This is a genomic window from Kitasatospora sp. NPDC101108 (genome assembly GCF_055584725.1).
Genome location: NZ_JBVJLM010000025.1, coordinates 1 through 100708 on the forward strand (window position 1 = coordinate 1; position 100708 = coordinate 100708).

Annotated in this window: 89 protein-coding genes, 5 tRNA genes and 1 pseudogene; 19 read left to right on the plus strand and 76 right to left on the minus strand. The window is 72.4% G+C overall.

What is annotated here, in order from left to right:
- Window positions 1-418: 418 nt before the first annotated feature.
- The 9 genes from ACZ6Z8_RS33545 to ACZ6Z8_RS33585 form a co-directional block, all read right to left on the minus strand.
- On the minus strand, window positions 419-1942 hold the full coding sequence (locus ACZ6Z8_RS33545; RefSeq protein WP_465613816.1) for a CoA-acylating methylmalonate-semialdehyde dehydrogenase: 1524 nt from the start codon (window positions 1940-1942) through the stop codon (window positions 419-421).
- Window positions 1943-2196: 254 nt separating this feature from the next.
- The gene (locus ACZ6Z8_RS33550) at window positions 2197-2961 is read right to left on the minus strand and encodes a hypothetical protein (RefSeq protein ID WP_465613817.1); all 765 of its coding nucleotides are present in this window, start codon (window positions 2959-2961) and stop codon (window positions 2197-2199) included.
- 102 nt (window positions 2962-3063) lie between these two features.
- Window positions 3064-3513, minus strand: coding sequence for a bifunctional DNA primase/polymerase (locus tag ACZ6Z8_RS33555; RefSeq protein ID WP_465613818.1), 450 nt, complete (start codon window positions 3511-3513; stop codon window positions 3064-3066).
- A gap of 126 nt (window positions 3514-3639) precedes the next feature.
- Window positions 3640-5034 (minus strand): NAD(P)/FAD-dependent oxidoreductase, encoded by a 1395-nt coding sequence (locus ACZ6Z8_RS33560; RefSeq protein WP_465613819.1) that lies wholly within the window; start codon window positions 5032-5034, stop codon window positions 3640-3642.
- Between the two features lie 61 nt (window positions 5035-5095).
- Window positions 5096-5899, minus strand: a complete 804-nt coding sequence (locus ACZ6Z8_RS33565; RefSeq protein WP_465613820.1) for an ABC transporter permease — start codon at window positions 5897-5899, stop codon at window positions 5096-5098.
- The gene (locus tag ACZ6Z8_RS33570) at window positions 5899-6828 is read right to left on the minus strand and encodes an ABC transporter permease (protein ID WP_465613821.1); all 930 of its coding nucleotides are present in this window, start codon (window positions 6826-6828) and stop codon (window positions 5899-5901) included. Before ACZ6Z8_RS33570 ends, ACZ6Z8_RS33565 begins: the two co-directional genes overlap by 1 nt.
- Window positions 6825-7964 (minus strand): ABC transporter ATP-binding protein, encoded by a 1140-nt coding sequence (locus ACZ6Z8_RS33575; protein WP_465613822.1) that lies wholly within the window; start codon window positions 7962-7964, stop codon window positions 6825-6827. The genes ACZ6Z8_RS33570 and ACZ6Z8_RS33575 overlap by 4 nt, the downstream gene beginning before the upstream one ends.
- Window positions 7965-8002: 38 nt before the next feature.
- The gene (locus tag ACZ6Z8_RS33580) at window positions 8003-9262 is read right to left on the minus strand and encodes a polyamine ABC transporter substrate-binding protein (RefSeq protein WP_465613823.1); all 1260 of its coding nucleotides are present in this window, start codon (window positions 9260-9262) and stop codon (window positions 8003-8005) included.
- 56 nt (window positions 9263-9318) lie between these two features.
- Window positions 9319-10830 carry a gamma-aminobutyraldehyde dehydrogenase gene (locus tag ACZ6Z8_RS33585; RefSeq protein ID WP_465613824.1) on the minus strand — a complete coding sequence of 504 codons (1512 nt, stop codon included), beginning with the start codon at window positions 10828-10830 and terminating at the stop codon, window positions 9319-9321.
- 246 nt (window positions 10831-11076) lie between these two features.
- On the opposite strand from ACZ6Z8_RS33585, the gene ACZ6Z8_RS33590 reads away from it, so the two are divergent.
- Entirely contained in the window at window positions 11077-12732 is a 1656-nt protein-coding gene (locus ACZ6Z8_RS33590) for a PucR family transcriptional regulator (protein WP_465613825.1), read from the plus strand.
- A gap of 14 nt (window positions 12733-12746) precedes the next feature.
- Here ACZ6Z8_RS33590 and ACZ6Z8_RS33595 read toward each other — a convergent pair whose 3' ends face one another.
- From ACZ6Z8_RS33595 to ACZ6Z8_RS33605, 3 genes are all read right to left on the minus strand, one after another.
- Window positions 12747-13949: a polyamine ABC transporter substrate-binding protein gene (locus ACZ6Z8_RS33595; protein WP_465613826.1), complete on the minus strand. Its 1203-nt coding sequence runs from the start codon at window positions 13947-13949 to the stop codon at window positions 12747-12749.
- Between the two features lie 67 nt (window positions 13950-14016).
- Window positions 14017-15375 carry an aminotransferase class III-fold pyridoxal phosphate-dependent enzyme gene (locus tag ACZ6Z8_RS33600; RefSeq protein ID WP_465613827.1) on the minus strand — a complete coding sequence of 453 codons (1359 nt, stop codon included), beginning with the start codon at window positions 15373-15375 and terminating at the stop codon, window positions 14017-14019.
- A 182-nt stretch (window positions 15376-15557) separates the two neighbouring features.
- Complete coding sequence (locus tag ACZ6Z8_RS33605) at window positions 15558-17033, minus strand: gamma-aminobutyraldehyde dehydrogenase (protein WP_465613828.1); 1476 nt, start codon at window positions 17031-17033, stop codon at window positions 15558-15560.
- A gap of 268 nt (window positions 17034-17301) precedes the next feature.
- Here ACZ6Z8_RS33605 and ACZ6Z8_RS33610 point away from each other — a divergent pair, with 268 nt between their 5' ends.
- From ACZ6Z8_RS33610 to ACZ6Z8_RS33625, 4 genes are all read left to right on the plus strand, one after another.
- Window positions 17302-17775: an Lrp/AsnC family transcriptional regulator gene (locus tag ACZ6Z8_RS33610; RefSeq protein ID WP_030243538.1), complete on the plus strand. Its 474-nt coding sequence runs from the start codon at window positions 17302-17304 to the stop codon at window positions 17773-17775.
- Window positions 17772-19166 (plus strand): aspartate aminotransferase family protein, encoded by a 1395-nt coding sequence (locus ACZ6Z8_RS33615; RefSeq protein WP_030290419.1) that lies wholly within the window; start codon window positions 17772-17774, stop codon window positions 19164-19166. Before ACZ6Z8_RS33610 ends, ACZ6Z8_RS33615 begins: the two co-directional genes overlap by 4 nt.
- Before the next feature lie 226 nt (window positions 19167-19392).
- Window positions 19393-20148, plus strand: a complete 756-nt coding sequence (locus ACZ6Z8_RS33620) for an ABC transporter ATP-binding protein (protein ID WP_465613829.1) — start codon at window positions 19393-19395, stop codon at window positions 20146-20148.
- Between the two features lie 27 nt (window positions 20149-20175).
- Entirely contained in the window at window positions 20176-21327 is a 1152-nt protein-coding gene (locus ACZ6Z8_RS33625; RefSeq protein ID WP_465613830.1) for a hypothetical protein, read from the plus strand.
- Window positions 21328-21343: 16 nt separating this feature from the next.
- Here ACZ6Z8_RS33625 and rlmN read toward each other — a convergent pair whose 3' ends face one another.
- The 6 genes from rlmN to rpsB form a co-directional block, all read right to left on the minus strand.
- Complete coding sequence (gene rlmN / locus ACZ6Z8_RS33630; RefSeq protein ID WP_465613831.1) at window positions 21344-22444, minus strand: dual-specificity RNA methyltransferase RlmN; 1101 nt, start codon at window positions 22442-22444, stop codon at window positions 21344-21346.
- A 79-nt stretch (window positions 22445-22523) separates the two neighbouring features.
- A complete protein-coding gene (locus ACZ6Z8_RS33635) occupies window positions 22524-23765 on the minus strand; it encodes a phosphatidate cytidylyltransferase (RefSeq protein ID WP_465613877.1) in 1242 nt (413 codons plus the stop codon).
- A 299-nt stretch (window positions 23766-24064) separates the two neighbouring features.
- The gene (frr, locus tag ACZ6Z8_RS33640) at window positions 24065-24622 is read right to left on the minus strand and encodes a ribosome recycling factor (RefSeq protein ID WP_380417258.1); all 558 of its coding nucleotides are present in this window, start codon (window positions 24620-24622) and stop codon (window positions 24065-24067) included.
- A 96-nt stretch (window positions 24623-24718) separates the two neighbouring features.
- Complete coding sequence (gene pyrH, locus ACZ6Z8_RS33645; protein ID WP_030056790.1) at window positions 24719-25483, minus strand: UMP kinase; 765 nt, start codon at window positions 25481-25483, stop codon at window positions 24719-24721.
- A 261-nt stretch (window positions 25484-25744) separates the two neighbouring features.
- A complete protein-coding gene (tsf, locus tag ACZ6Z8_RS33650; RefSeq protein ID WP_402827898.1) occupies window positions 25745-26584 on the minus strand; it encodes a translation elongation factor Ts in 840 nt (279 codons plus the stop codon).
- A gap of 129 nt (window positions 26585-26713) precedes the next feature.
- Entirely contained in the window at window positions 26714-27574 is an 861-nt protein-coding gene (rpsB, locus tag ACZ6Z8_RS33655) for a 30S ribosomal protein S2 (protein ID WP_465613832.1), read from the minus strand.
- A gap of 911 nt (window positions 27575-28485) precedes the next feature.
- Between rpsB and ACZ6Z8_RS33660 the strand changes: the two genes are divergently transcribed.
- On the plus strand, window positions 28486-28902 hold the full coding sequence (locus tag ACZ6Z8_RS33660) for a peptidoglycan DD-metalloendopeptidase family protein (RefSeq protein ID WP_465613833.1): 417 nt from the start codon (window positions 28486-28488) through the stop codon (window positions 28900-28902).
- 84 nt (window positions 28903-28986) lie between these two features.
- Here the strand turns inward: ACZ6Z8_RS33660 and ACZ6Z8_RS33665 are convergent, their stop codons facing one another.
- The 18 genes from ACZ6Z8_RS33665 to proS all read right to left on the minus strand — a co-directional run bounded on the left by ACZ6Z8_RS33665 (window position 28987) and on the right by proS (window position 45809).
- Window positions 28987-29571 (minus strand): TetR/AcrR family transcriptional regulator, encoded by a 585-nt coding sequence (locus ACZ6Z8_RS33665; RefSeq protein WP_465613878.1) that lies wholly within the window; start codon window positions 29569-29571, stop codon window positions 28987-28989.
- 112 nt (window positions 29572-29683) lie between these two features.
- Window positions 29684-30568, minus strand: coding sequence for an RNA polymerase sigma factor WhiG (gene whiG, locus ACZ6Z8_RS33670; protein WP_465613879.1), 885 nt, complete (start codon window positions 30566-30568; stop codon window positions 29684-29686).
- Window positions 30569-31195: 627 nt separating this feature from the next.
- Window positions 31196-32422: a DNA-processing protein DprA gene (gene dprA / locus ACZ6Z8_RS33675; protein WP_465613834.1), complete on the minus strand. Its 1227-nt coding sequence runs from the start codon at window positions 32420-32422 to the stop codon at window positions 31196-31198.
- The gene (locus ACZ6Z8_RS33680; protein WP_465613835.1) at window positions 32419-34128 is read right to left on the minus strand and encodes a YifB family Mg chelatase-like AAA ATPase; all 1710 of its coding nucleotides are present in this window, start codon (window positions 34126-34128) and stop codon (window positions 32419-32421) included. Before ACZ6Z8_RS33680 ends, dprA begins: the two co-directional genes overlap by 4 nt.
- Before the next feature lies 1 nt (window position 34129).
- A complete protein-coding gene (locus tag ACZ6Z8_RS33685) occupies window positions 34130-34633 on the minus strand; it encodes a YraN family protein (RefSeq protein WP_465613836.1) in 504 nt (167 codons plus the stop codon).
- A 168-nt stretch (window positions 34634-34801) separates the two neighbouring features.
- Window positions 34802-35128, minus strand: a complete 327-nt coding sequence (locus tag ACZ6Z8_RS33690) for a DUF2469 domain-containing protein (RefSeq protein ID WP_030056781.1) — start codon at window positions 35126-35128, stop codon at window positions 34802-34804.
- A gap of 55 nt (window positions 35129-35183) precedes the next feature.
- Entirely contained in the window at window positions 35184-35657 is a 474-nt protein-coding gene (locus ACZ6Z8_RS33695) for an NUDIX hydrolase (protein ID WP_465613837.1), read from the minus strand.
- A 112-nt stretch (window positions 35658-35769) separates the two neighbouring features.
- Window positions 35770-36525: a signal peptidase I gene (lepB, locus tag ACZ6Z8_RS33700; protein ID WP_465613838.1), complete on the minus strand. Its 756-nt coding sequence runs from the start codon at window positions 36523-36525 to the stop codon at window positions 35770-35772.
- Between the two features lie 145 nt (window positions 36526-36670).
- Window positions 36671-37675 carry a signal peptidase I gene (lepB, locus tag ACZ6Z8_RS33705; RefSeq protein WP_465613839.1) on the minus strand — a complete coding sequence of 335 codons (1005 nt, stop codon included), beginning with the start codon at window positions 37673-37675 and terminating at the stop codon, window positions 36671-36673.
- 242 nt (window positions 37676-37917) lie between these two features.
- On the minus strand, window positions 37918-38808 hold the full coding sequence (lepB, locus tag ACZ6Z8_RS33710) for a signal peptidase I (RefSeq protein ID WP_465613840.1): 891 nt from the start codon (window positions 38806-38808) through the stop codon (window positions 37918-37920).
- Window positions 38809-38929: 121 nt separating this feature from the next.
- Window positions 38930-39913, minus strand: a complete 984-nt coding sequence (gene lepB, locus ACZ6Z8_RS33715) for a signal peptidase I (protein ID WP_465613841.1) — start codon at window positions 39911-39913, stop codon at window positions 38930-38932.
- A 77-nt stretch (window positions 39914-39990) separates the two neighbouring features.
- Window positions 39991-40341, minus strand: coding sequence for a 50S ribosomal protein L19 (gene rplS, locus ACZ6Z8_RS33720; RefSeq protein WP_030243502.1), 351 nt, complete (start codon window positions 40339-40341; stop codon window positions 39991-39993).
- A 154-nt stretch (window positions 40342-40495) separates the two neighbouring features.
- Window positions 40496-41314 (minus strand): tRNA (guanosine(37)-N1)-methyltransferase TrmD, encoded by an 819-nt coding sequence (gene trmD / locus ACZ6Z8_RS33725; RefSeq protein ID WP_465613842.1) that lies wholly within the window; start codon window positions 41312-41314, stop codon window positions 40496-40498.
- Between the two features lie 179 nt (window positions 41315-41493).
- Window positions 41494-42054 (minus strand): ribosome maturation factor RimM, encoded by a 561-nt coding sequence (rimM, locus tag ACZ6Z8_RS33730; protein WP_465613843.1) that lies wholly within the window; start codon window positions 42052-42054, stop codon window positions 41494-41496.
- Between the two features lie 236 nt (window positions 42055-42290).
- Window positions 42291-42530 (minus strand): RNA-binding protein, encoded by a 240-nt coding sequence (locus ACZ6Z8_RS33735; RefSeq protein ID WP_030056773.1) that lies wholly within the window; start codon window positions 42528-42530, stop codon window positions 42291-42293.
- Between the two features lie 2 nt (window positions 42531-42532).
- Window positions 42533-42961, minus strand: coding sequence for a 30S ribosomal protein S16 (rpsP, locus tag ACZ6Z8_RS33740; RefSeq protein ID WP_196946892.1), 429 nt, complete (start codon window positions 42959-42961; stop codon window positions 42533-42535).
- A gap of 445 nt (window positions 42962-43406) precedes the next feature.
- A complete protein-coding gene (locus ACZ6Z8_RS33745) occupies window positions 43407-43985 on the minus strand; it encodes a hypothetical protein (protein ID WP_402827933.1) in 579 nt (192 codons plus the stop codon).
- A gap of 411 nt (window positions 43986-44396) precedes the next feature.
- Window positions 44397-45809: a proline--tRNA ligase gene (gene proS, locus ACZ6Z8_RS33750; protein ID WP_402827936.1), complete on the minus strand. Its 1413-nt coding sequence runs from the start codon at window positions 45807-45809 to the stop codon at window positions 44397-44399.
- Window positions 45810-46178: 369 nt separating this feature from the next.
- On the opposite strand from proS, the gene ACZ6Z8_RS33755 reads away from it, so the two are divergent.
- Window positions 46179-46883, plus strand: coding sequence for a class I SAM-dependent methyltransferase (locus ACZ6Z8_RS33755; RefSeq protein WP_465613844.1), 705 nt, complete (start codon window positions 46179-46181; stop codon window positions 46881-46883).
- A gap of 247 nt (window positions 46884-47130) precedes the next feature.
- Here the strand turns inward: ACZ6Z8_RS33755 and ftsH are convergent, their stop codons facing one another.
- The 7 genes from ftsH to nsdA all read right to left on the minus strand — a co-directional run bounded on the left by ftsH (window position 47131) and on the right by nsdA (window position 57764).
- Window positions 47131-49053 (minus strand): ATP-dependent zinc metalloprotease FtsH, encoded by a 1923-nt coding sequence (ftsH, locus tag ACZ6Z8_RS33760; protein WP_465613845.1) that lies wholly within the window; start codon window positions 49051-49053, stop codon window positions 47131-47133.
- A 247-nt stretch (window positions 49054-49300) separates the two neighbouring features.
- Window positions 49301-49825 (minus strand): GNAT family N-acetyltransferase, encoded by a 525-nt coding sequence (locus ACZ6Z8_RS33765; protein ID WP_465613846.1) that lies wholly within the window; start codon window positions 49823-49825, stop codon window positions 49301-49303.
- A gap of 112 nt (window positions 49826-49937) precedes the next feature.
- The gene (gene ffh, locus ACZ6Z8_RS33770) at window positions 49938-51503 is read right to left on the minus strand and encodes a signal recognition particle protein (RefSeq protein WP_465613880.1); all 1566 of its coding nucleotides are present in this window, start codon (window positions 51501-51503) and stop codon (window positions 49938-49940) included.
- 180 nt (window positions 51504-51683) lie between these two features.
- Window positions 51684-54152, minus strand: coding sequence for a [protein-PII] uridylyltransferase (locus ACZ6Z8_RS33775; protein ID WP_465613847.1), 2469 nt, complete (start codon window positions 54150-54152; stop codon window positions 51684-51686).
- A 132-nt stretch (window positions 54153-54284) separates the two neighbouring features.
- Window positions 54285-54623 (minus strand): P-II family nitrogen regulator, encoded by a 339-nt coding sequence (locus tag ACZ6Z8_RS33780; protein ID WP_270143771.1) that lies wholly within the window; start codon window positions 54621-54623, stop codon window positions 54285-54287.
- Window positions 54620-56020: an ammonium transporter gene (locus ACZ6Z8_RS33785; protein ID WP_465613848.1), complete on the minus strand. Its 1401-nt coding sequence runs from the start codon at window positions 56018-56020 to the stop codon at window positions 54620-54622. The genes ACZ6Z8_RS33780 and ACZ6Z8_RS33785 overlap by 4 nt, the downstream gene beginning before the upstream one ends.
- A gap of 289 nt (window positions 56021-56309) precedes the next feature.
- On the minus strand, window positions 56310-57764 hold the full coding sequence (nsdA, locus tag ACZ6Z8_RS33790; protein WP_465613849.1) for a transcriptional repressor NsdA: 1455 nt from the start codon (window positions 57762-57764) through the stop codon (window positions 56310-56312).
- Between the two features lie 614 nt (window positions 57765-58378).
- Here nsdA and ACZ6Z8_RS33795 point away from each other — a divergent pair.
- Window positions 58379-59068, plus strand: coding sequence for a bifunctional DNA primase/polymerase (locus ACZ6Z8_RS33795; protein WP_465613850.1), 690 nt, complete (start codon window positions 58379-58381; stop codon window positions 59066-59068).
- A gap of 185 nt (window positions 59069-59253) precedes the next feature.
- On the opposite strand, the gene ftsY is transcribed toward ACZ6Z8_RS33795, so the two are convergent.
- The 5 genes from ftsY to ACZ6Z8_RS33820 all read right to left on the minus strand — a co-directional run bounded on the left by ftsY (window position 59254) and on the right by ACZ6Z8_RS33820 (window position 66669).
- A complete protein-coding gene (gene ftsY, locus ACZ6Z8_RS33800; protein ID WP_465613851.1) occupies window positions 59254-60486 on the minus strand; it encodes a signal recognition particle-docking protein FtsY in 1233 nt (410 codons plus the stop codon).
- 48 nt (window positions 60487-60534) lie between these two features.
- Entirely contained in the window at window positions 60535-64125 is a 3591-nt protein-coding gene (gene smc, locus ACZ6Z8_RS33805; RefSeq protein ID WP_465613852.1) for a chromosome segregation protein SMC, read from the minus strand.
- Window positions 64126-64282: 157 nt separating this feature from the next.
- Entirely contained in the window at window positions 64283-64486 is a 204-nt protein-coding gene (locus tag ACZ6Z8_RS33810; protein WP_270143783.1) for a hypothetical protein, read from the minus strand.
- 412 nt (window positions 64487-64898) lie between these two features.
- A complete protein-coding gene (locus ACZ6Z8_RS33815; RefSeq protein ID WP_465613853.1) occupies window positions 64899-65198 on the minus strand; it encodes an acylphosphatase in 300 nt (99 codons plus the stop codon).
- 118 nt (window positions 65199-65316) lie between these two features.
- On the minus strand, window positions 65317-66669 hold the full coding sequence (locus tag ACZ6Z8_RS33820; protein ID WP_465613854.1) for a hypothetical protein: 1353 nt from the start codon (window positions 66667-66669) through the stop codon (window positions 65317-65319).
- Between the two features lie 305 nt (window positions 66670-66974).
- Here ACZ6Z8_RS33820 and ACZ6Z8_RS33825 point away from each other — a divergent pair, with 305 nt between their 5' ends.
- A complete protein-coding gene (locus ACZ6Z8_RS33825) occupies window positions 66975-67895 on the plus strand; it encodes a DMT family protein (RefSeq protein ID WP_465613855.1) in 921 nt (306 codons plus the stop codon).
- Between the two features lie 11 nt (window positions 67896-67906).
- Here the strand turns inward: ACZ6Z8_RS33825 and mutM are convergent, their stop codons facing one another.
- From mutM to ACZ6Z8_RS33875, 10 genes are all read right to left on the minus strand, one after another.
- Entirely contained in the window at window positions 67907-68785 is an 879-nt protein-coding gene (gene mutM / locus ACZ6Z8_RS33830; protein WP_465613856.1) for a bifunctional DNA-formamidopyrimidine glycosylase/DNA-(apurinic or apyrimidinic site) lyase, read from the minus strand.
- A 54-nt stretch (window positions 68786-68839) separates the two neighbouring features.
- Window positions 68840-69628 (minus strand): ribonuclease III, encoded by a 789-nt coding sequence (gene rnc / locus ACZ6Z8_RS33835; protein ID WP_033354224.1) that lies wholly within the window; start codon window positions 69626-69628, stop codon window positions 68840-68842.
- A 20-nt stretch (window positions 69629-69648) separates the two neighbouring features.
- Window positions 69649-69822 (minus strand): 50S ribosomal protein L32, encoded by a 174-nt coding sequence (gene rpmF / locus ACZ6Z8_RS33840; RefSeq protein ID WP_030056747.1) that lies wholly within the window; start codon window positions 69820-69822, stop codon window positions 69649-69651.
- A gap of 2 nt (window positions 69823-69824) precedes the next feature.
- Window positions 69825-70493: a YceD family protein gene (locus ACZ6Z8_RS33845; RefSeq protein WP_465613857.1), complete on the minus strand. Its 669-nt coding sequence runs from the start codon at window positions 70491-70493 to the stop codon at window positions 69825-69827.
- A 173-nt stretch (window positions 70494-70666) separates the two neighbouring features.
- Window positions 70667-71893 (minus strand): ATP synthase F0 subunit B, encoded by a 1227-nt coding sequence (locus ACZ6Z8_RS33850; RefSeq protein ID WP_465613858.1) that lies wholly within the window; start codon window positions 71891-71893, stop codon window positions 70667-70669.
- Between the two features lie 207 nt (window positions 71894-72100).
- Window positions 72101-72592 (minus strand): pantetheine-phosphate adenylyltransferase, encoded by a 492-nt coding sequence (coaD, locus tag ACZ6Z8_RS33855; protein WP_402827975.1) that lies wholly within the window; start codon window positions 72590-72592, stop codon window positions 72101-72103.
- Window positions 72593-72641: 49 nt separating this feature from the next.
- Window positions 72642-73226, minus strand: coding sequence for a 16S rRNA (guanine(966)-N(2))-methyltransferase RsmD (gene rsmD, locus ACZ6Z8_RS33860; protein ID WP_279097146.1), 585 nt, complete (start codon window positions 73224-73226; stop codon window positions 72642-72644).
- 122 nt (window positions 73227-73348) lie between these two features.
- A complete protein-coding gene (locus ACZ6Z8_RS33865) occupies window positions 73349-73882 on the minus strand; it encodes a hypothetical protein (RefSeq protein WP_465613859.1) in 534 nt (177 codons plus the stop codon).
- A gap of 104 nt (window positions 73883-73986) precedes the next feature.
- On the minus strand, window positions 73987-76212 hold the full coding sequence (recG, locus tag ACZ6Z8_RS33870) for an ATP-dependent DNA helicase RecG (RefSeq protein ID WP_465613860.1): 2226 nt from the start codon (window positions 76210-76212) through the stop codon (window positions 73987-73989).
- Between the two features lie 84 nt (window positions 76213-76296).
- Window positions 76297-77928 (minus strand): DAK2 domain-containing protein, encoded by a 1632-nt coding sequence (locus ACZ6Z8_RS33875; protein ID WP_465613861.1) that lies wholly within the window; start codon window positions 77926-77928, stop codon window positions 76297-76299.
- A gap of 300 nt (window positions 77929-78228) precedes the next feature.
- Between ACZ6Z8_RS33875 and rpmB the strand changes: the two genes are divergently transcribed.
- Window positions 78229-78414: a 50S ribosomal protein L28 gene (rpmB, locus tag ACZ6Z8_RS33880; RefSeq protein WP_014138233.1), complete on the plus strand. Its 186-nt coding sequence runs from the start codon at window positions 78229-78231 to the stop codon at window positions 78412-78414.
- A gap of 145 nt (window positions 78415-78559) precedes the next feature.
- Here the strand turns inward: rpmB and thiD are convergent, their stop codons facing one another.
- From thiD to ACZ6Z8_RS33895, 3 genes are all read right to left on the minus strand, one after another.
- Window positions 78560-79357: a bifunctional hydroxymethylpyrimidine kinase/phosphomethylpyrimidine kinase gene (gene thiD / locus ACZ6Z8_RS33885; RefSeq protein ID WP_465613862.1), complete on the minus strand. Its 798-nt coding sequence runs from the start codon at window positions 79355-79357 to the stop codon at window positions 78560-78562.
- A gap of 23 nt (window positions 79358-79380) precedes the next feature.
- Window positions 79381-80406: an ATP-dependent 6-phosphofructokinase gene (locus tag ACZ6Z8_RS33890; protein WP_465613863.1), complete on the minus strand. Its 1026-nt coding sequence runs from the start codon at window positions 80404-80406 to the stop codon at window positions 79381-79383.
- Window positions 80407-80591: 185 nt separating this feature from the next.
- Entirely contained in the window at window positions 80592-81557 is a 966-nt protein-coding gene (locus ACZ6Z8_RS33895) for a thiamine-phosphate kinase (RefSeq protein ID WP_465613864.1), read from the minus strand.
- A gap of 207 nt (window positions 81558-81764) precedes the next feature.
- Between ACZ6Z8_RS33895 and ACZ6Z8_RS33900 the strand changes: the two genes are divergently transcribed.
- Window positions 81765-81998: an Lrp/AsnC family transcriptional regulator gene (locus tag ACZ6Z8_RS33900; protein WP_380417325.1), complete on the plus strand. Its 234-nt coding sequence runs from the start codon at window positions 81765-81767 to the stop codon at window positions 81996-81998.
- A 19-nt stretch (window positions 81999-82017) separates the two neighbouring features.
- A complete protein-coding gene (locus ACZ6Z8_RS33905; RefSeq protein ID WP_465613865.1) occupies window positions 82018-82536 on the plus strand; it encodes a DUF3515 domain-containing protein in 519 nt (172 codons plus the stop codon).
- A gap of 60 nt (window positions 82537-82596) precedes the next feature.
- On the opposite strand, the gene ACZ6Z8_RS33910 is transcribed toward ACZ6Z8_RS33905, so the two are convergent.
- The 3 genes from ACZ6Z8_RS33910 to ACZ6Z8_RS33920 form a co-directional block, all read right to left on the minus strand.
- Entirely contained in the window at window positions 82597-83742 is a 1146-nt protein-coding gene (locus tag ACZ6Z8_RS33910; protein ID WP_465613866.1) for a D-alanine--D-alanine ligase family protein, read from the minus strand.
- A gap of 66 nt (window positions 83743-83808) precedes the next feature.
- Window positions 83809-84792, minus strand: coding sequence for an NAD(P)H-dependent glycerol-3-phosphate dehydrogenase (locus ACZ6Z8_RS33915; protein ID WP_465613881.1), 984 nt, complete (start codon window positions 84790-84792; stop codon window positions 83809-83811).
- A gap of 14 nt (window positions 84793-84806) precedes the next feature.
- Window positions 84807-85640: a lysophospholipid acyltransferase family protein gene (locus ACZ6Z8_RS33920; RefSeq protein ID WP_465613867.1), complete on the minus strand. Its 834-nt coding sequence runs from the start codon at window positions 85638-85640 to the stop codon at window positions 84807-84809.
- 230 nt (window positions 85641-85870) lie between these two features.
- Here ACZ6Z8_RS33920 and cofC point away from each other — a divergent pair, with 230 nt between their 5' ends.
- Both cofC and ACZ6Z8_RS33930 read left to right on the plus strand, forming a co-directional pair.
- The gene (gene cofC, locus ACZ6Z8_RS33925; protein WP_465613868.1) at window positions 85871-86554 is read left to right on the plus strand and encodes a 2-phospho-L-lactate guanylyltransferase; all 684 of its coding nucleotides are present in this window, start codon (window positions 85871-85873) and stop codon (window positions 86552-86554) included.
- 82 nt (window positions 86555-86636) lie between these two features.
- Window positions 86637-86861 (plus strand): hypothetical protein, encoded by a 225-nt coding sequence (locus tag ACZ6Z8_RS33930; RefSeq protein ID WP_465613869.1) that lies wholly within the window; start codon window positions 86637-86639, stop codon window positions 86859-86861.
- A gap of 216 nt (window positions 86862-87077) precedes the next feature.
- Here the strand turns inward: ACZ6Z8_RS33930 and ACZ6Z8_RS33935 are convergent, their stop codons facing one another.
- From ACZ6Z8_RS33935 to leuC, 4 genes are all read right to left on the minus strand, one after another.
- Complete coding sequence (locus ACZ6Z8_RS33935; RefSeq protein WP_402828013.1) at window positions 87078-87791, minus strand: HU family DNA-binding protein; 714 nt, start codon at window positions 87789-87791, stop codon at window positions 87078-87080.
- Window positions 87792-87924: 133 nt separating this feature from the next.
- Entirely contained in the window at window positions 87925-88275 is a 351-nt protein-coding gene (locus tag ACZ6Z8_RS33940; protein ID WP_465613870.1) for an SCO5555 family protein, read from the minus strand.
- Window positions 88276-88457: 182 nt separating this feature from the next.
- Entirely contained in the window at window positions 88458-89054 is a 597-nt protein-coding gene (leuD, locus tag ACZ6Z8_RS33945) for a 3-isopropylmalate dehydratase small subunit (protein WP_465613871.1), read from the minus strand.
- A gap of 3 nt (window positions 89055-89057) precedes the next feature.
- Window positions 89058-90488, minus strand: a complete 1431-nt coding sequence (leuC, locus tag ACZ6Z8_RS33950; protein WP_465613872.1) for a 3-isopropylmalate dehydratase large subunit — start codon at window positions 90486-90488, stop codon at window positions 89058-89060.
- A 231-nt stretch (window positions 90489-90719) separates the two neighbouring features.
- Between leuC and ACZ6Z8_RS33955 the strand changes: the two genes are divergently transcribed.
- Window positions 90720-91433 carry an IclR family transcriptional regulator gene (locus ACZ6Z8_RS33955; RefSeq protein WP_030246527.1) on the plus strand — a complete coding sequence of 238 codons (714 nt, stop codon included), beginning with the start codon at window positions 90720-90722 and terminating at the stop codon, window positions 91431-91433.
- Window positions 91434-91589: 156 nt separating this feature from the next.
- Here the strand turns inward: ACZ6Z8_RS33955 and ACZ6Z8_RS33960 are convergent.
- From ACZ6Z8_RS33960 to ACZ6Z8_RS33995, 8 genes are all read right to left on the minus strand, one after another.
- Window positions 91590-91664, minus strand: a tRNA-Gln gene (locus tag ACZ6Z8_RS33960).
- 49 nt (window positions 91665-91713) lie between these two features.
- Window positions 91714-91786, minus strand: a tRNA-Glu gene (locus ACZ6Z8_RS33965).
- A gap of 26 nt (window positions 91787-91812) precedes the next feature.
- Window positions 91813-91885: transfer RNA gene (locus tag ACZ6Z8_RS33970), tRNA-Glu, on the minus strand.
- Between the two features lie 27 nt (window positions 91886-91912).
- Window positions 91913-91985, minus strand: a tRNA-Glu gene (locus ACZ6Z8_RS33975).
- A gap of 49 nt (window positions 91986-92034) precedes the next feature.
- Window positions 92035-92106 (minus strand) — tRNA-Gln (locus ACZ6Z8_RS33980).
- 249 nt (window positions 92107-92355) lie between these two features.
- Window positions 92356-93855 (minus strand): glutamate--tRNA ligase, encoded by a 1500-nt coding sequence (gene gltX / locus ACZ6Z8_RS33985; protein WP_465613873.1) that lies wholly within the window; start codon window positions 93853-93855, stop codon window positions 92356-92358.
- Window positions 93848-94648, minus strand: a complete 801-nt coding sequence (locus ACZ6Z8_RS33990) for a fumarylacetoacetate hydrolase family protein (protein WP_465613874.1) — start codon at window positions 94646-94648, stop codon at window positions 93848-93850. Before ACZ6Z8_RS33990 ends, gltX begins: the two co-directional genes overlap by 8 nt.
- A gap of 273 nt (window positions 94649-94921) precedes the next feature.
- Window positions 94922-95140, minus strand: a complete 219-nt coding sequence (locus ACZ6Z8_RS33995) for a hypothetical protein (RefSeq protein ID WP_465613875.1) — start codon at window positions 95138-95140, stop codon at window positions 94922-94924.
- A gap of 639 nt (window positions 95141-95779) precedes the next feature.
- On the opposite strand from ACZ6Z8_RS33995, the gene ACZ6Z8_RS34000 reads away from it, so the two are divergent.
- The 4 genes and pseudogenes from ACZ6Z8_RS34000 to ACZ6Z8_RS34015 all read left to right on the plus strand — a co-directional run.
- Window positions 95780-99583, plus strand: a complete 3804-nt coding sequence (locus tag ACZ6Z8_RS34000; RefSeq protein WP_465613876.1) for a sensor histidine kinase — start codon at window positions 95780-95782, stop codon at window positions 99581-99583.
- 10 nt (window positions 99584-99593) lie between these two features.
- Window positions 99594-100007: a roadblock/LC7 domain-containing protein gene (locus tag ACZ6Z8_RS34005; RefSeq protein ID WP_030291361.1), complete on the plus strand. Its 414-nt coding sequence runs from the start codon at window positions 99594-99596 to the stop codon at window positions 100005-100007.
- Between the two features lie 161 nt (window positions 100008-100168).
- Complete coding sequence (locus ACZ6Z8_RS34010; protein WP_030291321.1) at window positions 100169-100594, plus strand: DUF742 domain-containing protein; 426 nt, start codon at window positions 100169-100171, stop codon at window positions 100592-100594.
- Window positions 100575-100708 (plus strand): annotated as a pseudogene (locus tag ACZ6Z8_RS34015) (ATP-binding protein); the annotation flags it as partial. The gene ACZ6Z8_RS34010 and the pseudogene ACZ6Z8_RS34015, both read left to right, overlap by 20 nt.

Sequence of the window (100708 nt, forward strand, 5' to 3'; positions counted from 1 at the left end):
CTCCGGGCGCTTCGTTCTTTCGTGTTCCCAGCTTATCAGATGTTTTCCGCTCCGTTTTCCGGGGCTTCGTCATCCAACTCGCCGGTGTCTTCCGGCGCTTGACGCCCCGTCCGACGTTCCAAACTCTAGCCGATCCCCGCTCCGAAAAGCGAATCCGGCCGAGTCCAGCTGCAATCCGATAAAACGCACACGCCAAATAAGCACCGAGCCGAAACGCGACAAGCGAAACGACCGGCACGAACCGGAGTGGTGTTTCAAGGGATTGGCTGCCCCGGGACCGTCCGCGCAGACGCGTGTCCGGTGCTCCCTGCCAGGCAGCTCGAAGAACTGTACGCGCTTCCGGCCCCGGATGCAAACGACGTGCAAAAGGGGCCGGCCGGACCCCCCGCGAGGGGTCCGGCCGGCCGTGCCACCGGGTTCAGCTGTTGGTGGGGAAGCCGAGGTTGATGCCGCCGTGCGACGGGTCCAGCCAGCGCTGGGTCACGGCCTTGCCGCGGGTGAAGAACTGCACGCCGTCCGGGCCGTACGCGTGGGCGTCGCCGAACAGGGAGGCCTTCCAGCCGCCGAAGGAGTAGTAGGCGACCGGCACCGGGATCGGCACGTTGATGCCGACCATGCCGACCTCCACCTCGAACTGGAAGCGCCGGGCCGCGCCGCCGTCGTTGGTGAAGAGGGCGGTGCCGTTGCCGTACGGGTTGGCGTTGATCAGCGCCAGACCCTCCTCGTAGGAGGCGACGCGGACGACGGAGAGGACCGGGCCGAAGATCTCGTCGTTGTAGACGGACATGCCGGGCTTCACGTGGTCGAAGAGCGTGGGGCCGAGCCAGAAGCCGTCGCTGGTCGGGCTGCCGTTCCGGTCCTCGGCGGCGATGGGGTGCTTGCGGCCGTCCACGGCGAGCTCGGCACCGTCGGCGACGCCGGACTCGACGTAGGAGGTGACCTTGTCGCGGTGCTGACCGGTGACCAGCGGGCCCATCTCGGAGTCGCCGTTGCAGCCGGGGCCGACCTTGAGGGTGGCGATCCGCTGCTTGATCTTCTCCACCAGCTCGTCGCCGATCGGGTCGACGGCGACCAGGACGGAGACCGCCATGCAGCGCTCGCCGGCCGCGCCGAAACCTGCGTTGACCGCGGCGTCGGCGGCCAGGTCGAGGTCGGCGTCGGGCAGCACCAGCATGTGGTTCTTGGCGCCGCCGAGGGCCTGCACGCGCTTGCCGTAGCGGGTGCCGGTCTCGTAGACGTAGCGGGCGATCGGGGTGGAGCCGACGAAGCTGACGGACTTGATGTCCGGGTGCTCCAGCAGACGGTCGACGGAGACCTTGTCGCCGTGCACCACGTTGAAGACACCGTCCGGCAGTCCGGCCTCCTTCCACAGCTCGGCGAGGAAGTTGGCCGCCGACGGGTCCTTCTCCGAGGGCTTCAGCACGACGGTGTTGCCGGCCGCGATGGCGAGCGGGAAGAACCACATCGGCACCATGGCCGGGAAGTTGAACGGCGAGATGATCGCGACCGGACCGAGCGGCTGGCGGATCGAGTAGACGTCGATGCCGTTGGAGGCCTGCTCCGTGAAGCCGCCCTTGATCAGCTGCGGGATGCCGCAGGCGTACTCGACGACCTCCAGACCGCGGGCGATCTCGCCCAGCGCGTCCGAGTGCACCTTGCCGTGCTCGGACACGATGATCGCGGCCAGCTCGTCCCGGCGGGCGTTCAGCAGCTCGCGGAAGGCGAAGAGCACCGCGGTCCGCTTGGCCACCGAGGCGGTGCGCCACTCGGTGAAGGCCGAGGCCGCGGCGGCCACGGCCTGGTCGACCTCGGCGATCCCGGCGAAGTCCACCTGTCCGGCGACCTGTCCGGTGGCCGGGTCGAAGACGTCACCGCGACGGGGCGCCGCACCGGCGGTGGCGACCGGCTTGCCGCCGATCCAGTGAATGATGTGCTTGCTCAAGTCCGTCTGCCTCCGAAGTCCCGGGCGGCGTCCTGCCACCGGTCCGGTCTGGCGCCGCCCGCGAGAGGGCCGGGCGACGGAATTCACGGGGCTACCGCGCTCGTCTCCCAGTCTGGTGGTCACCGGGGCGCGGCTCAACGAACAGGCTGACGGAGATCGAGGATTCAGCCTTACAGGTCGTCCGGTCGCTGGGCCGAACGCGGGAGGCCTGGGGCCGTCCGACGCCCGACGGCCCAGGGCGCCTCAGGAGCCCCTCAGGACTCCTCGTCCTCCAGGTACGGGTCATGCAGCCCGTCCGCCGCCTCCTGGGTCTCCAGCAGGTCCAGCCGCAGGTCCTGCGCCCAGGCCAGTGCCCACCGCTTGAGCCCGTCCACCGCCCCGGCCTCGACACCCCGGGCACGGAACCGGCCGTCCGCCGCCTCGGCCAGCGTCTCCAGCCGGTCGGCGAGCCCGCCCGGCTGGAAGTCCGGATCCAGTTCCACTGCGAGGGCGAGCAGCTCGCCCTCCCGGTAGTCGCGGGTGAGGGCGTGCACGTCGATCAGGTCGCGCGGCATGCCCCGGTCGGCCAGCAGCGCGGTGGTGAGCGCCGCCGCGTCCTCCAGGGCGACCACCGGCAGGACCACCGGCGGAGCGCCCGGCTCCGGGGCGCCGAAGTCCAGCCGGACCGGCCGGTGGCCGAGCGGTTCCTTCCGCAGCTCCACCGAGTGCGACCGCCCGCCCAGCGCCAGCCTTACGGTCAGCTGCTCCAGGCGCGGCGTGCCGGGCCGCTCGGCGACCCCGCCGCCCGCCGCGCGGTACGTCTCCGCCAGCGCGGCGGCCGCCTCCGGCAGGTCGGCGCCGCCGGTGGCCAGGGTGAGTCCGTCCTGCGGGCAGGCCGGGACACCGTGGGCGCGCAGCGCGTGCCCACCGGCCAGCGCCAGCCCGTACCGGGTGCAGACCGGCCCGGCGAGGGCGGCCAGGCGCAGCTGGGCGGGGCCCGGTCGGAGGGAGGCGTCGACGGCGTGCGGGGCGGTGGTCACGTTTCCAGTCTGACCCGGGCGCCCGCCCCGCGCGCCATCGCCGGGGCGGCTGTCCCGGTCCGACCCACCACCGTCTACCCACCACCGTCTACCGACCACCGGCTACCAGCCGCCGAGCCCGGCCGCCGCCTCGTGCAGGGCGAGTTCCAGCAGCACCGGGTCGTTGAGCCGCCCGGAGCCGTCGGGCGGCACCAGCCAGCGCACGCCCCGACTGCTGCGTCCGGGGTGGGGGACGACGATCCAGGTGCCCTCCCCCGCGCAGCGCACGCCGGTGCCGATCCAGCGGGCCGCGGTGCCGACCGGTACCAGGAAGCTGACGTGCTCCTCCCCGGAGTCGGTCAGGACCGGGCCGCGGGTGACCGACTCCCCGGTGTCCAGGAGGTCCAGGACGTCCAGCGCCGGGCGCCCGAGCCGCCCGGGGACGGTGAGGACGTCCCAGCGGCGCCCGGCCGGCAGCAGGGTCAGGCCCAGCCCGGTGCGTTCCCACCGTGCCCGGAAGGCCTCCGGGTCCGGTGCCGCCTGGGTGAGCCAGTTCAGTCCGGTGCTCTCCATGTCGTGTCCCCGCTTCTCGCCGCTCGTACCGGTCGGGCGCGGCGGGACGTACCGGGACCCGCCGTCACCAAGGAGAGGCGGACGGCGGGTCCCTCTTACACGGGTCGGGCAACCCAACCGGCGGGATCAGCTGTCGAAGCCGAGCCCCAGCCGGTCGAGGGTGCGCAGCCAGAGGTTGCGGCGGCCGCCGTTGCGGTCGGCGCGCTCCAGCGAGCGGGTGGTGATCTCGATCCCGGCCCAGCGCACCGGTTCGGGCGGGAACGGCAGCGGCTTGGAGCGCACCATGTCCAGCGAGGTGCGCTCGGTGCGCTCGCCGGCGAGCAGGTCGAGCATCACCTCGGCGCCGAAGCGGGTGGCGCCGACGCCGAGCCCGGTGTAGCCGACGGCGTACGCGACCTTGCCGCGGTAAGCGGTGTCGAAGAACGCCGAGAACCGGCTGCAGGTGTCGATGGCGCCGCCCCAGGCGTTGGTGAAGCGCAGCCCCTCCAGCTGCGGGAAGCAGCGGAAGAAGTGGTTGGCCAGGGTGCGGAAGGTCTCCGGCCGCTGGTCGTACTCGTGGCGGACGTGGCCGCCGTAGTGGTAGACCGCGTCGTAGCCGCCCCAGAGGATCCGGTTGTCGGCGGAGAGCCGGAAGTAGTGGAACTTGTTGGCGCTGTCGCCGAGCCCCTGCCGCCCGCGCCAGCCGATCGCCGCGAGCTGCTCGTCGCTGAGCGGCTCGGTCATCAGCGCGTAGTCGTACACCGGCACGACGTACGGGCGGACGCGCTTGAGCAGCGACGGGAACACGTTGGTGCCGAGCGCGACCCGGCGGGCGAAGACCCGCCCGTACGGGGTGCGGGCGGCCATGCCGCTGCCGTGCTCGCGCAGCTCGGTGGCCCGGGTGTGCTCGAAGATCCGTACGCCCTGGCCGAGGCAGGCCTCCTTGAGGCCCCAGGCGAGCTTGGCGGGGTGGACCATCGCCACGCCCTCCTTGTCCCAGAGGCCGCCGAGGAAGGTGGGCGAGTTCACCTCGGCGCGCAGCTGGTCGGCGTCCAGGACGGTGAGGTCGAAGCCGTAGCGGGCGACGGCCTCGGCGATCTCGTGGAGCTCCTCGACCTGGTGGGGCTGGGTCGCGACGTCGATCTCGCCGGTGCGCTCCCATTCGGCGTCGATGCCGTAGCGCTTGAGGGTGGCCTCGATGGCGTCCAGGTTGGCGGCGCCGAGGCGTTCCAGCTGGGCGAGTTCGGCGGGCCAGCGCTCCAGGCCGTTGCCGAAGCCGTGGGTGAGGCTGGCCGCGCAGAATCCGCCGTTGCGCCCGGACGCGGCCCACCCGACCTCGTTGCCCTCGACCAGGACGACGTCCAGTGACGGGTCGCGCTCCTTGGCGATGAGGGCGGTCCACAGGCCGGAGTAGCCGCCGCCGACGACCAGCAGGTCGCAGGTGGTGTCGCCGACCAGGGCGGGCAGCGCCTGCGGCCGGCCGGGGTCCTCCAGCCAGAAGGGGGTGGGCCTGGCGTCACTGAGTGCGCGGGCGGAGTCCATGCATTATCAGCCACTTTCTACGGATAGACGGGGGTTCGGGCCACCGCTGACCGACCGTACGTCAGGCGGTGGCCCTCCGGCGGTTGCCGAGCCACTGGCCGGCCACGGTCAGTGCGACCGCGGCGACGAACATCGCGGTGCCGATGACGTTCACCTGCACCGGGATGCCGCGCTGCGAGGCGCCCCAGACGAACATCGGGAAGGTGACCGTGGTCGGGCCCGAGTTGAACTGGGTGATGATGAAGTCGTCGAAGGAGAGCGCGAAGCTGAGCAGCGCGCCGGCGGCGATGCCGGGGGCGGCCAGCGGCAGGGTGACCTTCAGGAAGGTCTGGGTGGGGGTCGCGTAGAGGTCCTGGGCGGCCTGTTCGAGCCTCGGGTCCATGCTCATCACGCGTGCCTTGACCGCCGTCACCACGAAGCTGAGGCAGAACATGATGTGCGCGATGAGGATGGTGGTGAAGCCGAAGGGGATGCGCATGTTGAGGAAGAGCGTCCCCAGGGAGGCGGCCATGACCACCTCGGGCATGGCCATCGGCAGGAAGATCATCGCGGTGGTGGCCGAGCGGCCGCGGAAGCGGTAGCGGGCCAGCGCGAAGGCGACCATGGTGCCGAGCACGGTGGCGCCGACGGTGGCGAGCACCGCGATCTGCAGGCTGAGCGAGAGCGACTGGCACATGTCGGCCACGCCGCAGGGGTTGGTCCAGGCGTCGGTGGAGAACTCGTTCCACTCGTAGTTGAACTTGCCGACCGGCTTGTTGAACGAGAAGGCCAGCACGACCAGGTTGGGCAGCACCAGGTAGGCGAGGGCCAGCAGGCCGGCCAGGACGACCAGGTGGGCGCGGACCCACTTCAGGATGCGGGACATCAGACCAGTTCCTCCGTCCCGGCCTTGCGCATGTAGACCGTCACCATGCCCAAGATCAGGGCCATCAGGATGAAGCTCAGCGCGGCCGCCGTGGGGTAGTCGAGCACGTTCAGGAACTGCTTCTGGATGCCGTTGCCTACCATCTGCTCGCTCGGCGAGCCGAGCAGCTGGGCGTTGATGTAGTCGCCGGAGGCCGGGATGAAGGTCAGCAGGGTGCCCGCGACCACGCCCGGCAGCGAGATCGGGAAGGTGACCTTGCGGAAGGTGGTGAACGGCCGGGCGTAGAGGTCTCCGGCCGCCTCGTGCAGCCGGGGGTCGATCCGCTCCAGCGAGGTGTAGAGCGGAAGGATCATGAACGGCAGGAAGTTGTAGGTCAGGCCGCAGACCACGGCGAGCGGGGTGGCGAGCACCCGGTCGCCGGAGGTGAGCCCGAGCGCGTTGGTGACGTCCAGGACGTGCAGGGCGTTGAGCGCGCCGACCACCGGGCCGCCGTCGGACAGGATGGTCTTCCAGGCCAGCGTGCGGATCAGGAAGCTGGTGAAGAACGGCGCGATGACCAGGATCAGGATGACGTTGCGCCAGCGCCGGTTCGCCTTGAAGGCGATGGTGTACGCCAGCGGGTAGCCGATGACCAGGCAGAGCACGGTGGCGATGGCCGCGTAGGAGAACGAGCGGACGAAGTGCCACTTGTACTCGACCAGGGCGTCCCAGTAGGTCGAGAAGTGCCAGGTGACCTTGAAGCCCTCTTCGAGCGAGCCGGTCTGCAACGAGGTGGAGCCCTGGTACAGCATCGGCACGGCGAAGAAGACGACCAGCCAGGCGATGCCGGGCAGCAGCAGCCAGTACGGGGTGAGCTTGCGCTTCGGCTTCGAGCGCGCGTCGGGCAGCGGGATGACTTCCGGCGGCGCGGCCGGGGCGGTGGTGGTCACGCGGCCTCCTCCGCGGTGCCCGCGTCGATCGCCTGGGCGGCGTCCAGGGCGAAGGAGTGCGCCGGGTTCCAGTGCAGCTGGACGGCGGCGCCGGGGACGATCCGGGTGTCGCGCTCCATGTTCTGCTCGAAGACGGTGACCTCCTGGCCGCCGTCGGTGCGCACCACGTACTGGGTGGAGACGCCGATGAAGCTGGAGTCGAGGACGGTGCCGGCCAGCTTGTTGCGGCCCTCGGCGACCTGCTCGGTGGCGTGGGTGATGGTGATCTTCTCGGGGCGCACGCCCAGGTGGACCCGCTCGGCCCCGGCGGCGCAGCGCGCCTTGGGCACCGCGAGGCGGGTGCCGGCCACGCTGAGCAGCAGGTCCTCGCCCGCGCCGCCGGTGACCTCGGCGGGCAGCAGGTTGGACTGGCCGAGGAAGTTGGCCACGAAGGTGGTGGCGGGGTTCTCGTAGAGATCGGCGGGCGCGCCCAGCTGCTCGACCCGGCCGCCGTTCATCACCGCGATGGTGTCGGCCATGGTCATGGCCTCCTCCTGGTCGTGGGTGACGTGCACGAAGGTGATGCCGACCTCGGTCTGGATCCGCTTGAGCTCCAGCTGCATCTGGCGGCGCAGCTTGAGGTCGAGGGCGCCGAGCGGCTCGTCCAGGAGCAGCACCTGGGGGTGGTTGATCAGCGCGCGGGCGACCGCGACGCGCTGCTGCTGGCCGCCGGAGAGCTGGTGCGGCTTGCGCCGGGCGTACTGGCCGAGTTCGACCAGCTCCAGCATCTCGTCGACCTGCTTCCTGACGTCCTTCTTGCCGCGCCGGCGCAGGCCGAAGGCGACGTTCTCGAAGATGTCCAGGTGCGGGAAGAGCGCGTAGCTCTGGAAGACGGTGTTCACCGGCCGCTTGTACGGGGGGAGGGCGGTGACGTCCTGGCCGCCGATCAGGACGGTGCCGCTGGTGGGCTCCTCCAGGCCGGCGATCATGCGCAGGGTGGTGGTCTTGCCGCAGCCGGAGGCGCCGAGCAGGGCGAAGAAGGAGCCCTGGGGAACGGTCAGGTCGAGGGGGTGGACGGCGGTGAACGAGCCGTAGGTCTTGCCGATGCCGGTGAGGCGTACGTCGCCGCCGGTCGCGTCGCGCAGCTGGTCTGTCATGGGGTGTCTTCCTGGGTCTTTCGGCCGGGGACGGGGGTTCAGGCGCCGATGAGCTTGGAGAACTTCTGCTCGAAGTCGCTCTCCTCGCCCTCGGTGAGGGTTCGGAACACGTGCGCCTTGGCCGCCATCTCGGGGGTGGGTACGACCAGCGGGTTGGCCGCGCTGTCCGGGGCGAGGGCGGCGAGCTCGTCCTTCATCCCGGTGACGGCGGAGACGAAGCCGATGCCCGCGACCAGCTGCGCCGCGATCTTCGGCTGATAGTAGAAGTCGATCAGCTTTTCCGCGTTCGTCTTGTGCCGCGCCTTGGCGGGGACCAGCATGTTGTCGGTCGAGGCGAGGTAGCCCTTGTCGGGGATGGCGAACTCGATGTCCGGGTTGTCGGCACGCAGTTGGATCAGGTCGCCGCCCCAGGCGACGCAGGCGGCGATGTCCCCGGAGGACAGCTCCTGGCCGTAGTCGTTGCCGGTGAAGCGGCGGATCTGCTTGCCGTCGACGGCCTTCTGCAGCCGGGCGACCGCGGCGTCGTAGTCGTCGGCGGTGAACTTCGCCGGGTCCTTGCCCATGTCCAGCAGGACCATCCCGATGCTGTCGCGCATCTCCGAGAGGAAGGTGACCCGGCCCTTGAGGTCGGGGTCGTCCAGCAGCTGGGAGACGCTGGTGACCTCCTTGCCCCTGGTGGCCTTGCGGTTGTAGGCGACCACGGTCTGGATGCCGGCCCAGGGGTAGGTGTAGAGCCGGCCCGGGTCCCAGTCGGGGGCGCGGAAGCGGGCCTCGACGTTGGTGATCGCGGTGGTGACGTTCGCCGGGTTCAGCTTCTGCGCCCAGCCGAGCCGGATCAGCCGGGCGGCCATCCAGTCGGTGAGCACCACCAGGTCGCGGCCGGTGTCCTGGCCGGCCGCCAGCTGCGGCTTGACCTTGCCGAAGAACTCGACGTTGTCGTTGACGTCCTCGTTGTACTTGACCTTGATGCCGGTGGCCGCGGTGAAGGCGTCCAGGGTGCCGTGCTTCTCCTTGTCCTTCTCGTCGGTGTCCACGTACAGCGGCCAGTTGGAGAAGTCGACCTCCTTCTCGCTGTCCGAGAGGTCCTTCGCGGCGTTGGCGGTCGAGTCGCCGGTCGCCCGGGGCGCCGCGGGGATGCCGCAGGCGGCCAGGGTGCCCGCTCCGGCGGTCAGCGCGGCGGCGCGCAGCAGGGTGCGGCGGCCGACCGCGGCCCGACCGCTGGTCAGACTGCGTTCCCAGGCCTTGCGGACGGGTTCGGGCAGACCGTCGGTGAGCTCGTTGAACGCCTTGAACGCCATGGAACGGGCCTCCTGGGGGAAGACGGGGTGCGTGGGGGAGCACCCGGCCGAAGGGGTTATCGGTCTCCGAAGACGGTGCGGTGCCAGTCCTTGCGGGCGACCGCGGTGGTGTCGAACATGACGTGCTTGACCTGGGTGTACTCGTCCAGCGAGTACTGGGACATGTCCTTGCCGTAGCCGGACGCCTTGTAGCCGCCGTGCGGCATCTCGCTGATGATCGGGATGTGGTCGTTGACCCAGACGCACCCGGCGGCGATCTCCCGGGTGGCGCGCAGCGAGCGGTGCACGTTGCCCGTCCAGGCGGAGGCGGCCAGGCCGTACGGGGTGTCGTTGGCCAGCCGCAGGCCCTCGTCGTCGCCGTCGAAGGGCAGCACCACCAGCACCGGGCCGAAGACCTCCCCCTGGACCACTTCGCTGTCCTGGGGCGCGCCGGTGATCAGGGTGGGGGCGAAGTAGGCGCCGCGGGTGAGGTCGCTGCCGTCGTGGCCCTTCTCGGGCGCGGGGCCGCCGGTGACCACGGTGGCGTAGGAGCGGGCCCGCTCCACGAAGCCGGCCACCCGGTCCCGGTGGGCGTACGAGACCAGCGGGCCGAGGTCGGTGCGGGGGTCGCGCGGGTCGCCGATCCGGATCGCCGCGTACAGCTCGGCGACCCCGGCCACGAAGGCGTCGTAGAGCGGGCGTTGGACGTAGGCACGGGTGGCGGCGGTGCAGTCCTGGCCGCCGTTGATCAGCGAGGCGGCGACGGCACCGTGCACCGCGGCGTCCAGGTCGGCGTCGTCGAAGACCACGAACGGGGCCTTGCCGCCGAGCTCCAGGTGGGTGCGCTTGACGCTCGCGGTGGCGAGTTCGGCGACCCGCTTCCCGACGGCGGTGGAGCCGGTGAAGGAGACCATCGCGACGTCGGGGTGGGAGACCAGGTGCTCGCCGGCCGTACGCCCGGCACCGGTGACCACGTTGACCACGCCGTCCGGGATGCCCGCCTCGGTGCAGGCCCGGGCGAACATCAGCGAGGTCAGCGGGGTCAGCTCGGCCGGCTTGAGCACGATGGTGTTGCCCGCCGCGATCGCCGGGAGGATCTTCCAGGCGGCCATCTGCAGCGGGTAGTTCCACGGCGAGATCGAGCCGACCACGCCGATCGCCTCGCGCCGCACGTAGGAGGTGTGGTCGCCGGAGTACTCGCCGGCCGCCTTCCCGTCCAGGTTGCGGGCGGCGCCGGCGAAGAAGGCGGCGTTGTCGACGGTGCCGGGGACGTCGAACTCGGTGGCCAGCTTGACCGGCTTGCCGGTCTGGGCGGTCTCCACCCGGGCGAGGTCGTCCGCCGCGCCGGCCAGGACGGCGGCCAGCCGGGTGAGCGCCTCGGACCGGGCGCCCGGGGTGGCGGAGGACCAGCCGGGCAGGGCGGCCCGCGCGGCGGCGACGGCGGTGTCCACGTCGGCGGCGGTGGCCAGCGCGACCTGCTCGACCACGCTTCCGTCGGCGGGGTTGACGACCTGGAAGGGATCGCCGCTCCCCCGGGTCTGACGGCCCGCGATGTACTGCGCGCCCGCGCCGAAGTCGGTCAGGTCCATCTGGTTCCTCCAGGTTCCGGCGGTTCGACCGCGCGCCGCGGCGAAACGCTTCCGCAGTGGGGGTCTGCGGTTCCGCTGACCTTGCCAACTGCGGGGTTGACGTGACAAGGGTCACTTCGACAGTCTCGGTGTAAAGGGCCTTACAGAGTGCAAGGCTCCTTGCAGGGCGACAGGTCGTCGGGAGGATGGATGATTCACCTGACACCCTGTGTACCCGTTCCCTCCTCCCCGCTCCGGAGGCCCGCGATGCTCCCCACCGTCGCCCGAGTGCTCGACCTGGAGGTGATGCGGCGCGGCCTGCCCCAGGTGGTGGCCGGCGCCGACCGCCTGGAACGGCCGGTCCGCTGGGTCCACGTCAGCGAACTGCCCGACGTCGCCGGGATGCTCCAGGGCGGCGAACTGGTACTGACCACCGGCATCGCACTGCCCGAGGACCGCGAGGGCCTGGCCCGCTACGTCCGCGACCTGGACGAGGTCGGCGTGGCCGGGCTGGTGGTCGAGTTCGGCCGCCGCTACTTCGACTCGCTGCCGCGCGCCCTGGTGCACGCCGCCGAGCAGCGCGGGCTGCCGCTGATCGTGCTCCGCCGCGAGGTGCGCTTCGTCGCCGTCACCGAGGCCGTGCACGCCCTGGTGGTGAACGCCCAGCTGGAACAGCTGCGGGTCTCCGAATCGGTCCACCAGGTGTTCAACGAGTTGGTGGTGGAGGGCGCCGAGCCGCCCGAGGTGATCCGCCAGGTGGCCCGGATGGCCGGCGCACCGGTGGTCCTGGAGAACCTGGCCCACCAGGTGCTCGCCCACGACACCGCCGGACGCCCGGAGGTCGAGCTGCTGGAGGACTGGGAGCGCCGTTCGCGCGGGGTCCGCCCGGCCGGCCGCACCGGCCACGACCCGCGCAGCGGCTGGCTGGTCACCACCGTCGGCGCCCGCGGCCAGGACTGGGGCCGGCTGGTGCTGGTCCAGGAGCCCGGCCCGCTGCCCGAGGGCGAGCCGCACCCCCACACCATGCTGCTGGAGCGCGGCGCCTCCGCGCTGGCGCTCAACCGGCTGGTGGTGCGCGACCGGGAGAGCCTGGAGCGGCAGACCCACCGCACCCTGCTCTCCGGCATCCTGACCCACGCGCTGACCGTCTCCGAGGTGGCGCTGCGCGCCCAGGCGCTCGGCGTCCCGCTGGACGGCCGGCGGCTGGTCGGCGTGGTGCTGCGCCAGCGCCGCGGGCCGATCCCGGCCGCCCTGGAGGCGCAGGCCCGGCTGCGCGACTTCACCGAGCTGGCGGCCGGCGCGGTGCGGGCCTGCCGGCTCTCCGCCCTGGTCGGCGCGCTGGACGACGAGGGCGTCGGCCTGCTGATCGCGCTCGGCGCCCAGCAGGACGAGCACGCCGCGCTGGACGCCTTCTCCGCCACCCTGCGCCGGATGTCCGCCGAGGCCGGCCGGGAGGGCGCCGACGCCCCGGGGCCGGTGGTCGCGGTCGGCTCCTCGGTCGGCTCGGTGCGCGACGCCCGGCGCACCCTGCTGGAGGCCGCCCAGGTCGCCGACGCCGCCCTGCACGACGCGCCCGGCGGCGGCCGCACCGCCTCCTACTACCGGCTGCCGGACGTGCGGCTTCGCGGCCTGCTCCACCTGCTGCGCGACGACGCCCGCCTGCAGACGTACGTGGAGCGGGAGTTGGGGCCACTGCTGGCCCACGACGCCGAGCACAACGGCCAATTGGTGCAGATGCTGCGGATCTACCTGGACCAGGGCCGGAACAAGTCGGCGGCGGCCGACGCCGCCCACCTGTCCCGGCCGTCCTTCTACGACCGGCTGCACAAGGTCGAACGGATCCTGGGCGTCGACCTCGATCAGGTGGAGTCCTGCCTGTCCCTGCACGTGGCGCTGCTCGCGCTGGACGCCGTCCGGCGCTAGGACGCGTCCCGGGCTCACACCCCGGTGATGCGCCCCCAGACCTTGTGCAGCTCCGGCCGCTCGGCCGAGGTGACGTCGCGCATGCCGTGCAGCCGGGCGCGCATCTCCTCGGTCGGGAACACCAGCGGGTTCTCGGCGAGTTCGGCCCTGTCCTTGTCCCCGCTGTCCGCCAGCACCTCGCGGGCCGCCGGCACCGGGCAGATGTACTGGACGGCCGCGGCGAGTTCGGCGGCCACCTCGGGCTGGTAGTAGTAGTCGACCAGCAGCTCGGCGTTGCGCTTGTGGACGGCCCGGTTGGGGATCATCAGGCTCTCCGCCCACAGCTCCCCGCCCTCCTCCGGCACCACGAAGGCGATGTCCGGGTTCTCGGCGGTGAGCTGGACGGCGTCGCCCGAGTAGGCCTGGCAGGCGACGGCCGCACCGGAGGCGAGGTCGCTGGTGTAGTCGTTGCCGGTGAAGCGGCGGACGTGGCCGGTGTCGACCATCTTCTGCACCAGGTCCATCGCCTTGTGGGCGTCGTCGTCGCTGAACCGCGCGATGTCCGCGCCCTGGGAGAGCATCAGCAGTCCGAGCGCCTCGTCCAGCCCGGCGAACAGGGTGATCCGGCCCTTGAGGTCGGGTGCCCACAGGTCGGCGGTGGACTTCAGCTCCCGGCCGAGCGCCTTGCGGTTGTACGCGATGCCGGTGATCCCGGACTGCCAGGGCACGCTGCGCCGGCGCCCCGGGTCGAACACCGGGTTCGCCAGCTGGGGGTCCAGGTGGGCGGTGACGTTGGGCAGGTTGTCCCGGTCCATCGCCTGCACCCAGCCGAGCGAGACGTACCGGCCGGCCATCCAGTCGCTGATCACCATCAGGTCCCGGCCCGGGTCGGCGCCCTGGGTGAGCACCGGGCTGACCTTGCCGAAGAACTCGTCGTTGTCGTTGATGTCCTCGGTGTAGGTGACCTCGATCCCGGTCTTCTCGGTGAAGGCGTCCAGGGTCGGGCGCCGGCCCTGGTCGTCGGTGTCGATGTACTGCGTCCAGTTGGAGAAGTTGAGCCGCTTGTCGCGCTCCGACCGGTCCGGCGCCGAGCGGCGGTCCTCGGCCACGTACGCGGACGGGATGCCGCAGCCGGTCAGGGTGCCGGCGCCGAGCAGCGCGGCCCCACCGAGCAGCGAACGTCGGCGCACGACACGGGAGTTGGGGGAGCGTCGGGTCAGGGTGGTGCTGCTGGGCATGGGGGCCTTCCGGTACGTGGGACGGCCCCGGACACTCGCCGTGCCCGGGGCCGTCCTGGGAGGTACGTCAGACAGTGTGCGCGTCGGTGAGCGACAGCACCTCGTCCAGCACGGCGAGGCCGGCCTTGGCCTCCTCCTCCGTGACGGTGCACGGCGGGACGACGTGGAAGCGGTTCATGTTGACGAACGGCCAGAGCCCGCGCTGCTTGCAGGCGGCGGCCAGCTCGGCCATCGGCGCGTTGGCGGCGCCCGCGGCGTTGTAGGGGACGATCGGCTCGCGGGTCGAGCGGTCCTTCACCAGGTCGAGCGCCCAGAACACACCGAGGCCGCGGACCTCGCCGATCGAGGGGTGCCGCTCGGCCAGCTCGCGCAGACCGGGGCCGAGCACCGTCTCGCCGATGTGCTTGGCGTTCTCGACGATGCCCTCCTCCGCCATGGTGTTGATGGTGGCCACCGCCGAGGCGCAGGCCAGCGGGTGCCCGGAGTAGGTGAGTCCGCCGGGGAACGGACGCTCGTCGAAGGTCGCCGCGATCTCCGCGCTGATCGCCACGCCGCCCAGCGGGACGTAGCCCGAGTTGACGCCCTTGGCGAAGGTCAGCAGGTCCGGCACGACGCCCCAGTGGTCGGCGGCGAACCACTCGCCGGTGCGGCCGAAGCCGGCCATCACCTCGTCGAGGATGAACACGATCCCGTAGCGGTCGCAGATCTCCCGCACCCCGGCCAGGTACCCCGGCGGCGGGATCAGGATGCCCGCGGTGCCGACCACCGTCTCCAGGATGACCGCCGCGACGGTGCCCGGCCCCTCGAACGCGATCACCTGCTCCAGGTGCTCCAGCGCCCGCTCGCACTCCTGCGCCTCGTTCTCGGCGTGGAAGTTGGAGCGGTAGGCGTACGGGCCCCAGAAGTGCACCACCCCGGAGACGCCGGTCTCGTTGGCCCAGCGCCGGGGGTCACCGGTGAGGGCGATCGCGTTGGCGGTGGCGCCGTGGTACGAGCGGTAGGTGGACAGCACCTTCTGCCGGCCGGTGTGCAGCCGGGCCAGCCGGACGGCGTTCTCCACGGCCTCGGCGCCGCCGTTGGTGAAGAAGATCTTGTCGAGGTCGCCGGGGGTGCGCTCGGCGATCAGCCGGGCCGCCTCGCTGCGCGACTCGACCGCGAAGCCGGGGGCGATGGTGCAGAGCTTCGCCGCCTGCTCCTGGATCGCGGCGACCACCTTCGGGTGCTGGTGGCCGATGTTGGTGTTGACCAGCTGCGAGGAGAAGTCGAGGTAGCGGTTGCCGTCGTAGTCCCAGAAGTACGAGCCCTCGGCGCCGGCCACCGCGAGGGGGTCGATCAGCGCCTGGGCGGACCACGAGTGGAAGACGTGCGCGCGGTCGGCGGCCTTGACCGCCTGGCCGGCGGCTGAGTCAGCGGTGGGGATGCTCATGCCGGTAAGGCTAGGGCCGCCCGGGCCCGAAGGGCAGTTCCATCCTGTCAGCCGGTCACCCGAGCCGCCGACAGGGTGCAAAGCGACAGGGCCCGGGGCGAAACACCCCGGGCCCTTCGTCCGTTCGTACGCCTTTACGTCGGTCAGATCGCGGTCATCCTGCGCCCGACGGTCATGACCCGCTAGATCGCGGTCATCACGTGCTTCACCCGGGTGTAGTCCTCGAAGCCGTAGGACGACAGGTCCTTGCCGTAGCCGGACTTCTTGAAGCCGCCGTGCGGCATCTCGGCGACCAGCGGGATGTGGGTGTTGATCCAGACGCAGCCGAAGTCCAGGCGGCGCGACATCCGCATCGCGCGGGCGTGGTCCTTGGTCCACACCGAGGAGGCCAGCGCGTACTCGACGCCGTTGGCGTACTCGACGGCCTGGTCCTCGTCGGTGAACTTCTGCACGGTGATGACCGGGCCGAAGACCTCGTTCTGGATGATCTCGTCGTCCTGGTTCAGCCCGGAGACGACGGTCGCGGCGTAGAAGTAGCCCTTGTCGCCGACCCGGTGGCCACCGGCCTCGACCTTGGCGTGGGCGGGCAGGCGCTCGATGAAGCCGGCGACCTGCTTCAGCTGGTTGGCGTTGTTCAGCGGGCCGTACAGCACGTCCTCGTCGTCCACGCCGCCGGTCTTGGTCTCGGCCGCGGCCTTGGCCAGCGCCTCGACGAAGGCGTCGTGGATCGACTCGTGCACCAGCACGCGGGTGGCGGCGGTGCAGTCCTGGCCGGCGTTGAAGTAGCCCGCCACCGAGATGCCCTCGACGGCCTCGGCGATGTCGGCGTCCTCGAAGACCACGACCGGGGCCTTGCCGCCCAGCTCCAGGTGGACGCGCTTGACGTCCTTGGAGGCGGACTCGGCGACCTGGATGCCGGCCCGGACCGAGCCGGTGATGGAGGCCATCGCCGGGGTCTTGTGCTCGACCATCAGCCTGCCGGTCTCGCGGTCACCGCAGATGACGTTGAAGACGCCGGCCGGCAGCTCCAGGTCCTTCAGGATGCCGCCGATGATCTCGGCCAGCAGCACGGTGGAGGCCGGGGTGGTGTCCGAGGGCTTCAGCACCACGGTGTTGCCCGCGGCGATGGCCGGGGCGAACTTCCAGACCGCCATCATCATCGGGTAGTTCCACGGCGCGACCTGGGCGCAGACGCCGACCGGCTCGCGGCGGACGATCGAGGTCATCCCGTCCATGTACTCGCCGGCGGCCTTGCCCTCCAGCAGGCGGGCCGCACCGGCGAAGAAGCGGATCTGGTCCACCATCGGACCGATCTCCTCGGAGAGGGTCAGCCCGCGCGGCTTGCCGGTGTTGCGCACCTCGGCGTCGACGATCTCGTCGGCCCGGGCCTCGATCGCGTCGGCGATCTTCAGCAGCAGCTTCTGCCGGGTGCTCGGGGTGGCGTCGCGCCAGGCCGGGAACGCGGCGTCGGCCGAGGCCATGGCGGCGTCCACGTCTGCGGCACCGGACAGCGGCGACGTCGCGTACACCTCGCCGGTGGCCGGGTCGACGATGTCGAGCGTGCGGCCGTCTGCCGCGTCGACGAACTCACCGTTGATGTAGTTGCGCAGCGTGCGAAGGTCGCTCACGGGTCTCTCCTCGGTCTGGGCCTGCGGCATTGCAGATTCCGGCGCCATGGTACGTCGGCGGATCCGGCCTACGAAGGGCGCCGAGTGGCCGGGCCGGAAGCGGCGCGGTCCACTGGTGGCGGAATGCGCGAGACCCGGCGGGGGCGCGCGCGTACCGTGCCAGGGTAGCCGCAAGACTGCCGGTATCGACAGGCCGAACGCTCACGAGCAATGAAATCCGCATGCGATTTCCAAGATCACGACGAAATCAGCAGTTTCCACGCTTGCGAACAGAGGAACGATCAGGCACAGTGGCCGCGTGGCCAACCGCGACCGGAACGCGAGCGTTCCCCTCGACGCCGCCTCCAAGGCGATCATCGAGCAGCTCCAGGAGGACGGGCGACGCCCGTACGCCGCCATCGGCAAGGCCGTCGGCCTGTCCGAGGCGGCCGTGCGGCAGCGCGTCCAGAAGCTGCTCGACCAGGGCGTGATGCAGATCGTCGCCGTCACGGACCCGCTCACCGTCGGCTTCACCCGCCAGGCGATGGTCGGCATCCGGGTCGAGGGCGACATCGAACCCGTCGCCGACGCGCTGGCCGCCCTCGACGAGGTCGACTACGTCGTCTGCACCGCAGGCTCGTTCGACCTCCTGGCCGAACTGGTCTGCGAGGACGACGAGCACCTGCTCGAACTGATCAACAAGCGCATCCGCGCGCTTCCCGGCGTGCGGAGCACCGAGAGCTTCGTTTACCTGAAGCTCCGGAAACAGACCTACACCTGGGGCACCCGATGACAGCCGACCCGGCGCAGAAGGACCTTTCCAAGACCGCCTACGACCACCTGTGGATGCACTTCACCCGCATGTCGTCGTACGAGAACTCCCCCGTGCCCACCATCGTCAAGGGCGAGGGCACGTACATCTGGGACGACAAGGGCCGGAAGTACATCGACGGCCTGGCCGGCCTGTTCGTCGTGCAGGCCGGTCACGGCCGCACCGAGCTCGCCGAGGTCGCCGCCAAGCAGGCCAAGGAACTCGCGTTCTTCCCGATCTGGAGCTACGCGCACCCCAAGGCCGTCGAGCTGGCCGAGCGCCTGGCCAACTACGCCCCGGGCGACCTGAACAAGGTCTTCTTCTCCACCGGTGGCGGCGAGGCCGTCGAGACCGCCTGGAAGCTCGCCAAGCAGTACTTCAAGCTGATCGGCAAGCCGACCAAGTACAAGGTCATCTCCCGCGCCATCGCCTACCACGGCACCCCCCAGGGCGCGCTGTCCATCACCGGCCTGCCGGGCCTGAAGGCCCCGTTCGAGCCGCTGGTGCCGGGCACCCACAAGGCCCCGAACACCAACATCTACCGCGCCCCGCACTACCTGGAGGGCCCCGACGGCACCGTCGACCCCGAGGCGTACGGCCGCTGGTGCGCCGACCAGGTCGAGGAGGCCATCCTCTTCGAGGGCCCCGAGACCGTCGCCGCCGTCTTCGTCGAGCCGGTGCAGAACGCCGGTGGCTGCTTCCCGCCGCCGCCCGGGTACTTCCAGCGCCTGCGCGAGATCTGCGACCGCCACGACGTGCTGCTGGTGTCGGACGAGGTCATCTGCGCCTTCGGCCGCCTCGGCACCATGTTCGGCGCCGACAAGTTCGGCTACGTGCCGGACATGATCACCTGCGCCAAGGGCATGACCTCGGGCTACTCCCCGATCGGCGCCACGATCATCTCCGACCGCATCGCCGAGCCGTTCTACAAGGGTGACAACACCTTCCTGCACGGCTACACCTTCGCCGGCCACCCGGTCTCCTCGGCCGTGGCGCTCGCCAACCTCGACATCTTCGAGCGCGAGGGCCTGAACCAGCACGTGCTCGACAACGAGTCGGCGTTCCTGGGCACCCTGAGCAAGCTGCGCGACCTGCCGATCGTCGGCGACGTCCGCGGCAACGGCTACTTCTACGGCATCGAGCTCGTGAAGGACAAGGTCACCAAGGAGACCTTCAACGACGAGGAGACCGAGCGCGTGCTCTACGGCTTCCTCTCGAAGGCCCTCTTCGACAACGGCCTGTACTGCCGCGCCGACGACCGTGGCGACCCGGTCGTGCAGCTGGCCCCGCCGCTGATCTCCGACCAGTCGACCTTCGACGAGATCGAGCAGATCCTGCGGACCAGCCTCACCGACGCGTGGGCGAAGCTCTGATCCCCTGAGCCCCCTCCCCACCCTCCGCCGAAGGGCGGTCCCGCTCCCCGCGGGACCGCCCTTCGGCGTCCGCGACACCGCCCCCGAACATCACAGTCGGACGACCAAACATGCCTGAATGCGGGTGATTTGCCCGTGATGGCCCAGAGCGCCGCAACCGCGACCGGTCTCGGTCGTTCTAATCTGACGACTGTCATATCCCTGCGGCCACCCAGGATGGAACCTCATGTCAGCGGCACCGCCTGACAACGACGTGCTGTGGGCCCGAGGGATCGTCAAGTCCCACTACGGCACCCCCGCCCTGCGCGGCATCTCCATCGGCGTCCGCGAGGGCGAGGTGCTCGCCGTCACCGGCCCGCGCGGCTCCGGCAAGAGCACCCTGCTCGGCTGCCTCTCCGCCCAGCTGCCGGTCGACGAGGGCGAGGTCTGGTTCAACAGCTCCCCCGTGCACACCCTCGGCCGGGCCGGCCGCGAACGGCTGCGCCGCGACCGCTTCGGCTTCGTCGGCTCCGAACCGCACCTGATCCCCGAGCTGACCGCCCGTGAGAACGTCGCCCTGCCGTTGCTGCTCGCCGGCGCCGGCCACAAGGCCGCCTACACCGCCGCCGCCGAGTGGCTGGAACGCCTCGACGTCGGCGACATCGCCCGGCACCGCCCCGACCGGCTGGTCCGGAGCCAGTGCCAGCGGGTCGCCGTGGCCCGCGCCCTCGCCCCCCTGCCACCCGTCGTCTTCGCCGACGACCCCACCGCCCCGCTGCACCGCGAGGCCGCCGACCAGGTCCTGCGGATACTGACCAGCGCGGCCCGCTCGCACCAGCTCACCCTCGTCCTGGCCACCCACGACCCCGAGCTCGTCCGGTTCGCGGACCGCGCCGTCGCCCTCGTCGACGGACGGCTCACCGCCCCCGCCGCCCCCGTCCCGCGCGGCACCCACGCCCCCGGCACGGCCGGTGCCTCCGCCGTCTCGGCCACCCGCCGCTGACGACGCCGAGCCGCTGAAAGAGTCGACGTGTTCTACCTCCGTCTGGCCCGGGGTTACCGGGTGCCCGACCTCGGCCGCTGGCTGCTCACGGCACTGGCGGCCGGCGTCGTCGCCGCCTTCCTGCTGCGCTCCCTCGGCCGGGCGCTGAGCGACCCGGCCGACGGCGCCGACGCGCTGGTGCGACTGCTCTGGTGCCTGCCACCGCTCGCCGCCGTCGCCTGGTTCGCGGCCGTCGCCGCCCGCTCGGTGCCCGCCCGGCGGCCCGAACGGATCGCCGGCCTCACCGCCGCCGGGGCCGGCTCCCGGCGGATCCGCATCCTGATCGCCGGCGAGGTCGCCCTCGCCTGCACCCTCGGCAGCGTGCTCACCCTGCTGCTCTTCCTGGTGCTGCGCAACGACATCGCCGGGCCCTCGCTCGCCCCCGACCTCGGCATGGGCGTGCCGCTGCCCGCCGCCGCGCCGGTCACCCTGCTCGCCCTGGTCCCGCTCACCGCCGGCATCGCCGCCGGCTGCTCGGTGCCCGTCGCCGAGACCCTGCCCGGCGGCCGCACCCGCGGCCGCACCGGCTTCGGCCCGCTGCGGATCGCCGTGCCGATCGGGCTGGTGGTGATCGGCGCCGCGCTCGAACTCATCGCGCTGCGACCCGGCGCCCCCGCCGACGGCCGTCCGATCCACCTGCCCGCCGGGCTCGGCACCACCAGCACCGCCGCCCTCGGCGGCTGGGCCGCCGGCGCGCTCGGCCTCGCCCTGCTCACCGGCCCGCTGCTCGCCTGCGCCGGACGGCTGCTCGCCGTCGGCCGGCCCACCCCGCTACGGCTGCTGGCCGGACGCGGCCTCACCGCGCAGGCGCGCCGGCTCGGCCCACCGCTGGCCGTCCTCACCCTGGTCGTCGCCCTGGTACTGACCACCGTCCGCTACTGGATCGGCACCCCCGACAGCGCCGACGCGCTGCCCGCCGTGGAGGCCTGCCTGGTGCTCGGCTGCGCGGCCGCCGCGGTGATCGCCCGGCTCGCCGAGGTCCGCACCGACCGCCGGGAGGTCACCGAAGCGCTGCTGCGCCTCGGCACCTCGCCCCGGCTGCTGTTCGGCGCGGTCGCGCTGCGCACCCTCGCGGTGGGCACCACGCTGCTGCTGACCGGCGGGGCGACCGCCGCGCTGGCGGCCGCCGGCCTGCGGTGACGTCCCGTACGGCCGCTCAGCCCGCCGCGGCGAGCTGACCGCAGGCGCCGTCGATCTCCTGACCACGGGTGTCGCGGACGGTCGTCGGCACGCCGTGCGACTGGAGCCGGCGGACGAACTCCCGCTCGTCCTCCGGGCGGGAGGCCGTCCACTTGGAACCCGGGGTCGGGTTCAGCGGGATCAGGTTGACGTGCACCCGGTGGTTCTTGATCAGCCGGCCGAGCAGGTCCGCCCGCCACGCCTGGTCGTTGATGTCCTTGATCAGCGCGTACTCGATGGAGATCCGGCGGCCGGACTTCTCCGCGTAGTTCCAGGCCGCGTCCAGCACCTCGGCGACCTTCCACCGGGTGTTCACCGGGACCAGCTCGTCGCGCAGCTCGTCGTCCGGCGCGTGCAGCGACAGCGCCAGGCGGCAGCTGAGGCCCTCGTCGGCCAGCCGGTTCATCGCCGGGACGAGGCCCACGGTGGAGACGGTGATGCCGCGCTGGGACAGGCCGAAGCCGTCCGGCGCCGGGTCGGTCAGCCGGCGGATCGCGGCCAGCACCCGGTTGTAGTTGGCCAGCGGCTCGCCCATGCCCATGAAGACCACGTTGGACAGCCGCGCCTCGCCGCCCGGGATCTCCCCGGCCTTGAGCGCGCGCATCCCGGCGGCGATCTGCTCGACGATCTCGGCGGTGGACAGGTTGCGGGTCAGCCCGGCCTGGCCGGTGGCGCAGAACGGGCAGTTCATGCCGCAGCCGGCCTGCGAGCTGATGCACATGGTGACCCGGTCGGGGTAGCGCATCAGCACCGACTCGACGAGTGTGCCGTCGAACAGCTTCCACAGCGTCTTGCGGGTGGTGTCGTCGTCGCAGGACACGTGCCGCACCACCGACATCAGCTCGGGCAGCAGGCTCTCGGTGAGCTTCTCCCGGCTGGCGGCGGGGATGTCCGTCCAGCCCGCCGGGTCGTTCGACATCCGGCCGAAGTAGTGGTTGGAGAGCTGCTTGGCGCGGAACGGCTGCTCGCCCAGCTCGGCGACGGCCTCCTTGCGCTCGGCGGGGCTCAGGTCGGCGAGGTGTCGCGGGGGCTTGGCGCCGCGCGGCGCGACAAAGGTGAGTTCTCCGGGCTTAGGCATGGTTGTTCCAGTGTCGCAGACGCGCGGAGGCCCCGGACGCCGGGCGTCCGGGGCCTCCGCGCGGAAGCGGGTCCGCGGGTCAGCTTCCGACGAAGGCGGCCAGCAGCAGCCAGACCACCGGGGCGGTCGGCAGCAGCGAGTCCAGCCGGTCCATGATGCCGCCGTGGCCGGGCAGCAGGGTGCCCATGTCCTTGATCCCGAGGTCGCGCTTGATCATCGACTCGCCCAGGTCGCCCAGGGTCGCGGTGACCGCCGCGCAGCCGCCCAGGATCAGGCCCTGCCACCAGCTGCCGTCGTCGATGATCAGCTGCATCAGCAGGGCACCCGCCAGCATCGACAGGCCGATGCCGCCGGCCAGGCCCTCACGGGTCTTGCCGGGGCTGATCGTCGGGGCCAGCTTGGTCCGGCCGAACTTGTAGCCCACCGCGTAGGCGCCGGTGTCGCTGCAGATCGTGACGATCAGGAAGAGCACGATCCGCTGGGGACCGTCGTCGGCGGCCAGCATCATCGCCACGAAGGTCGCCAGGAACGGCACGTAGAAGGCGGTGAACACGCCCGCCGTTATGTCCCGGAGGTAGTTTTCCGGCGGCTGGGCCATCCGCCAGACCATCACCGCCAGCCCGGTCAACGCCAGCGAGGCGGCGGCCCACTGGACGCCGGCCCAGTAGCCGCAGGCGACCATCGCGACGCCGCCCACCACGAGCGGGACCAGCGGGGCCTTGATCTGCTTGCGCTCGGCGAGCCGGGTGGTCAGCTCCCAGCTGCCGACCGCCACCGCGGCCATCACGACGAACAGGAAGAGCGCCTTCACCACGAACAGCGAGGCGACGATCACCACGCCGAGGCCCACCCCCACGCCTATGGCGGCCTGGAGGTTACGGCCGCCGCGCTGCTTGCGCGGCTCCGGCTGCGGGGCGGGCTGGGCGGCCACTGGTGTCTCCTGCCCTGGATGGGACGACGGCACGTAGGGGGGCTGCCCGGCCGCCCGGTGGCTCTGCGGCGGCGCGGGATGCACCGGAGCCCCCGGGTGCGGCGGAACGCCGTGGCCGGGGGCGGAGGGGGCGTCGTCGGTTATCGCGCGCAGCACGACCGTCTCCGACGCGCCCGGCGGCGTCGGCTCGGGCCGCTCGTCCCGGAACAGCGGGCCACCGGACAGGCGGCCGGCCTCCCGGGCCTGGTCCGCTGCCGGGTCGGCCGACCGGCCGGGGCCCGACGGCCGTCCGGGCGCCGCGTGCCGGCCGGGGGCCGACGGCTGACCCGGAGCCGGGTACTGGCCGGGCGCGCCGGGGTGCGGGCCGGGATCGGCCGGTACGGGAGGCATGACCTGAGTCTCCTCCGCGTCGCCGCCCCAGTACACCGGAGGCTGCTGCGAGTGATCCGAACGGAGGCCCTCGGCCTCCGGGACGCCACCCGGCGCACCCTGGTGGGCGGCGGCCTGGCCGCCCGGGTGGCCGGGGTGCCCCGGGAGGGGCCGGCCCCGGTCCGGCGCCGGCTGCTCGCCGTACCCCGGCGCCGGGTGGGCCGGGGTACGGGGTGCCTGCGGCTGCGGCGCCGGACGGTAGGGCTGGAACTGCTGGTCGGACGGGCCCCAGTAGCCAGGGGCGTCAGGGGCGTCGTTCATCAGACTTCGAGCAGCTCGGCTTCCTTGTGCTTCAGCAGCTCGTCGACCTGGGCCACGTACTTGGCCGTGGTGTCGTCGAGCTCCTTCTCGGCACGACGGCCGTCGTCCTCGCCGACCTCGCCGTCCTTGACCAGCTTGTCGATGGCGTCCTTGGCCTTGCGGCGCACCGAACGGATCGAGACCTTGGCGTCCTCACCCTTGGTGCGGGCGATCTTGATGAACTCGCGGCGGCGCTCCTCGGTCAGCTCGGGCAGCACCACCCGGATGATCGAGCCGTCGTTCGACGGGTTCACGCCCAGGTCCGAGTCGCGGATCGCCTGCTCGATGGCCTTCAGGGCGGTCTTGTCGAACGGCGAGACGACCGCCATCCGGGGCTCCGGCACCGAGAACGAGGCCAGCTGGTTGATCGGCGTCACGGCGCCGTAGTACTCGGCGACGATCTTGGCGAACATCGCCGGGTGGGCACGGCCGGTGCGGATGGCCGCCAGGTCGTCCTTGGCGACGACGACGGCCTTCTCCATCTTCTCCTCGGCTTCGAGGAGGGTCTCTTCGATCACTGTGATCTCCCTGTCCGGTTCATCTGCTGTTGTCCCGACCGGTGTCGGCATCGGGGCCGGTCACGGCGGACGCCGTCCCGTACGGCTGGCTGCTGCTCAGGCCCGGACAGAATCCTGGCTGATGAGTGTGCCGATCTTCTCACTCTTCACCGCACGCGCGATATTGCCCTCCGCCAGCAGTTCGAAGACCAGCATCGGGAGGTTGTTGTCCTTGCACAGCGTGATCGCGGTGAGATCGGCGACCTTGAGGTCGCGCGCGATGACCTCGGAGTACTCCAGCGCGTCGAACTTCACCGCGTCCGGGTTGGTCCGGGGGTCGGAGTCGTAGACGCCGTCCACGCCGTTCTTGCCCATCAGCAGGACGTCGGCGTGGATCTCCAGGGCGCGCTGGACGGCCGTGGTGTCGGTGGAGAAGTACGGCATGCCCATACCGGCACCGAAGATCACCACACGGCCCTTCTCCAGGTGCCGGACGGCGCGCAGCGGCAGGTACGGCTCGGCGACCTGGCCCATGGTGATGGCGGTCTGGACCCGGGTCTCGATGCCTTCCTTGACCAGGAAGTCCTGCAGCGCCAGGCAGTTCATGACGGTGCCGAGCATGCCCATGTAGTCCGAGCGGGCCCGGTCCATGCCACGGACCTGGAGCTCCGCGCCACGGAAGAAGTTGCCGCCGCCGATGACCACCGCGACCTCGGTACCGGCGCGGACGACCGTGGCGATCTCGCGGGCGATCGCGTGCACGACGTCCGGGTCGACGCCGAGCCCGCCACCACCGGCGAAGGCCTCACCGGACAGCTTGAGCAGCACCCGGCGGCGCGAGCCCGCCTTCGGGTCCTGCGCGGTCTCCTGCGTCTCCTGCATGGACTTCTCCTTTTTGCACCTGCTGGCTCACAGGCCTGGGTGTGCGGGTACCCGGCCTGCGCGTACACGCGAGGAGGCCACTGCCGCGGGAACCGGTTCGGTGTCCTGCACGGCAATGGCCTCCTCGTCGTTCATGGTGCCGAAGCGGCCCGCCCATGGACGGTTGGCGCTGGGTGAGCCCGTTCGGCGTTCCGCCCGCCCTGGTCAACGGGCGGGGGCGGTTCCCAGCCTAGAGGGGCCGGGGACCAGGTGGAACGTGGCTCAGGCGCCGACGCGGAAGCGGGCGAAGCGCTTGAGGGTGACGCCGGCCTCGTCGAGGACCTTGGCGACGGTCTTCTTGTTGTCCTTCGCGAAGGCCTGCTCCAGGACGGAGTTCTCCTTCACGAAGCCGGTGACGCGACCCTCGACGATCTTCGGCAGGGCGGCCTCCGGCTTGCCCTCCTCGCGAGCGGTGGCCTCGGCGACGCGGCGCTCGTTCTCCAGCTCCTCGGCCGGGATGTCCTCGCGGGACAGGTACTTCGGCGCGAAGGCGGCGATGTGCTGCGCGACGTCCTTGGCGACCTCGGCGTTCTCCTTGTCCAGCTCGACCAGGACGCCGACGGCCGGCGGCAGGTCGGGGCTGGTCTTGTGCAGGTAGACCGCGACGAAGCCGTCACCGTCGAACTGGGCGAAGCGACGGAAGACGATCTTCTCGCCCAGGGTCGCGTTGGCCTCGTCCACGAACTGCTGGACGGTCTTGCCGGCCTCGATCTCGGAAGCCAGGGCGGCGTCCAGGTCGGCCGGGGCGCTCTTGGCGACGTGGGCGGCGATCGCGTCGGCGACCTCGACGAACTTGTCGCCCTTGGCGACGAAGTCGGTCTCGCAGTTCAGCTCGACCAGGACGCCGGACTTCTTGTCCTCGGCGATCAGCGCGGCGACGGCGCCGTTGGAGGCGTCGCGGCCCTCGCGCTTGGCAACGCCCTTCTGGCCCTTGATGCGCAGGAGCTCGACGGCCTTCTCGACGTTGCCCTCGGCCTCGTCCAGGGCCTTCTTGCAGTCCATCATGCCGGCGCCGGTGAGCTCACGGAGCTTCTTGACGTCCGCGGCGGTGAAGTTCGCCATGGTGTGAATCTCTTCTCGCGTCTCGCGTGTCTGCGTGGGGATGCGCCGGGACCGATGGTTCGGCCCCGGCGCGGGAGAGAGGGGCACCCGCCGGTGTCGTACCGGCGGGTGCCCCTCACCCTTGGTACGTCAGGCCTGCTCGGCCGGCGCCTCGGCGGCGGGAGCCTCGGCGGCGGCGGGGGCCTCGGCGGCGGCGGGGGCCTCCTCGGCCTTCTTCTCGCCCTCGATGAGGTCCTTCTCCCAGTCGGCCAGCGGCTGGTCGGCGCCCGGCTCGGCCTTGGTGTCGCCCTTGGCGACACCGGCGCGGGCCTTCAGGCCCTCGGCCACGGCGTCGGCGATCACGCGGGTCAGCAGGGTGACGGAGCGGATCGCGTCGTCGTTGCCCGGGATCTTGTAGTCGACCTCGTCCGGGTCGCAGTTGGTGTCGAGGATGGCGACGACCGGGATGTTGAGCTTCCGGGCCTCGCCGACCGCGATGTGCTCCTTCTTGGTGTCCACGATCCAGACGGCGCTGGGAACGCGCTGCATGTCGCGGATACCGCCGAGGGTCTTCTCCAGCTTGTCGTGCTCGCGCTGGAGGACCAGGAGCTCCTTCTTGGTGAGGCCGGAGCCGGCCACGTCCGAGAAGTCCAGCTCGCCGAGCTCCTTGAGGCGCTGCAGACGCTTGTAGACGGTCGAGAAGTTGGTCAGCATGCCGCCGAGCCAGCGCTGGTTCACGTAGGGCATGCCCACGCGGGTGGCCTGCTCGGCGATGGCCTCCTGGGCCTGCTTCTTCGTGCCGACGAAGAGGACGCTGCCGCCGTGGGCAACGGTCTCCTTGATGAACTCGAAGGCGCGGTCGATGTAGTTCAGCGACTGCAGCAGGTCGATGATGTAGATGCCGTTGCGCTCGGTGATGATGAAGCGCTTCATCTTCGGGTTCCAGCGGCGGGTCTGGTGACCGAAGTGGACGCCGCTCTCCAGCAGCTCCCGCATCGTGACGACGGCCATGGCCGTTCTCCTCAGGTGTTACGGCCCGACTGCGGCGGCCCCGCGGGGGTTTCCCGTTGGGCGATCGCCTACGGCCGGGTCAGGCTCGGTTTGTCCGTGGCGGCCAGGTGACAGCCACGCCTGACGCCCCGATCGTGCCGAGCCGCTTCCACCCGCTCGGTCCGGGGACCGGTCGGGCTCGGCGGACCGAGCGGCACTCGCACCTGGCGGGGCTGCGGACGAACCGCGTCCGACCGCCGGTGGCGGGGCGTGCGAAGTCGACCCGGTGGACCGGGTCGCGTGTGAAGTGTACGGGAAGCGCCGAGCGGCGAGCGACTTCACGGGCGCCGGAGGGCCCGCGGCCGGGCTACGGCCGGGGTCTGGCCGGGGTGTGGCCGGAACCGCTGCCGGGGCTGCGGGCAGAACCGCTGCCGGGCTGGGAGGGCCGGTGGGGAGCCTGGGAACAGCTGCGGCGGGCGGAGCCGCGGAGGGCGGAGAGTGGCGGCCGACCGGTCGGCGGCCTGCCCGTGGACCGGTCCTCGTATGCCGTTTGTACACCGGATGGCGGCGTCCGTACACCCGTCCGGGGGATGGCGCAGGGAGACGGGGGCGGTTTGTCCACAGGAATCCTGAAGTGGGTGGTGTGGGAGGCGCGGGACGACCAGCCTCGGGGCATGACTGGGCGCAGTGCGGTTCGAGGCGAGGTTCGAGGCGAGGTTCGCGGCGGGGTTCGAAGCGGGGTCCGCGGCGGGGTTCGAGGCTGGCTTCGAAGCGGGAATCGAAGTCGAAGTCGGCGGGCGTGCACCGGGGTGGTTCTGGGGGTGACGCTCACCCTGGTGGGTGTCGTGGGGGTGCCGGGGGCGGGATGGGCGGCCGAAGGTGCGCCGGCTGGAGGTGACGGCTCTTCCCGGGGTGCGGCGAGGGCCTGGCCGGTGGGCGGGCCCGACGGGGTGGTGGGGCGGTTCGACCCACCGGCGAAGCCCTGGGCGGCCGGGCACCGGGGTGTGGACCTCGCCGCCGCGCCCGGGGTGGAGGTGCGGGCCGCGGCCCCCGGGGTGATCACGTTCTCCGGGCTGGTGGCGGGACGGCCGGTGGTGACCGTCTCCCATCCCGGTTCCGGGACTCCCCCGCTGCGGACCACCTACCTGCCCGTCACCGGCACCCTCCCGGTCGGCACCGCGGTGGCCGCCGGGCAAGTGGTCGGGCGGCTCGCCCCGGACGGACGGCACTGCCGGGCGCGCGACTGTCTGCACTGGGGGCTGTTGCGCGGCGGCCACTACCTCGATCCGCTGGCCCTGTTCGGCGCCGGCCGGGCCCGCCTGCTGCCGCTGGGCGGCGGGGGGGCATAGGCCGGAGGCGTAGGCCGAGGGCATGGACGCGAGGGCGTAGACGCAGGGGCTTCAGGGGGCAGCTGGTCGGAGCCCGGCCGCGGTTCAGCCGCGGTCGAGGCCGTGCAGCGCCAGGGCGACGGCGGCGTCGGCGACCGCCTCGGCGGATTCGACCGGACACCCCCCGCGGTCCCCCGCGGCGACCTGCTCGGCCCGGCGGACGGCCGCCTCCACCACTCCCTGCAACAGTGCCGCGGCGAGCCTGGGCTGCTCGTGACCGAGGTCCTCCAGGGCCTGGACGACCAGCCCGACGAGTCCCGCGTGCGCGGCCCGGATGCGCTCGCGCGCGGCCTCATCGAGTTCCACCGCCGAGATGGCCACCACCGCGCGGTGCCTCGGGTCCCCGGCCAGTGCCAGCTGGCCCCGGACGTACGCCTCGATCCGCCCGGCGGCGGTGTCGCAGCTCGCCATCCCGGCCTCGATCTCGGCCGCCCAGAGCGGGAAGTCCACCTCGCACAGCGCCTCGACGACGGCGGCGCGGGAGCGGAAGTACTCGTAGACCGAGGAGCGCGCCAGCCCGGTGCGGGCCGCGAGGGCGGGGAAGGTCAAGGTCTCCATGCCGCCCTCGACGAGCAGGGTGCGGGCAGCGTCGAGGAGGGCTGCCCGCTGCAGCTGGCGATGCTCGGCCACCGTGGCCGCTCGGATCTTCGGCACGCTCCCACTGTACGGAGCCCTACCTGCGGCCGATACGGCGCCGCGCATTCAGGCGAGGGGCGGGCCCGCAGGGCGGCCCGGGCACCGGCTACCGGATGTCCGAGAGCTTGGCGCGCAGCTGGAGGACGGACTTGGTGTGGATCTGGCTCACCCGACTCTCCGTCACCCCCAGCACCTGTCCGATCTCGGCAAGGGTGAGGCCCTCGTAGTAGTAGAGCGTCACCACGGTCTTCTCCCGCTCGGGGAGGGTGTTCACCGCCTGGGCCAGCAGTCTGCGCAGCTCGCGGTCCTCGGCCACCTCGACCGGGTCGTCCGCGCCGTGGTCCTCCAGGGTGTCCATCAGGCTCAGCCGGTCGCCGCCCTCCCCCACGGGGTGCAGCAGCTCGTCCAGGGCCACCACGTTGGCAAGCGACAGCTGACTGAAGATCGCGTGCAGGTCCTCGATCGCGATGCCCATCTCGGCCGCGACCTCGGGCTCGTGCGGCGTCCGGCGCAGCCGGGCCTCCAGCGTCGCGTACGTCCGTTCGACGGCTTTCGCCTTCTGCCGCACCGAGCGGGGGATCCAGTCCAGGGCGCGCAGCTCGTCGATGATCGCGCCACGGATGCGGCTGATCGCGTAGGTCTCGAACTTGATGGCGCGGTTGATGTCGAACTTCTCGATCGCGTCGATCAGGCCGAAGACTCCGGAAGAGACGAAGTCGGCCTGCTCCACGTTGGAGGGCAGACCGACACCGACCCGGCCCGCCACGTACTTGACGAGTGGTGAGTAGTGCAGGATCAGCTGCTCCCGCAGCCGCTGGTCGCCGGTCACCTTGTACGAGCGCCAGAGCTCTTCGAGCGCGCTGCGCCCCTGGGCGCCGGTGTCCCGGGCGGCCGAGCCTGCGCCCTCGCCCTTGTCCTCGCCTGCCCCTTCCCGGCGGAGCCGGGAGACGGGCGGGGAGGTGGCGTCCGGCGCGGGGGCGCTCGATGGCAGCCGGGGGGCGCGCTCGACGGCAGCACCGCCGGGCGCGTCCGCCTCGACGACCGCCCCGGCACCGTGCGGCGCCCCGGTGCCGTGCGCCGGCTCGGCGTCCGGTGCCGCGCCGGGGTGAGCGGCGTCGGCGCCGGGCGCGGTGTCAGCGCCGTGGGCGGCGTCAGCGGCATGCGCGGCGTCAGCGGCATGGGCGGCGTCAGCGCCGGGCGCGGCGTCGACGTCCCTGGCCATGTCGGCCGGCTGCCCCGGCACCACCGTCGGCCGGCCGCCCTGGCGCGACAGGCCTCCCATCGTCCCCGCCGACTTGGGCGGGAACTCGGTCACGGGGCGCCGCTCGGTGCGCGGCCCTCCCGAGGACCGGGCGCCACCGGTCACTCTGTGTCCGGGAATGTGTGTGGGCATACGTGGGTCTGCGCCGTTCTGCCGAGTCATGTGCTGATAGGGAAGGCAGGTGGAGCGTAGCGTGACCGACTCGCTGCAAAGCGCTACCGCCACTCGGTCGTCCCTCGATCCGGTGGCCTCGGCCCAGCGGATCCGGCCACACGAGCGGAAGGACCGGATCAGCTGGTCAGCCGGACCGTCCCGGCCCGCCTCCCCCGGGCGCACCCGTGTTCGCTTCTCCGACGATCACCTCCTCCGCACCACGCGCCAGTGCGCACCGTGCCGCTCCACGAAGCCGAGCGAGACCAGCTCGTAGAGCCGCTGCAGGACTTCGTCCGGCGGGAGCCCGGACTGGCGGGCCAGTCGCTCGACCGGAGCGCCCTCCGCCGTGGCCGGGACGGCCTCCAGGACCCGGGCCACCGCCGGCTCCAGCAGGTCACGCGGCAGCACCGGGCCGCTTCGCTGCGGAGCCAGGTCGTCCCCGATCGCACCGACCAGCTCGGTGATCTCGGTCGCGTCGGTGACCAACGTGGCGCCTCCGCTACGGATCAGGGCGTGCACCCCGGCGGAGAGCTCCGAGGTGACGGGGCCGGCCACGCCCATGGTGTGGCGGTTGAGGTCGCGCGCCCGTCTGGCCGTACTCAGGGCTCCGCTGCGCAGGGCCGCCTCGACCACCACGGTGCCCCGGGTCAGTGCTGCGATGACACGGTTCCGGAGCACGAAGCGGAACCGGTTCGGATGCTCCCCGGGCGGGAGTTCACTGACCAGCAGGCCTTGGACGCCGATCCGCCGGATCAGTGCGGCGTTCCCCTTCGGGTAGGCCACGTCGACCCCGCAGGCGAGCACGGCGACGGTCATCCCGCCGACGGCCAGCGCCCCGCGGTGGGCCGCCGCGTCGATCCCGTACGCGGCTCCGGACACCACGACCCAGCCGCGCTCGGCCAGCTGGGCCGAGAGCTCGCCCGCGACATGGGCGCCGTAGGCCGTGCAGGCCCGCGAACCCACCACCGCCACCGAGCGGAGGGCGAGCAGCCGCAGTGAACCGGTGCCGGTGGTCCAGAGGCCGATCGGGCGTCCGTCGCCCAGGTCGTCCAGCTGACTGGGCCATTCGGTGTCCCCCGGAATGATGAAGCGTCCACCGGCGTCCCGTACCCGTTTCAGGTCGTCCGCCGGGGCCAGGCCTGGGAGCCGTGCCTGGTAGCCGGCCAGCCGGGCGGAGTCCAGCCCGGGATGGTCGGGGACGGTGCCGTCCCGGATCGCCCGGACCACCTCCACGGCCGGGAGTCGATCGAGCCAGCGGCCGACCACCGCGTCGCCCGGTTCGCTGAGCCGGCTGAGCAGGACCCTGGCGAGACGCTCCGGTTCCTGCCCGGCCGACGGGCCGGTGGCGGCCGGGCTTGCCGCTCGGGATTCCTGGGGTGCCTGCGGTGCCTGGGGTGCCCGAGCCGCGTCTCCTCCCAACAGCTGGTTCATGCCGCCTCCTCGTCGTTCGCCGGGGGTTCCGTTCCCGCTTCGGGCCGGTCGTCGTCCGGGCCGCTCCGGCGCTGGGCCGGGATGCTGCCGAGCCGGCCGGGAACGCGCCCGGAGAGCGGGAGCCCCTGCTCGACGCCGGTGCGCAGGACCAGGGCGGTACGCACGTCCTGTTGGTCCGGTCGGTCGCGGCCGGCCAGATCGGCGACCGTCCAGGCGACCCTCAGCACCCGGTCCAGGCCCCGGGCGGTCAGCAGGCCGCGTTCCAGCTGGCGCGCCGCGTCGTTGAGCGCGCCGGCCCCGAGCTGCCAGCGGGTCCGCAGCTCGTGGCCGGGCACTTCTGCGTTGGTCCGCCAGGGGGTGTGCTCCAGCCGGGCCGCCGCGCGTTCCCGTGCGGCCAGCACCCGGGCCGCGACGGTCCCGGTGCTCTCCGCCGTGGCGTCCCGCTCCATGAGCTCGATCCTGGTCACCGGGGCGACCTGGACCTGGAGGTCGACCCGGTCCAGCAGCGGCCCGGAGAGCCGCCCCTGGTACCGGCTCACCATGGCCGGGGTGCACTCGCAGCCCTCGCCCCGCCGCGAGTACCGGCCGCACGGACAGGGGTTCGCCGCCAGGCACAGGAGGAACCGGGCCGGGAGCCGGAGCGATCCGGCCGAACGGGCGATCACGACCTCGCCCGACTCCAGCGGCTGGCGCAGCGCGTCGAGCACCCGCACGGGGAACTCGGGGGCCTCGTCCAGGAAGAGCACGCCCCGGTGGGCGAGGGACACCGCCCCGGGTCTCGGCAGGCCGCTCCCGCCGCCGACGATCGCGGGCATCGTGGTGGAGTGGTGCGGGGCGCAGTAGGGCGCGGTGGCGATCAGCGGGCGCCCGGCCGGGAGCAGGCCCGCCACCGAGTGGACGGCGGTGACCTCCAGCGCCTCCTTCTGGGTCAGCGGCGGGAGCAGCGAGGGCAGCCGCTCCGCCAGCATCGTCTTGCCCGCGCCCGGCGGGCCCTTGAGGTAGATGTGATGCCCTCCGGCGGCGGCGATCTCCAGGGCTCGCCGGGCCTCGTACTGGCCGGCCACGTCGGCCATGTCGAGGCGCAGCGCACGGTCGTCGGGCAGGCCCCGGACTCCCGCGCTGGGGAGCATCAGGCCGGCCATCAGCGGATCCGGACGGCCGCCGATCGGGTCGGGCGGCTCCTCCGGTTCCGCCGCCCCGGTCAGCACGGCGACGAGCTGGCGCAGACTGCGGACCCCGATCACCGTCACCCCGGGAACGAGCGAGGCCTCGGGCGCCGTCTGCTCGGCGACCACGACCCGTTCGTACCCGGCGTCGGCGGCGGCCAGCACCGACGGCAGCACCCCGCGGACCGGCCGCACCCGGCCGTCCAGCCCCAGCTCGCCGATGAGCAGCAGGTCGGCGATGGCGGAGGGGTCGAGCCGCTCGGCCGCGGCCAGCACGGCACAGGCCACCGCGAGGTCGAAACCGCTTCCGCTCTTGGGGACCGAGGCGGGGCTGAGGCCGACGGTCAGTTTGCGCTGCGGCCAGGCCTCCCCGCTGTTGCAGATCGCGGCGCGGACCCGGTCGCGGGCCTCGGTGAGCGCCTTGTCGGGCAGGCCGACCAGGGTGAACGCGGCCACCCCGGGCTCCAGATCGGCCTGGACCTCGACGATCACTCCGTCGACCCCGACCAGCGCGACGGAACAGGTGCGGGCGAAGGCCATCTCAGACCACCCCCCGCAGGTGGTCGACCAGGGCCGCACCCCGCGCCCGGTTGACCACGGCAACCAGGTCGATCCGCACCCCTCCCGGTGGGGCGGGCGGCCACTGCGGATCGGATGGCCCGGGGTCGTACCCGGGTCCGGCCAGCCGGGCGAAGTGCCCGGGCCAGCGTTCGGCCAGCCAGCGCTCGGCGAGCCGTTGCAGCCGGGCGGCCTTGACCCGGTCGATGGCCTCGCTGGGTTGTTGGAAGCCCCGCTCGGAGCGGGTCTTCACCTCGCAGACGGCGACGGTGTCGCCGTCGAGGGCGACGATGTCCAGCTCGCCCTCGGCGCAGCGCCAGTTGCGGTCGAGGATGCGGAGCCCGGACTCCGCGAGGTGACGGGCGGCGACCCGCTCCCCGTAGCGGCCGAGCCCGCTCCTGGTGCTGCGGTCCGGCTCGGCTCCGACGTCCGCCCCGGTTGCGGCCGTGTTCGGTACGGCCTGGTCCTGCACGATGGTGTTCTGCACGGTGACCACCTCCGCCGAGGAGGCTGCACCACCGTGCGCGCCGGAGTCGGGAAATTCCGTTTCCCTGTGGATAACTCCGGCCTGTGGATAACTCTTGTCACCCGCAGGGGTGAGAAGCCCCCGTCGGGCGAAATTCGGCTGGACAACGCGGGACGGAGTCGTCCAACGTCAGTTCCCGAAGCCGGACTCGTCCGAGGGCAGCTCCAGATCGCTCTTCGCGAGTTCCTCGATGTTCACGTCCTTGAAGGTCAGCACCCGGACCTTGCGGACGAACCGGGCCGGCCGGTACATGTCCCAGACCCACGCATCCGCCATCGACACCTCGAAGAACACCTCGCCCTGGACCGAGTGCACCTGCAGCTCGTAGTCGTTGGTGAGGTAGAACCGTCGCTCGGTCTCGATCACGTACTTGAACAGGCCGACGACGTCCCGGTACTCCCGGTAGAGCTTGAGCTCCATCTCGGTCTCGTACTTTTCGAGATCTTCGGCACTCATCCAGGCGTCCCCTCAACTTGTCACGTCCACCCATTGTGGACCACCGCACCCACGCTCAGAGCCGTACCGGATCGACCGGCGGGCCCTCCGCCAGCAGTCGCCCCAGGAAGTCCGCCAGTCCGGCCGGATAGACCGTCTCGGCCGTCCCGCGCAGTTCCTCGACCGTCCACCAGCGCGCCGCGAGCAGCTGGGCGTGCTCGTCCTCGCCCATGCCCGTGTGGTCCAGACCCGTCTCCGTGGTCCGGGCGAGGTGGAACCACTGCTCCTGCTCGTAGCGCTTTCCCCGAAAGGAGAACGACACCGTGCCGTACGCCACCAAGGGCCCCAGGTCCACACCCCGCAAGCCGGTCTCCTCCGCGAGCTCCCGCTCGGCCGCCTCGCGCACGTCCTCCCCCGGCTCCAAGCCGCCCCCGGGCGTGAACCACCACGTCTCGTCGGGCACCGCCGGGTCGGCGCCCAGGAAGAGGAGGATGCGGTCCAGCCCGTCCAGCAGCAGGATCCGTGCGGCCCTGCGACGCTGTGCAGTCATGGCAGCGCTCCACGCTCCTTCCGTTCGCATCGGTGGCGCTACCGATCCTGCCACCCGGCGCGTCCGTCCGGGGCGATGTTCGGCAGAGCGGGCCGACGGGCGACGGCCCCGGTCAGGAGCTGCGCCCCCGGCGGATCCGGCGCGCCAGGCCCGCCACCCCGCCCACCGCCGAGGTCACGACGATCAGCGCCGCGCCCGCGACGCTCGCGTAGGCGGCCGGCGCCAGCGGCCCGGGCCCGGTGGCCTTCGGGCCCGCGAAGCCGTCGAAGGCCGTGGTCCGGTCCAGCAGGCCGGTCCGGCCGAAGGGCAACAGGGTGGCCTCGACCCTGGCCTCGACCTCGGTGGCCGGGACGGTCCCGCCGTCGACCTCCAGGTGCGTGCGGGAGTCGAGCGAGCCGACCCGGTTGTCGCCGAGCAGGAACAGTCGTCCCTCCGGCACCGTCACGCTGAAGGACTCGCCCTGGCGGCCCTGGCTCGCGAGGTACGGCTCGTCCACCGGTTTTCCGTTGACCGTCAGCCGGTGGTCGTCCGCGGTGGTGGCGACGGTGTCACCGCCGACCGCGACCACCCGCTTGACCATGAGCTCTCCGCCCCAGGCCTGGTCGCGGAAGACCACCACGTCGCCCCGGCCGATGGCGCCGCCGTCGGTCGTGCGGGCGAGCACGGTGTCGCCGGCCTGGAGCGTCGGGTGCATCGAGGGGGTGGGGATCTTGTACGGCCGGTAGTCGACCGCGATGAGGGCGAAGCCGCCGATCATCATCAGCAGCCCGAGCGCGAGCGCGATGCCCTGCAGTACCGCGGCGAGCCTGCGGCCGGGCCGGGCCGACGCCTCCGGATGGTCGGCCGACTGTTCCACGACACTGCTCATCGACACCGTCCACCTCTGGCCTACCGGAGAACACCACTGGCACGCCGGTGGCTCGGGCGCGAACGCCGACGGGCCGTGGCACGTCCGAGCAGATTACTCGTCGGTACCACGGCCCGCGCAAGAGTCGGGGACGACCAGGTGGAGCTCAGGACTCCCTCCGGCGCTCCTTCCGGTTCCGCACCCGACGCACCAGCGGAAGCAGGGCGACGGCACCCACCGCACCGACCGCGGGGGGCGCGACCGGCAAGGCCGCCGCCAGGCCCTTCTGGTCGAAGGTGTCCGGCACCGGGAGCGTGGACCAGTGGCTCACCGGCCAGGCCACCACGAAGGCCCGCCCGATCACGTTGTCCACCGGCACCGTTCCGCCGCCCGGCTGGTCCATGTGGAAGCGGGAGTCCAGCGAGTCGGCGCGGTGGTCGCCCATGACCCAGATCCGGCCGTTCGGCACCTTCACCGGGCCGAAGGGCTGGGTCCCGCAGGGGGTGTTGCCCGAGTAGATGTACGGCTCGTTGAGGGCGACGCCGTTGACCTTGACCGGCCCGTCGTCCTTGCATTCGACGGTGTCGCCGCCGACCGCGATGACCCGCTTGATCAGGTCCTTCTCGTTGGCGGACGGCATCAGCCCGACGAAGCTGAGCACGTCCTGGACGCCGCGGACGAAGGAGTTGCTGTTCTGCGGGGTCGGCTCGTCGTTCAGCCAGCCGCCCGGGTCGTGGAACACCACGACGTCACCGCGCTCGGGCTCGGATCCGAACCAGGGGGTCAGCTTGTCCACCAGCACGCGGTCGCCGACCTGCAGGGTGTTCTGCATCGACTCGGACGGAATGGAGAACGCCTGGACGAAGAAGGTCTTGATCACCAGCGCGAGGATCAGCGCGATGCCGATCAGGATGGGCAGCTCCTTCAGGAAGGAGCGCTGCTTGCGCGGCTTGGCCGGAGCCTCCGAGCCCGACTCGTCCACCTGCTCGCCCTCCGGCCGCTGCGGCTCCGAAGGGCGGTCCGCCCCGGTGCCGTGCTCGTCGGCGTTCTGGGCGGCCGCGTCCTCGACCGCCGCCGACGGTGCCGAGGACTCGGCGGCCCGGTTCACCCGGCCGCCCGGGCCCTCGGGTTCCCCGGCGCCTGAGCGGGCACCGATCACCAAATCCCCCACAACGTCTCCTCCCTGCTGTGCGGACGCCCGCGCGCCCGCGCTCAGAGTGCCGCACAGCGGGCACCACGCTCGCCACGACCGTGAACGCCTCGGGGTTGCCCACGGCGGACTTCCCTGACACCAACCCGGCCTCGACGCACAGCCGGGACCACTCCCGGCCGCACCTGCACTTCTCTATCACTCCAGGGCACCCGGCTCGCGGTTCCACACGCGCTGTCCGGCCGTCCAACGGCCGGAGCGGCTCACTTCGGAGGCCGCCCCGGCCGGCGAAAGACGAGCGGAAGGATGCCCAACACACCCATAACGAGCGGAGGTTCCGTTGGAACCGGCCCAACGCCCATCGATTCCGGCGTAGTTCCACCGGGCTGCGACGCCGCAGTGAGAGAGGAGAGTGAACTCGGCTCATCGAGTTGATGGAAGCGGCCCAGCGGCCAGGCGATCACGAACGCGCGACCGACCACGTCGGTCAGCGGGACGGTGCCCTGCCCCGGATTGCCCATGTGGAAGCGGGAGTCGGCGGAGACGTCCCGGTGGTCACCCATGACCCATAGGCGCCCCTTCGGCACCGTCACCTTGAACGGCTGCCGGGAGGGCGGGTTGCCCTGCGCGAGGTACGGCTCCTCCACCGGGTGGCCGTTGACGGTGAGCCGCCCCTGCGGGTCGCAGCACTCGACGGTGTCCCCGCCGACGCCGATCACGCGCTTGATCAGGTCCTGTTCGTTGTCGGACGGCAGCAGTCCGACGAAGGTCAGTGCCTGCTTGGCGCCGCCCAGTACCGGACCGTCGTGGGACGGCTTGCGATCGCTCTCCAGCCAGCCACCCGGGTCCTTGAACACCACCACGTCGCCGCGCTGCGGCTCACTGCCGAACCAGGGGGTCAACTTGTCCACCAGCACCCGGTCCCCGACCTGGATGGTCTGCTCCATCGAGCCCGAGGGGATCACGAACACCTGGATCATGAAGGTCTTTATGACCAGCGCCACCAGCAGGGCCACCAGGATGATCAGCGGGAATTCCCGCAGCAGCGAGCGCTTGCGACGGCGGGCCGCCCGCCGGGCACTGCGACGGCGCTCGGCGCGGCCGCGGACCGGTGCGACCGACGCGGCCGGCTCGGCGGGACGCGCGGAGTCCATGGGGTCGACGGAACCGACGGGACGGACGGGACCGGCCCCGACCGGATCCGCCCCGCCCTCGCGCCCGCCCGCAGCTCCCCCCGGCTTCGGCTCCGGGGCCGACCGGTCGGTGGCCCGCCCCCTACCCCTGGTGCCCATGACCACCCGTTCCCGCGACCGCGGTGAAGGCCGAGGGCCGGTCCAGTCCGGTCAGGCGCGAGAACGGGTACACCACCCAGTCCGCCCGCCCGATCACCTTGTCCTCGGGCACGAAGCCGCCGCCGGGCTCCCCGAGGTGGTCGCGCGAGTCCCGGGAGGCGCTCCGGTGGTCGCCCAGCACGAACAGCTCGCCGCGCGGCACCACGACGTCGAAGGCCACGTCGGACGGCTGGTCGTCCGGGGCCAGGTAGGAAGCCTCGTCCACCGGTACGCCGTTGACGGTGAGCGGCGCACCCGGGCCGGTGCTCCGCACCCGGTCTCCGCCGACGCCGATCACGCGCTTGACGTAGACCGTGTCCCCGGCCGGGACCAACCCGAGGTCCCGGCCGACCGAACGCACGTTGTCCCAGAACCCCGGCTGCTCGGCCGACTCGGGGAGGAAGGAGCCCGTCCCGTCGAAGACCACGATGTCTCCCCGCTGGGGGTGGCCGCCGAAGGCGTAGGCGAGCTGGTTGGCGATCAACCGGTCGCCGGGCTGCAGGGTGTCCTCCATCGAACCGGAGGGCACCGTGAACGGCCGGGCGACGAACGCGTTCACCAGGAGCAGGGCCGCCAGGCAGATCCCGGCCAACAGCAGCAGGTCCCGGGACCGCGAACGCCCGGGCTCCTCGTCCTCGTCACCCTTCTCCGCGGCCTCGACCTGCTCATCGGGCTGCTCCGCGGGCCGACCCGCGGGCTGGTCCTCGGGCCGACCCGCGGGCTGGTCCTCGGACCGGTTCTCACCCTGCCCGGGCACCGAGCCGTCGCCCGGCGGCACACCGTCGCCCGGCACTGGAACGCCGCCCGGCGTCGCCTCCCGTTCCGGGGACGGCTCCGGCCCGGAAACGACCGCGGACCGCGACAGCGAGTCCGCACCGGTGGGTACGGGACTGCCGTCGCGGTCCGCGGGTGGTTCGTGCGTGCTCATCGGGCGCTGAGCTTACCTTGCGGTGGGCCGGGCCTTCTGAGCGCTCTGATCCCCCGGCATGGCCGGGGGCCGGTGGATCAGCGGTCGCGCTTCTCCTTGATCTTCGCGGCCTTGCCGCGGAGGTCACGCAGGTAGTACAGCTTGGCGCGGCGAACCGCACCGCGGGTCACGACCTCGATCTTCTCGACGACCGGGGTGTGCACCGGGAAGGTGCGCTCCACGCCGACGTTGAAGCTGACCTTGCGAACGGTGAAGGTCTCACCGACGCCGGCGCCGTGGCGGCGGATGACGACGCCCTGGAAGACCTGGACACGGGAGCGGTTGCCCTCGATGACCCGGACGTGAACCTTCAGGGTGTCACCGGCGCGGAAGGCCGGGATGTCGGTGCGCAGCGAGGCCGCGTCGACAGCAGCGAGCTTGTTGCTCATGTTGCTCTCCATCGCAGGCGCCACGGGCCGCCCACGGAAGTTCGTCACAATGGGGTCTGCTGCGGGCCGCATCGGCTGGCGGCGATCCCCCCGTGGCGGGGGCGCCGGTCCACGTGCTCCCTACGGAAGGGAACCAGCGACAGACAGCAGCGGCCTATTCTTCCACACCACCGGCCGCGGACCGAAATCGGCCGAGCTCCTCGTCCCAGGCCAGGCCCAGGGCGCTGAGCGCCGCCCGGTCCTTCTTGTCGAAGGCGCCGTACTGCCAGCGTCCGACCAGGTCGGGCCGGTTGGCCAGGGTGCGGGCGAAGGCCTGCTCCCGACGCCAGCGGGCGATCTTGCCGTGGTTGCCGCTGAGCAGCACCTCCGGCACGGTCCGGCCGCGCCATTCGGCGGGCTTGGTGTAGACCGGGCCCTCCAGCAGGTCGGCCATCGCGCCCGGAGCGAAGGAGTCGTCCCGGTGGGACTCGGCGTTGCCGAGCACGCCCGGCAGCAGCCGGGCGATCGCCTCGACCATCACCAGCACCGCGACCTCGCCGCCGGCCAGCACGTAGTCGCCGATCGAGGCCTCGACCACCGGCATGCGGGTGGCCGCCTCCTCGATCACCCGGCGGTCGATGCCCTCGTACCGGGCGGGGGTGAACGCCAGCCAGGGGCGGCCGGCCAGTTCCTGGGCGAGCTCCTGGGTGAACGGGCGCCCGCTCGGGGTGGGCACGACCAGGGTCGGCACCTCGCCCGCCGGCCCGCCGGCCACGACCGCGTCCAGCGCCTCGCCCCACGGCTCGGGCTTCATCACCATGCCGGGGCCGCCGCCGTACGGGCTGTCGTCCACCGTGCGGTGCACGTCGTGGGTCCATTGGCGCAGGTCGTGGAGGTGCACGTCCAGCTGACCGCGGGCCCGGGCCTTGCCGACCAGCGAGATGTTCAGCGGCTCCAGATACTCCGGGAAGATCGAGACGACGTCGATCCGCATCCCGGACCGGACACCAGGGACCGCACCGGCACCCGCACCGGCCCCGGCTCCGACTCCGACTCCGGCTCCGGCTCCGGCTCCGGCACCCGAACCGGCATCGGCACCCGCTCCGACATCGGCACCCGAACCGCCGCCAGCGCCCTCGCCGTGACCGGCGCTCCCGGGGGTCTGCTCGACGGTCACTCCGACTCCTCCGGCTCCTCCGCCGCGTTGCCGACGACCTCGGCCTGGTCGGGGTCGATCAACCCGGCCGGCGGGGTGATCACGGCCCGCTGGTTCTCCAGGTCGATGGTCGGCACGATCTGGGTCACGAAGGGCACCAGCACCTCCGTCCCGTCGGCCTTCCTCACCGTGAGCAGGTCCTGGTACGGCAGGTGGACGACCTCGGTCAGCTCACCGACCGGGGTGCCGTCGAGCAGCACCACGTCGAGGCCGATCAGCTGGTGGTCGTAGTACTCCTCCGGGTCCTCCGGACGCTCCTCCGGGTCGACCTCGGAGATGAGCAGGGTGCCCCGCAGCGCCTCCGCCGCGTTGCGGTCCTTGACGCCGGCGAAGCGCAGCAGCAGTCGGCCGCTGTGGACCCGGCCGGACTCGACGGTCAGCGGTCCGGCCGAGGCGGGATCGGTGAGCAGGACGGCACCGGGGCCGAGCCGGAGTTCCGGCTCGTCGGTGCGGACCTCGACACTGACGTCCCCCCTGATGCCGTGGGCGCGGCCGATCCTGCCGACGACGAGCTGCACGGTGATCGTTCTCCTGGAGTTGCTGAGCGAGAAGGCTGAGACAGGTATTCGCTGAAACGGGCATGCACTGAAACGGGCATGCGCTGAAACAGGTGTGCGCTGAGCAGGTGTGCACTCAGACACAAGGGTGCTGTGGGCGCTGAGACAGGTGAGCAGGGACAGCCAGCAAAAAAGGCCGACCGGGACGACATGCGTCCCGGTCGGCCTCAAGCCCGACGGCTGAACGAGCAGCTGCGTCAGCGAATGTTGTCCACGTCGACCAGGTCGACCCGGACGTTGCGACCGCCGAGGGCGCCGACCACGGTGCGCAGTGCGCGCGCCGTGCGGCCACCCCGGCCGATCACCTTGCCGAGGTCATCGGGGTGCACCCGCACCTCGATGGTGTTGCCCCGACGCAGGTTGCGCGAGCGCACCTGCACCTCGTCGGGGTGCTCGACGATGCCCTTCACCAGATGGTCGAGGGCGTCCTCGATCACGATCAGGCCTCGGCGGCGGCGTCGGCCTCAGCCTCGGCCTTGTCCGACTTCTTGGCCTTCGGGGTGATGGCGACACCGGTGGTGGCGTCCTCGAAGCCGGCGACGGCCTTCGCGAACAGGTGCGAGAAGTCCTCGACCTTGGGCTCGGCGACCTTCAGCGGCTCCGGAGCCGGCAGGCCCTTGAACTTCTGCCAGTCGCCGGTCAGCTTGAGGATGGCGAGCACCGGCTCGGTCGGCTGGGCGCCGACGGACAGCCAGTACTGGGCGCGGTCGCTGTCGACCTCGATCTTCGAGGGGTTGTAGGTCGGCTGGTAGATGCCGATCTCCTCGATCGCGCGACCGTCACGCTTGGTGCGGGCGTCGGCGACGACGATGCGGTAGTGCGGGGAGCGAATCTTGCCGAGACGCTTCAGCTTGATCTTGACTGCCACGGGAGTGGATTCTCCTGGTGTTGACGTGGGTGAGCAGCCTCGCCGTCCGCGTGGGGTTGCGGGGCAGGCTGTTCAAGGGACACGCCAGCCGTAGGAGAGAGGGGTCCTGCCCGGCTGCCGAGTACTCAGCTGTCCATTCTGCCATACCGGCGCGGACGCTCTTCACTCGACCGCCACGGGGAACCACGGCGCAGGGCGCGGGGAAGCCCCGAGGCGGGGCGGCAACGCGGCGCGCGCCGTTCAGGGCACGACCGGGAGCCCCCGCTCCCGGTCAGCCCACAGACTCACCCGTGTCACCGATGTCACCGATGTCACCGTCCAGGCCACCGCGTCGACACCCCGGTCACCGGCGCCACCGCCAGGTCACCGGTGTCAACGCCGCCGGCGCCGATCACCCCGGCCGCACCGACTGCCCGCACAGTCGTCGACCGGTCCCGGCCCCGGATTACGCGATCTTGAACGGCTGCTGGCACGCCCCGCAGACGATGGACGCCTGCGCGAGCACCGACGGCACGACCCGGACGTTGCGTCCGCAGCCGCAGACCGCCTTGACCCGGACGCCGCCCCCGGAGGAGCCGTGCCGGGCGGCCGGCCCGCGGAAGGCGCGGTTCGTGCCGTCGCCGGTCACCGCTTCCTGGTGCGCGCCCAGGGCGCGGTCCAGGCGCTCGATGGTCTCGGCGTAGCGCTCCTGCGTCTCCTTGAGCATGGTCACCTGGGAGAAGCCGCTGCTGGCGTGCGGCTCGACCGGGTGCGCCAGGCCCAGCTCGGAGGCGAGCATCAGGAAGCGCCGGTTGTGGTAGCGGCCGGCCCGCGAGGTGTCCCGGATGTCCCGGGCCGCGGCCAGACCATGGGCAGCCTCGTGGAGGAGCCGCTCGAAACCGAGCCGCGTGCCACAGGCCGAGGAGGACTCGCCGATCAGCGCCTCGGGCGAGGCGAGGTCGGGGAGGTCCTGGTGGTAGGCCTGGATGTCACTCCAGGCGGCGGCCAGTTCGGCCGCGAGGACGAGGGGCTGTGTCGTGCTCACGCTAGACCAACGATGCAGGGCGAGCCGATGTTCCGCATGTTCCCGTTCTCCGGGAATTCCCAGGGAACTCCCAGGAATGCGCGACTGTGCGCGAATTGCGCGTTCCGGATCTGACGCAAGACAACCCCCTGCCGGTTTCGGCCCGTCGCAGCGTCGGCGGGCCTCGTGAATTCCGTCCGGGAGCGGGCTGTCGCTCCCTGGACGTACGGCCCGTGGACCCGCCGAAGTTGACAGGGCCACGAGCCGTACACGGTACCGCTATTCCGTTAATACCGGCAGTTGACCGGCCAGTAGGGATGTCCGCTTCCCGGACTCGTCCGGCAGAGTTACCGGATTCTTACCCAACCGCATTCCGGGCAAATGTCGCCGGTAGCTGTCATTGCCCGCCGACGACCGACAAGGCGGCCGACATCAGTACGCACGCGCGACGATCGCGATATTGCCGTCCTGGTCGTCCGCCTGCGGCACGGAGCCGTCGGCAGCGACGATGCAGCGCACCGTGACGCCCTGCTCGGCCAGCTTGGCCTCGCCCTCGGCGCCGAGGTCGGCCCAGGAGATCCGGCCCCAGCCGGTCGCGGCGGCCTCGACGGCCTCGTCCAGGGTCTTGACATCGACGGTGCGGGCCTCGCGGCGCTCGCGGGACTGGCGCAGCAGCAGCGCCTGGTCCTCCTCCAGGATGCCCGGCAGCAGCGCGGCCAGGGCGTCGATGGAGACCGGCTCCTTGCCGCCCGGGATGCGGCGGGCGAGCATCGCGGTGCCGTTCTCCAGGTCGCGCGGGCCGACCTCGATGCGCAGCGGAACGCCCTTGAGCTCCCAGTCGACGGCGCGGCGGCCGAACGGGGTGTCGGTGCGGTCGTCGACCACGACGCGGACGCCGGCGGCCTCCAGCTGGGCACCGATCTCGCGGACCTTGGCGATGACCGCGTCGTCGCCCTTGATGGCCAGCACCACGGCCTGGACCGCGGCCAGGCGCGGGGGCACCCGCAGGCCGTTGTCGTCGCCGTGGGACATGATCAGGCCGCCGACCATGCGGGTGGAGACGCCCCAGGAGGTCTGCCAGACGTGCTCGCGCTCGGCGCCCTGCAGCTGGTAGGTGGTGTTGAACGCCTTGGCGAAGTTCTGGCCCAGCTCGTGGCTGGTGCCCATCTGCAGCGCCTTGCCGTCGCCCATCATGCCCTCCAGGGTGAGGGTGTTGATGGCGCCGGCGAAACGCTCCTTGGCGGTCTTGCGGCCGAGCACGACGTCGATGCCGAGCACGTTGGTCATGAAGTCGCCGTAGACCTGCGTGTGGATCATCGACGCGTAGTCGCGGGCGTCCTCGTAGGTGGCGTGGGCGGTGTGGCCCTCCTGCCAGAGGAACTCGGTGGTGCGCAGGAAGACACGCGGGCGCAGCTCCCAACGGACCACGTTGGCCCACTGGTTGATCAGCAGGGGCAGGTCGCGGTGGCTCTGCACCCACTTCGAGAAGTACTCGTTGATGATCGTCTCGGAGGTGGGCCGGACGACGACCGGCTCCTCCAGCTGCTTGCCGCCACCGTGGGTGACGACCGCGAGCTCGGGGGCGAAGCCCTCGACGTGCTCGGCCTCCTTGGTCAGGTAGGACTGCGGGATGAACATCGGGAAGTAGGCGTTCTGGGCGCCCGCCTTCTTGATGCGCGCGTCCATCTCCTGCTGCATCCGCTCCCACAGGCCGTAGCCGTACGGTCGGATGACCATGGTGCCGCGCACCGGACCGTTGTCGGCAAGCTCGGCCTTGTTGATGAGGTCCTGGTACCAGCGCGGGAAGTCTTCCGCCTGAGGGGTGAGAACGGGTGCCTTAGCCATGGGCGGAATGGTACGGGGAGCGACGCCCTCACTTCGAATCGCCATCACACCTGCGGGAAGGGAGGGACGGCCGCGGCAGTCCCTCCGCCGCCCGCAGGGGGCGCACGACCGCGACGCGCGCGCACCACCCTGCACCCCTCTGGACGCCGGGCCCGACCCGCTGTTGGCTGGAGTGGGGCGGGACTTTGGGGGAGCCGTAGCAGCACACACCGAAGGACCGGATGGGAGGCCGCGATGGCTTCAGCTCGGACGACCGGCACGACCGCACGACCAGCGGACGCACGACCGACGGGCGCACGACCGCACCACCCGCAGCAGGGGCCCGCCGGGCCCGCGCGGGCGCGCGACTGGGCGGAGATCCAGGAACGCATGCTGGTGCCGCTCTACGAGGCGGTGTACGACCGCCTGGAGGTCGGCCCGGCGAGCAGCGTGCTGGGCCTGGGCTGCCGGTCCGGACTGGCCCTGCTGCTCGCCGCCGGGCGGGGCGCCCAGGTCTCCGGGCAGGAGCCGCGGGAGGACCTCCGCGAGCTGGCCCGGGGGCGTCGGCTGCGGGTGTGCGCGGGTGCCCGGCCGACCGCTGCCGTCCCCCGCTCGGCCCATTCGCTGGTGACGGTTTTCGACCAGCTGCCCGGGGCCGCCGATCCGGGCCGGGTGGTCGCCGAAGCCGCCCGGCTCACCCTCCCGGGAGGACACGTGGTGCTCGCCGCGTGGGGCCCGCAGGAGCGCTGCGAGAGCGCTCCGGTGCTGGACGCGGCCCGCCGGATGGCGGGGCGGACCACCGCGCGGGACCCGTTCGAGCTGAGCGCGCCGGGCGCACTGGAGGACCTCCTCGCCCCGGTCGGCCTGCGTCCGGCCGGGAGCGGGCGGGTCAGTTGCCCGTTCGCCTATCCGGACCTCGACAGCGCGGTGCGCGGCCTGCTCTCCACCGGGCTGTTCGAGGCGGCCGAGGAGTTCTCCGGCGCCCCGCTGGTGGCCAAGGAGCTGGAGGAGGCGCTGCAGCCGTACCTGCGCCCGGACGGCTCGGTCCGGATGGAGAACGTGTTCCGCTACCTGGTCGCCGAGCGACCGCGCTGAAGACGGCGACGTACGAGGACGGCGACCCACGAGGACGGCAGCATACGAAGACAGCGACGAACGACGCCGCACGGAGCCGAGCACACCGAGCCGAGCGCGCCGAGCCGGGGAGACAGAACCGGACACCCGAAACCGGGGGCGCCCGCCACCACGGCGAGCGCCCCTGGCCGCATGCTTCATGCCCCGCGCTTCACGCCCCGCGCTTCATGCCCCGCGCTTCACGCCCCCGACCGCCACACCCGGTGCCTCACGCCTTGGCGTCGGACGCCCCCCGCGGCACCCCCGCCGCCCGGTAGGCCGCCTCCTCGTCCAGCGTCTCCGCCTCCAGCAACGCCGCCGCCAGCGCGTCCAGCCGGTGCCGCTGCTCGGTCAGGATCCGCACCGCGTCCTCGTAGCACTCGGCGACGATCCGCCGGGCCTCCTCGTCCACCGCGTCCAGCGTGGTCGGCGCCGCCGAGAGCCCGTACGCGCCCTGCGCGTCCGAGGGCACCGCGGTGAGCCGGCCGACCCGCTCGCTCATCCCCCAGCGCCCGGCCATCCCGCGGGCGATGTTGGTGACCTGCTCCAGGTCGCTCTCCGCGCCGGTGGTGATCACCCCGTAGACCACCTGCTCGGCCGCCATCCCGCCCAGCGCGCCGATGATCCGGCCGCGCAGGTAGGGCTCGGTGTACGAGTAGCGGTCGTTCTCCGGGGTGGAGAGGGTGACGCCGAGGGCGCGGCCGCGCGGCACGATGGTGATCTTGCGGACCGGGTCCGCGCCCGGCTGGAGCATGCCCAGCAGCGCGTGGCCGCTCTCGTGGTACGCCGTCCGCTCGCGCTCCTCCTGCGGCATCACCAGCGGCCGCACGGCGCCGAGTTGGACCTTCTCCAGGGCGTCCGAGAGGTCCCGTTCGTTGACCGCCTCCTGCTCCCGCTTGACGGCCAGCAGGGCGGCCTCGTTGACCAGGTTGGCGAGTTCGGCGCCGGTCATCCCGGGGGTGACCTTGGCCAGCTGCTGGAGGTCGGCGTCGCCGGCCAGCGGGACGGTCCGGGTGTGGATGCGCAGGATGGCCGCGCGGCCCTCCCGGTCCGGCGGGCTGACGGTGATCCGGCGGTCGAAGCGGCCGGGGCGCAGCAGCGCCGGGTCGAGCACGTCGGCCCGGTTGGTCGCGGCGATCACGATGACGCCCTCGGACCCGGTGAAGCCGTCCATCTCGGTGAGGATCTGGTTGAGCGTCTGCTCGCGCTCGTCGTGCCCGCCCATGCCGCCGCCGGCACCGCGCTGGCGGCCGATGGTGTCGATCTCGTCGATGAAGATGATCGCCGGGGCGACCTTGCGGGCCTCGGCGAACAGTTCGCGCACCCGGCTGGCGCCGACGCCGACGATCATCTCGATGAACTCGGAGGCGGAGGCGGAGAAGAACGGCACGTCCGCCTCGCCGGCCACGGCACGGGCCAGCAGGGTCTTGCCCGTCCCCGGCGGGCCGCTGAGCAGGACCCCGCGCGGCATCTTGGCGCCGAGCCTGCGGTACCGCTCGGGGTTCTTCAAGTAGTCGACCACCTCGGTGAGTTCGGCCTCGACCTCGTCGATGCCGGCCACGTCGGCGAAGGTGGTGCGCTTGCCCTGCTCGGCGGTGACCGGCTTGGGCGGGGCCTTGCGGCCGAGCGGTCCCGCGCCCAGGCCGCCGGACATCCGGCGGGCGAGCAGCACCCAGATGAAGACCAGCAGCAGCATCGGGGCGAGCGAGAGCAGCAGGTTGGTGAGGAAGCTGCGCTGCTGGACCGGCGAGGTCGCGGTGACCTCGACGCCCTGCTGCTGCAGGGTGGTCCACAGGTTGTCGCCCGCGAAGGAGGGGCGCTGGGTGTCGAACTCCGTGTAGTCGCCCTTGCCACCGTCGGGCTTGGGCTGGGCGCTCTTGAGGGTGCCCTCGATCGCGTCGCCCTTGGCGTAGATCTTGGTGATGTTGCCCTTGTTCAGCTGGTTGTTGAACTCGGTGTAGGAGATCGTGGTGGCGCCCTCGTTGCCGAAGAACGACAGCAGCAGGTCGGAGATCAGGAACACCACGAGTGCGGTGAGGATGAGGGCCGTCCAGCCGCCGGGCATCCGGCGGCGGGGCGGCGGCGGGGGCGGGGCGCCCTCGGACCGCCAGGGCTGGTCGGGCGTCTGACGCGGCGGCACGGGTTCGGTCACCCACCGGACGATACGGACAGGCGCTCGGGCGGGCCAACCGCAACGCCGCGCCGAACCGGCCGTACGGCCGCACCGAGGCCCCCCGACCAGCGGATATGCCGCACCGGCAGCTGTCGGACCGCGCCGCCAGGCCACCCCTCCGCGATCAGCCGGCGCCGCCAGGCCACCCCTCCGCGATCAGCCAGCCCCGCAGCGACCGGCCACCCTTCGGAGGCCAACCCCGCACCGCCCGGCCGCCCCTCGCCGATCAGGCCGCCGCGCCCGGCCACTCCTCGGCCGTCAGCGCGAACCGCTCGTGGTCCCGCCAGTCCCCCTGCAGGAACAGCATCCGCGGGGTGAAGCCCTCGTGGCGGAAGCCCAGCCGCTTGGCCATCGCGATCGAGCGCTCGTTCTCCGGCTGCACGTTGATCTCCAGCCGGTGCAGGCCCAGCCCGCCGGCCGACTGGGGGGCGAAGCAGCGGTCCAGGACCAGCCGCAGGCCCTCGGACATCCGCCCGGTGCCGGCGTACGGCAGGTAGGAGTCGTAGCCCAGCGTGGCGTTGCAGAACCGGCCCATCACGATGTTGGCGACGTTCACCTTGCCGACCAGCCCGCCGGTGTCCCGGTCGAAGATCAGGAATGTGCGCAGGCCCGCGCCCTGGCGGCTCAGCAGTTCCGGCAGCCCGTCCGGCTCGACCGGGTTCCACCGCCCGATGTGCTCGGCGGACCGACGGACCGCCTCCGCGTACAGAACCTCGTCCTCGGCCCTCGGGGCCCTGATCATCACTCGCATGCCGACATCATCGGACACGGCGGCGCTCCCGGACACGGCCCCCGCCTCGGACACAGGATCGGCCCGTCGCCCGGAACCACCGGACGACGGGCCGATCAGGACCAGCCGAGGACTACAGCATGTCCTTGAACTCCTTGGGCAGCTCGAAGTCGGCCGGGCCCTTGCCCGCGCCGAGACCGAAGGCGCCGCCGTCGGCCGGACCCTGGCCGCCGCCCGGGCCGAGCGCGCGGCGCTCGGCGGCCGCGGCCTCCTCCTGCGCGCGCTTCAGCGGGTTGCCGCTCTTGCGCTTGCCCTTGGCCTGCGGGGCCTTCTTGGCGGACTTCTTCGCGCCGCCGCCCATGCCCGGGATCCCCGGCATGCCGGGCATGCCCTTGCCGGAGGCCATCGCGGACATCATCTTGCGGGCGTCGAAGAACCGCTCGACCAGGTTCTTGACCTCGCCGACCTGGACGCCCGAACCCTTGGCGATGCGGGCCCGGCGGGAGCCGTTGATCAGCTCCGGCTCGGCGCGCTCGGCCGGGGTCATCGACTTGATGATCGCGCCGACCCGGTTGACGTCCTTGTCGTCGATGTTGTTGATCTGCTCGCGGATCTGGCCCATGCCGGGCAGCATGCCGAGCAGCTTGGAGATCGAGCCCATCTTCTGGACCTGCTCCAGCTGCGACAGGAAGTCGTCCAGGGTGAACGCCTTCGGGCCGCCCCGCAGCTTGGCGGCGATCTTCTCGGCCTCGGCCTGCGAGAAGGTCTGCTCGGCCTTCTCGATCAGCGAGAGGACGTCACCCATGCCCAGGATGCGCGAGGCCATCCGGTCCGGGTGGAAGGCGTCGAAGTCGTCGACCTTCTCGCCGTTGGAGGCGAACATGATCTGCCGGCCGGTGACGTGCGCGACCGACAAGGCGGCACCACCGCGGGCGTCGCCGTCGAGCTTGGAGAGCACCACGCCGGTGAAGTCGACGCCGTCGAGGAAGGCCTGCGCGGTGGTGACCGCGTCCTGGCCGATCATCGCGTCGACGACGAACAGGACCTCGTCCGGGTTGACCGCGGCGCGGATGTCCGCGGCCTGCTGCATCAGCTCGGCGTCGATGCCCAGACGGCCGGCGGTGTCGACGATGACGACGTCGTACTGCTTCTGCTTGGCGTACTCGATCGAGTCCTTGGCGACCTGCACCGGGTCGCCGACGCCGTTGCCCGGCTGCGGGCCGTAGAAGGCCACGCCGGCCCGCTCGGCCATCACCTGGAGCTGGTTGACGGCGTTGGGGCGCTGGAGGTCACAGGCGACCAGCAGCGGGGTGTGCTTCTGCTTCTGCAGCCAGTGGCCGAGCTTGCCCGCCAGGGTGGTCTTACCGGCACCCTGCAGACCGGCGAGCATGATGACCGTCGGGCCGCTCTTGGCGAACCGCACACGGCGGGTCTCGCCGCCGAGGATCGCGATGAGCTCCTCGTTGACGATCTTGATGATCTGCTGCGCCGGGTTCAGCGCGCCGGAGACCTCGGCGCCGAGCGCCCGCTCCTTGACCTGCTTGATGAAGGCCCGGACGACCGGCAGCGCGACGTCCGCCTCCAGCAGCGCGATGCGGATCTCGCGGGCGGTGGCGTCGATGTCCGCCTCGCTCAGGCGGCCCTTGCCCCGGAGGTTCTTGAACGTCGCTGCGAGGCGATCGGAAAGGGTGTCGAACACGTCGGCGCGGGTCCTCTGCGGCATCGGTATCGGTACGGTCGTCGTCCCCCAGGGTATCCGGCCACCCCGGGTACGGTCTCCACCCCCGTGCAGAAGGCCCCGGACCGGGCCCCGGACCGGCCCCGGACCGGCCCCGGGACCGAACCCGGAGCAGCCCGGGTACGGCCCCCGCGCCACCCCTCAGGCCAGCGCCGCCCGGACCGCCGCCGCCACCTCCCCCGCCCGCCCGGCGGTGAGCGGACGGCCCGCCGGATCGGTCAGGTAGAAGGAGTCGACGGCCTCCGCGCCCAGTGTGGACACGTGGGCGGTGCGCACCCGGACGCCCGCCCCGTCCAGCGCCCGCCCGATCCGGTGCAGCAGCCCGGGGGCGTCGTGCGCGCGGACCTCCAGCACCGTCGCGGTGGCCGAGGCCACCGCGGGCGCCACCGCGACCAGCGGCGGCGGGGTGGGGATGCCCTTGCGGCGCGGGGCGGCCGCGTCCCGCTCGGCGAGCCGGCGGGAGACGTCCAGCGAGCCGTCCAGCGCCCGGCGCAGGTCAGCGCGCAGCCGGGCCGCCTCCGGCAGCTCGCCGAACTCCGCCGCCACCCGCCAGGACAGCAGCAGCACCGGGCCGGAGCCGACCGGGTCCAGCTCGCGCAGGCCCGCCGAGCGGACGGTCAGCCGGTGCAGCGCCAGTACGCCGGCCACCGTCCCGAGCAGTCCGGGACGGTCCGGGACGGCGAGGGTCAGTTCGACACCCATCGGCCCGTTGCCCGGGTCCGTGCCCTCGGCCCGGGCCAGCAGGGACAGCGCCGGGCCGCCGGTGCGGGCGGCCTCGACCGCGAGCCGCTCCTGCTCGGCGCTCGGACGGGCCCAGGGCGCGGCCTCCCCCGCTGCGGCCCCTCCCCCGGCCAGCTGCGCGGCGGCCCGGGCCACCAAACCGTCCACCAGCGAGGCCCGCCAGCCGCTCCACGCCGCCGGGCCGGTGGCCAGCGCGTCCGCCTCGGTGAGCGCGTGCAGCAGTTCCAGCTCCGGCAGGGTGCCGACCGCCTTGGTGATCGTTTCGACGGTGGCCGGGTCGTCCGGGTCGCGCCGGGTCGCGGTGTCGACCAGGGTCAGGTGGTGGCGGACCAGCACGGCCAGGGTCTCGGTGTCCTCGGCGGGGAAGCCCATCCGGGCGGCCAGGTCGCGGACGATGACCTCGCCGGCCTCGCTGTGGTCGCCGGGCCAGCCCTTGCCGATGTCGTGCAGCAGCGCGGCGACCAGCAGCAGGTCCGGCCGGGCCACCCGGCGGGTCATCGCGGCGGCCCGGACGGCCGTCTCCACCAGGTGCCGGTCCACCGTCCAGCGGTGCACCGCGTTGCGCTGCGGACGGCAGCGCACCCGCTCCCAGTCCGGCAGCAGCCTGGTCACCAGCCCCTCGGCTTCCAGCGCCTCCCACACCGGGACGGCCGCCTCCCCGGCGCCCAGCAGGGTGACCAGCTGCTCGCGCGCCTCGTCCGGCCAGGGCACCGGCAGCGGCCGGCACTCGGCGGCCAGCCTGCGCACCGTCGCGTAGGAGACGGTCAGCCCGTTCTGCGCGGCGGCGGCCGCGGCCCGCAGCGGCAGCACCGGGTCGGTGGCCGGGCGGGCGCCCTGGGCGAGCACCGCCTCGCCGTCCTGCTCCACCACGCCCTCGGCGAGCGGGCGGCGCTCGACGGCGCCCCGCGCCACCGCGCCGGTGCCGCGCCCGGCGCCGGTGAACGGGAAGCCCAGCCGACCGGTCCGGCGGCCCCGGCCGGAGCGGGCGGCGAGCACCCGGTCCACCGCCCGCCAGGTGACGTCGCTCGCGTAGGCGACGGTCCGGGCGGCTTCGTAGACCTGGCGCAGCAGGGTGTCGGCGTCCAGCACGCCGAGCCGCTCGGCGACCTGGTCCTGGTCCTGGAGGCTGAGCCGGTCGGTGGCGCGGCCGGTGACCAGGTGCAGCGCGTCGCGGACGTCGGCGAGCCGCAGCGCGGCGGCGGCCAGGCCGTCCCGGGGCGCGTCGGCGAGCCAGGTCGCGGCGACGGCGTCGAGCGCGACCAGATCGCGCAGGCCGCCGCGGGCCTCCTTCAGGTCGGGCTCCAGCAGGAAGGACAGCTCGCCGTGCCGCTCGGCCCGCTCCCGGCCCAGTTCGCGCAGCTCGGGCAGGCGCGCGGGGGCGTTCGCGCGCCAGTCGGTGAACACCGCGGAGCGCAGCGAGGCGGTGAGCGCCCCGTCCCCGGCGAGGTGGCGGGCGTCCAGCAGGCCGAGCTGGGCCTTGAGGTCGGCGGCGGCCACCGCCCGGGCCTCGGCGGGGGTGCGTACCGAGTGGTCGAGCTTGGCGCCCGCGTCCCAGACCGGGTACCAGATCCGCTCGGGCAGGTCGGCGGCGATCGGGCCGTCGTGCAGCAGCAGCACGTCGAGGTCGCTGCGCGGGGACAGCTCGCCCCGGCCGTAGCCGCCGACGGCGACCAGCGCGACGCCGGACGGCGGGGCGCCGGCCGCGGCGAGCAGCCCGGCCAGCCAGTCGTCGGTGAGCCGGGCCAGCGCGGCGCGGCGCGGGCGGCCGGTCAGCCCGGGCCGCTCCAGCAGCTCGGTCCGGGCCGCGGCGTGGGCCGGGGGGTCCGAAGGGTCGGGGGCGCCGGAGGAGGGGCCGGTCTCGATGGTCATGCGCGGGGTCCCGTCCGTGGTGCGGGTTGGTCCTGGACGCCCGTACGGCCGCGGCGGCGGCCGGGGCGCCGGTACGCCGACCGGCGGACCCGCGCCCCGGGGAGGGGCGGGTCCGCCGGACCGCTCAGTGGGTCACAGGGCGTCGGGTCCGCGTTCGCCGGTGCGGACCCGGACGGCGGTGTCGACCGGGATGCTCCACACCTTGCCGTCGCCGATCTTCCCGGTCCGGGCGGCCTTCACCAGGACGTCGATCAGGTCGTCGGCGTCCTCGTCCTCGACCAGGACCTCGATCCGGATCTTCGGGACCAGGTCCACGGTGTACTCGGCGCCCCGGTAGACCTCGGTGTGGCCGCGCTGGCGGCCGTAGCCGCTGGCCTCGGTGACGGTCAGGCCGTGGACCCCGAAGGCCTGCAGGGCGGCCTTCACCTCGTCCAGGCGGTACGGCTTGATCACGGCGGTGATGAGCTTCATCGGGCGTCGACCTCGGTCTTCTCGGCAGTCTTCTCGGCGGACTTCTCAACGGACTTCCCGGCGGGCTCGCCCGCGGCCTTCGCAGCCGGCTTCCCGCCGGGCGCGGAGCCGAGGCCCGAGGACGGGAGCGCCCGGGCCAGGCCCGCACCGACGGCGCTGAAATCGTAGGCGGACTCGGCGTGTTCGGCCTGGTCGATGCCGGCCACCTCGACCTCCTCGGTGACCCGGAAGCCGACCAGCTTGTCGACCGCCTTGGCCAGTAGCCAGGACAGCACGAAGGAGTACGCCGCGACGGCCGCCACGCCCAGCGCCTGCTTGCCGAGCTGGCCCAGGCCGCCGCCGTAGAACAGACCCTTGGCGGTCTGGCCGACCCCGCCGGTGGCGAACAGGCCGATCAGCAGCGAACCGACCGCCCCGCCCACCGCGTGCACGCCCACCACGTCGAGCGAGTCGTCGAAGCCCCAGCGGTACTTGAGCGAGACGGCGGCGGCGCAGACCGCGCCCGCGATCAGACCGATCGCCACCGCGCCGAGCGGGCTCACCGAACCACAGGCCGGGGTGATCGCGACCAGCCCGGCCACCGCGCCGGAGGCGGCGCCCAGCGTGGTGAACGCGCCGTGCTTGAGCTTCTCGAAGACCAGCCAGCCGACCAGCGCAGCACCGGTGGCGACCTGGGTGTTCACCATCGCCATCGCGGCGACGCCGTTGGCGGCCAGCGCCGAGCCCGCGTTGAAGCCGAACCAGCCGAACCAGAGCAGCCCGGAGCCGAGCATCACCAGCGGCAGGCTGTGCGGGCGCATCGGGTCCTTCTTGAAGCCGACCCGCTTGCCCAGCACCAGGCAGAGCGCGAGGCCCGCCACACCGGCGTTGATGTGCACGGCCGTGCCGCCGGCGAAGTCGATCACGCCGTTCCTGTCGCCCAGCCAGCCGCCGTTGCCGTTGTCGACGAAGAACACCCAGTGCGCGACCGGGAAGTAGACGACCGTCACCCAGAGCGCGATGAACAGCCCCCAGGCCGCGAACTTGGCCCGGTCCGCGACGGCGCCGCTGATCAGCGCCGGGGTGATGATCGCGAACATCAACTGGAAGACCGCGAACGCCGTCACCGGGATCGACCCGGACAGCTCGTTCAGCCCGATGCCGCGCATCCCGAGGAAGTCCAGGTTGCCGATGAGTCCGGCGAACGCGTCGGGCCCGAAGCTGAGCGAGTAGCCGTAGAGGACCCAGAGCACGCTGACGATGCCGAGCGAGAGAAAGCTCATCGCCAGCATGTTCAGAGTGCTCTTGGCCCTGACCATGCCCCCGTAGAAGAAGGCCAGGCCCGGGGTCATCACCATGACCAGGGCCGCACTGATGAGCACGAAGGCGGTGTCGCCCGCGCTGAAGCCGTCCGGCATCGGCGTCTCCTCTGCGTGAAAGCCGCTCCACCCCCGGGTACCTGTCCCGTGCCAACCCGGGGTGTCGGCGATGAACAGGAGAGTGCCGAAGGCTGGTTTCGGCCAGTGCGGCCGGTTGTTTCACGGCCGTGACGCGTGCGACGCGCGGGTTACGGGCACGTGAACCGCGGCCCCGCCACTGGGCCGGATGGGTTACCGTGCCGCCGCACCGCACGGTCCGTCGCCGAAAAGGCCACCGACCGTGACGGCGGCGGCCGTCACGGTCGGTGGAGTCCCCGCCGGGGGTCGCTCAGACCACCGAAACGAACTCCGGAATGTCCTGGACCACTCGCTCCTTGAGCCGGCTCACCGCGTCCACGCCCAGGAACCGGGCGGACGCCGCCTCCGTGGTCTTGCGGACCCGCGAGTTCAGCCGCTCCGAGCGCACCTTGGTCGCGATGTCCACCGCCTGCTCGGCGTACCGGACGGCCTCCTCGGCCTCCTTCTGCAGCAGGTGCACGCTGGCCATGCCGATCAGGTTGAAGGCGTACGAGCGCACGTGGTCCTCGTCCTGGCGGAACAGGTCGACCGCGCGCTCCATCACCGGCGCCGACAGCGAGGCGTACAGCTGGGCGTTGTCCGAGTGGTACGCCAGGTCGCGGTACGAGTGGGCGTTCTCGGCGTTCAGCTCGGCCGGCGAGAAGAACTTCAGCCAGTCCGGGTCGCCGTCCCCCTCGCGGATGTCGGTGAAGGTGTCCTCGGCCAGCCGGATCGCCCGGGCGCAGCGGTTGACCTCGCCGATGGTGGCGTAGGCGCGCGCCTCCATCGCGTACAGCAGGGACTGCTGGCGCGGGGTGGCGGTGTCGCGGCTGCCGTACTGGGCCAGGTGGATCAGTTCCAGGGCGTCCTCGCCCCGGTTGAGGTGGATCATCTGGCGGCTCATGTCGGTGAGGATCAGCGCGCCGAACGGGCGGTCGCCGGCCTCCTTGGCCGCGTGCAGGGCCAGCACGTAGTACTTCTGCGCGCTGGGGTGCATCCCGACGTCGTAGGACATCCAGCCGGCCAGGTGGGCGAGCTCGGCGGTGAGCCGGAACAGCCGCTTGGTGGTGTCCTCGTTGTACGTCTCCTGGAGCAGGTCGGTGACCTCGTGGAGCTGGCCGACCACGGCCTTGCGGCGCAGCCCGCCGCCGTTCTGGGCGTCCCACTGGCGGAACATGACCGTGGTCTGCTCCAGCAGTTCCAGCTCGGGCTCGGAGAGCCGGCCGGTGAACGCCTCGCCGCCGTTGGCCGCGGTGAGGATCGGGGTGGGCACGCCGGTCGGGCCGGGGGTGAGCCAGCGCTGCATCGGCTCGATCAGCGCGGCGCCGGCGGTCAGCGCGAGCGAGGTGCCGAGGAAGCCCCGGCGGTTGAGCATCAGGTCGCTGCGGGAGTAGTCGCTGATCAGCTGGACGGTCTGCGGTCCGCTCCACGGCAGGTCCACGCCGCCGCCGACGGTGGAGACCGGGATCGCGGCGCGCAGGCCGAGGTCCTCGATGGAGACCACCGAGCCGAAGCGTTCCGAGAACAGCTCCGACATGATCTTGGGGATCGGCTCCCGGGGCTGCTCGCCGTCGAGCCAGCGGCGCACCCGGGAGGTGTCGGTGGACACGTGGTGGGCGCCGATCTGCCGGGCCCGCCGGTTGACCTGGCGGGCCAACTCGCCCTTGGACCATCCGCTGCGGGCGAACCACGTGGTCAGCTTCTCGTTGGGTTGCTTCTCTGCCATGGGAACGTCCCCATCCCGCCCGGCCCCCTGCGGGGCCCCCGATCGTGACCGCCCGACGGTTGCGGGCTCTTGCCAGACGTGCCGTGCCTGAGGCGTTGCGCACCGCCTCGTCGTACTGTTGTGCCATCGTCGTGGACGGTGCGTCAGATCCCCAACTCCCGTTCCCCGACGGCCCGGAGCAGGAACTCGGCGACGTCCGTGTGCTGAACGTAGTGCCCCCGGAGCCACCCGTGGGAGCGGCCCTGGCGAAACGCCACCTTTCGCCACCCCCAGGAGTGAACCGAAGCATGGGGGCACACGCTTCACTAGGTAGTCGCGACGGTCCGGCATATGCGGGCCGCCAAGTCCCCCGGCCAACCCCGGAAGACCCGGCAGACCCCGCAACCGACCGCAGTCACAAGCGATTTCGCCGTCCACTCGGGACGGCATCCGCCTCACGCACCCGACGATCCGGCATCGGCGCCGCCCCCACAAGGCGGCGCCCGAGGCACACCATCGCAACAGGCGCACGCCAAGCGCTGCGCGCCGCCACCGCACCACGCACCACGCGACGGACAATCAACACACAGTCACCAAGCCGTAACCATCGGCAACGAGAACCTGTTGGGGGAGGCATGGACAACCTGTTCGGCGAACTTCGACTGGGGCACCTGCGGCTGGCACCGCTGGGCGCGCGCCGCCGCACCAAGGTCACCGCGTCCCAGGCCGCCGCGGAGTACACCGGCCGCTGGGGCTGGACGGTCGCCACCGGCGCCCCGGCCACCGGCACCCCGGGCACCGGCGCCACCGCCCCGACCCGCTGTCCCTGCGGCTCCCGCCGCTGCGCCGCACCCGGCCTGCACCCCGTACCGGGCACGGCGGGCCGGACCGCCGCCGGCGCCGAGGGCTCGGTGCTGTTCCCCACCGGCCGCGCCTTCGACGTGCTGGACGTCCCCGAGCAGGCCGGCCTCCAGGCGCTGGTCCGGCTGGAGCGGATGGGCACCCAGGTCGGCCCGGTGCTCGCCCCGCCCACCGGCCGGATGCAGTTCCTGGTCGCCGCCGGCACCGCCCGCCGACTGCCCGACCTGCTGTACCGGATGGGCTGGGACGACGCCGCGCTCGACCTCACCTGCCACGGCGAGGGCAGCTACGTCGCCGCCCCGCCCACCGTCCTCGGCGAGCTCGGCCCGGTCCGCTGGCTGCGCCGCCCCACCCGCGACAACGCCGGCTGCCCGCCCGAGGCCCGGCTGCTGCTCGGCACCCTCGCCTACGCCTGCCACCGCAGCCGCGAGCGCACCGCCGAGCCCGCGTGGATGGCCTCGTGACTCGCCCGCTCGCCTCCGGGGCGCTCTGACCGGGAGCCGGCCGCTCGCCCCTCCGGCCGCTCGTCCCTCGCTCGTCGCTCCTCCCCCTCGGCACCGGCGCGCCCCTTCCACTCGGGGCGGGAGCCCGGGCACGCGAAAGGGCCCGCCCCCGAAGGAGCGGACCCTCACCGGCGGGGAGACCCCGGTCAGTCCCCGATCAGCGCGTCCACGAACGCACCCGGCTCGAACGGCGCCAGGTCGTCCGCGCCCTCGCCCAGACCGATCAGCTTGACCGGCACGCCCAGCTCGCGCTGCACCGCGACCACGATGCCGCCCTTGGCGGTGCCGTCCAGCTTGGTCAGCACGATGCCGCTGATGTCCACCACCTCGGCGAACACCCGGGCCTGGATCAGACCGTTCTGGCCGGTGGTGGCGTCCAGCACCAGCAGCACCTCGTCCACCGGGCCGTGCTTCTCGACGACCCGCTTGACCTTGCCCAGCTCGTCCATCAGGCCGGTCTTGGTGTGCAGTCGGCCGGCGGTGTCGATCAGCACGGTGTCCGCGCCCTCGGCGATGCCCTCCTTGACCGCGTCGAAGGCGATCGAGGCCGGGTCACCGCCCTCCGGGCCGCGCACGGTGCGCGCACCGACCCGCTCGCCCCAGGTCTGCAGCTGGTCCGCGGCGGCGGCCCGGAAGGTGTCGGCCGCGCCGAGCACCACCTTGCGGCCGTCGGCGACCAGCACCCGGGCCAGCTTGCCGGTGGTGGTGGTCTTGCCGACGCCGTTGACGCCGACGACCAGGACCACGGCCGGGCCCTCCTCGTGCTTGGTCGAGCGGACGGTGCGGTCGGCGTCCTTGCCGACCAGCTCGACCAGCTCCTCGCGCAGCAGGCCGCGCAGCTCGTCCGGCGTACGGGTGCCGAGCACCTTCACCCGGGTGCGCAGCCGCTCGACCAGCTCCTGGGTCGGGGCGACGCCGACGTCCGCGGTGAGCAGGGTCTCCTCGATCTCCTCCCAGGTGTCCTCGTCCAGGTGCTCGCGGGAGAGCAGCGAGAGCAGGCCCTTGCCGAGCGAGTTCTGCGAGCGGGAGAGCCGGGAGCGCAGCCGGACCAGCCGGCCGGCGGTGGGCTCGGGGACCTCGATGGCGGGCGCCACCTCGGCCTCGGCCGGGGCCTCGACCTCGACGGCCTCCGGGGCCTCGACCTCGACGGCCTCCGGGGCCTCGGGAAGCGGCACCTCCTCGACGGTGCGGCGCGGCTCCTCGGTCGGCGGCGCGGCCTCCTCGCCGACCTGGGGCTCCTGCGGGGTCTTCGGCGCCGTGATGACCGGCGCCTGCGACTTCGGGGGCAGCTGCTGGCGTCGTCTGCCGGAAACGACGAGGCCTGCGATCGCGCCGATGGCGACCACGGCGATGACTACGGCAAGGATCACGTATTCCATAACGTGCCCAGTATCCGCGACCGGAGCCGTTCTGGACCGCAGCCGGACCTAGACCGTCACCGGACGGACGCCCGAGCGCCGCCGTTCGCGGTGCTCGTCCCGCAGTCGCTGGCTGATCACCTGGGAGATCCCGTCCCCCTTCATGGTCACGCCGTACAGCGCGTCGGCGGACTCCATGGTCAGCTTCTGGTGGGTGATCACGACCAGCTGGGAGCTCTCCCGCAGCTCCTCCATGATCCCGATCAGGCGGCGCAGGTTGGTCTCGTCCAGGGCCGCCTCCACCTCGTCCATCACGTAGAACGGGCTGGGCCGGGCCTTGAAGATCGCCACCAGCAGGGCCACCGCGGTGAGCGAGCGCTCGCCGCCGGACAGCAGCGACAGCCGCTTGACCTTCTTGCCCGGCGGCCGGGCCTCCACCTCGATGCCGGTGGTGAGCATGTTGTCCGGGTCGGTCAGCACCAGCCGCCCCTCGCCGCCCGGGAAGAGCCGGGCGAAGACGCCCTCGAACTGGGCGGCGGTGTCGTGGTACGCCGAGGTGAACAGCTGCTCGACCCGCTGGTCGACGTCCCGGACGATGTCCAGCAGGTCGCGCCGGCTGCGCTTGAGGTCGTCCAGCTGCTCACCGAGGAACTGGTGGCGCTCCTCCAGTGCGGCGAACTCCTCCAGCGCCAGCGGGTTGACCTTGCCCAGCTGCTGGTACGCCTTCTCGGCGGCCTTCAGCCGCTTCTCCTGCTCGGCCCGGACGTACGGGTACGGCTCCCCCGGCTCCTGCCCCTCCTCGGGGGTGGACGGCGGGACGGGCCGGTCCGGCCCGTACGAGGCCAGCAGCTCGCCCCCGTCGATGCCGAACTCCTCCAGCGCGCGGGCCTCCAGCTGTTCGATCCGCAGCCGCTTCTCCGCCCGCAGCACCTCGTCCCGGTGCCCGGCGTCGACCAGCTTGTCCAGCTCCTCCTTGAGACCGCGACCGTGCTCGCGGTGCTCCCGGAGCTCGGTCTCCCGCTCGGCGAGGGCCTGCTCGACGGCCGCGCGCCCGGCGTCGGCGCGGGCCAGCGAGACCTCCAGGCAGGCCAGCAGCTGCCGGGCGCCCGCCGCGACGGCGTTCGCCACCCGGGCGTCGTGCTCGGCGCGACGGCGGCGCTCGGCGGCCCGGGCGCGCGCCTCGCGTTCGGCGCGGGCGGCCCGGTCCAGCTGGTCGGCCCGGCCGGCCAGGGCACGGACCCGCTCCTCGTGGGTGCGCACCGCGAGCCGGGCCTCCAGTTCGGCCTGCCGGGCGGCGGAGGCCGCCTCGGCGAGGCGCTGCCGCTCGGCCTGGTCCGGCTCGTCCTCCCCCGCGTCCGCCGACTCCTCGGCCGCGGCCAGCCGTTCGGCCAGTTCCTCGGCAGCGGCGAGCAGTTCGGCCAGACCCTGCTCGGCCCGGGCGGCGGCGGCCGACAGCCGCTCGGCCTCCCCTGCGGCGGCGCGGGCCTGCCCGCCGAGCCGGCCGAGGGCACCGGCGACCTGGGCCCGGTCCTTCTCCGCCTGCCGCCGCAGCTCGCCGAGCCGTTCGACCTCGGCCGCCGACTCCCGCCGCAGTTCGGTGAGTTCGGCCACCCGCTGGGCCGACTCGGCGCAGCGTACGGCGAGTTCGTCGATCTCCCGGGCCGTCCGGTCCACCGCCGCCCGGGTCTCCAGCAGGCTGGGGGCTCCGCCGGAGCCGCCCTGGGCGAAGCCGGTGCCGAGCCGGTCGCCCTCGATGGTGACGGCGGACAACTCGGGGCGTTCGGCGACCAGTCGCAGCGCGTGGTCCAGGTCGGCGACCACCGCCACCCCGGCCAGCAGTCCTCGCACGGCGGTGAGCAACTCGGGCGGGCCGTCCAGCAGTTCGGCGGCCCAGCGGGCTCCGTCGGGCAACTGGCCGTGGCCGTACGGAACTTCCGCGGCACCCGCGACCAACAGCGCGGCCCGCCCGGCGTCCTGGGCCCGCAGCAGCCGCAGCGCCGCGGCGGCGGTGGCCGGTGAGTCGACGGCCACCGCGTCGGCGGCCGCCCCGAGCGCGGCGGCGAGCGGCACCTCGTAGCCGGTCTCGATCCGCAGCAGCGCGGCGGCCGGACCGAGCAGTCCGGTCAGCCGCCCGCCCGCGTCCAGCAGCGCACCGGTGCCGTCCTTGCGGCGCAGCCCGAGCGAGAGCGCCTCGTGCCGCGCGGTGAGCCCGGCCCGCTCGCGCTCGGCCGCCCCGGCCTCGTCCCGGGCGGCGGACAGCTCCCGTTCGACCTCGGCCAGCCGGGCCCGGGCCCGCCGGTGCCCGTCCTCGGCCTGCTCGTCGTCCCCGGCCAGGCCGTCCACCTGTTGCTGGAGTTCGTCCAGTTCGCCCTGCGCGGCCTCGGCGCGCAGCAGTGCCTCGTCCCTGGCCTCGATGAGCCGGCCGATCTCGGCCTCGGCCGAGCCGGCCCGGGACCGGGCGGCGGCGGCCTGCCCCTGCAGCCGGGCCAGTCCCTCGCGGCGGTCCGCGATGGCGCGGGCGGCGTCCCGCAGCCGGTGTTCCTCGGCGGCCAGTCCGCGCTCCAGCTCGCCCTTGCGTTCGACGGCCTCGGCCAGCGCGTACTGGGCCTCCTCCAGCGCCTCGGCGAGGGCGGCTTCCTCCTCCCGGACCCGCTCGGCCTCGCGCTCCAGCTCATCCGGGTCCCGGCCGCGCCGCTCCTCGGCCGTGCCGCCGGCGACGGCGTGCCGGGCCCGGGCCTCGGCCAGCCCGATCGTGCCGCGGGTGCGTTCGGCGAGCGCGGAGAGCCGGTACCAGGTCTGCCGGGCGGTCTCCAGGCTCGGGCCGAGCTGCTGGACCTGCGCCTCCAGGACCCGTTCGCGCTGCACCGCACGGGCCAGTTCCTGTTCGACGGTGGTGCGGCGCAGCCGCAGCGCGAGCTCGTCGGCGACCTCGGCCTCGACGGCCCGGCGGAGGGTGAGCAGGTCGTCGGCGAGCAGCCGCAGCCGGGCGTCGCGCAGGTCGGCCTGGATGCCGGCGGCGCGGCGGGCGATCCGGGCCTGCCGGCCGAGCGGCCCGAGCTGGCGGCGCAGTTCGCCGACCAGGTCCTGGACGCGGTTGAGGTTGGCCTGCATGGCGTCCAGCTTCCGCAGCGCCTTCTCCTTGCGCTTGCGGTGCTTGAGGACGCCGGCCGCCTCCTCGATGAGGGCGCGCCGGCCCGTCGGGTCGGCGTGCAGGACGGAGTCGAGCTGGCCCTGTCCGACGATGACGTGCATCTCGCGGCCGATGCCGGAGTCGGAGAGCAGTTCCTGGATGTCCAGCAGGCGGCAGGTCTCGCCGTTGAGCGCGTACTCGCTGCCGCCGTTGCGGAACATGGTCCGGGTGATCGTCACCTCGGAGTAGTCGATCGGCAGGGCGCCGTCGCCGTTGTCGATGGTCAGGCTGACCTCGGCCCGGCCGAGCGGGGCGCGCCCGCTGGTCCCGGCGAAGATGACGTCCTCCATCTTGCCGCCGCGCAGCGACTTGGCCCCCTGCTCGCCCATCACCCAGGACAGCGCGTCCACCACGTTGGACTTGCCGGAGCCGTTCGGTCCGACCACGCAGGTGATGCCCGGCTCGAAGCGCAGGGTGGTGCTGGAGGCGAAGGACTTGAATCCGCGCAGCGTCAGGCTCTTCAGGTGCACGCGGCCGGTCTCCTCAATCGCTCACGACGGGAACCGACTGTATCCGGAGTCCGACACGACGAAGGGACGCCACATCAGGGCGTCCCTTGCAAAGCTGCGTCCCTTTCGGGGCGGCTCAGTGCACAGCGGCGTCGATCTGTGAGGATCGGGGCGGGGCTCAGGTGAGTGCCGGCTCCCGCTGATCCAGATCGATGCTGTTGAGCAGCGAGTGCTCGCCAGCGACAGCGGTCAGAGCGTCGTTCTCAGCCTGCATCCGAAGAAGCTCGGCTTCAAGGTCCTGGACGCGCTGCTGAAGCCGCCGCATCTCGGAGAGCATTCGCGGGTCGGGGCCGCCGACGTACCCGAGAAGCGCCTTTGCCATGATGAATGGTCCTCCACGCTGAGTGACCGAACCGGAACGGTACAGGTCTAGGGGGAAGGGGGACGCACGCGCGGCGCGCACCCGGAAGTGCTGGCTGGGCACTACGGCACAGCCACCGTGAGCTGGGCTCACGAGGGCATGCGCCTACCGGATAACGCGATCGTGTGCGCGGGCTTCAAGCGTCTCACCAAAGACGGTACGGGTCAACACGATCACCGCACGCTACCGCGCCCCTGTCACCTGCCCGGCGGTGTCGTCACGCCTGGGGGTCTCGGGCCCGGGTCCACCACGTGCTCGTGGATCATCGTTCGATGCGGAGTCAACCACGAGTCTGCCCGAATGGCAACCGTATGACACCGACGGTTGCCGATCATTTCCGCGGAGGTACGGCGCGGGGCCGGAAACCCGGGTCTCAGCGGATCTCGAAGCCCTCGTAACCTGCGCCGACGGCCGTCCAGATCTCGGTCACACCGCTCACCGCACCGGGCGTGTCGGGGCCGCGCAACAGGGCCAGCAGCAGCTCGCAGTCGGCGGCCGGCCCCTCGGCCACCACCTGCACCCGGCCGTCGCCGAGGTTGCCGGCGTAGCCGGTCAGGCCGATCTCCAGCGCCCTCGCCCTGGTCCACCAGCGGAAGCCGACCTCCTGGACCTTGCCCCGGACCCAGGCGGTCACCCGGACCGGTTCATCACTGTGGGCATCGCGACCGTGCATGACCCGACCCTAACGGGCCGCGGTGCCGGTCACAGCTCTGCGGGGCCCCCGACCGGGCGTACGAACGGCCCCGCCGGAAGAACCGGCGGGGCCGTGGGATCGGGCTCGGATCAGCGGATCACCAGTCGCCGCCACCGCCGCCGAAGTCGCCGCCGCCGCTCCAGTCGCTGCCGCCGAAGTCGGCGGCGTTGAAGTCGGCGCCGGTGTAGTCGCCGCCCTCGTACTGGTCCTGGTAGCCGCCGTGGCCGCCGTGGCCGCCCTCCATGATCGGCGCCGCGGCATAGGCCGGGCTGCTCATCATCGAGCCGAGCACGGTGCCGACGAGCAGGCCCGGCAGCAGACCGCCGCCGTCGAAGCCGCTGTAGTAACCGCCCGCGTACGGCGCGTAGGCCGGGCCGGCGTTCCAGTACGGCTGCGGGCCGTGTTGGGTGTCGACGGTGCGCACCGCCGGGTCGAGGCCGGCCGCCACCCGGTCCGCGTCGGCCTGGCAGACCGGGACGGGACGGGCGGAGCCGCCGGCCGGGGCCCAGTCGACGTCCTTGACGGACGGACCGTGCCGCGGGTCCATGAAGCACGGGGGACGACGCTCGGGCAGCGGGCGCTTCTCACGCCGGGCGGCCAGGGTGGCCAGCTGGAACCGGCCGTCCTCGATCGCCTCGGTGACCTGCTTGACGTCCTCGGGCTTCTTGGCCTCGTCCATCAGCCGCTTGGACTTCTCGTACGAGTCCAGCGCGCGGCTGTAGTCGGCGCGCTGGGCGTCGTCCGCGTCGGGCGCGGCCGGGTTGAAGTCGAGCCGCTCCAGCTCCACGCCGAAGGCGGTGATGTCCTCGTCCACCACGCGGCGCAGCTGCTCCAGCTCGGCGCGGGCCTGCTCCTCCTTGCGCTTCTTGGCACGGCGGAAGAGGAAGAAGACACCCGCACCGGCCAGGGCCACCAGCACGACCGGGATGATCACCCAGGCGATCGAGGTGCTGTGGTTGACCCCGGTGCCCTTGGTCTGCGGGGCGGCCTGGTCGACGAAGTCGTTCAGGGTGGCGTTGATGTCGCCCTTGTCGGCACGGCCGACGGCGCCCCCGATCCGGTCCGCGACGCCGGGGCCCATCGCGCCACGGTCGGAACGGGCCATGAAGCCGCTGGTGCCCCGCCAGACGCCGTAGACGCCGTCGATGCCCACCAGGGTGCGCAGGTCCGTGAGGACGGTGTCCTTGTTGGCGGCGTCGGGGACGACAGCGATGAAGATCGGCTTGTCGGCCTTCTCGATCTTCTTGGTCAGTGCGTCCGCCTGGGCCTGACTGAAGCGGTCCTGCATCGTCGGGGCGACGTAGACCTGGCCCTTCTTCAGGGCGGCCGCGGCGTCGCTCAGCCCACCGGCGGCGGAGGCCGCCGGGGCGAACAGCATCAGCAGCCCGAGCAGCGCCGCCACCAGGGCAAGTGGCCCGGCGCCCCGGGAACGTCGTGCAAGGGTTCTCATGTCCCCGACGCTACCGCGACCGGCGTCAGAGCACGGCATACCCTTCGCATACTGGTTATGACAAGGTTCCCCGCCGTCCGCCGGGTCGGCTCCCCTTCTCGCGGATGAGATTTCCCCGAGTGAACCCTGAGACGGGTGGGAGGGGGGAACCGCGGGTAGCGGCCGGACGTACGTCCCGGCGGGCCCGGGGCGGTCCGGGGGCGCGGCCGGGGGGCGTCCCGACGCTACCGCGCGACCGGGCACACTGGTCCCGGACCGCAGGTCCCATTACCTTTTCTTGACCCAACACCCGATCGGAGCGCTCGGTGATCATCGGCCTCGTCACGGCCGTGGCGGCATCCGCCTGCTACGGCACCGGCTCGGTCCTGCAGGCCGTCGGATCCCGCCGCTCCGCCCGGGAGGAGGCGGCCAAGGGCGCCACCACCTCGACCACCGAGCACGGCGGGCCGAGCCTGTCCTCCACCGCCAAGGCCGCCGTCACCTGGGAGTTCATCCTCGGCTCGGTGCTCGACCTGATCGGCTTCGGGCTCGGCGCGCTGGCCGCGCGCCTGCTGCCGCTGTTCCTCTCCCAGACCATCATCAGCGCCAACCTGGTGATCACCGCGGTGCTGAGCATCAAGCTGCTGGGCATCCGGCTCAAGCAGCTGGAGTGGGTGTCGATCGGCGTGCTCTGCTCGGCCCTGGTGCTGCTGGCCGTCTCGGCCGGCCCCGAGGGCGGTCACCACGCCTCGGCGGCCTTCCACTGGGGCCTGCTGATCATCACCACCGTGCTGCTGGCCGGCGGCAGCCTGCTGGTGCGCCGGATGGGCTCCAAGGGCGCGATCGTCGCCGGTCTGCTCTCCGGACTCGGCTTCGGCGGCCTGGGCGTCGGCGTGCGGATCCTGAACGGCCTCGACCCCTTCCAGCTCGGCACGCTGCTCTCCGACCCGGCCCTGTACGCGGTGCTGGTCGGCGGCCTCGGCGGCATGTACGTGCACACCGTGGCGCTGCAGATCGGCTCGGTCAACGGCGCCACCGCCGCGCTGGTGGTCGGCGAGACGGTGCTGCCCGGCGTGGTCGGCGTGCTCTGGCTCGGCGACTCCTCCAAGGCGGGCCTGGGCTGGCTCGGCGTGGTCGGCTTCCTGCTCGCCGTGGTCTCGGCGGTCGGCGTCGCCTACTTCGGCCAGGGCGACCACGGCGCCCTGAGCGAGGCGTCCGCCGAACACCCGGAGCTCGCCCACAAGTAGCGGCGCGGCCCTCAGCCCCCGCTGCGCAGCCGCGGCACGCGCTGGCAGCGGGGGCAGAAGTAGCTGGAGCGGTTCATCCAGGCGGCCCGCCGGATCGCGGTGCCGCACCGGCGGCAGGGCTCGTGCTCCCGGCCGTAGGCGTCGAGGTCCCGGGAGAAGTAGCCGCTCTCACCGTTCACGTTGACGTACAGGCTGTCGAAGCTGGTGCCGCCCACGGCCAGCGCCGCCGTCATCACGTCCCGGGCGTTGGCCAGCAGCAGCGCGGCCTGCGGGCGGGTGACGGTCGCGGTCGGCCGGTCGTAGTGCAGCCCGGAGCGCCACAGCGCCTCGTCGGCGTAGATGTTGCCCACTCCGCTGATCAGGGTCTGGTCGAGCAGCGCGCGCTTGACGGTGGTGCGCCTGGCGCGCAGCGCGGCCACGAAGGCGGCGTCGTCGAAGCGCGGGTCGAGCGGGTCGCGGGCGATGTGCGCGATGGAGACGGGCGTGCCCTCCGGGTCGCCCTCCTCGGCCTCCTCGACGGCCAGGCCGCCGAAGGTCCGCTGGTCGACGAAGCGCAGCTCGCGCCCGCCGTCCGTGAAGCGCAGCCGGACCCGCAGGTGGGTCTCGTCCGGCACCGACGGGTCCTGGACGAGGAGCTGGCCGCTCATCCCGAGGTGGCCGATCAGCGAGAACCCCGTGCCGCTGCCGCCGAGCGGCACCCAGAGGTACTTGCCGCGGCGACGGGCGGCGCCGAGGGTGGTGCCGGTCAGCCGGGCCGCGAAGTCCGCCGCCCCGGCCGGCTGGCGGCGCACCGCGCGCGGGTGCAGCACCTGGACCTCGCCGACGGTCCGCCCGGCGACCCAGTTCGCCAGACCGCGACGGACGACCTCGACCTCGGGGAGTTCGGGCACGGGAAAGGGCCTCCTGCTTCGAAGGGATCGGCAGGAGTGAAGGCTACTTCTTCGTCAGGCGCCCGCGGGCAGCCGGTCGGCGTACTTCTCCTTGATCGCACGCCAGGCGCTCTCGGCGGCCTTCTGCTCGGCTTCCTTCTTCGAGCGGCCGACGCCGCTGCCGAAGTCCTCGCCGGCCACCCGGGCCGCCGCGGTGAAGGTCTTCTCGTGGTCCGGGCCGGACTCCATGACCACGTACTCGGGCACCCCGATGCCCACCGAGGCGGTGAGCTCCTGGAGGCTGGTCTTCCAGTCCAGGCCGGCGCCCAGCTGAGAGGACTCCTCGATCAGCGGGTCGAACAGCCGGTGGACGAACTCGGTCGCCGCCTCCAGACCGCGGTCCAGGTAGATGGCACCGATCACGGCCTCGACGGTGTCGGCGAGGATCGACGACTTGTCGCGGCCGCCGGTGCCCTCCTCGCCCTTGCCGAGCCGGATGAACGCGCCGAGGTCCAGGCCCCGGCCGACGTCCGCGAGCGCGCGGGAGTTGACCACCGCGGCGCGCAGCTTGGCGAGCGTGCCCTCCGGGACGTCCGGGTGGACGCGGTAGAGGGTGTCGGTCACCACCAGGCCCAGCACCGAGTCGCCGAGGAACTCCAGGCGCTCGTTGGTGGGCAGACCCCCGTTCTCGTACGCGTACGAGCGGTGGGTCAGGGCACGTACCAGAAGGGCGCGCTCAAGTGTGTACCCGAGGCGCCCTTCCAGGACGTCGTATTCGGTCGAAGCCGGCCCACCGGCCTTGCCGCTGCCCGAAGAACCCTTCGAGGCAGAGGACGCCTTGCGGGTGGAGTTACCGTCCGACATCGATCCGTGCACCCCGCCGATCAGACCGAGAGGACCTGGCGACGGTTGTACGTGCCGCAGCTCGGGCACGCGATGTGGCCCAGCTTCGGCTCGTGGCAGCGGTCGCACGCCACGAGGGCCGGAACGACGGCCTTCCAGTTGGACCGGCGGTGGCGCGTGTTGCTGCGCGACATCTTCCGCTTCGGAACAGCCACGGCTACTTCTCCTGGTTCTCGGCGAGACCCTCACGGGTGTCGCTGTTCTTGATTCCCCGCCGCAGATCAGCGGCTTCGCCACGGGACTCTTCGCCGGAGTCGGCGGAGAGTCCCTGCAGAGCCGCCCACCGGGGGTCGACGGCGTCGTGGTGGTGCGCCGGGTCGTCGCTCAGGCGCGCTCCGCACTCGGAGCACAGGCCCAGGCAGTCTTCCTGGCACACCGGCTGCAGCGGCAGTGCGAGCACCACCGCGTCACGCAGCACCGGCTGGAGGTCGAAGAAGTCGCCCTCCAGGCGGTAAGTCTCTTCTTCCGAGTCCTCGTCGAGGTCCTCGGTCCCGGTGGTCCGGGCGCGGTGACGCTCGTCGGACTCCGGGTAGTAGTACAGCTCCTGGAAGTCCACGTCGATGTCGAACTCGACGGGCTCCAGGCACCGGACGCACTCGCCCTCGACGTGGGTCTCGGCGGTGCCGGTGACCAGCACGCCCTCGACCACGGACTCCAGGCGGAGCTCCAGATCGATCGGGCTCTTCTCCGGGACGCCGATCACGTCGATGATCCCGAAGCCCTCGGGGGCCTCCAGGGTCCGGCTCACCTTGCGCATCGCGCCCGGACGACGGCCCAGCTCGTGCGTGTCGAACACGAGGGGGTCGCGGTGGTCGAGGCGGTTCAAGGTGTCCTGACTTCCATAGGAATCAACGCTGTGGCCCCCATCACCAGTCGGCCTTGCGCGGGCAAGCCGACAGCCGGACATGGGGATGCCGGAGTGGTCAGACTACCGGAGTCTCCCGCCAGGCCCAACTTCGGTCCCGTCAGGAGACTCCCGCGCAGTCCTGCCGACGCCGCTCAGCGGCCGCCGAGCTCCCGCAGCCGGGTCATGTCGATCATGCTGGTGTCGAAGAAGCTGGTCTCGTCCAGGCCCTGCTGCTGGTGCGGCACGGCCGGGGGCAGGGCGGGCTGCTGCGGGTAGTTGTAGCCGTCGTACGACTGGGCCGCGTAGCCGTCCTGCTGCTGCTGATAGCCGTAGGCGCCCTGCTGCTGGCCCTGGTGCTGCTGGTCCTCGTAGGGGGACTGCTGCGGGTAGCCGCCCTGCTGGTGGCCCCACTGGGTGTTGTAGGGGTCGCCCTGGACGGCCGGGTCGAAGCCGCCGCCGTACACCTCGGCGTACTGCCCGACCTGGTGCTGCCCGGTCTGGTGACCGCCGTCGTGGGGCTGCCCGCCCTGGTGCTGGGCGGCGGCCGCGTACTGGTCGGTGCCGGGGGCCTGCCAGCCGGCCGCGGCCGGGGTCTGCTCGGGCCAGGTCTGCTGCTGCGGGACGTCCTCGCGGTACCAGGCGATGTCGGAGCCGTCGGCCTCGGCTTCCGCGGCGAAGCCGGCGGCCACCGCCTCGGCGCGCTCCTTGGCCTGCTGGGCCTCGTCGGCGGCGGCCAGGTAGGCGCCCAGGTCGTCGATCGGCTTCTTGCCGAGCAGCTTGTCGCGGCCCTTGCCGACCGCCTCCAGGGTGGCGCTGAGCACGTTCTCCAGGGTGGCCAGCTTCACGTCGACGTACTCGTCGACCTCGGGGCTCGGGGTGGTCCGCTGCGGCCGGAACTCCTCGCCGTCGCCCTCGCCCTCGGCCTCGAAGGCGCCGGCGTCGCCGCGCAGCTTGGTCCGGCCGCGGCCGACCGCGCCGAGCGTCTTGGTCAGCACGACCTCGAAGTTGGCGAGCTTGCTGTCCACGTAGTCGTCGGCCTCGGCGCGCTGGGCTTCCACCTCGGCGCGGGCCTCGGCCAGGATCCGGTCGGCCTCGGCCTGGGCCCGGCGGACCACCTCGGTGTCGGAGATCAGCGAACCGCGCTCGGCGTGCGCGCCCTGGATGATCCGGTCCGCCTCGGCCTGGGCGCCGGCCACCACCTGCTCGTGGTCGGCCATCACCGACTGGGCCTGGGCGAGTTCGGCGGGCAGGGCCGCCTTGAGGTCGTTGAGCAGGCCGATCAGTTCGGCCCTGTTCACCACGCAGGAGGCCGACATCGGCATCGAGCGGGCGTTCTCGACCGCCGCCACGATCTCGTCGACCTTGTTCTGCACGTCCACGGGGCTTCGTCTTTCCGTGTGCCGCCGACGGTCCGGCGGAGGCAGGCCCGGCGCGGTGGACCTCACCGCAGGGCAGGGATACAGACTTTACGGCCCCCGTGCGGCGACCTCACAACGCCTGAGCCGATCCTGCCTCCACGACTACGGACAATCCGTGACGAACCGGCAGAAAAGGACGAACCCCGCGCCGGGCCCCACGGCTGCGCCCTACTGCTCGGCCTTGCGCTCCGCGATCCGCTCGACCAGCCGGCGGTGCACCGTCTCGGGCAGCAGGTGCGAGACGTCGCCGCCGTACGAGGCGACCTCCTTGGCCAGCGTCGAGGAGAGGAAGCTGTACGTCGGCGAGGTCGGCAGGAACAGCGTCTCCACGCCGGTCAGACCGTTGTTCATCTGGGCCATCTGCAGCTCGTAGTCGAAGTCGCTGACCGCGCGCAGCCCCTTGATGATCGCGGGGATGCCGCGCTCCCGGCAGAAGTCCACCAGCAGGCCGTGGTGCGACTCGACCACCACGTTGCCGAACTGGGCGGTGACCTCCTCGATCAGGGCGATCCGCTCCTCGATGGTGAACATGCCCTGCTTGTTCCGGTTGATCAGGACCGCGACATGCACCACGTCGTACAGCTTCGAGGCCCGCTCGATGATTTCGAGGTGGCCCTTGTGGATCGGGTCGAACGAACCGGGGCAGACGGCTCGGCGCATGACGTGTGTGCTCCCTCGTGGGGTGACGGCTGCTGCGGGCCGCGGCCCGCTACTCGTGATCGCTGGCCTCGGCGGCGGCGCGACCGTACCAGAGCGTGCCCTCGCCGTAGCGGCGGGAGCGCAGCACCTCGAAGCCCTCGGGCCAGCCGAACTCGCCGCCACGGGTGCTGCGCTCCACGGTGACGAGTGCGTCCTCCGCGAGCCAGCCCCCAGCCGACAGTGTGATCAGCATCTCGCGCAGTTCCTCGTCCGTCACGGCGTACGGCGGGTCGAGGAAGACCAGGTCGTAGGGGGTCTGCGGGGGCGGCCCGGCGATCACCTTCTCCGCCTTGGCGGCCCGCACCTCGGCGCCCGGCAGACCGATCGTCCGGACGTTCTCCCGGATCACCCGGACCGCCTGGCCGTCCGCCTCGACCAGCAGGACGTGCTCGGCGCCGCGCGACAGCGCCTCCAGGCCGACCGCGCCCGAGCCGCCGAACAGGTCCAGCATCCGGGCCCCGTGCAGGGTGCCGCGGAACGCCTCCAGCGTGGAGAACATCGCCTCCCGGGCCTTGTCGGAGGTCGGACGGGTGCCCCGGCCGGGCGGTACGGCCAGCCGGCGGCCGCCGGCCGACCCGGCGATCACGCGGGTCATGGTGGTGGAAGGTCCTTTCGTCGCTGCCCGACCACGCTATCCCGCTCACCGCATCGCGCTCACGCCGAACCCCCGCGGCCGGCGGGGACGCCCCCGCCGGCCGCGGTCACGCGCTCGGGCGGTCAGCTCGCCTCGGAGCCCGCCGGCTGGGCCGGGACCGCCGCGCCCAGCAGGGCCGGCGAGGCGTAGCGGGACCAGGACAGGCAGCCGTCGGGCGGGCAGAACTCGGGGCGGCGCGGGTCGTGCCCGAGCTCGCGCAGCTTGGTCCGGACGGAGTCGGGGGTGCGGCCGAAGCGGGCGGCGATCCGGGCGACGGTCTCGCCGTCGTGGAAGCGCCGGACCAGCTCCTCCTCGTGCTGCGGCACCCAGGGGGCACCGTGGCCGGGGTACAGCTCGCGCAGCACGTCGCGGTCGGGGATGGGCTCGGAGACGTCGGCGACGATCGCCAGCGCCCGCAGCGCGCGGTTGAGCGCGATCCGCAGCGAGGCGACGTCCTCGACCGGCAGGCGGAGCTTGCCCGAGGCGAGCGGCGCGGCGGCCGACCCCTCGCGCCAGCCGGTCAGGGTGAGGGTGACCTCGCGGTCGTCGTCGCTGGCGAGTTCGATCCGGAAGACCTTGTCGCCCAGCGGGAGCTCGTTGAGATGACGGAATGCCATGGCAGGACCCCCAAGTGTCGCGCCAGGTACGCACCTTGGGGGTGCGCCCTGAACAACTACATTCTCTCGCGGGGGTCTGACAGTCCGGCCTCGCCGAGCCCTGCTCAGCCCTTCTCCATGTAGGCCGCGCGGTCCTCGTCGAGCAGGCTCTCCAGCGCGGTGCGCAGCTCCGGGTGGGCGGCCAGGTCCGGGTCCTCGGCGACCAGCCGGGTGGCCTCGGTCCGGGCGGTGAGGATGACCTCCTCGTCCTCCAGCACCGAGAGCACCTTGAGCGAGGACTTCACCCCGGACTGCGCCTGGCCCAGCACGTCGCCCTCGCGGCGCTGTTCGAGGTCGATCCGGGAGAGCTCGAAGCCGTCCAGGGTGCCGGCCACCGCGTCCAGCCGGCCCCGGGCGGCGCTGCCCCCGGGCATCTCGCTGACCAGCAGGCACAGCCCCGCCGCGCTGCCCCGGCCGACCCGGCCGCGCAGCTGGTGGAGCTGGGAGACGCCGAAGCGGTCGGCGTCCATGATGACCATCACGGTGGAGTTGGGGACGTTCACGCCGACCTCGATGACGGTGGTGGCGACCAGGACGTCCACCTCCCCCGCCGCGAACCGGCGCATCACCTCGTCCTTGGCCTCCGGGGCGAGCCGGCCGTGCAGGATCTCCACCCGCAGGCCGCTCAGCGGACCCCGCACCAGCATCTCGGCGGTCTCCACCACCGAGAGCGGGGGCCGCCGTTCGTCGCTCGCGGCGCCGGCGTCCGCGACCTCCTCGAAGTCCTCCTCGACCGCCTTGCGCCTCTTCTTGGCGCCCTTCGGGTCGGCCGCCGGCTCCTCGTCCCCGATCCGGGGACAGACCACGTACGCCTGGTGGCCCTTGCCGACCTCCTCGCGGACCCGCTCCCAGGCCCGGGTGAGGAAGTTGGGCTTCTCCAGCGCGGGCACGACGTGGGTGGAGATCGGCGAACGGCCGGCCGGGAGCTGGTCCAGGACGGACGTCTCCAGGTCCCCGAAGACGGTCATCGCGACGGTGCGCGGGATCGGGGTGGCGGTCATCACCAGCAGGTGCGGCGGCTGCTCGCCCTTGGCGCGCAGCGCGTCCCGCTGCTCGACGCCGAAGCGGTGCTGCTCGTCCACCACGACCAGGCCGAGGTCCTGGAACTGGACCTTGTCCTCGATCAGCGCATGGGTGCCGATGGCGATCCCGGCGTCCCCGCAGGCCATGTCCAGCAGCGCCTGGCGGCGGGCCGGGACGCCCATCGAGCCGGTCAGCAGCACCACCCGGGTGCCGAGGTCGGAGCCGCCGAGCATGCCGCCCTCGGCGAGGTCGCCCATCATCTCGACGATCGAGCGGTGGTGCTGCTGGGCGAGCACCTCGGTGGGCGCGAGCAGCACGGCCTGGCCGCCGGCGTCCACCACGGCGAGCATGGCGCGCAGCGCGACCAGGGTCTTGCCGGAGCCGACCTCGCCCTGGAGCAGCCGGTGCATCGGGTGCTCGCTCGCCAGGTCGGCGGCGATCTCGGCGGACACCTTCCGCTGGCCCTCGGTGAGGGTGAACGGCAGCCGGGCGTCGAAGGCGTCCAGCAGCCCGCCCTCACGGGCCCTGCGCGGCTTGGCGGGCAGGGCGGAGTCGGCGGCCCGGCGCTGGGCGAGGGCGACCTGCAGGACGAAGGCCTCGTCCCAGCGCAGCCGGCTCTGGGCGCGTTCGCGGTCGGCCTGGCTGCGCGGGCGGTGGATCAGCTCCAGCGCCTCGGGCAGCGGGATCAGGTCGTGCCGCTCCCGCAGTTCGGCGGGCAGCGGCTCGCCGACGTCGCCGAGGTGCTTGGTGAGGGCGGTCTCGATGCAGATCGACAGCTTCCAGCTGGGCATCTGCGCGCTGGCGCCGTACACCGGGATGAGCCGGCCGGCGAACTGCTTCGCCGCGTCCGACCCGGCGTCCTCGTCGAGCAGCTGGTAGTCGGGCGAGACCAGCTGGCGGGTGCGGTTGAAGACGCCGACCTTGCCCGCGAACAGGCCCTGGGCACCGGCCCTGAGCTCCTTCTGCCGCCAGCCCTGGTTGAAGAAGACCAGCGAGAGCCGGCTGCGGCCGTCGGTGACGACGACCTCCAGCCGGTCGCCCTTGCGGCCGCGGAACGGGATCAGGGTGACCTTCTCGATCCGGGCCAGCACGGTGACGTGCTCGTCGATCTCCAGCTCGTCCAGGCTGGTGAGCTGGCCGCGTTCGACGTAGCGGCGCGGGTAGTGGTGCAGCAGGTCCCCGACCGTGCGCAGCTTGAGGCTGTCGGCGAGCACCTTCGCGGTGCGGTCGCCGACGAGCTTGGTCAGTGGTTCATCGAGAGCGCCCATCAGGCCCTTGTTTACACCAAGGCACCGACGGACATTGGCCCGCTCGCCTCCGGGTCGCTCTGGTCCGGTGCCGACGGTCGGCGCTCACTCGACCCCGATGAGCAGCGGCGTGGACTCCTGCCCCCCGTGGAACACCACCGAGTCCACCTCCGGCCGTTGCTGGCGGACGTGCGCCACCAGCCGGTCGGCGAGCGCCCGGTCGGCGCCCTCGCCGAGGATCAGGGTGACGAGTTCGCCGCCCGCGCCGAGCATCCGGTCCAGCACGCTCTCGCCGACCTCGGCCAGCCCGGCGCCGATCACCGCGACGTCGCCGTCGATCAGGCCGAGCACGTCGCCGGCCTGGCAGACCCCGGCCATGGTCCAGGACTCCCCCTCGGCGACGGCCAGTTCGGCGTACCGGGTGGCCCCGGCGGCGGAGGTCATGGCGACCACGTCCTCGTCGAAGCGCCGGCCGCCCTCGTGCACCGCGAGCGCCGCGAGGCCCTGCACCGGCGAACGGGTGGGGAGTACGGCGATCCGCACCCCCTCCTCGCGCAGCTGGTCGGCGGCGGCCCCGGCGGCGGCGCGCAGTTCGGGGTCGTTGAGCAGCAGCACCACCTCGCGGGCGGCCGAAGCCCGCACGGCGTCCGCGAGTTCGGCGCTGGCCGGCCGGCGGTCCGGGTCGGCGTGCAGGACGACGGAGCCGGCCTGCTCGCAGAGTTCGGCCAGCCCCTCGCCGGAGACCACGGAGAGCACCGCGCGGGCCCGCTCCTCGCGTTCGCCGCGCTCGGCGGCGGTGCCGGCCCGGGCGGCGGCCTCCGCGAAGTGGGTGATCCGGATCTGGTGCGGTCGCCCGGCCTCGACCCCGGCCTCCACGGCGGCGCCCGCGTCGTCCACGTGGACGTGCACGTTCCACAGGCCGTCGCCGCCGCCGATCACCAGCGAGTCGCCGAGCCGGCCGAGCCGCTCGCGCAGCCCGGGCAGCGCCGCGTCGGGCGCGTCCAGCAGGTAGATGACCTCGAAGGCGGGGTGGCCGGGGCCGGGCGGCCGCAGGTGCACCTCGCAGCTCTCCACCGCCCGGACGTCCCCGCGCAGCGCGACCGGTCCCATCGGCTGCTGTCCGGCGACGGCGTCGGCGAGCGCGCCGAGGACGGCCACCAGGCCGCGCCCGCCGGCGTCCACCACCCCGTTCTCGGCCAGCACGGCGAGCTGCTCGGGGGTGTGGCGCAGCGCGTCCCGGGCGGCCCGGTGGGCGGTGTCGGCGACCTGCGCGAGCCCGTCCCCGGCCCGGACCGCCTCGCGGGCGGCGACCCGGGCGACGGTGAGCAGGGTGCCCTCGACGGGCTCCGCGACGGCCTGGTAGGCGGAGTCGGCGGCCTGCTGCAGGGCGGCCCGCAGCTGGTCGGCGCCGCCGCCCTCGGCGAGCTTCTCGGCGGTGCCGCGCAGCCACTGGGCGAGGATCACCCCGGAGTTCCCGCGGGCGCCGACCAGCGCGCCGCGGGCCATCGCCCGGACGGTGTCGGCCAGTCCGGGGGCCGGGGCGGCGGCGGGGTCGGCGAAGCGGCTCTCCACCTCGGCGGCGGCGGACTCGACGGTCAGGTAGAGGTTGGTGCCGGTGTCGCCGTCCGGGACCGGGTAGACGTTGAGCGCGTCGATCTCCTCGCGGGCCTGGCCGAGCGCGCGCAGGGCGAGCTGGCACCAGGTGCGCACAGCCGGGGCGTCGAGCGTGTGCAGCACCAGGTCTCCTCCGGATGGGACGCCGTCATGGCCTGTGCGGCCGCACCGCACCGGATGCGGCGGCGGGGGGTGGTACCGGCAGGTTATCGGGGGCCGGGGAGGGGTGCCCGGACCGGCGACCGGAGCGATCACTCGGCCGGTCATGGTAGTTTCGTGGGACGGAAGCAAGCGTTGTATGCTCTTCCGGTTGCCTGGAACCGTCCAGGCTCACCCCCCTGGTCCGGTCTGGTTCACGCGAGTGCTCCGGTGGGTGGGCGGGGTTTTCGAAAGTAACTGATCTGAAGTCTTGGAGTGACTCCTGTGGCTGCCAACTGCGACGTCTGCGGCAAGGGGCCGGGCTTCGGCAACAGCATCTCCCACTCTCACCGCCGTACCCCCCGTCGTTGGAACCCCAACATCCAGACGGTGCGCGCTGTGATTGGGCGGACGCCGAAGCGGCTCAACGTCTGCACCTCGTGCATCAAGGCCGGTAAGGTCTCGCGCTGACGCGCAGACCGGCATGCCGGTCCTCCAGTGAGTCGGTTCATCCCCGGATGGGCCGGCTTCGCTGTTTCCGGGACCGGTCACGCTTTCCGGACGCACCGGTGATGGGCGGACCCCCTCCAGGGGCCCGCCCATCACCGCGTTCCGGTCAGCGCCAGCGCCAGGCGTGGTCGACCGGGCCGATCCCGGCGCCCAGGGCGAAGCCCCCGGCGATCGCGCCGGTGATGTACTCCTTGGCCGAGCCGACCGCCTCGGGCAGCGGCTCGCCCTTGGCCAGGCCGGCCGCGATCGAGCTGGCCAGGGTGCAGCCGGTGCCGTGGGTGTGCCGGTTGTCGTAGCGCGGCGCGCGGTACCAGTGGACCTCGCCGGGCCCCCCGTACAGCAGGTCGGCGGCCTCGCCCTCCAGGTGGCCGCCCTTGACCAGCACCCAGCGCGGCCCGAGGTCCAGCAGCGCCGCGGCGGCGGCCAGCATCTGGGACTCGTCCTCGACGGTCCGGCCGGTGAGCTGCGTCACCTCGTGCAGGTTGGGGGTGACCACGGTGGCGACCGGCAGCAGCTTCTCCCGGACGGTGGCCACCGCCTCGGCGGCCAGCAGCGCGTCCCCGTGCTTGGAGACGCCGACCGGGTCGACCACCACCGGGGCGTCCACCCCGGAGAGCAGGTCGGCGACGGTCTCGACCAGTTCGATCGAGGCGAGCATGCCGGTCTTCACGGCCTGCACCCCGATGTCGTCCACCACGCTGCGGAACTGCGCCCGGACGGCCTCGGCGGGCAGTTCCCAGTAGCCCTGGACGCCAACCGAGTTCTGCGCGGTGACGGCGGTGATCACGCTCATGCCGTGGACGCCGAGGGCGAGCATCGCCTTGAGGTCGGCCTGGATGCCGGCGCCGCCGCCGGAGTCGGAGCCGGCGACGGTGAGCACGCGGGGAGGTGCGGTGGAGGACATGCGCCCAACCTACCTCCGGCGGTTCAGAGCACGGCCTCGGACTCCGCCCAGCGGTTCTCCGGCACGGTCTTCAGCCTGGTCACCGCGTGGCCGATCGGCAGCAGCTCGATGCCGGTCCGGCGCAGCGCGGTGAAGTGCCCGAACGCGCCCCGGTGGACGGCCTCCACCGCGTGCCAGCCGAAGCGGGTGGCGAGCACCCGGTCCCGGGCGGTCGGGGTGCCGCCGCGCTGGGTGTGGCCGAGGATGACCGGGCGGGCCTCCTTGCCGAGCAGGTTCTCCAGCTCGTGGGCGAGCCGGTTGCCGATCCCGCCGAAGGTGCGGTGGCCGTACTGGTCGACGTCGCCGTGGTCGAAGCGCATGGTGCCGGGCATCGGGGTGGCGCCCTCGGCGACGGCGATGATGGCGAACTTCTTGCCGCGGTCGAAGCGGTCCTCGACCATCCGGGCCACCGCCTCGATGTCGAAGGGCTTCTCCGGGATCAGGATGCCGTGGGCGCCGCCGGCCATGCCCGCGGTGAGGGTGATCCAGCCGGTGTGCCGTCCCATCAACTCCACCACCATGACGCGCTGGTGGGACTCGGCGGTGGTCTTCAGCCGGTCGATCGCCTCGGTCGCCACGTGCACCGCGGTGTCGAAGCCGAAGGTGACGTCGGTGGCGTCGATGTCGTTGTCGATGGTCTTGGGCACCGCGACGACCGGCAGCCCGGCGTCGCTGAACAGCTTGGCGGCGGTCAGTGTCCCCTCGCCGCCGATCGCGATCAGCGCGTCGATGCGGATGTCGCGGGCCAGCGTCGTGGCGTTCTCCACCGCCCAGGCGATCCGGTCGCGCTGCACCCGGGCCGAGCCCAGGATGGTGCCGCCGAGGGTGAGCAGACCGGTGACGTCGTCGTGCGAGACCGGCCGGGTGCGGCCCTCGATCAGGCCGAGGAAGCCGTCCTGGATGCCCACGATCTCGTCGCCGTGGACGTCCGTGCCCCGGTGCACGACCGAGCGGATCACCGCGTTGAGGCCTGGGCAGTCGCCGCCGCTGGTCAGTACACCGATGCGCATGTGGGGTGTGCTCCCGCTCGCAGTGGATCGGACGGCCCGCGCCGGACGGCGGGCGGGCCCGGATGCCGCAAGCCTACGCAAAACGCATCCTGGAAGCCCGCCGCCGCAACGCCCGGAGCGTCACGCGCCCGCACCGGTGTCCACGGCCCGTCAGCCGTACGCCGTACCCCGGTCGGCGAGGTGCGTCACTCGGAGAAGTGGTCCCAGCCGCCGACCCGGTCCCAGGGTGCGCCGTCGACCGTCACCCGACCGCTGCGCGAACCCCGCGGACGGCCGGTGACCTCGCCCACCACCCGCCAGCGGGAAGGGAGTTGGACCCCGCGCGGGAAGGTCGCCACGATCGCGTGGTCCTCACCGCCGGACAGCACCCAGACCAACGGGTCCACCCCGACCGCCTGTCCGATGTCGGCCATCTGCGCCGGGACGTCGAAGTCGGCGGCCCTCAGGTCGATGTCCACCTCGCTGGCCCGGGCCACGTGGCCGAGGTCGGCGACCAGCCCGTCGCTCACGTCGATCATCGAGGTCGCGCCCAACTCGGCCGCGGCCGGGCCCGAGTGGTACGGCGGCTCGGGCCGGCGGTGCGCCTCCACGAAGGCGCGCGGGGAGCGGAACCCGCGCTGCAGCACGGTCAGTCCGGCCGCGGACCAGCCCAACCAGCCGCTCACCGCGACCACGTCGCCGACCTGGGCGCCGGAGCGCGTCACCGCCGCGCGCCCCTGGAGGTCGCCGAGCGCCGTGATCGCCAGCGTGACGGTGTCGCCACGCACCACGTCGCCGCCGACCACCGTCGCCCCGGCGACCTGGCACTCGTCGCGCAGCCCGTCCATCAGCTCGGTGGCCCAGGTGGTCGGCAGGTCGGCGGGGGCGACCAGCCCGAGCAGTATCGCGGTCGGCACCGCGCCCATCGCGGCCACGTCGGCGAGGTTCTGGGCGGCGGCCTTGCGGCCCACGTCGTAGGCGGTGGACCAGTCCCGGCGGAAGTGCCGGTTCTCGATCAGGACGTCCGTGGTGGCCACCACCCGGCCGTCCGGGGCCTTCACCACCGCGGCGTCGTCCCCGGGGCCGAGGTCGACCGCGTCGGTGAGCGGTACCCGGGCGGTCAGCTCCCTGATGAGTCCGAACTCGCCGAGCTCGCCCACGGTCCCCTGCATCTGCCGTCCTCTCGCGTTTCCAAGTTCCAGCCCCCGTCGCGCTCCCCCGCGCGCAGCGTACGCCCTTCGGGGGTGCGGAAGTCTCCCCTCCCCGGCCCGCTGCGCGGTAGCGTGGTGATCAGCCTGCCGGTGAGCCCGCATCCACCCCTGCGCCAGACCGGGCGATCACGGCGGCGATCCCCCCAACCGGCCGCCGGGAGGTCACCCGTGGTACAGGCATACATCCTGATCCAGACCGAGGTAGGGAAGGCCACCGCGGTGGCCGAGACCATCTCGAAGATCCCCGGCGTGCTCACCGCCGAGGACGTCACCGGTCCGTACGACGTGATCGTCAAGGCCGAGGCCGAGACGGTGGACGACCTGGGCCGCATGGTGGTCGCCAAGGTCCAGAAGGTGGAGGGCATCACCCGCACCCTCACCTGTCCGGTGGTCCATCTGTAGCCCCGGCTACCATCGGCGGGTGGCCAGAGAACTCCGCATCCCGAAGGCGCTGACCGCGCTCCCCGCGCCGGTCCGCTGGCTGGCCGTGCCGGTGGCGCTGACCTGCGCCGTGGTGGCGCTGGTCGGCAGTTGGAGTTCGGCCGACCCGGCCGTCGAGGTGCCGCAGCCCTCGGGCCGGGCGGCCGGCTACTGCCGGGCCCTGGCCGCGGCGCTCCCGCAGGAGTTGCTCGGCCACCCCCGCAGGGACCCGTCGCCCGCCTCGCCGTACGTGGCCGCCTGGGGCAGCTCGCCCCGGACGGTGCTGCGCTGCGGCGTCGACCGGCCGGAGGAACTGGACGGCCCGCACGCCGCGGACTTGTCCCCGACCGTCGACGACGTCACCTGGTGGTCCCAGAAGCTCGACGACGGCGGCTACCGCTTCGTGACGACCATGCGCGCCGCCTACGTCGAGGTGACCGTCCCGGCCGGAGCCGCGCAGAACGCCTTCGACCCGGCCGCCGCGCTGACCCCGCTCGTCAAGGCCAACATCCCCGGCTGAAGCACCGCCCCGAACCGAAGGGAGCGGGCCGGTGCTTCCCCGGCCCGCCCCCGCTCCGTGCTACCGGAGGCCGGTCGAGCGGCGCAGCGCGCTCTGCAGCAGCCGGTCGATCAGCTCCGCGTACGAGACCCCGCTGGCCTCCCACATCTTCGGGTAGGCGGAGATCGGGGTGAAGCCCGGCATGGTGTTGATCTCGTTGATCATCCAGCTGCCGTCCTCCAGCAGGAAGAAGTCCACCCGGGCCAGGCCCTCGCAGCCGAAGGCCTCGAACGCGGCCACCGCCTGGCGCCGGATCTCCGCGACCTCCTCGGCGGTCAGCTCGGCCGGGATCCGGACCTCGGAGGAGTCGATGTACTTGGCCTCGAAGTCGTAGAAGTCGAAGCCCTCGCCGACCAGCACCTCGGCCGGGACGCTGGCCCGCGGGCCGTCCTCGAACTCCAGCACGCCGCACTCGATCTCGCGGCCGGAGACGCCCGCCTCGATGATCAGCTTGGGGTCGTGCCGACGGGCCTCCTCGATCGCGGCGTCCAGCTCGGCCAGGTCCCGGACCTTGGTGATGCCGATGCTGGAACCGGCCCGGCAGGGCTTCACGAACACCGGCAGGCCGAGCTCGGCGACCCGCTCGCGCACGGCGGCGCGGCCCTGCTCGGTGTCCCACTCGCGCGGCCGCACGACCGTGTAGTGGCCGACGCCCAGGCCGTGCGAGGCCAGGATCCGCTTGGCGAACTCCTTGTCCATGCCGGCCGCGCTGGCCAGCACGCCGTTGCCGACGTACGGGACGCCGGAGAGTTCCAGCAGACCCTGGAGGGTGCCGTCCTCGCCCCACGGGCCGTGCAGCAGCGGGAACACCACGTCGACCTCGCCGAGCGCCTTGGGGGCGCTCCCGGGCTCGCTCAGCAGAACCTCACGGCTGCCCGGGGAGACCGGCAGCGCGACCTGCCCGTCGACGTCCTCGGCGACGTGCGCGACGTCCGGCAGCCGGCCGTCGGTGATCGCCATCCGGGCCGGCTCGTCGCTGGTCAGCGCCCAACGGCCCTCGTGGGTGATGCCGATCGGAAGCACGTCGTACTTGTCGCGGTCGATCGCCCGCAGAACGCTGCCCGCGGTCGAGACCGAGATCGCGTGCTCGGAGCTGCGCCCGCCGAAGACCAGCGCCACGCGCGGCTTCGAGGCGGACGGGTTCGGGGGGGTCTGTTCGATGCTCATATCGCGTTCGAGACTACCGTGCGACGTGTTTCCGGGAAGTCAACGCCTTCCCGGAGCGCCGCGACGTCAGCGCCGCTCCGCCTTGGCCGAGCGCGACATCAGCGCCTGCAGCGCCTCCTGGGTCGGCCGCCCGTTGTGCACCACGTCCACCACGGCCTCGACGATCGGCATGTCGACCCCGCTGCGCCGGGCCAGGTCCAGCACCGACTCGCAGGACTTGACGCCCTCCGCGGTCTGCCGGGTGGCCGCGATGGTCTCGGCCAGCGACATGCCCCGGCCCAGGTTCATGCCGAAGGTGTTGTTGCGCGACAGCGGCGAGGAGCAGGTGGCGACCAGGTCGCCCATCCCGGCCAGCCCCGCGAAGGTGTGCGGGTCGGCGCCCAGCACCTCGCCGAGCCGGGCGGTCTCGGCCAGCCCGCGGGTGATCAGCGTCGCCTTGGTGTTGTCGCCGAGCCCCATCCCGGCCGCCATGCCGACGGCCAGGCCGATCACGTTCTTGACCGCGCCGCCGAGTTCGCAGCCGACCACGTCGGTGTTGGTGTACGGCCGGAAGTACGGCGTGTGGCAGGCCGCCTGCAGCCGCTTGGCGACCGACTCGTCCGTGCAGGCCACCACGCTCGCGGCGGGCTGACGGTTGGCGATCTCCTTGGCCAGGTTGGGCCCGCTGACCACCGCGACCCGCTCCGGGCCGACCTTGGTGACCTCGTCGATGACCTCGCTCATCCGCTTGGCGGTGCCGAGTTCGATGCCCTTCATCAGGCTCACCAGCACGGTCTGCGGCTCGATCAGCGGCGCCCAGGCGGCCAGGTTGTCGCGCAGTGTCTGCGAGGGCACCACCAGCACCGCGAAGTCGGCGCCGGCCAGCGCCTCGGCGGCGTCGGTGGTGGCCCGGACGGAGTCGGGGAGCCGGACGCCCGGCAGGTAGTCCGGGTTCTCGTGGGTGGTGTTGACGGCGTCCACCAGCTCCTGGCGGCGGGCCCACAGCACGACCTCGCAGCCGGCGTCGGCCAGCACCATCGCGAACGCGGTGCCCCACGAGCCCGTCCCCATCACGGCGCAGCGGGTCACCGGCCCGTCCCCTCACTGTCGTTGTCGCCGGGGCCGCCCTTGGCCCGGCGGCGCTCGGCCAGCGCGGCGGCGGCCCGCTCGCGGGCGGCCTTGCGCATGTCGTAGCGCTCGGCCGGCGGCTGCTCGCCGCGGATCCCGGCCAGCACGGCGGTGATCGCCGCCATGATGTCCTCGGTGGCGTCGTTGAGCACCTGGGCGGTGAGCTCCTGGCCCCGGTACTTGCTCAGGTCGACCGCGGGCCCGGCCGCCACGGTCACCCGGTGCCGCGGGAACAGGTTGAACTTGCCCTTGCCGTAACCGCCCCGGCCGTACGGCGGGATGATCTCGTGGGCGCCCCAGTGCGCGACCGGGATGACCGGCGCACCGGTCATCAGCGCGACCCGGGCGACGCCGTTCTTGCCGGTCATCGGCCACAGGTCCGGGTCCCGGGTGAGCGTTCCCTCCGGGTAGAACTGCACGCACTGGCCGCTGTTGACGGCGTCGATCGCGGCCCGGAAAGCCTGCGCGGCGTCGGTGGACTCGCGGAACACCGGAATCTGACCGGTCTTGCGGAGCATGAATCCGATGAAGGGAATGGAGAACAGCGAGGACTTCCCGAGAATCCGCGGCGGACGCCCGCTGTTGTACTGCCAGTGCGCGTAGATCACCGGGTCGATGATCGAATTGTGATTGACCGCGGCGATGAAGCCGCCTTCCTTCGGAATGTGCTCCCAGCCCCGCCAGTCGGGCTTCACCAGGGCGGTCGTCACCGGCTTCACCAGCACGGCCGCGAAGCGGTACCAGATGCCGTAGTCGGCGTTGCCGAACTTGGCGTACGAGCGGCGGGCCACCCCAGCTCCTTCTCTTTCGATGCGGCACGTGGGGTGCCGCGGTCATAGCCTCCCGGTGCCGCGCACCGCTGCGACCGGGGCCCGGCGCACGGGCGCGGAACAGTGTCGCCCGCCTGCTCACCGGCTGTCGAGCGACCGCACCAACCCGCCCGGCGGGCGTGATCAAACGCACGTCCGCACAGTTCGGACGGCCTGGCGAGGGTTCCGGGACCGGCGTCACAATGACGCCGATGACCCAGGACACCGTACGCCCCAGCGGGCCCGCCGCGCCCGCCGCACCCGCCGCCGACTGGTCGCTGGTGCTGCCGCTCAAGCCGCTCGCCCTGGCGAAGAGCCGACTGGCCCCGTACGCGGGGCCGCACCGGGCCGGGCTGGCCCTGTCCTTCGCCCTCGACACGGTCACCGCCGCGCTGGCCACCCCCGGCGTCGCCCGCGTCCTGGTGGTCACCCGGGACGCCACGGCCGGTGCCCGGCTGGCCGCGCTCGGCGCCCTGGTGGTCGCCGACGAGCCCGGCGGCGGCCTCAACCGGGCGCTGGCGCACGGCGCCTCGGCCGCCCTCGCGCTCGCCCCGCGGGCACCGCTGGCCGCCCTGTCGGCGGACCTGCCGGCCCTGCGGCCGGCCGAACTCGCCCGGGTACTGGGAGCGGTGCCGACGGACGGACGGGCCTTCCTGCCCGACTCCCCCGGCCTGGGCACCACCCTGCTCGCCAGCGCCCCCGGCCGGCCGCTCTCCCCCGCCTTCGGGGACGGCTCACGGGCCCGGCACGCGGCCGGCGGGGCGCTCGAACTGCGCCTGGCGGGCGTGGAGTCGGTGCGCCGGGACGTCGACACCGGTACCGACCTCGACGAGGCGGCGGCGCTCGGCCTGGGCCCGTACACCAGTGCGCTGTTCGCCCGGATGAGTCGTTCCTGACCCGCGCCCGGCGCTTCGCGCACCCGTTCCGGGAGCACTCCTGAGCGGCGGGCCCGTCCGGGCCGCTCGCTATGCTGCTGGCATGCAGGCCACCGCGTTCACCTTCGACCCCGCCACCCGGGCCGGCTCCGTGCTGCTCGACGACGGGACCCCGGTGCCGTTCGACGCGGCCGCCTTCGACGCCGGCGGCCTGCGGCTGCTGCGGCCCGGCCAGCGGGTGCGGATCCGCACCGAGGGCACCGGCGAGGCCCGCCGGGTGGTCTTCGTGACCCTGCAGACCTTCCCCGACCCCGCCGAGGGCCGCTGACCTGCCGGTCCCCGGCTCCCGCGCCGGTACCGGCGACACCACCGTTCCCGGCGTTCCCACCGGTCCCGCGGTTCTCCGCGCCCGGCCGACGGCTGCCACCGAATCCTGACTGAGCGCCCGGAAATCGAGAGAGCCGCGGCCACCCGGTCTCCGCGTTCGCGGGAGGGGGTGCCGCGGCTCCTGGCCGAAGGCCGTCCGAGGACGGTCGCGCGGGACCTACTTGGCAGAGGTCTTGCGCGCGGTGGTCTTGCGGGTGGCGGTCTTCTTCGCCGGCGCCGTCTTCTTGGCCGTGGCGGTCGCCTTCTTGGCGGTGGCCGTGGTCTTCTTGGCGGCGGCGGTGGTGGTCGCCTTCTTGGCGGCGGCCGTCTTCTTGGTCGCGGTCGCCGTGGTCTTCTTGGCGGCGGCGGTGGTGGTCGCCTTCTTGGCGGCGGGCGCCTTCTTCGCGGCGGTGGCCGTGGTCTTCTTGGCGGCAGCCGTGGTGGTCGCCTTCTTGGCGGCGGCCTTCTTGGTCGCGGCCGGGGCGGCGGCGGCAGCGGTGGCGGCGCGCTTGGTGGCGGCACGCTTGGCAGCCGGGGTCGCGGCGACACCGGTCTTGCCCGGGGTGAGGGAGCCCTTGGGGGCCTTCTTCACCGAGGGGCCTTCCTTCGGCAGCTTCTTGCTGCCGCTGACCAGGTCCTTGAAGCCCTGGCCCGGGCGGAAGCGGGGGACCGAGGTCTTCTTGACCTTGACCCGCTCGCCGGTCTGCGGGTTGCGGGCGAAGCGCGCGGAGCGCTCCACCTTCTCGAAGGTGCCGAAACCGGTGACCGAAACCCGGTCACCGGCCACAACGGCACGGACCATGGTGTCGAGCACTGCGTCGACGGCCTCTGCGGCAGCCTTGCGACCGCCCAGCTGCTCGGCCACCGCTTCGACAAGCTGAGCCTTGTTCACGTCTTCCCCTTCGGAAACGGGCGCCGGATGATTCCATCCGTTCTTTTCGCACGTTAGGTATGTATCTGCGGACTTTCAATTACCAAACGCGCGAATCACCCTAGTGTCGCAATGGATTTGCGCGTCCGCGACCTCAGTCGAGCGGCGGGTGCCCCTCGTCGAGGTCATGTACAAAGCGACTCAACCGCCTTGCCGCCTCCGGAAGATCGCGCTTGGCGGTCTCCGTGACGATGAGCAGTTGACGGGTGAGAGCGGTCTTTGCATCGACAGACACGTTCAGCGCATGCACGCGGGCGTGAGCTTGCTTCAACCGCTCGGCCACGAGCGCGTAGAGCGCTGCGACTTCCGGGTCGTCCGGCGCCTCAGCTGGTGTTGCGGAGGTGTCGTCCGGCCGATCGTCAATTCGGCGTTCGGCTCCCCGGCCCACGGACTCCTCGGACGCGGGTTCGCCGCCCGCGTACGGAGGTTCATGGTGCCGGTGCATGTACTGATTGTGCCATCTACCCGCAGTTGTACTTGCGCGGGGCCCTCTTCCGCAAAGCCGAATGGGCAATCCGGGGAGGGCCCGGCGCTAACTCGTGCTCCGGAACGCCGGATGGCCCGGCCCCCCCGAGGGGGAGCGCGGGCCATCCGGTGGATCGTCAGAATGCTTGTTCTGAGGGGAACTCAGGAGACCGGCAGAGTACGGGGCTTGAACGCCGGACGGGTCGCCTCGTAGGCGGCGATGTCGGCCTCGTTCTGCAGGGTGATGCTGATGTCGTCCAGGCCGTTGAGCAGCCGCCACCGGACGTTGTCGTCCAGTTCGAAGGGCGCGGTGACGCCTTCGGCCCGGACTTCCCGCTTCTCCAGATCAACGGTGATCTCGGCCGAAGGGTCACTCTCGGTGAGCGACCAGAGTCGTTCCACGGTCTCCTGGGGCAGCACGACGGTCAGCAGGCCGTTCTTGAGCGAGTTGCCGCGGAAGATGTCGGCGAACCGCGAGGAGATCACCGCGTGGAAGCCGTAGTTCTGCAGCGCCCAGACGGCGTGCTCGCGGGAGGAGCCGGTGCCGAACTCGGGCCCGGCCACCAGGACGGTGGCGCCCCGGCGCTCGGGCCGGTTGAGGATGAACGAGTCGTCCTTGCGCCAGGCCTCGAACAGCCCGTCCTCGAAACCGGATCGGGTGACCTTCTTGAGCCAATGGGCCGGGATGATCTGGTCGGTGTCCACGTTGCTGCGGCGCAGCGGGACGGCCCGGCCGGTGTGGGTGGTGAACTTCTCCATGGCTCAGGCCTCCACGGCGACGTCGGCGAAACGGTCGGACAGGTCGGACGGGGAGGCCAGACGGCCCAGGACGGCGGTCGCGGCGGCGACCTGCGGGGAGACCAGGTGGGTGCGGCCGCCCTTGCCCTGGCGGCCCTCGAAGTTGCGGTTCGAGGTGGAGGCGCAGCGCTCGCCGGGGGCGAGCTGGTCGGGGTTCATGCCCAGGCACATCGAGCAGCCGGCGTGCCGCCATTCGGCCCCCGCGGCGGTGAACACCTTGTCCAGGCCCTCCTCGACGGCCTGCAGGGCGACCCGTACGGATCCGGGGACGACCAGCATCCGTACCCCGTCGGCGACCTTGCGGCCCTCCAGGACGGCGGCGGCGGCGCGCAGGTCCTCGATCCGGCCGTTGGTGCAGGAGCCGACGAAGACGGCGTCGACGGCGACCTCGCGCAGCGGGGTGCCGGCCTCAAGGCCCATGTACTTCAGGGCGTTCTCGGCGGCCACCCGCTCCTGCGGGTCCGCGAAGTCCTCGGGGTGGGGGACGTTCGAGCCGAGCGGGGCGCCCTGGCCGGGGTTGGTGCCCCAGGTGACGAACGGGGTCAGCTCGCTCGCGTCGATGAACACCTCGTGGTCGAAGACCGCGTCCTCGTCGGTGACCAGGGTCCGCCAGTACTCGACGGCGGCGTCCCAGTCCTCGCCCTGCGGGGCGTGCGGGCGGCCCTTGAGGTAGGCGAAGGTGGTCTCGTCCGGGGCGATCATGCCGGCCCGGGCGCCCGCCTCGATGGACATGTTGCAGACGGTCATCCGGGCCTCCATGGACAGGCTCCGGATCGCCGAACCGCGGTACTCCAGGACGTAGCCCTGGCCGCCGCCGGTGCCGATCTTCGCGATGACGGCCAGGATCAGGTCCTTGGCCGTGACGCCCTCGGGCAGTTCGCCCTCGACGGTGATCGCCATGGTCCGGAACGGCGCCAGCGGCAGGGTCTGGGTGGCCAGCACGTGCTCGACCTGGCTGGTGCCGATGCCGAACGCCAGCGCGCCGAAGGCGCCGTGGGTGGAGGTGTGGGAGTCGCCGCAGACCACGGTGGTGCCGGGCTGGGTCAGGCCGAGCTGGGGACCGACGACGTGGACCACGCCCTGCTCGACGTCGCCGAGCGAGTGGATCCGGACGCCGAACTCGGCCGCGTTGCGGCGCAGGGTCTCCAGCTGCACCCGGGAGACCGGGTCGGCGATCGGCTTGTCGATGTCCAGGGTCGGGGTGTTGTGGTCCTCGGTGGCGATCGTCAGATCGGTGCGGCGGACCTTGCGGCCGGCCAGCCGCAGCCCGTCGAAGGCCTGCGGGCTGGTGACCTCGTGGAGCAGGTGCAGGTCGATGAACAGGAGGTCGGGCTCGCCCTCCGCGCGCCGCACGACGTGGTCGTCCCAGACCTTCTCTGCGAGTGTCCGTCCCATCGGATTCCCTCCAGCCGGCCGCGTTGCCGGCCTTCTCGTGTCATCGGGGTCACTGCGTGCGCCGTCGGTGCGGAGCGCGTTCGCGAGACCTGCACGCCGGATCGCTGTCCACGATGCGGACACTCTGACGAGGTCCCATCCTGGATGTCTCCCGGGCTGCTGCTTCCAGAGTGGCGCTTTTCCCGGAAGATTGAACTTGCGTCTCGCGGAATGAGACTGCAGTCTTAGGGCATGGACAACACTAGCGGCGTCGGCGTTCTCGACAAGGCCGCTCTGGTGCTGAGCGCACTGGAGTCGGGCCCCGCCACGTTGGCGGGGCTGGTCGCCGCCACCGGTCTGGCGCGCCCCACGGCCCACAGACTCGCCGTCGCACTCGAACACCACCGTCTGGTCACCAGGGACATGCAGGGGCGTTTCATCCTCGGCCCCCGCCTGTCCGAACTCTCCGCCGCGGCGGGCGAGGACCGGCTGCTCGCCACCGCGGGCCCGGTCCTGACCCACCTGCGCGACGTCACCGGCGAGAGCGCACAGCTCTACCGCCGCCAGGGCGAGATGCGGATCTGCGTAGCCGCCGCCGAGCGGCTCTCCGGCCTGCGGGACACCGTCCCGGTCGGCAGCACCCTGCCGATGAAGGCCGGCTCGGCCGCCCAGGTCCTGCTGGCCTGGGAGGAGCCCGAGCGGCTCCACCGCGGCCTCCAGGGCGCCCGCTTCACCGCCACCGCGCTGAGCGGCGTCCGGCGGCGCGGCTGGGCCCAGTCGATCGGCGAGCGGGAGCCGGGCGTCGCGTCCGTCTCCGCACCCGTACGCGGCCCCTCCAACCGCGTGGTGGCCGCCGTCTCCGTCTCCGGCCCGATCGAGCGCCTGACCCGCCACCCGGGCCGGCTGCACGCCCAGGCCATCATCGAGGCCGCGAACCGGCTCACCGAGGCGCTGCGCCGGAGCTGACCCGGCCGACTTCCCCCACCCACCCCGCCCCCGTTCCCCCACTCCCCCCACTCCCCCACCGAAAACGAAAGGGCCCCGCTCGACTCCGAGCGGGGCCCTTCGAAAGCATTCGGGGAAAACAAAAAAGACCCCGGCGGGCGGGGCCTTTCCATTTACTGGCTGGGGTACCAGGACTCGAACCTAGACTAAATGAACCAGAATCACTCGTGCTGCCAATTACACCATACCCCAACACAAAGCAAGGGCCGATGGGCGAGCCCATCGGCTTCCTGCTCTGAAGTACCCCCGACCGGATTCGAACCGGCGCTACTGCCGTGAGAGGGCAGCGTGCTAGGCCGCTACACAACGGGGGCTTCCTGGCGATCCCTTGCGGGATCAGTACCCCCGACCGGATTCGAACCGGCGCTACTGCCGTGAGAGGGCAGCGTGCTAGGCCGCTACACAACGGGGGCTTTCCAGGTGATCCCTTGCGGGATCAGTACCCCCGACCGGATTCGAACCGGCGCTACTGCCGTGAGAGGGCAGCGTGCTAGGCCGCTACACAACGGGGGCTTGGATCTTCATTTGTCCTGCTCGTGCGACCGTTGCCGATCGTACAGCGCTGGGGTACCAGGACTCGAACCTAGACTAACTGAACCAGAATCAGTCGTGCTGCCAATTACACCATACCCCACCAGAGTTGAACCCCTGCGGGGCCTTCTCAGGCGTTGCGCCTCTCGGTCGGTCCCGTTCCGAGGGGCTTTCGCTCCCTCGTCCGTTCCCTCCCGGGCGGCGCAGAAAGAACATTACCCGACGTCGGCCCCGGCTCCAAAATCGATAACCGCAGGCAGCGGCCGGGAGGACGTCCGGGGGCGTCCGGGTGCGCCGCGGGCCCGGCACGGAGCCGGGCCCGCGGGCTGCTCAGAGGCCCCTGAGGACGGCCTCAGGCGGCCGGCAGGGCGTCCAGGGCGGAGCGCAGCCGGCGGAGCGTCTCGGGGCGGCCGAGCAGCTCCATCGACTCGAACAGCGGCGGCGAGACCCGGCGGCCCGTGACGGCCACCCGCAGCGGCGTGAAGGCGAACTTGGGCTTGATGCCCAGCCCCTCCACCAGCGCCTCGCGCAGCGCGGCCTGGATCGGCTCCGGGGTGAAGTCCGCGAGCTCCTCCAGGGCCTTGACGCTGGCCTCCAGCACCGGGCGGGCGTCGGCGGTCAGCACCTTGGCGGCGTCGTCCGGGTCGACGGTGAAGTCGGCCGGGTCGACGAACAGGAAGCCGGCCATGTTCACGATCTCGCTGAGGACGACCATCCGCTCCTGGGTGAGCGGCGCCACCTTGGCGAGCAGGTCCAGCTGCTCGGCGGTGGGCTCGGCCGGCAGCAGGCCGGGGGCCTGGAGGTACGGCACCAGGCGGCGGACGAAGTCCTCCGGGGCCAGCTTGCGGACGTGTTCGGCGTTGATCGCCTCGCACTTCTTCAGGTCGAAGCGGGCCGGGTTGGAGTTCACCTTCGCGATGTCGAAGGCCGCGATCAGCTCGTCCATGTCGAAGATGTCGCGGTCGTCGGCCAGCGACCAGCCCAGCAGGGACAGGTAGTTGAGCAGGCCCTCACGGATGAAGCCGCGCTCGCGGTAGAGGTTGAGCGAGGCCTGCGGGTCGCGCTTGGAGAGCTTCTTGTTGCCCTCGCCCATCACGTACGGCAGGTGGCCGAAGCGCGGGGTGGCGCCGGTGCCGACGCCGATCTCGGCGAGCGCCTCGTACAGCGCGATCTGCCGCGGGGTGGAGGACAGCAGGTCCTCGCCGCGCAGCACGTGGGTGATGCCCATCAGGGCGTCGTCGACCGGGTTGACCAGGGTGTACAGCGGGGCGCCGTTCGCCCGGACGATGCCGTAGTCCGGCACGTTCTCCGGCTCGAAGCTGAGCGTGCCGCGGACCAGGTCGTCGAACGCGATGGTCTTGTCGGGCATCCGGAAGCGCAGGATCGGCTCGCGCTTCTCCAGCTTGTAGACGGCGACCTGGTCGTCGGTCAGGTTCCGGCAGTGGCCGTCGTAGCCGGAGGGCTTGCCGGCCGCGCGGGCGGCCTCGCGGCGGGCGTCCAGTTCCTCGGTGCTGCAGTAGCAGTAGTAGGCGTGCCCGGCCTCGTGCAGGCGGCGGGCGACGTCCGCGTAGATGTCCATCCGCTGCGACTGCCGGTACGGCTCGTGCGGGCCGCCGACCTCCGGGCCCTCGTCCCAGTCGAAGCCGAGCCAGCGCATCGCGTCGAGCAGCTGCTCGTACGACTCCTCGGAGTCGCGGGCCGCGTCGGTGTCCTCGATCCGGAAGACCAGCGTGCCGCCGTTGTGGCGGGCGTAGGCCCAGTTGAAGAGGGCGGTGCGGACCAGGCCCACGTGGGGGTTGCCGGTCGGGGAGGGACAGAAGCGAACCCGGACGGCCGGGTCAGTGTTAGCCACGCTTGATCACCTTGTTGGTGAGAGTGCCGATGCCTTCGATGGAGACGGCGACCTCGTCGCCGACGTTGAGCGGGCCCACCCCTGCGGGCGTGCCGGTGAGGATGACGTCGCCGGGCAGCAGCGTCATGGCCTCGGAGATGTGGACGATCAGCTCGGCGACCGAGCGGACCATCAGGGAGGTGCGGCCGGTCTGGCGGAGCTCGCCGTTGACCGTGCAGGTGACGGCGAGGTCACCCGGGTCGAGGTCGGTCTCGATCCACGGCCCCAGCGGGCAGGCGGTGTCGAAGCCCTTGGCCCGCGCCCACTGGCCCTCGCGCTGCTGGACGTCCCGGGCGGTGACGTCGTTCGCGCAGGTGTAGCCGAGGATCACCTCGGGCACCCGGTCCAGCGGCACCTCGCGGCACATCCGGCCGATCACCACGGCGAGTTCGGCCTCGTGGTGGACGTCCGAGGAGAACGGCGGGTACGCGATGTTCTCGGTCGGGCCGATCACCGAGGTGGACGGCTTGAAGAAGGTGAGCGGGACGTCCGGGACGTCGTTGCCCAGCTCGGCCGCGTGCGCCGCGTAGTTGCGGCCGACCGCCACGATCTTGTTGGGGAGCATCGGGCTGAGCAGCCTGACGTCCTGGAAGCGGTAGCTCTCACCGGTGGGCTGGGGTTGGCCGAACGGGTGGCCGGCCAGCTCGTGGACGACCAGCGAGTCGGGCTGGGAAGGGTCCCCCTCGACCACGCCGAAGGAAACGCTGCCGGCGGCAGGGCTCCCTTCCCGGACGGAAAACCTGGCAATGCGCACGGCTGGGCTACCCCTCGCTTCGTCGGCCGCCCGGGGCGCCCCCGGGCGCTGCTCGGGCGCCTCGCCCGCACCGGGCGCGGCCCCGTCAATCGACGTCCAGGCTATCGCGTGGGGCCCCTCCCGACCGCTTTGCCCTGGTTCAGCACGGCTGGGGTGGACCCGCCCCGAGCCGAAGGGGCGGGAGCGCCCGGAGGGGGCGGGCCCTGACGGCCGAGGGCGCCGTGGACCACGGCGGTGCGGGTCCACGGCGCCCTCGGCGGAGCGCTGGTCGGATCAGTCCCGGACGGTGACGACCGGGGCGACCATCAGCTGGGTGCGGCGCGGGTTGGCGGTGACGGCCGGCAGCTCGGTGCCGTAGGTGACGACGTCCTCGGCCCTGCGGGCGCCCGGGATCTTGCTGAAGTCCTCGACCGAGGCCAGCGTGGTCCGGCGCGGATTCGCCGTCGAGCGGCAGGACAGCGTGGACTTGGTGGCCTTCTTCGCCAGGGACATCGAGAGCACCTCGTGGTCGTGGCCGGGTGGATCGCCAGGGATCCGCACCGGCCGGAGTGATTCCGATTGATTCGGAGGGGTTCTGGGCAGGCTGATCAGGGCCGTGCTCCGGAGACAGCCAGGTTACGAGATCTCTTTCCACAGACGCCGTGACCAAAGCTACACATTAGTCTGTGATTTTGCTCACAAATTGACGAGCAAATCACTTATATCCGACATTTCGCCGCACCGGAATTTTCCGACATTCCACGCGGAACGGTCATTCCGGCAGGTCTGCGACTCTTGTCGATCTCGGGCCACGTTGGCATGTATCCGGCGAGTGTCCGAAAAAGGCGGTATTCCGGTCCGGTTACCGCACAGTCCGTGAGAACACGCATGCGGTCGGTAGTACACGGCGGCCGGTTCCTGCGGCCCTTGTTGGGATTCCCTCGCTGTGCTGGAATGCCACGGACCGTGGGTAGGGAGCAGTCCACCCCCGGCGACCCGCTCTCCCGGACCGGCCGGGGTGCGGATGGAAACTCGACACCGTCCAGGCCGTGGCGACGCGGCGGGACGCCCGGTCCAGAGGTTGCGACGCCAGTGCAGGGACGTTTCAAAAGGGGTAGCGGCGGCGCGGGTGACCCGGAGTCGCGCGAGCCTGTGGCAGCCCCTCAGCAGGCGGCGGCCCCCGGTGGCCCGGCCGACCCGATGACGCCCGAGGCCCCCGCCCGGCCGGAGGACGACGGCCAGGAGCGCAAGTCCGCCAGGGACAAGCTCCGGACCACCCTGACCAGGCGCCGCGCCACGGGTCTGAGCCGGCTCGCGATGCGCAACTGGCGCATCCGCACCCGCCTGATCGCCCTGCTCGCGCTGCCCGTCCTGGTCTCGCTGGTCCTCGGCGGTCTGCGCATCCAGACCTCGCTGGAGAACTCGCAGCAACTCGCCCAGATGGCCAACCTGTCCGACCTGGCCAAGAAGGCGACCAACCTCGCGGACGCCCTGCAGACCGAGCGCGACATCAGCGCCGGCTACATCACCAACAAGCCGAACGAGCCGCTGGACGACGACATCGTCGCCGCCCGCAAGTCCACCGACGACCTCAGCCGCACCTTCACCACCTCCTCGGACAAGTTCGAGAACCTCGAACTCTCCGGTGGGAAGGCGCTGCTGTTCCAGATCCGCAAGGACCTGAACTCGATCGCGGACGCGCGCAACACGCCGTACCAGAACAACCAGAACATCCAGGCGACGATCACCGCGTACGACGTGATCATCCGCGACCTGCTGGACATCACCCAGGACATCGCGCTCGCCTCCAACAACAAGGACCTGCTGGTCGCCACCCGCGCCCTGCAGCAGTTCTCGCTGGCCAAGGACGCCACCTCGCAGCAGCGGGCGCTGATCAGCGCCGGTCTGGCCAACCCCAAGAGCCCGGACCTGAGCGCGAGCGACGAGTCCTTCGGCATCCGCCTGCGCACCACGTACGACAACGCGCTCAACGGCTTCAACAACATCTACTCCGCGCACGATCTGGACAACCTGCGCGGCCAGCTGAGCTACAACAACGTGGTCGCCGAGGCCGACCGCTACTCGCGCTCGATCCTCCAGCCGGGCGGCATCCACCAGACCGAGCCGGTCACGTACAAGGACTGGTACGAGAAGGCCAGCACCAAGATCACCGCCGAGCGCCGGATCGAGTCCAAGCTGATCGAGGACCTCGACGGAAAGGCCCAGGACCTCCAGTCCCAGGCCGACACCGAGGCCCTGATCATCGGTGCCGCCGTCGCCCTGACCCTGCTCGTCGCCCTCGGCGGCGCCGGTCTGATCGCCCGCTCGATGGTGCGCTCGCTGACCCGTCTGCAGACCGCGGCCGAGGACGTCGCCGAGCGGCGCCTGCCCGAGCTGGTCAAGACGCTCTCCGAGAGCGACCCGCACGACGTCGACACCACGGTCGAGCCGGTCGCCGTCGACTCGACCGACGAGATCGGCCACGTGGCCCACGCGTTCGACATGGTGCACAGCGAGGCCGTCCGCCTCGCCGCCGAGCAGGCCCTCCTGCGAGGCAACATCAACGCGATGTTCACCAACCTCTCGCGCCGCAGCCAGGGCCTCATCCAGCGCCAGCTGTCGCTGATCTCCGAGCTGGAGAGCCGCGAGGCCGACCCGGACCAGCTGGCCAACCTGTTCAAGCTGGACCACCTCGCGACCCGCATGCGCCGCAACGGTGAGAACCTCCTCGTCCTCGCGGGTGAGGACCCGGGCCGACGCTGGACCCGCCCCGTCCCGCTGGTCGACGTGCTCCGCGCCGCCGCCTCCGAGGTGGAGCAGTACGAGCGCATCGAACTCGCCGCCGTGCCGTCGGCCGAGGTCGCCGGCCGCGTCGTCAACGACCTCGTCCACCTGCTCGCCGAGCTGCTGGAGAACGCCACCTCGTTCTCCAGCCCGCAGACCCGCGTCCGGGTCACCGGCCACGCCCTGCCCGACGGCCGGGTGCTGGTCGAGATCCACGACACCGGCATCGGCCTCAGCCCCGACGACCTCGCCGACATCAACGAGCGCCTGGCCAACCCGCCGACGGTGGACGTCTCCGTCTCCCGCCGCATGGGCCTGTTCGTGGTCGGCCGCCTGTCCCTGCGACACGGCATCCGGATCCAGCTGCGTCCGAGCGACTCCGGCGGCACCACCGCGCTGGTCATGCTCCCGGTCGACGTCACCAACTCCGCCGAGCGCCGGGCCCCCGGCCGTGCGGGCTCCGGCGGCCCGGGCAAGCAGCAGCGCGGGGTCGCCCCGACGCCGCGCCAGCAGCGCCAGGTGCCGCCCGGCCGTCAGAACGGTCCGGCCGCGCTCGGCCAGGGCCCGTCCGGCGGCGCGCCGCAGGGCGGCCGTCCGCAGCTCGGCCAGGGCGGTCCGGCTGCTCCGGCCCCTGCCGCGCCGACCGGCCCGGGTGCGCCCGGCGGCCGCGCCGGCGGGCTGGGCGGACTGCCGACCCGTCAGGTCGGCCAGTCGCTGCGCGAGAACCCGGCGTCGCCGACGGGCCAGCAGGAGCAGAAGGGCCGCGGCCAGGGTTCCGGTCTGCCCGGCCGGAGCGGCCAGGGCCGGCCGGCGCCCGCCCAGCAGGGCCAGCCCCAGCAGGGCCAGCAGGGACAGCAGGGCCAGCCCCAGCAGGCTCCGCAGCAGCAGGTTCCGCAGCAGCAGGTTCCGCAGCAGCAGGTTCCGCAGGGCCGGCCGCAGCAGTCGGCGCAGGGCGGTCTGCCGCAGCGCGCCCCGGGCCGTCAGGGCCCGCCGCAGGGCGGCCCGAACGGTCTGCCGCGCCGCGGCCAGGGCCGCCCCGGCCAGGAGCGTCCGCGCCCCGAGGCCGGTCCGGGCGCGCCGGTCCCGCAGACCGGCGAGCAGCCGCAGCACGGCCGTCCGGGCGGTCCCGGCGCCCCGCAGCAGGGTGCCCGTCCGGGCAACCGTCCGCAGGACGGCCTGCCGCAGCGCGCCCCCGGCCGCCAGGGCCCCGGTACCCCGGTCCGTCAGGGTCAGGGGCCGCAGGGCCCCCAGGGTCCGCAGGGCCAGCAGGGCCAGCGCCGTCCGCAGCGCCCCGGTCCGGACGCCCAGCAGCCGGGCCGCCAGCCGCAGCTGCCCCCGCAGCAGCAGCCCCAGCCGCTGCCGGCGGCCGAGCCGGCCCCGGTGGAGAGCACCCAGCAGTTCGCCCGGCCGCGTTTCGAGGCCAGCCAGATCGACCCGCGTGACCCGCTGGGCCTCGGCCTGGTGGAGCCGGTGCTGCCGAACGTGCCGAACCCGGCCCAGCCGCAGCCGGTGCAGCCCCAGCCGGTCCAGCAGCAGCCGGTCCAGCAGCAGCGGCAGGAGCCGATGGCGCTGCCGACCGGCCCGTCCGAGGTCACCGGCGAGCAGCCGTGGTACCCGCAGCAGGCCGAGGGCCCGCAGCAGGCTCGGCCCGGGTCGTACCAGCCGCGCCGTCCCGGCACCTCCGCGCCGGAGCTCCAGCAGGACGGCTGGCCGCAGCAGGCTCAGCCCCAGGTGCCGCAGCCCCAGGTGCCGCAGCAGCAGGCCCCGCAGGGCCAGCCCCAGCCGGGCCAGCCGCAGCAGGGCCAGCCGGGCGCCGGTGACGCGCCGTGGCGCCCGTCCGCGAACGACGAGCGCTGGCGCCGGGCCGAGCAGGTCCGCGAGCCCTCGACCAGCGGTGTCACCATGTCCGGCCTCCCCCGGCGGACCCCGCAGGCCAACCTGGTCTCCGGCACCGCCGAGGCCTCACCGCTGACCGGTCCCCAGGTCTCCCGGGCCCCCGAGGAGGTCCGCGGCCGCCTGACCAACCTGCGCCGCGGCATCCAGCAGGGCCGCCGGGCCGGGGCCGAGCAGGTCGGCAACCCGCCGGCCTTCCAGCATGGTGCCCAGCAGCCCGGATTCGATAGTTTCGGTGGCCGGACCGACGGCAACGGCGCAGATCACCAGGAGCGTTGAGTTGAACCAGATGAGCCAGGCCGCACAGAACCTGAACTGGCTGATCACCAATTTCGTGGACAACACCCCCGGGGTGTCCCACACCGTGGTGGTCTCCGCGGACGGCCTCCTGCTGTGCATGTCGGAAGGCTTCCCGCGTGACCGCGCCGACCAGCTCGCCGCCGTCGCCTCCGGCCTCACCTCCCTCACCTCCGGCGCCAGCCGGATCTTCGAAGGCGGCGAGGTCAACCAGACCGTCGTCGAGATGGAGCGCGGCTTCCTCTTCCTGATGGCCATCAGCGACGGCTCCGCCCTCGCCGTCCTGGCCGCACCCGACTCCGACATCGGCCTCGTCGGCTACGAGATGGCCCTGCTCGTCGACCGAGCCGGCGCCGTCCTCACCCCCGCACTCCGCGCGGAACTCCAGGGCAGTCTCCTGCACTGACCGGAACCCGCGCGGATCTCCCACCGTTCCACCCCGCACCGGGTCCGACCCGACCGGACCCGGCGCCCCACCCTCAGCTACCCTCAGGCAGCTGATCCCGCCTCAGCTGGCACCGCCCCAGCTGGAACCGGCTGCCCAAGGCTGCAGCACAAGGAGGACCCATGACCCCGCCCTCGACACCCGCCGGCCCGTACGGCAACGGGTACGGCAGCGGCTACGGCGGGCAGCAGTCCGACGGCTACGAGCAGCAGCCGCTGGTCCGCCCGTACGCGATGACCGGCGGCCGGACCCGGCCCCGGTACCAGCTCGCGATCGAGGCGCTGATCTCGACCACGGGCTCGGCCGAGCGCACCACCGGGCTGCTGCCCGAGCACGCCCGGATCGTGAACCTCTGCCGTGAGGTCAAGTCCATCGCGGAGATCTCCGCACTGGCCGGCGTGCCGCTCGGTGTGGCCCGCATCCTCGTGGCCGACCTGGCCGAGGCCGGTCTCGTCGCCATCCACCAGCCCGCCGCCGCGGGCGAGTCGGGCGGAACGCCCGATGTCACGCTGCTCGAAAGGGTCCTCAGTGGACTTCGCAAGCTCTAACGGACCCGCCCGCGCCACGACCTCCGCGAAGATCGTCATCGCGGGCGGCTTCGGTGTCGGCAAGACCACGCTCGTCGGCGCCGTCTCCGAGATCAACCCCCTGCGCACCGAAGC

Excerpts from the sequence above, each read along its gene's own strand:
- ACZ6Z8_RS33555 (WP_465613818.1), bottom strand. The coding sequence starts at position 3,513 with ATGGAGAGCACCGGACTGAACTGGCTCACCCAGGCGGCACCGGACCCG.
- ACZ6Z8_RS33560 (WP_465613819.1), bottom strand. The coding sequence starts at position 5,034 with ATGGACTCCGCCCGCGCACTCAGTGACGCCAGGCCCACCCCCTTCTGG.
- ACZ6Z8_RS33565 (WP_465613820.1), bottom strand. The coding sequence starts at position 5,899 with ATGTCCCGCATCCTGAAGTGGGTCCGCGCCCACCTGGTCGTCCTGGCC.
- ACZ6Z8_RS33575 (WP_465613822.1), bottom strand. The coding sequence starts at position 7,964 with ATGACAGACCAGCTGCGCGACGCGACCGGCGGCGACGTACGCCTCACC.
- ACZ6Z8_RS33580 (WP_465613823.1), bottom strand. The coding sequence starts at position 9,262 with ATGGCGTTCAAGGCGTTCAACGAGCTCACCGACGGTCTGCCCGAACCC.
- ACZ6Z8_RS33585 (WP_465613824.1), bottom strand. The coding sequence starts at position 10,830 with ATGGACCTGACCGACTTCGGCGCGGGCGCGCAGTACATCGCGGGCCGT.
- ACZ6Z8_RS33590 (WP_465613825.1), top strand. The coding sequence starts at position 11,077 with ATGCTCCCCACCGTCGCCCGAGTGCTCGACCTGGAGGTGATGCGGCGC.
- ACZ6Z8_RS33595 (WP_465613826.1), bottom strand. The coding sequence starts at position 13,949 with ATGCCCAGCAGCACCACCCTGACCCGACGCTCCCCCAACTCCCGTGTC.
- ACZ6Z8_RS33600 (WP_465613827.1), bottom strand. The coding sequence starts at position 15,375 with ATGAGCATCCCCACCGCTGACTCAGCCGCCGGCCAGGCGGTCAAGGCC.
- ACZ6Z8_RS33605 (WP_465613828.1), bottom strand. The coding sequence starts at position 17,033 with ATGCCGCAGGCCCAGACCGAGGAGAGACCCGTGAGCGACCTTCGCACG.
- ACZ6Z8_RS33615 (WP_030290419.1), top strand. The coding sequence starts at position 17,772 with ATGACAGCCGACCCGGCGCAGAAGGACCTTTCCAAGACCGCCTACGAC.
- ACZ6Z8_RS33620 (WP_465613829.1), top strand. The coding sequence starts at position 19,393 with ATGTCAGCGGCACCGCCTGACAACGACGTGCTGTGGGCCCGAGGGATC.
- rlmN (WP_465613831.1), bottom strand. The coding sequence starts at position 22,444 with ATGCCTAAGCCCGGAGAACTCACCTTTGTCGCGCCGCGCGGCGCCAAG.
- ACZ6Z8_RS33635 (WP_465613877.1), bottom strand. The coding sequence starts at position 23,765 with ATGCCTCCCGTACCGGCCGATCCCGGCCCGCACCCCGGCGCGCCCGGC.
- pyrH (WP_030056790.1), bottom strand. The coding sequence starts at position 25,483 with ATGCAGGAGACGCAGGAGACCGCGCAGGACCCGAAGGCGGGCTCGCGC.
- tsf (WP_402827898.1), bottom strand. The coding sequence starts at position 26,584 with ATGGCGAACTTCACCGCCGCGGACGTCAAGAAGCTCCGTGAGCTCACC.
- rpsB (WP_465613832.1), bottom strand. The coding sequence starts at position 27,574 with ATGGCCGTCGTCACGATGCGGGAGCTGCTGGAGAGCGGCGTCCACTTC.
- dprA (WP_465613834.1), bottom strand. The coding sequence starts at position 32,422 with ATGAACCAGCTGTTGGGAGGAGACGCGGCTCGGGCACCCCAGGCACCG.
- ACZ6Z8_RS33680 (WP_465613835.1), bottom strand. The coding sequence starts at position 34,128 with ATGGCCTTCGCCCGCACCTGTTCCGTCGCGCTGGTCGGGGTCGACGGA.
- ACZ6Z8_RS33690 (WP_030056781.1), bottom strand. The coding sequence starts at position 35,128 with ATGAGTGCCGAAGATCTCGAAAAGTACGAGACCGAGATGGAGCTCAAG.
- ACZ6Z8_RS33695 (WP_465613837.1), bottom strand. The coding sequence starts at position 35,657 with ATGACTGCACAGCGTCGCAGGGCCGCACGGATCCTGCTGCTGGACGGG.
- lepB (WP_465613838.1), bottom strand. The coding sequence starts at position 36,525 with ATGAGCAGTGTCGTGGAACAGTCGGCCGACCATCCGGAGGCGTCGGCC.
- lepB (WP_465613840.1), bottom strand. The coding sequence starts at position 38,808 with ATGGACTCCGCGCGTCCCGCCGAGCCGGCCGCGTCGGTCGCACCGGTC.
- lepB (WP_465613841.1), bottom strand. The coding sequence starts at position 39,913 with ATGAGCACGCACGAACCACCCGCGGACCGCGACGGCAGTCCCGTACCC.
- rplS (WP_030243502.1), bottom strand. The coding sequence starts at position 40,341 with ATGAGCAACAAGCTCGCTGCTGTCGACGCGGCCTCGCTGCGCACCGAC.
- trmD (WP_465613842.1), bottom strand. The coding sequence starts at position 41,314 with ATGCGGATCGACGTCGTCTCGATCTTCCCGGAGTATCTGGAGCCGCTG.
- proS (WP_402827936.1), bottom strand. The coding sequence starts at position 45,809 with ATGGCTAAGGCACCCGTTCTCACCCCTCAGGCGGAAGACTTCCCGCGC.
- ACZ6Z8_RS33755 (WP_465613844.1), top strand. The coding sequence starts at position 46,179 with ATGCTGGTGCCGCTCTACGAGGCGGTGTACGACCGCCTGGAGGTCGGC.
- ACZ6Z8_RS33765 (WP_465613846.1), bottom strand. The coding sequence starts at position 49,825 with ATGCGAGTGATGATCAGGGCCCCGAGGGCCGAGGACGAGGTTCTGTAC.
- ACZ6Z8_RS33775 (WP_465613847.1), bottom strand. The coding sequence starts at position 54,152 with ATGACCATCGAGACCGGCCCCTCCTCCGGCGCCCCCGACCCTTCGGAC.
- ACZ6Z8_RS33780 (WP_270143771.1), bottom strand. The coding sequence starts at position 54,623 with ATGAAGCTCATCACCGCCGTGATCAAGCCGTACCGCCTGGACGAGGTG.
- ACZ6Z8_RS33785 (WP_465613848.1), bottom strand. The coding sequence starts at position 56,020 with ATGCCGGACGGCTTCAGCGCGGGCGACACCGCCTTCGTGCTCATCAGT.
- nsdA (WP_465613849.1), bottom strand. The coding sequence starts at position 57,764 with ATGGCAGAGAAGCAACCCAACGAGAAGCTGACCACGTGGTTCGCCCGC.
- ACZ6Z8_RS33795 (WP_465613850.1), top strand. The coding sequence starts at position 58,379 with ATGGACAACCTGTTCGGCGAACTTCGACTGGGGCACCTGCGGCTGGCA.
- ftsY (WP_465613851.1), bottom strand. The coding sequence starts at position 60,486 with ATGGAATACGTGATCCTTGCCGTAGTCATCGCCGTGGTCGCCATCGGC.
- ACZ6Z8_RS33810 (WP_270143783.1), bottom strand. The coding sequence starts at position 64,486 with ATGGCAAAGGCGCTTCTCGGGTACGTCGGCGGCCCCGACCCGCGAATG.
- ACZ6Z8_RS33815 (WP_465613853.1), bottom strand. The coding sequence starts at position 65,198 with ATGCACGGTCGCGATGCCCACAGTGATGAACCGGTCCGGGTGACCGCC.
- ACZ6Z8_RS33820 (WP_465613854.1), bottom strand. The coding sequence starts at position 66,669 with ATGAGAACCCTTGCACGACGTTCCCGGGGCGCCGGGCCACTTGCCCTG.
- rnc (WP_033354224.1), bottom strand. The coding sequence starts at position 69,628 with ATGTCGGACGGTAACTCCACCCGCAAGGCGTCCTCTGCCTCGAAGGGT.
- coaD (WP_402827975.1), bottom strand. The coding sequence starts at position 72,592 with ATGCGCCGAGCCGTCTGCCCCGGTTCGTTCGACCCGATCCACAAGGGC.
- rsmD (WP_279097146.1), bottom strand. The coding sequence starts at position 73,226 with ATGACCCGCGTGATCGCCGGGTCGGCCGGCGGCCGCCGGCTGGCCGTA.
- ACZ6Z8_RS33865 (WP_465613859.1), bottom strand. The coding sequence starts at position 73,882 with ATGGCATTCCGTCATCTCAACGAGCTCCCGCTGGGCGACAAGGTCTTC.
- recG (WP_465613860.1), bottom strand. The coding sequence starts at position 76,212 with ATGGGCGCTCTCGATGAACCACTGACCAAGCTCGTCGGCGACCGCACC.
- thiD (WP_465613862.1), bottom strand. The coding sequence starts at position 79,357 with ATGTCCTCCACCGCACCTCCCCGCGTGCTCACCGTCGCCGGCTCCGAC.
- ACZ6Z8_RS33890 (WP_465613863.1), bottom strand. The coding sequence starts at position 80,406 with ATGCGCATCGGTGTACTGACCAGCGGCGGCGACTGCCCAGGCCTCAAC.
- ACZ6Z8_RS33895 (WP_465613864.1), bottom strand. The coding sequence starts at position 81,557 with ATGCAGGGGACCGTGGGCGAGCTCGGCGAGTTCGGACTCATCAGGGAG.
- ACZ6Z8_RS33910 (WP_465613866.1), bottom strand. The coding sequence starts at position 83,742 with ATGAGCATCGAACAGACCCCCCCGAACCCGTCCGCCTCGAAGCCGCGC.
- ACZ6Z8_RS33915 (WP_465613881.1), bottom strand. The coding sequence starts at position 84,792 with ATGGGGACGGGCTCGTGGGGCACCGCGTTCGCGATGGTGCTGGCCGAC.
- cofC (WP_465613868.1), top strand. The coding sequence starts at position 85,871 with ATGACCCAGGACACCGTACGCCCCAGCGGGCCCGCCGCGCCCGCCGCA.
- ACZ6Z8_RS33930 (WP_465613869.1), top strand. The coding sequence starts at position 86,637 with ATGCAGGCCACCGCGTTCACCTTCGACCCCGCCACCCGGGCCGGCTCC.
- ACZ6Z8_RS33940 (WP_465613870.1), bottom strand. The coding sequence starts at position 88,275 with ATGCACCGGCACCATGAACCTCCGTACGCGGGCGGCGAACCCGCGTCC.
- leuD (WP_465613871.1), bottom strand. The coding sequence starts at position 89,054 with ATGGAGAAGTTCACCACCCACACCGGCCGGGCCGTCCCGCTGCGCCGC.
- leuC (WP_465613872.1), bottom strand. The coding sequence starts at position 90,488 with ATGGGACGGACACTCGCAGAGAAGGTCTGGGACGACCACGTCGTGCGG.
- ACZ6Z8_RS33955 (WP_030246527.1), top strand. The coding sequence starts at position 90,720 with ATGGACAACACTAGCGGCGTCGGCGTTCTCGACAAGGCCGCTCTGGTG.
- ACZ6Z8_RS33995 (WP_465613875.1), bottom strand. The coding sequence starts at position 95,140 with ATGTCCCTGGCGAAGAAGGCCACCAAGTCCACGCTGTCCTGCCGCTCG.
- ACZ6Z8_RS34005 (WP_030291361.1), top strand. The coding sequence starts at position 99,594 with ATGAGCCAGGCCGCACAGAACCTGAACTGGCTGATCACCAATTTCGTG.
- ACZ6Z8_RS34010 (WP_030291321.1), top strand. The coding sequence starts at position 100,169 with ATGACCCCGCCCTCGACACCCGCCGGCCCGTACGGCAACGGGTACGGC.